This is a genomic window from Nocardioides sp. ChNu-99 (assembly GCF_029493445.1).
Classification (GTDB): domain Bacteria; phylum Actinomycetota; class Actinomycetes; order Propionibacteriales; family Nocardioidaceae; genus Nocardioides.
Genome location: NZ_JAHWBL010000006.1, coordinates 1 through 103,969, shown reverse-complemented (window position 1 = coordinate 103,969; position 103,969 = coordinate 1). Strand labels below are relative to the sequence as shown.

Here is a 103,969-nt window from a genome sequence, read left to right as displayed (position 1 = left end):
GGCCGCCGCGCGCACCCGGGCGGAGGTGACCGCCGCCCGGGCGGAGCGCGTCGGGGCGCTCGCCGACGAGCTGCGGGCCGCGCTCGAGGCGTGGGAGCCGGTCCGGGCCGCCCACGAGGTCGCCGAGCGCGTCGCCACGCTGGCGTCGGGGCGCTCCGGTGACAACCGCCTGCGGCTCGCGCTGCCGGCGTACGTCGTCGCGTGGCGCCTGGGCCAGGTCGTCGCGGCGGCCAACGACCGGCTGGGGCGCATGTCGGGCCACCGTTACGCCCTCGAGCAGTCCGACGCACGGGGCGGCCTCGGCGTCGTCGTGCGCGACGACTGGTCCGGCGAGCGCCGCGACCCGGCCACGCTGTCGGGCGGCGAGACGTTCGTCGTCTCCCTCGCCCTGGCGCTCGGCCTGGCGGACGTCGTCACGCAGGAGTCGGCGAGCGACGGCGAGGGCAGCGACCTGGAGACGCTGTTCGTCGACGAGGGCTTCGGCTCGCTCGACCCCGACACCCTCGACGACGTGATGGACACGCTCGACGAGCTGCGCGAGGGCGGTCGCGTGGTGGGGGTGGTGAGCCACGTCGGCGAGCTGCGCACCCGCATCACGACCCAGCTGCGGGTGACGCCGGCGCGCTCCGGATCCACGGTGCGGCTGGTCCACGCGGACGGGTAGGTTCGCGCCATGAGCGTTCCCGACGTCGACCCCTCGTTCCTCGCGCTCCCGTTCCGCCGCCTCGCCGACGTGGCGCTGCGGCGGGCGACCGACCTCGGCGCCACCCACGCCGACTTCCGGTTCGAGCGGGTGCGCTACCAGGACCTCAACGTCCGCGACGGCTCCCTGCTGGGCACCCGCGACAGCTCCGACGTGGGCTTCGCCGTGCGGGTCGTGCACGGCGGTGCCTGGGGGTTCGCCTCGGGCGTCGTCCTCACCGACGACGAGGCGCGCCACGTCGCCGAGCGTGCGGTCGAGGTCGCCCGCGTGGCCGCCGCGATGACGCGCGTGCCCGTCGAGCTCGCTCCCGAGCCGACGTACGACGACGTCACCTGGGTGTCGTCGTACGCGGTGAACCCGCTCGACGTGCCCGTCGCCGAGAAGGTGGGCGTCCTCGTCGACCTGACGGAGCGGCTGCGCGCCCACGCCGCGGTCGAGCACGCGACGGCGACCCTGCAGCAGGTGGTGGAGAACAAGTTCTACGCCGACTCGTCCGGCACCCGCACCACCCAGCAGCGCGTCCGCCTGCAGCCCGGCCTCACCGCCATGGGCTCCGACGCGACGACCGGGGTGTTCGACTCCATGACCTCCATCGCGCCGCCGGTCGGCCGGGGCTGGGAGTACCTGGTGGCGCCGGTCGCCGAGGGCGGCTGGGACTGGGACGCGGAGGTCGCCGAGCTGCCCGAGCTCCTCGCCGAGAAGCTGCGCGCGCCGAGCGTCGAGGCCGGCACCTACGACCTCGTCATCCACCCGTCGAACCTGTGGCTGACCATCCACGAGTCGATCGGCCACGCCACCGAGCTCGACCGGGCGCTGGGCTACGAGGCCAACTACGCCGGCACCAGCTTCGCGACGTACGACGGCCTCGGCTCCCTGCGCTACGGCTCGCCCGTCATGAACGTGACCGGCGACCGCACCGTCGAGCACGGCCTCGCCACGATCGGGTACGACGACGAGGGCGTCGCGACCCAGCAGTGGGACATCGTGAAGGACGGCGTCCTGGTCGGCTACCAGCTCGACCGCGTGATGGGCCGCCAGCGCCCGGAGCTGAACGGCGGCCGGTCGAACGGCTGCGCGTACGCCGACTCCCCCGGCCACATCCCCATCCAGCGGATGGCCAACGTCTCGCTGCAGCCGGCCCCCGACGGGCCGAGCACCGAGGAGCTGATCGGCCGCGTCGAGCGGGGCCTCTACGTCGTCGGCGACAAGTCGTGGTCGATCGACATGCAGCGCTACAACTTCCAGTTCACCGGCCAGCGCTTCTACCGCATCGAGGACGGCCGCCTGGCCGGCCAGGTGCGCGACGTCGCCTACCAGGCCACCACGACCGACTTCTGGGGATCCATGGAGGCGGTCGGCGGCCCCGAGACCTACGTGCTCGGTGGCGCGTTCAACTGCGGGAAGGCCCAGCCGGGCCAGGTCGCCTCGGTCAGCCACGGCTGCCCGACGGCGCTGTTCCGCGGCGTACGGATCCTCAACACGAACGAGGAGGCAGGCAAGTGAGCGAGCAGACCCGGCCCCAGGAGCTGGTCGAGCGGGCCCTGGCCGCCACGCGCTCCGACGACGCGGTGGTGCTCGTGACCGCCCGGTCGTCGGCGAACCTGCGCTGGGCGAACAACACGCTGACGACCAACGGCGAGATGCGCGGCGTCGAGGTGACGGTGCTGGCGTTCGACCGGCGCGCCGAGGGCGTCGCGGTCGGCTCGGTCACGAGCGCGGCCGCCTCGGTGGAGCAGGTGCTGGCCCTCGTCGAGCAGGCGGACGCCGCCGCCGCGGCCGCCGGGGTGGCCGACGACGCGTCCGACCTCGTCACCGGCGGGGCCGCCGCCGACTGGGACGAGCCGCCCGGCACCACCTCGATCGGCGTGTACGACGCCGTGGCCCCCGCCCTCGGCGAGGCGTTCGGCACGGCCGGCGGCGCCGACCGGGTGCTCTACGGCTTCGTCGACCACGAGGTCGCGACGACCTACCTGGGCTCGACCACCGGCCTGCGGCTGCGCCACGTGCAGCCCACCGGGCACTGGGGATGCACGGCCAAGCCGTCCGACCTCTCCCAGAGCGCCTGGGCCGGCGGCGCGACCCGCGACTTCCGCGACGTCGACCCGGTCGCCTTCGAGGCCGACCTCGCGCGACGCCTGGCGTGGGGCCGGCGCCGCGTGGACCTCCCCGCGGGCCGCTACGACACCGTGCTCCCGCCGACCTCGGTGGCGGACCTCCTCATCTACACGCTGTGGGTCAGCTCGGGCCTCGACGCCCACGACGGCCAGTCGGTGTGGAGCCGTCGCGGCGGCGGCACCCGCGTCGGTGAGCAGGTGGCGCCGGCGTCGGTGCGGATGCACTCCGACCCGGGCTACCCCGGGCTCGAGAGCGCGCCGTTCGTCCACACCTCCACCTCGGACGAGTCGACGTCGGTCTTCGACAACGGCCTGCCCGTCGGGCCCACCGACTGGATCCGGGACGGGCGGCTGACCAGCCTCCTGCAGAGCCGCCACTCGGCCCGGGTGACGGGGCTGCCGGTCACCCCGGCGCCGGACAACCTGGTGCTCGACGTCGCCGGTGGCGCCGGCAGCACCGAGGACCTCGTGGCCGGCACCGAGCGCGGGCTGCTCGTGACCTCGCTGTGGTACATCCGCGTCGTCGACCCGCAGAGCCTCCTGCTGACCGGGCTCACCCGCGACGGCGTCTACCTCGTCGAGGGCGGCGAGATCACGGGCGTCGTCAACAACTTCCGGTTCAACGAGAGCCCGGTCGACGTGCTCGGCCGGTTCACCCACGCGGGCGCCACCGTGCCCAGCTTCAGCCGGGAGTGGGGCGACTACTTCTCCCGCACGGCGACGCCGGCCCTGCGACTGCCCGACTTCAACATGTCGAGCGTGTCCCAGGCGCAGTAGCAGCGCCGGGGCGGCGCGCGTCACCGTTGTCCCGCGGACCAGCGGGTACCGGCGGTGACCGCGCGAGAGGGAGTGCGTGCGGTGCGGGGCGCCACCGCGCCCCGGGACACATCGACACAGGAGGCGTTCAATGCGCAAGCTGACGTTGCTGCTCGGGATCGGAATCGGCTACGTGCTGGGGGCGCGCGCCGGCCAGCAGCGCTACGAGGAGATCAAGGCGCAGGCCTCGCGGGCGTGGAACAGCCCCGCCGTGCAGGAGAAGGCCGCCCAGGCGCAGGAGAAGGTCAAGGAGACCGCCCCCAAGGTCGGCGAGAAGGCGAGCGAGGTGGCGTCCACCGTCGCCGCCAAGGTGAAGAAGGACGACGAGGGCACCGGCACGAACGCGGACCCGTCGGGCACCCCCATCGCGGACGGCCTGGCGCAGCCGGGCTCGTCGGCCGGCGTCTGAGGTCGTCGTGAGCAGCGTCCGAGGAGACGAGTCCACCGGCGAGCTGATCTCGCGCCTGTCGACGCAGACCTCCGAGCTCGTCCGCGGGGAGATCAAGCTCGCCCAGGCCGAGATCGCGCGCAAGGTCCGGTACGCCGGCTTCGGCGCCGCCGGTTTCGGCGCGGCCGCCCTGATCGGCTTCTTCGGCCTGGGCACCCTCATCGCCACCATCATCATCGCGCTGGACCTCGTCGTGCCCCTGTGGCTGGCCGGGCTCATCGTGACCCTCGCCCTCCTGCTCCTCGCCGGTGTCCTCGCGCTCGTCGGCAAGAAGCAGGTGGCCCACGCCACGCCGGCGGTGCCCGAGCGCACCGTCGAGAACGTGAAGGAAGACGTCCGCACCGTCAAGGAGGCCCGTCAGCATGACCACACCACCTGAGTCCGGCGCGCACCGGGCCGACGGGCCCACCGACGGCGAGCCGAGCATCGAGGAGCTGCAGCACGAGGTCGAGCAGGTCCGGGCCGAGCTCGGCGAGACCGTCGAGGCCCTCACGGCCAAGCTGGACGTCAAGGGCCGGGCCCACGACAAGGTCGAGGAGGTCAAGGGCAACGTCGGTGACGGCGTCGCCCAGGCCAAGGACCAGGTCGTCGGGGCCGCCGGCCACGCCAAGGAGCAGGCCACGGCGGCCGTCGACCAGGCCCGCGAGGCCCTGACCGACGAGCGGGGCCGCCCGACCTCCGTCGCGCTGGGAGGCGCGGGCGGCCTGGTGGCGGTGGCCGTCCTGGTCACCGTCGTCGTCCTGTGGCGTCGTCGACGGTGAGGGGGCTCCGGTGCTAGGACGAGGGAAGAAGAAGACGCACGACCACGCGGCCGCCCACGCGACGCCGCGGCCCGGCGAGTCGACGGAGGAGCAGCGGAGCCGCACGGCGCCCGACCCCGACGACCCCCGCAAGCCGGACTCGATGGGCGACCTCGAGAAGGCGTCGTGGCGCTACGTCGCACGACGCACGATGCGCGAGTTCAGCAAGGACCAGTGCACGGACCTCGCGGCCGCGCTCACCTACTACGCGGTGCTCGCGCTGTTCCCGGGGCTCGTCGCCCTGCTCTCGCTGGTCGGCCTGTTCGGCCAGGGGCAGGCGACCGTCGACACGCTCCTGCAGATCCTGCGGGACGTCGGCGCCGGCTCGGCCGCGGACACCCTCGAGCCGACGCTGCAGCAGCTCTCCGCCTCCCAGGGCGCCGGCCTCGCGTTCGTCATCGGACTCGCCGCCGCCCTGTGGTCGGCCTCGGGCTACGTCAACTCGTTCGGGCGCGCCATGAACCGGATCTACGAGATCCGCGAGGGCCGGCCGATCTGGAAGCTCCGCCCCGTGATGCTCCTGCTGACCGCCGTGTCGGTGGTGCTGGTGGCGCTCGTGGCGCTCGGGCTGGTCATCTCCGGCCCGGCGGCGACCGCCGTCGGTGACGCGATCGGCGTGGGCTCGGCCGCGGTCACGGTGTGGAACATCGTGAAGTGGCCGGTCATCCTGCTCGCCGTGGTCGTCGTCGTGGCGCTGCTCTACTACGTGACGCCGAACGTGCAGCAGCCCAAGTTCCGCTGGATCAGCGTCGGTGCCATCGTCGCGATCCTCACCTGGGTCGTCGCCTCGGCGGCGTTCGGGTTCTACGTCGCGAACTTCGGCAGCTACAACAAGACGTACGGCTCGCTCGCCGGCGTCGCGGTCTTCCTGCTCTGGCTGTGGATCACGAACCTCGCGCTGCTGTTCGGCGCCGAGCTCGACGCCGAGCTCGAGCGGGGCCGGGAGCTCCAGGCCGGCATCGCCGCGGAGGAGACCATCCAGCTGCCGCCGCGCGACACGCGCACGACGGAGAAGGCCGACGAGAAGCACGCGGACGACGTCGAGGAGGGCCGTCGCCTGCGGGCCGACGGCGGACGTGAGGACGCCACCGCACAGCGGGGAGGAGATCGACGATGAAGCGAGAGGAACCGGGCAGCCGCTCGGCGAAGCTGCTCTACCGCCCCATCGGGCTCGTGAGCAGCCTGCTCGCCGGCGTCATCGCGGGTGAGATCTTCCAGCAGGTCTGGAAGAAGGCCGTGCCCACGGCGTCCGACGACGCTCCCCGGCCCCTGGAGTCGGAGTACCCGTTGCGCGAGATCATCCTCGCCGCGGCGGTGCAGGGGGCGATCTTCTCGGTCGTCAAGGCGCTCATCAACCGCGGCGGTGCGCGGGTCTACCAGCGCGCCACCGGCGACTGGCCCGGCGACTGAGCGGTACCCCCCGCACGACCGACCCCCGCACGGCCGACCCCTGCACGACGACGGAGCCCCGGGCCACCACGGCCCGGGGCTCCGTCGTACCCACGAGGGGTCGGGACGCTCAGTCGCGGTCCTCCGCGAACGCCTCGAGCGGCGGGCACGCGCAGACGAGGTTGCGGTCGCCGTACGCCTGGTCGATCCGGCCCACGGGCGGCCAGTACTTGTCCGGGTCGTGGCCGGCCGGGAAGACGCCGAGCTCGCGCGGGTACGCGCGGTCCCACTCCCCCGTCAGCGCCCGGGCCGTGTGCGGCGCGTGGCGCAGCGGCGACTCCTCCGCGCTCCACTCCCCCGCCGCCACGCGCTCGATCTCCGCCCGGATGGCGATCATGGCGTCGCAGAACCGGTCGATCTCCGCGAGGTCCTCCGACTCGGTCGGCTCGACCATGAGGGTGCCGGCCACCGGGAACGACATCGTCGGGGCGTGGAACCCGTGGTCGACGAGCCGCTTGGCCACGTCGTCGACGGTGACGCCCGTCGCCTTGGTGAGCGGGCGCAGGTCGAGGATGCACTCGTGGGCCACCAGCCCGTTCTCGCCGCGGTACAGCACCGGGAAGTGCTCCTCGAGGCGGGCCGCGACGTAGTTGGCGGCGAGCACCGCGACCGCGGTGGCGTGCGCGAGGCCCTCGGCGCCCATCAGTCGAACGTACGCCCAGGAGATCGGCAGGATCCCCGCCGAGCCGTACGGCGCGGCACTGATCGCGCCCACACCGGCCCGCTTCTCCTCCTCGCCGTGCAGCGGGTGGGAGGGCAGGTACGGCGCGAGGTGCGCCTTCACCGCCACCGGGCCGACGCCCGGGCCGCCACCGCCGTGCGGGATGCAGAACGTCTTGTGGAGGTTGAGGTGCGACACGTCGCCGCCGAAGGCGCCCGGACGGGCGTGGCCGACGAGCGCGTTGAGGTTCGCGCCGTCGACGTAGACCTGCCCGCCGTGGGCGTGCACGACCTCGCACAGCTCGGTGATCGTGTCCTCGTAGACCCCGTGCGTGGAGGGGTAGGTGACCATGATCGCCGCGAGGTCGTCGGCGTGCTCCGCGCAGGCCGCCCGCAGGTCGTCGAGGTCGACGCCCCCGTCCTCGGCCGAGCGCACGACCACCACCCGCATGCCCGCCATGACGGCCGACGCGGCGTTGGTGCCGTGCGCCGAGGAGGGGATGAGGCACACGTCGCGGCCCACGTCGCCGCGGTCGTGGTGGTAGGCCCGGATCGCCAGCAGCCCCGCCAGCTCGCCCTGCGAGCCGGCGTTGGGCTGCACCGACACGCGGTCGTAGCCGGTGACCTCCGCGAGCCAGCCCTCGAGGTCCGCGACGAGGCGGCGGTAGCCCTCGGCGTCGCCGGCCGGCACGAACGGGTGGAGGTCGGCGAAGCCCGGGAGGCTGATCGGCTCCATCTCCGTCGTGGCGTTGAGCTTCATCGTGCAGGAGCCGAGCGGGATCATGCCGCGGTCCAGCGCGTAGTCCCGCGCCGAGAGCCGGCGCAGGTAGCGCAGCATCTGCGTCTCGCTGCGGTGGCTGGAGAACACCTCGTGGGTCAGGTACGGCGTCGCGCGTCGCAGCGCGTCCGGCACCGCGTCGGCGGTGGTGCGGTCGAGCTCGTCGACGTCGACGCCCCTCAGGTCCGGCAGCGCCACCGCGAGGGCGGCGAGCACACCGTCGAGGGTGGCGCGGGTCGTGCGCTCGGACGTCGACATCCCGACGTGGTCGGCGTCGACGAGGCGCAGGTGCAGGCCCCGCTCGCGCGCCGCGGCGACGACCGCGGCGGCCTGGCCCGGCACCCGCACGGTCACGGTGTCGAAGAGGGCCTCGTGGACGGTCGTGCCGCCGGCGGCGCGCACCGCGGCGGCCAGCACGGCGGCGTACCGGTGGGTGCGGTGACCGATCGTGCGCAGGCCGTCGGGGCCGTGGTGCACGGCGTACATGCCGGCCGCGACGGCCAGCAGCACCTGCGCCGTGCAGATGTTGGAGGTCGCCTTGTCGCGACGGATGTGCTGCTCGCGGGTCTGCAGCGCCAGCCGGTACGCCGGGCGGCCCTCGGCGTCGACCGAGACGCCGACGAGGCGGCCGGGCAGGTTGCGCTCCAGCCCGGAGCGCACGGCGATGTACGCCGCGTGCGGCCCGCCGTGGAAGAGCGGGACGCCGAAGCGCTGGGTGGAGCCGATCGCCACGTCGGCCCCCAGCGCGCCCGGCGACTCCAGCAACGTGAGCGCGAGCAGGTCGGCGGCGGCGACGACGAGGGCCCCGACCGCGTGGGCGGCCTCGACGACGGGACGGGGGTCGAGCACCCGCCCGGAGGCGCCGGGGTACTGCACCAGCACCCCGCACGACCCGGTCTCCGCGACCGACGCGGGCAGGCCGTCGGTCAGGTCGGCGACGACCACCTCGATCCCCATGGCCTCGGCACGGGTGCGCACGACGTCGATCGTCTGCGGGAGGGCGTCGGCGTCGACGACGAACGGCCCGCTCGAGCGGCGCTGCGCCCGCCGGACCAGCGTCATCGCCTCCGCGGCGGCGGTGGCCTCGTCGAGGAGGGACGCGTTCGCCGTCGGCAGCCCCGTGAGGTCGCCGACCATGGTCTGGAAGTTGAGGAGCGCCTCGAGCCGCCCCTGGGAGATCTCCGGCTGGTACGGCGTGTACGCCGTGTACCAGCTCGGGTCCTCCAGCACGTTGCGGCGGATGACGGGCGGGGTCGTCGTGGGGTGGTAGCCCAGCCCGATGAGGGACTCCCCCGGCTCGTTGGCCGCGGCCAGCGCGCGGAGCTCGGCGGCGACGGTGGCCTCCGAGGCGGCGGGGGGCAGGGCCAGCGTCACGTCGCGGTCCCGGATGCCCGCCGGCACCGCGGCGTCCATCAGGGCGTCGAGCGAGTCGTGGCCGAGCCGCTCGAGCATGGCGCGGACGGCGTCGGCGTCGGGGCCGACGTGACGCTCGACGAAGGGGTGGGCCGCGTCGAGCTCGGCCAGGGTGGGCTGATCGGTCATGAGGCGCTCCGTCACCAGGGGTCGGTCGGTCCGCCTCCCCCTCTGTCACCGACGTCGCCGTCCGCTCCAGAGTCGCCTCGTCCGCTCGGTCCGTGCGCCTGAGAGGTTCCGGGGAGGAATTGCCCCTTCGGCGCTCCGTCGACGTCCGCTCGCGCGGGCGCACGGAGGCTCTCCCGTGCGGATTCGTCAGCGCTCGCCACGCTACCACCGCAGACGCGACGAGGGCCCGGCACCACGAGGGTGCCGGGCCCCCGACGGAGGTGGTCCGGTGGAGCTCAGCCGGTGGAGCGGGGTTCAGCCGATGCGACGGGCGCGCCGCGCGGCGAGCTCGTCGACGACCGACGCGCCGGCCTCGGCCGCGTCGTCCGCGGTGCGCTCGCTCGGCAGCTCGGCCAGCGAGCCCTCGATCTCGCGCCACACGCCGCCGATCGCGATGCCGAACACGCCCTGGCCGCCTTGGAGCAGGTCGATGACCTCGTCGTTGGTCGTGCACTCGTAGACCGAGGCACCGTCGCTCATGAGCGTGACGCGCGTCAGGTCGTCGGTGCCGCGCTCGCGCAGGTGGGAGATGGCGGTGCGGATCTGCGGCAGGGAGATGCCCGCGTCCAGCAGCCGCTTGATGATCTTGAGGATGAGGATGTCGCGGAAGGAGTAGAGCCGCTGCGAGCCCGACCCCTTGGCGCCGCGGATCGACGGCTCGACGAGGCCCGTGCGGGCCCAGTAGTCGAGCTGGCGGTAGGTGATGCCGGCGGCGTTGCACGCGGTCGGCCCGCGGTACCCCAGGTCGCTGGGCAGCGGCGACACGTCGTCGGTGAAGAGCAGCCCCTGCTCGTCGGCGAGCTCGGTCGCCTCGGCGACCGCCTGCTCGTCAGCCCCGCTGCGCGCGGGCTGCTCGTCGTTCCTGCTCACTGCGACCTCCGTCGGTTCCTTCGCGTCACGCAACTCCGGAGGGAAGTGGTCGTGCGGAGCACAACGGTGGAGTTACAACGAAGAGGGTCCCAACGTAGGCCCGGCACCCGGTCGGGTCAACGCGCGACACGCCGGTCGCAACCCTCCATCTCAGGTCGAGGGTCACACTTCGGCGACGGTCAGAGCGACTCGAAGTCGTCGGGCGTGACGTGGTCGAGGAACTCGCGGAACTTCTCCACCTCGTCCTCCTGCTCGGCCGGCACGGCCAGCCCGGCCTCGTCGAGCACGTCGTCGGCGCAGACGATGCGGGAGCCGGTGCGCAGGGCCAGCGCGATGGAGTCCGACGGCCGCGCGCTCACCTCGACGCCGGAGGCGAGCACGAGCTGGGCGTAGAAAACGCCGTCGCGGACCTCCACGATCCGCACCTCCTCGAGGCCGTTGCCCGTCGCCTCCAGCACGTCCTTCAGCAGGTCGTGCGTGAGGGGTCGCGGCGGCACCACCCCCTGCTGGGCGAACGCGATCGCCGTCGCCTCCACCGCCCCGATCCAGATGGGCAGGTAGCGCTCCCCCGAGCTCTCGCGCAGCAGCACGATCGGGTGGTTGGAGGGCATCTCCACACGGACTCCGACGACATCTACCTCGCGCACGTCCACCACCCTACTCCCGGGACCGAGCCGGGCCGGACCGCGCGGAGCGGGCCTCAGCGCCCGGGCAGCGAGCCCTTGACGAGGGTGGCGTGCAGGCGCACGGTCAGCGCGGCGATCCGGGCGGCGACATCGGCGGCGCGCGCCTCCGCGGCGGCGTCGCGGCTGCGGCGTACCGGGGCCACGACCTGCTCGACGAGGCCGACCTCGCGGTCGGCGGCGGCGCGAAAGGCGCGCAGGTGGCGCGGCTCGATGCCGAAGGCCTCGAGCTCGCGGGCGGTGTCGGCGACGACGAGGTCCTCGGCGTCGTAGTGACCCGTGCCCGACGGCCGCACGAGGCCGTAGTCCTCGAGCGTGGCGAGGAACGGCTCCTCGATGCCCGCGACCGTGAGCAGCTCGCGGCGGGTCAGGCGCACCTGGCCGCGGCGCCGGAACTCCTCGGGCCCGGGCAGCCCGTCGGCCGCCAGCGCCACCTTGGGCACCGTGGGCACGACGCCCTCGATGGGGGGCGGCTCGAGGCCGCGGTCGATGGCGTCGAGGTGCTCGCCGATCACCTTCAGCGGCAGGTAGTGGTCGCGCTGCATGACGAGCACGTAGCGCAGCCGGTCGACGTCACCGGGGGCGAACTTGCGGTAGCCCGACGGCGTGCGCTCGGGCTTGATGAGCCCCTTGTCCTCGAGGAACCGGATCTTGGGGATGGTGATGCCCGGGAACTCCGGTCGCAGGACGTCCAGCACCTGACCGATGTTCATCCGGTCGGCGTGGGCGCCCCCCTGCCGGTGCGGGTCGACGCCGGGGGCGGCCATGCTCAGACCGGCGCGCCCGAGAAGAACACCAGCCGGTACTTGCCGATCTGGACCTCGTCGCCGTCCTTGAGCGTGACCTCGTCGATGCGGTCGCGGTTCACGTACGTGCCGTTGAGGCTGCCGACGTCGGAGACGGTGAACCGTCCCCCGGTACGGCGGAAGTCCGCGTGGCGGCGCGACACCGTCACGTCGTCGAGGAAGATCTCGCTCTCCGGGTGGCGCCCGGCGGTCACGAGGTCGGTGTCGAGGAGGAAGCGGCTGCCCGCGCCCGGGCCGCGCTGCACCACGAGGAGCGCGTGGCCCGGCGGGAGTGCATCCACCGCGGCGGCGTCGACGGGGTTCAGCGCCCGGTCCGAGCTCTCGGTGGTGGAGGACGCACCGAACGTGATGGTGGCCGTCGACTCCGACGCGGCGGGGGCGGACGTCACCAGCTTGGTGCCGCACTGGGAGCAGAACCGGGCCTCGTCCGGGTTCTGGCTACCGCAGGCTGTGCAGAACGGCATGGTGATGGCCTCCTGGGGGGTCACGGAAACCCTCAACGGCGGGCTGAGGGTGACGAGGTCCGAACCTACCAGTCACGGGGCTCGGATCAACCGGGGACGGACGGTGGTCTGGTTCAGGCGGGGAGATCGGACTGGTACGTCGCGGCGTCGAGCAACGCGTCCACCGCGCCCGCCTCGGCGGGCACGACCTCGAAGAGCCAGCCGTCGCCGTACGGGTCGGAGTTGACGACCTCGGGGGTGGCGTCGAGGGCCTCGTTGACGGCCACCACCTCGCCCGTCAGCGGGGCGTAGATCTCGCTGACCGACTTGTGGGACTCGAGCTCGCCGCAGGGCTCCCCGGCACGCACCGACTCCCCCACCTCCGGGAGCGTCACGTAGACGATCCCGCCGAGCTCGTCCTGCGCGTAGTGGGTGACGCCGACGCGCACGGCGCCCGCGGTCTCGCCGGGCTGGCGGACCCACTCGTGCTCGGCGGTGTACTTCAGGTCCTCGGGGTACACGGGGCGCTCCTCGGGGTGCGGGGCGAGCTGGGGGCTGCGTGCGACGCGGGCAGCACGACGACCCTAGCGTCACCCGGCGGGGTCGGCGAAGGACGGCGTGTCGAGCTCGACGACGCTCGTCACCTCGACCGACTCCAGCTCCTCGGCCTCGACCTCGACGGCCTCCTCACCGAAGCGCTCCGTGGGCCCCCCGGGGAACGACATGGCACCGGCGAGGGTGTCGGGCGCGCCGATCACGTCGATGACGTACGGCGAGCTCAGCCGCACGCCGTCCACGGCGAGCCCGTCGCCGCCGGAGTCCACGAAGGTGTCGACCACCACGCGCACCTCGTCGTTGACCTCGATCGCCTCCGCACCGGCGGTGCGCAGCTCCTGGAGCATGTCGACGACGTCGGCCGGCTCGATGCGGCCGTCGTCGTCGGTGAGCGTCACGCGCAGTCCCGGGCCCTCGACCGGCACCGTGCCGGCCAGCACGGCGAGGGTGCGCGCCTCGCGCTGGGCCTGCTCGAGGGCGGTCGTGCGACCGGTCGTCGTCGAGCGCAGGTCGTCGCGGGTCTGCTCGAGGCGGGCGATCTCGGCCTCCGCCCGCTGGGTGGTGCCCGCGATGCCGCTCAGCAGGTCGATCAGGTCCTGCTCCCGGTAGCCCGAGTAGGTGTCGTCGGAGTCGATGGTGCGCACCTGGACGATGCCGGCGAACCCGACCACGGCGAGCAGCACGGCCACGACCAGCTGGCCGCGCGAGGGCCGCAGGAGCGCGTCGCGCAGGCGGGTGCGTCCCGTCGTACCGCCCCCGCTGCCGGGTGCTGCCCCCGGCTCGGGCACCTGGTCGGGCCGGGGCTCAGGCATGGAACACGTGGCGCCGGATGGCCGCCATGTTGGAGAAGATCCGGATGCCGAGCACCACGATCACGCCGGTCGACAGCTGGCCGCCCACGCCGAGCCGGTCGCCGAGGTAGACGATCACCGCGGCGATGACGACGTTGCTGACGAACGAGATGACGAACACCTTGTCGTCGAAGATGCCGTCGAGGTAGGCGCGCAGTCCGCCGAAGACCGCGTCCAGGGCGGCGACGACGGCGATGGGCAGGTAGGGCTGGAGGCCCAGCGGCACGTCGGGCTCGAGCACGAGCCCGAGCACGATGCCGATGAGCAGCCCGAGGGCGGCGATCACGGTCGGTCTCCCGTCGTCGACGGCTGGGTGGACTGCTGGGTGGACTGCTGGGGGGCGGTGGGCTGGTCGGGCGCGGCCGCCGTCATCTCCTCCGCGTGGCGCAGCACCGGGGCCGGGCCCGCGGGCAGGCGCAGCTCCCCCACGTTGTCGAGCTGGACGACGAGGCCGACGGAGGTGGCGATGACGTCGAACTCGCGGCCGGGGCGGGTGTCGGCCAGGTCGGCCTGCAGCGTGCGGGGGTCGCCGATCGCGTCGACGACGTACGGCGCGGTGAGGGGCCGGCTGTTGACGTTGACGGCGCTGCCGGAGTTGCGGATGGACGACAGCGGGGTGAGCCGCTGGCCGTTGATGGCGACGGCCTCGGCGCCGGCCTCCCACAGGCCGGCGACGAGGCGGGCCAGGTCCTCGTCCTGCACGCGGCCGGAGCCGTCGCCGGACGGGTCCTCGGGCGCGTCGTCGACGACCGCGCGCACCCCGGGGCCGACCACCTCGCCGTACCCCGTCACGAGGCGCAGCGCCTCGACGCGGCCGGTCGCCGCCCGCTCGCGGGCCTCCAGGCCCTCGAGCGCGACGGTGGCGGCGCCGTTGGCGTCCCGCAGCTCCGCGATCCGGTCCTGCAGCGCGGCGAGGCGCTCGCGGCCCTCGGTGGCCCGGCCCTCGAGGGTGGTGCGGCTCGTCTCGTCGGTGGCCGCGTCGCGCGAGCTCTGCACGGCCGCCGTCGCCGCCAGGAGGCCGAACACGCCGACCACCACGACGGTGGCCCGTCCCAGGCGGCGGCCCGCCGGAGCCGGCGTCCCCGTCCCACCGGCCCCACCGTCCCCACCGGCTGCGCGCGCCTGTGCCGCCGCGCGGGCCTTCTGCTCCGCCACGTGGGCGTAGTCCTCCTCCAGCGACTGACGGGTGACGAGCTCCAGCAGCGGGAGGGTGGCGCGGTCCGACGGCGTGGTCATCGGGGCCCCGGGGCCCCGTCGCCGGCGCGGCCGCGATCGCGGTGGGCGAGCGGCTCGGTCGTGGCGAGCAGCCGCCGCACCTGCCAGGCGTACAGCAGGCCCGCCCACCAGTAGAGCCCGATGCCCCACAGGGCGAAGGCCCAGCCGAAGACGAGGGCGAGCGTGGCCACGACGCCGGTGCCGTCACCCAGGAGGAGCAGCGGGAAGGCGTAGAGCAGGTTGAACGTGGCGGCCTTGCCCAGGAAGTGGACGGGCAGCGCGCTGTAGCCGCGGGTGCGCAGGAACGGCACGAGGCACCACAGGAGGGCGTCGCGCAGCGGCAGGATCACCACCACCCACCACGGGATCACCTCCCGCAGCCCGAGCCCGACGATCACCGCGAGGATGTAGAGCCGGTCCGCGACCGGGTCGAGCACCTCCCCCAGGGGGGAGCGCTGGTCGAGGCGACGGGCGAGGTAGCCGTCGAGGAAGTCGGTGACCCCGGACACCATGAGCACGAGCAGCGCCAGGCCGTCGGCCTCGGGCCCCAGCACGAGCCAGAGGAACAGGGGGACGCCGAGGAGGCGGAGGCCGGAGAGGACGTTGGGGATCGTCCACACGTTCGCCGTCCGGCTCGACTCATCGGACACGGGTCACTTACCTGCACTCACTCCGGTCGCGCCACGCCCCGCCGGGGGCCTTGCCGGGGTCACCCTAGTCGTCGGGGGACCCCGACGGGCTCAGGCCCCGTCCTCCGCGTGGGCGGCGTCGCGGATCTCGCCGACCAGCTCCTCGATCACGTCCTCGAGCGTCGCGAGGCCCAGCAGCTCGCCGTCGTCGCCGATGACCCGGGCCATGTGCGCGCCCCGCCGCTGGAGCACTTCGAGCGCGTCGTGGAGCAGGTCGCTGTGGCGGACCGCCGCGAACGGACGGATCCACTTGGCGTCGATGACGCGCAGGCGGCGGGTCTCGTCGGTCTCCAGCACGTCCTTGATGTGGAGGTAGCCGAGGAGCTCGTCGCCGTCCGCCACCGGGAACCGGCTGAAGCCGGTCGAGGCGCACAGGTCCTCGACGTCCGCCACCGTCGACCCGCGGGGCACGGTCGCCAGCGTGGCGAGCGGCATGATCACCGCGTCGACCTTCTTCTCGGTGAAGCCGAGCGCCCCGGAGAGGCGGTCGTACTCCCCCGCCGCGATGAGGCCCTCGCCGTGCGACTCCTCCACGAGGGCCGCCACCTCCTCGCGCGTGAAGGCCGACGACACCTCGTCCTTCGGCTCCACGCGCAGCAGGCGCAGCGTCGTGTTGGCCACCGCGTTCAGCGCGATGATCAGCGGCCGCAGCACCGTCACGACCACCATGAGCGGCGGACCGAGGACGACGGCGGCGCGCTCCGGGTCGGCCAGCGCGATGTTCTTGGGGATCATCTCGCCGAGCACGACGTGCAGGTAGACCACCAGCGTCAGCGCGATCACGAACGAGATCGGGTGGGTCAGGCCGTGGGGCACGCCCACCGCCTCGAAGAGCGGTTCGAGCAGGTGCGCCACGGCGGGCTCGCCGACGGCGCCGAGCCCGACGGAGCAGATCGTGATGCCAAGCTGGGCGCCGGCCATCATCACCGACACCTGCTCCATCGCCCGCAGGGTGATGCGCGCCCAGCGCGAGCCCGCACGGGCCAGCGGCTCGATCTGGCTGCGGCGGGCCGCGACGAGCGCGAACTCGGCGCCCACGAAGAAGAAGTTCAGGCCGAGCAGCACGACGGCGAGCCCGATCGCGACGTAGTCGTTCACGCGTCCTCCCCCTCGGGCACCCGGTCGAGCAGCAGCAGCGACACCCGGTCGACCCGTAGGCCGTCCATGTGGTCGACGGTGAGCACGGCGAGCTGCTGGCGCTCCTCGCCGTCCGGGTCGTCGCGCACCGGCACGGGCACCTCGACCACGTCGCCGGCGACGGGGATGCGGCCCAGCTCCCGCACGACGAGCCCGCCGACGGTGTCGTAGTCCTCGTGCTCCGGCAAGGCGATCCCGGAGGCGTCCTCCACCTCGTCGGGGCGCAGGAGGCCGGAGAGGGTCCAGGTGCCGTCGCGGCGCAGGCGCACGCGGGAGCCGAGCCGGTCGTGCTCGTCCGCGATGTCGCCGACGATCTCCTCGACGACGTCCTCCAGCGTCACGACGCCGGCCTGCCCGCCGTACTCGTCGAGGACGACGGCGAGCTGGAAGCCGTCGTCGCGCAGGAGCGTGAGGAGCGGGTCGAGGCGCAGCGTGTCGGGCACGAGCGTCGGCGGGGCCATGATCGAGCGCACCCGGGTCGTCGGGCGCTCGTGGACCGGCAGGGCGACGGCGTTCTTCACGTGCACGGTGCCCACGACGTTCTCGTCGGCGTCCAGCACCGGGAAGCGGGAGTGGCCCGTGGAGCGGGCGAGCTCGATGACGGTGATGGCCCGGTCGGTCTGCTCGACGCTGTCGGTCCGCACGCGGGGGGTCATGATCTCGCCGGCGGTGCGCTCGCCGAAGGACACCGAGCGCTCCATCAGCTCCGCGGTGTCCGCGTCGAGGGTGCCCTGGTCGGCGGAGCGGGCGATGAGGGAGGCCAGCTCGCGCGAGCTGCGGGCGGAGCGCAGCTCCTCCTGGGGCTCGAGGCCGAGCCGTCGGACCGCGCTGTTGGCGGACCCGTTGAGCAGGCGGATCGGGCCGGCCATGACGGCCGTGAAGACGCGCATGAAGACCTGGGTGGCCCGGGCGGTGCGCAGCGGGAGCGCGATCGCGAGGTTCTTCGGGACCAGCTCGCCGAAGACCATCGTCAGCGCCGTGCTGACGACGAGCGCGACGCCGACGGCGACCGGGGTGACGGAGCCGGCGGGCAGCCCCGCGGCCGTCAGCGGGTCGCGCAGCAGCGAGGCGAGCGCGGGCTCGGCGAGGAAGCCGACGGCGAGGTTGGTGACGGTGATGCCGACCTGGGCGCCGGAGAGCTGGGTCGAGAGGTGGCGCAACGCCTTCTGCACGCCCTCGGCGCCGGGCTCACCGTTCTCCGCGGCGCGGTCGACCTGACCGCGGTCGACGGTGACGAACGAGAACTCGGCGGCGACGAACACGCCACAGGCGGCGATCAGCAGGAACGAGACCGCGAGGAGGATCCACTCGGTCATCGGTGCCCCCCGGGGACCACGGTCGGGTCGGGGGGCTCAGGACTTCGGGGGCGCTCCATCGGGACGGACGAACCAGCTCTCTGCACGACGCACGGACGCCTCATCGTAGGAGGTGCGGCCACGGGCGACCACGTCCGGAGCGTCACGGCCACGTACGACGGGTGCGTGCCCGCCGCGGAAGTCGTCCGGCGGTTTCCCTCAGGTCGGGGCGGGGCGCACCGATCGGGGCCGGAGCAGGGCGGCAGGGCGCCGCCCGTCCTCGTCTCGGGAGGCCCCGTGAGCCGCTCCGTCGCACCGCCGGCCGGACGCACCAGCGCGCGCGCCAGCGCAGGCAGCGTCGCGCCCGCGGCAGCCTCGTCGTACACACCGCAGCGGTACCCCGGGGCGGCCCCGTTGGACCCTGCCTCGCTGCACTTCGCCCGCCGGCTGACCTACGGCTACACGCCCGCCCTGGCCGCGGAGATGGCGGCCGCCGGCGGCCGGCGCGCCTGGTTCGAGCGCCAGCTGCGCCCCTCGTCGATCCCCGACGCGGCGGCCGACGGCCTGCGCGCCTGGTGGCCCTCGCTGAACCGCACGCCGAGCGACCTGTGGGAGCGCCAGGTCGCGGAGATCGAGCACGGCTGGGTCGTGATGGCCGACTACGCGCGCTGGCTGATGATGCGGCGCCTCACGTCCCAGCGGCAGGTGCACGAGCTGATGGCCGAGCTGTGGGAGGGCCACTTCCACGTGCCGGTCAACGGGGACTCGCACTTCGTGCACCGCACGTCGTACGGCGACGCGCTGCGTGCCCGCGCCCTGGGCACCTTCACCGACCTGCTCATCACGGCCACCACGCACCCCGCCATGGGGCTCTTCCTCGACAACGCCATCTCGACGAAGACCCGCCCGAACGAGAACCTCGGCCGGGAGCTGCTCGAGCTGCACACGGTGGGCCGCGGCAACTACACCGAGGCCGACGTCAAGGACTCCGCCCGCATCCTCACCGGCTACCGCGTCGACGTGTGGAAGACGTGGGCCGCCAGCTACCGGCCGACGGACCACGCGACGGGCCCCGTCCGCGTCATGGGCTTCTCCCACCCGAACGCCGACCCCGACGGCCGGGCCGTGACGCGGGCCTACCTGACCTACCTCGCCCGCCACCCCGCGACCGCGCGGCGCGTGTGCCGGCGCATCGCGACCAAGCTGGTGCAGGACTCCCCGCCCGCGGCCCTCGTCGACCACCTCGCGTCGGTCTACCTCGCCAGCGGCACCAGCATCACCGCGGTGCTGCGGGCCCTCGTGGCCCGCCCGGAGTTCCTCGCGTCGGCGGGGCGCAAGGTGCGCGACCCGGGCGAGGACGTCGTGGGCACCTACCGCGCGCTCGGCGCCACCCTCGCGCGACCGACGGCCGACGGCTCGGCGGTGAACCAGCTGCTGTGGCAGGCGACCGCGCTCGGCTCCAGCCCGTTCAGCTGGCCGCGGCCCGACGGTCCCCCGATCGACAACGCGTCGTGGAGCTCCGGCTCGCGCGCGCTGGCCTCGTTCTCCTTCCACTGGAGCGCGGCCGGCCGGTGGTGGCCCAAGACCGACATCGCCTACGCGGCCCCCACCGACTGGCTCCCCCAGGCATCGCTCACGTTCGCGCAGCTCGTCGACCACCTCTGCGGCCGGATGCTCGGCGCGCCCTCGACGCCGGCGCTGCTGCAGGCGTGCTGCGAGGCGACGGGCTACCAGCCCTCGACGGTCGTCACGGCGACGCACGCCCTGGTCAAGTGGGAGTTCAACCGGCTCCTGGCCATCCTGCTCGACTCCCCCCACCACCTCACGCGCTGAGCGGAGCACCCCCGTGAACCAGCCCCGTCCCGCCACCGCCCCCGCCTGCTGCGACGAGTTCGCCGGCGTCTCGCGGCGCACCCTGCTGCGCGGCGCCCTGCTCGCCGGCGCCGCCGCCACCTTCGGCGGTGCGGTGGTCAACGTCTCCGCCGGGTACGCCGCGGCGGGCACCACGCCCAGCGACAAGGTCCTCGTCGTGCTCTCCCTGCGCGGGGCCGCCGACGGGCTGTCGCTCGTCGTGCCCCACGCCGACCCGGTCTACTACCGCGCCCGGCCGCGCATCGCCGTCCCCGCCGAGCGGCTGCTGGCCAAGGACGCCATGTTCGGCCTGCACCCGGGCTTCGCGCCCCTGCTGCCGATGTGGACCGCCGGCAAGCTCGCCGCCGTGCACGCCACCGGCCTGCCGGCCCCCAACCGCTCGCACTTCGCCGCGATGGAGGAGGTGGAGGACGCCACGGCCGGCAGCACGACGCGCGAGGGCTGGCTCAACCGCCTGCTCGGCCAGGACGCCTCGACCCACCCGCTCGACGGCGTCGCCGTGGGCGACGGCATGGTGCCCACGTCGCTGTACGGCGCCGAGGCGGTCTCCGCGATGCGGGACCCCGCGTCCCTCCAGCTCGCCGGCGCCGACCAGTGGGACACCTTCGGCGGGCGGCGCCGCTCCATCCAGTCGCTGTGGGGCGCGGACTCCTCGGCCCTCGGCACCGGCGTGCGCTCCGCGCTCGCGGCCGTCGACGACTTCGCCCCCGTCAGGGCGCTGCCCACGACCCCCGCCAACGGTGCGACGTACCCGAACACCGACCTCGGCAAGGCCCTGCGCCACGTCGCCCAGGTGGTCCGCGGCGACGTCGGCACGAAGGTCGTCACGGTCGACCAGGGCGACTGGGACATGCACACCGACCTCGGCACGCTGAGCTGGGGCGGCATGCAGCGCAACGTCGCCGACCTCGCGGGCGCGATGGCGGCCTTCTTCACCGACCTCGGGGCGCTGGGCGACAAGGTCACGCTGGTGACGCTCAGCGAGTTCGGCCGCCGGGTGCGCGAGAACGACAACTACGGCCTCGACCACGGCTACGGCAACGTCATGCTGCTGGCCGGCGCGGGTGTGCGCGGCGGGCGCTACCTCGGCTCGTGGCCCGGGCTCACCGACACCGCGGACGCCGACCTGCTGGTGACCACCGACTACCGCAGCGTGCTCGCCGAGGTCGTCTCGCGCCGCTTCGGGGCCAGCACCGCCCAGGTCTTCCCGGGCTTCACGCCGACCCGCGTGGGGGTCATGCTCTGAGGTCGGCGCTGAGGCCGGCGCTGAGGTCGGCTCAGCGGCGCGCGGCGACGTAGCAGGCCACCGCGCTCGCGGCGGCCACGTTGAGCGAGTCGATGCCGTGGTGCATCGGGATGACGGCGCGCCGGTCCGCCGTGGCCTGCCAGCGCTCCGACAGCCCGTGGCCCTCGGAGCCGAGCACGAGCGCGAGCCGGTCGACACCGCGCACCGCCTCCTCCACGTCGACGGCGTCGTCGGCCAGGGTGAGCGCCACGGTGGTGAAGCCGTACGACGACAGCAGCGGCAGCGCGTCGTACCAGTCGTCGAGGCGCGTCCAGGGCAGGGAGAAGACGGCCCCCATCGCGACCTTGATCGCCCGGCGGTAGAGCGGGTCGGCGCAGCGCGGGGCGAGCACGACCGCGTCGAAGCCGAGCGCGGCGCCGCTGCGGAAGATCGCGCCGACGTTGGTGTGGTCGACGACCTCCTCCAGCACGAGCACCGAGCGTGCGCCGGCGAGCACGTCGGCCAGCGGCGGCAGCGGCTGCCGCTCGAGCGACGCCAGCGCGCCCCGGTGGACGTGGAATCCGGTGACCTCCTCGGCGAGCTGCTCGGAGACCACGTAGCAGGGCGCGTCGGTCGTGGCCAGCACGTCGGCGAGCCCGTCGAGCCAGCGGGGCGCCATGAGGAACGAGCGCGGCACGTGGCCGGCCTCGACGGAGCGGCGCACCACCTTCTCCCCCTCGGCGAGGAAGAGGCCGTGGGTGGCCTCGACGTGCTTGCGCAGGCTGACGTCGCGCAGGTCGCGGTAGTCGGCCAGGCGTGGGTCGTCCGCCGCGTCGACCTCGACGAGGGTCGCCATGCTCAGCCCTCGCCGTACCGCTCGGGGTGCGCGACCGCGACCACCTCGCCGACCACGATGATGGCCGGCGGGCGCACGCCCTGGGTGGCGATGTCGTCGGCGAGGGTGCCCAGCGTGCTCAGCACGGTGCGCTCCTCCGGCATCGTGCCCTCGGCCACGACGGCGACCGGGGTGCCGGCGTCGCGGCCGCCGGCCACCAGGGCCTCGGCGATGGCGCCCGCGTTGGCGACCGCCATGAGCAGCACCAGGGTGCCGCGGAGCCGGGCCAGGGCGTCCCAGGCGACGAGGGAGTCGGGGTGGCCCGGCGGGATGTGGCCGGAGATGACCGTGAACTCGTGGGCGACCCCGCGGTGGGTCACGGGGATGCCGGCGACGCCGGGCACCGAGATGGAGGAGGACAGCCCGGGGATGACCGTGACGGGCACGCCCGCGGCGCGGCAGGCCTGGATCTCCTCGTAGCCGCGGCCGAAGACGAAGTTGTCGCCGCCCTTGAACCGCACGACCCGCTTGCCGGCCCGGGCGCGGTCGACGAGCACCGCGTTGATGGCATCCTGGCTCGCGGCCCGGCCGCGGGGCAGCTTGGCGACGTCGACGAGCTCGACGTGGGGGGCCAGCTCGTCGAGCAGCTCGCGCGGGGCGAGCCGGTCGGCGACGACGACGTCCGCGGACGCCAGCGCCTGGCGGGCGGCGACGGTGACGAGGGTCGGGTCGCCGGGTCCGCCACCGACGAGCACCACGCCGGGCGTGGTGTCGGCCGTGCCGGCGACGGCGAGGCGCCCGTCGACGAGGGCGGCGACGACCTCGTCGCGCAGCGCCGAGGAACGGCGGGGGTCGCGGTTGGCGAGGACCGCGACCGTGACGCCGCCGTGGCGGCCCACCGCGGGCGTCCAGGCGGAGGCCTCGCGGGCGTCGTCGGCGCGCACGCAGAAGATGCGGCGCTCCTCGGCCGCCTCGATCACCGCGTGATTGACCTCCGGGTCGTCGGTGGTGGCGATGGCGTACCAGGCGCCGTCGAGGTCGGACGGGGTGAACCGGCCCTCGCGCCACGTGAGCTCGGCCAGCATCCCCTCGAGGGCGGGGGTGAGCACCGGCGAGACGACGTGCACGCGGGCACCGGCGGCGATGAGCGCCGGCACGCGGCGCTGGGCGACGTGCCCGCCGCCCACCACGAGCACGCGGCGGCCGGTGAGGCGCAGCCCGACCGGGTACGGCGGGTGCTCGTCGGCCCGGGTGCCCATCACGCCTCCTTGCGGGCCACGCCCGCGGAGTCGAAGGTCGCCATCTCGGCGAGCACGAGCGCCGCGCTGCGCACGAGCGGGAGCGCCAGGGCGGCGCCGCTGCCCTCGCCGAGGCGCAGGTCGAGGTCGACGAGCGGACGCAGGCCGAGGTGGGCCAGGGCCGCGGTGTGGCCCTGCTCGGCGGAGCGGTGCCCGGCGACGAGGTAGGCGGTGACCTCGGGCGCCAGCGCCTGCGCGACGAGCGCGGCCGAGCCGGCGATGTAGCCGTCGAGCACGACGGGTACGCCGGCCGCGGCGCCGCCGAGCAGGTAGCCCGCCAGCGCCGCGTGCTCCAGGCCGCCGACCTCCGCGAGCGTCGTGAGCGGGTCGGCGGCGGGGCCGGCGCCGCTCGCGGCGAGCCGCGCCAGCGCGTCGGCGACCACCTGGGTCTTGAGGGCCAGGGTGGCGTCGTCGACACCCGTGCCGCGCCCGGTGGCGACCGCCGGGTCGACCCCCGCGAGCGCCGCGACGAGGCAGGCGGAGGGTGTCGTGTTGCCGATGCCCATGTCACCAGTCAGCAGCACGTCGTGGCCCCGCCCGACCAGCTCGGTGGCGACCGTGATCCCCACCTCGAGCGCGGCGCGGGCCTCGTCGGGGCGCATCGCGGCGCCGGTGCGCAGGTCGGCGGTCCCCCGCCGTACGTTCCGGTCCCAGACCACCGCGTCGGCCGCGACCGGCGAGGCCACCCCGACGTCGACGACCACGACCTCGGCGCCGCAGGAGCGGGCCAGCACGTTGACCGCGGCCCCACCGGCGCGGAAGTTCTCCACCATGCCCAGCGTCACCTCGGCCGGCCACGGTGAGACGCCCTGGGCCAGGACGCCGTGGTCCCCCGCGAAGACGGCGACCACCGGGCGCGCCGGGGCCGGCGGCGGGCAGGTGCGCGCGATGCCGGCCAGCTGCACCGACAGGTCCTCCAGGACACCGAGGGCGCCCGCCGGCTTGGTCAGCTGGGCCTGGCGCTCCGCGGCGTCGCGACGGGCCCCGGCGTCCGGCGGGACGATGCGGGCGAGGGTCTCCTCCAGAAGTGGCACGGCGGGCATTCTCCCCGACGACCGCCGCGGCGGACGTCGTGGTCCACCCTGGGAACGCTGGCTAGGTTCGTGACATGAGTCTCGAACGCCCCGTCAGCCCCGACCCGTACACCCTCCTGCCCGCCGCGGCGTCGTTCACGGTGACCAGCACGGACGTCACCGACGGCCAGCCGCTGAAGGACGACCAGGTCGCCGCGCTCGGCAACACCTCGCCGCAGCTGTCCTGGAGCGGCGCGCCGGAGGGCACGAAGTCCTACGTCGTCACCTGCTTCGACCCCGATGCGCCCACCCCCAGCGGGTTCTGGCACTGGGTGCTCGTCGACCTGCCGGCGTCCGTCACCTCGCTGGACACCGGCGCGGCCGCCGGCGAGCTGCCGGGCTCCTCGTTCCACGTGCGCAACGACGGCGGCACCCAGGGCTTCATGGGCGCCGCCCCGCCCCAGGGCGACCAGGTGCACCGCTACTACTTCGTCGTGCACGCCGTCGGAGAGGAGTCGCTCGGCGTCGACGCCGACGCCTCCCCCGCCGTCGTGTCCTTCCACCTGGCGTTCAAGACCCTCGGCCGCGCGATCCTCCACGGCACCTACCGCCACTGAGCGGGCTGGGCTTCGTGGCGGGTTCCCCGGTGCACCGGGGAACCCGCCACCCCACCCTCACCGCGGGTCGGAGCCCCGCAGCAGCTGCTCGAAGGGGATGACCTCGCCGAACTCATCGTCGGCGGCGGGCAGCGCGGCCTGGCGGCGCGGCGTCGTACGACGGGTGCCCGCGGCCAGGTCGGCGAGCTCGCCGGCGGCCCGGTGCACCCGGGAGGCCAGGTGGCCGTCGCCGGCACCGAAGTCCTCCGTCGCCGCGAAGACGGCCGTCGGCACGGTGGTGGCGCGCAGGTAGGCGAACAGCGGCCGCAGCGCGTGCTCCAGCACGAGCGAGTGCCGCGGCGTGCCCGCGGTGGCGGCCAGCAGCACCGGCGTACCCGCCAGCGTCTCGGGCTCCAGCACGTCGAAGAACGTCTTGAACAGCCCCGAGTACGACGCGCTGAACACCGGCGTGACGACCACCAGGGCGTCGGCGCGCGCCACCGCGCCGATCGCCTCGGCGAGGTCGCCGCTCGCGAAGCCGGTCAGCAGGTGGTCGGCCAGCGCGTGGGCGTGGTCGCGCAGCTCGACGACGTCGAGCTCGACCCGCTCGCCCCGCTCCGCCAGCGCCGCGGTGACGGCGTCGGCGAGGCGGTCGGCGAGCAGACGCGTCGACGACGGCTGCGAGAGCCCGGCGGTGACGACGACGACGCGGGTCATGCCGTCGCCTGCACGGGGGCGTCGTCCTCCACGCGGTGACCGGTGACGTCGTCGGTGGCGTGCACCGTCGTGTCCCGGGCGCCGCCGGCCGCGGCCACGAGAGAGCCGTGGGTCGGCGCGTCGGGCACGTGTGCGGGCCGGCCCTCGGCGAAGCCCTTGCGCATCTCCGGCAGGATCTCGCCCAGCAGGTCGAGCTGCTCGAGCACCGTCTTCAGCGGCAGCCCGGCGTGGTCGACGAGGAACAGCTGGCGCTGGTAGTGCCCGACGTAGTCGCGGAACGACAGCGTGCGCTCCAGCACCTCCTGCGGCGACCCGACCGTCAGCGGCGTCTGCGAGGTGAAGTCCTCCAGCGACGGGCCGTGGCCGTAGACCGGGGCGTTGTCGAAGTACGGGCGGAACTCCCGCACCGCGTCCTGGCTGTTGCGGCGCATGAAGAACTGCCCGCCGAGCCCGACGATCGCCTGGTCGGCGCTGCCGTGGCCGTAGTGCTCGAACCGGCGGCGGTAGAGCGCCACCATCTGCCGCGTGTGCGACGCCGGCCAGAAGATGTGGTTGTGGAAGAAGCCGTCGCCGTAGTAGGCCGCCTGCTCGGCGATCTCAGGGCTGCGGATCGAGCCGTGCCACACGAACGGGGGTACGCCGTCGAGCGGGCGCGGCGTCGAGGTGTAGCCCTGGAGCGGGGTGCGGAACTTCCCCTCCCAGTCCACGACGTCCTCGCGCCACAGGCGGTGCAGCAGCGCGTAGTTCTCGATGGCGAGCTCGAGGCCGCGGCGGATGTCCTTGCCGAACCAGGGGTAGACGGGGCCGGTGTTGCCGCGCCCCATCATGAGGTCGACGCGGCCGTCGGTGAGGTGCTGGATCTTGGCGTAGTCCTCGGCGATGAGCACCGGGTCCGTCGTCGTGATCAGCGTCGTGGCGGTCGAGAGGATGATCCGCTCGGTCTGCGCGCCGACGTAGGCGAGCGTCGCGGTGGGGTTCGACGAGATGAACGGCGGGTTGTGGTGCTCGCCGGTCGCGAACACGTCGAGACCGATCTCCTCGGCCTTGCGCGCGATCGCCACGGTCGCCTTGATCCGCTCGTGCTCGCTCGGCGTGCGCCCCGTGGTGGGGTCGGCGGTCACGTCGCCGACCGTGAAGATCCCGATCTGCATGTCGCTCACTCCTCGTGTAGTTGAAAGCGAAACTATCACGGGAACGACCGGGCCCGCCGGGCTATTCCCGGTGCAGCACCAGCACCGCGCGGTCGTCGTCGCCCCGCGCGACCTGGTCCACGATCCGTCGCGCCACGCCCGGGAAGCCGCGGCGGGCCACCTCCTCCGCCGCCGTGGCGCGCAGCCAGTCGAGCCCGACGCCGAGGTCGGCGTCCCGCGACTCGATGACGCCGTCGGTGTAGAACATCAGCCCCTCGCCCGCCGCGAGGGTCCCGGTGCTCGTCACCAGCTCGGGGCGGTGGTCCACCCCGAGCGCGGTCCCCCGCGCGTGGTCGGCCACCCAGCTGCCGCTCGCCGCGTCGTACCGCAGCGCCGGCGGGTGGCCGGCGCTGACGATGCCGTAGGCGCCCGAGGTCAGGTGGATCCGCACGTGCACCGCGGTCGCGAACGACTCGTCGTCCCCCTGCCGCAGCAGGAACGCGTTGGCCGCCGACATCAGCGCGACCGGCGGCAGCGCGCCGAGCAGCCCGCCGAGGGCGCCCGCGAACTGGAGGGCCTGCGTGCCCGCCGCCAGGCCCTTGCCGCACACGTCGACGAGGATCATCTCGAGGTGACGCCCGTCCTCGTCGAGCTCGGCGACGAGGAAGTCCCCGGCGTACGCCACCCCGTGCGCCGGGCGCATCGCCGACTCCGCCCGCCACCCGGTCGGGAGCGGCGGCACGGTGCTCTGCGCCTGCAGCCGGTCCCGCAGGTCGACCAGGAGGCCCTCGCTCATCAGGCTCGGCAGCCCGGTGCGCTGGCGTCGCCCGTGCAGCAGCGTCAGGCCCACGGCGACGAGCATCGCGACCAGTGACGACGTGCGGGCGCCCCCGAAGGACCCGTCGACCAGCACGGCCGTCACCCCCGCGACCAGGCAGACGAGCGCGTGCACCACCAGCGGCCAGAACCGCAGCAGCGCCGTGCCCGCGAGCAGCCACACGATGTACGCCGCGACCGGCATCAGGTCGTAGTCGACGAGCGAGACCGCGAGGCAGCAGGCCACGCCGGCGGCCAGCACGCCCACCACCCAGGCCTGCCCCGCGCTGGAGCCGGAGCGCCACCGCCCCACCCCGTCGCGCACGTACGTCGTCGCGACGCGCCGTGCCCGGGTCGTGGTGCTCACCGGAGCGAGACTACGGGTGCCGGGCCCGGCCCGCCCACGTCGAGGCGGGCGCGCCGCGGGCGCCCCGCCGCTGCCATCATGGGGCGCATGAGCCACGCCGTGACCGGGGCCGTCCCCGACCTGCTGGGTGCGCCGTACACCGCGGAGACCATCCCCCTGCCCCCCGACGACGAGGGCGAGGTCGTCACCACCCTCGTCCACCGGCCCGCCGTCGGCACCGCCCGCGGTGCCCTGCTGCACGTGCACGGCTTCTGCGACTACTTCTTCCACACCGAGTACGCCGACTGGTGGGCCGAGCAGGGCTACGACGTCTACGCGGTCGACCTGCGCAAGTACGGCCGGTCGCTGCGCGAGCACCAGACACCGGCGTTCGTCGCCGACCTCCGTGAGTACCACGGGGACCTCGACGCCGCGTGGGAGCGCATCGTCGAGCGGGACGGGCACACCCGGGTCATCGCGTCGGGGCACAGCACCGGCGGCCTCGTCCTCGCGCTGTGGGCCCACGACCGGCGCCCGCACGGGCTCGCGGCGCTGGTCCTCAACTCCCCCTGGTTCGACCTGCGCGGCTCCCTGCTCATGCGCACCGTCGGCACCCAGGTGATCGACCGCCTCGGCGCGGTCCTGCCCCGCCGCGTGCTCCCCCGCTCGGTCAGCGGGCTCTACGGCCGCAGCCTGCACCGCGACCACGAGGGCGAGTTCGACTTCGACCTGCGCTGGAAGCCCCTGGAGTCGCTGCCCGTCAGCCTCGGGTGGCTGCGGGCGGTGCGCCGCGCCCACGCCGAGCTGCACCGCGGGCTCGCGGTCGCCGTACCCGTGCTCGTGCTGTCCTCGGACCGCACCACCTCGCCGGCCGAGATGAGCGAGGACGTGCACAGCTCGGACGTCGTGCTCGACGTGGAGCAGATCAAGCGGTGGGCCCCGTACGTCGGCGCCCGCCACCTCACGCTCGTCACCGTGCCGGGCGCCCGGCACGACGTCGTGCTCTCCCGCGCCCCCGCCCGCGCCGAGGTCTACCGGGCGCTGGAGCGGTGGCTGACCGCCTGGGGAGGATGACGGCACCGGTCCCACGACCGCGGCTACGGTGGACGGGCGGCGCCGAGCGGCGGCCGTGGAAGGAGCCACCGTGAGCCACCTCCCTCCCCCCGGCGGGTACGGCGTGCCCCACCCGGCCGAGCGCGGCACGCCCCCGCCCCGTCCCGGTGACCTGGTGGACCGGCTCGTGGCCCGCCTCGTCGACTGGCTGGTCGTCGCCGTCGTCGCCGGGCTCGTCGTGCGCCCGCTGGTCCGTGCGCTGCTCCTGGGGCCCGACAGCGACGCGGTCGCCTCCTGGGTCGCGGGGGCGACGGTGACCGTGAGCCTGGCGGTGGTCGCGCTGGGCTACCAGCTCTTCTTCGAGACCACCACCGGCCGCACCCCTGGCAAGGCCCTCATGGGATTGCAGGTCGTCGGGCAGGGCGGGGCGAGGGTCACACCGACGCAGTCCCTGCGGCGCAACGCCTTCCACCTGGTGACGCTGCTCGGTCTCGTGCCGTTCGCGGGTCCGGCGCTGGCGTCGCTGGCCGAGGTCGTCGTGCTCGCCGCCATCGCCTGGTCCATCGCCTCCGACCCGGGGCTGCGCCAGGGCGTGCACGACCGGTTCGCCCGGCAGACCTACGTGATGAAGGTGCGCTGAGCCCTCAGCCGAGCAGGAACGCGGCGAGGGCGGCGACGCCCACGACCACGATGAACCCGCGCAGGACGTGGTCGGGCAGCTTGCGGCCGTACCGCGCACCGAGCTGGGCCCCGACGACCGCGCCGACGCCGACGAGCAGCACGACCGTCCAGTCGACGTCGACGAAGATCGCGAACAGCACGCCGGAGATGCCGTTGACGAGGGCCACCAGCAGGTTCTTCATCGCGTTGAGGCGCTGCAGGGTCTCGGGCAGCCCGATGCCCAGGAACGCCATGAGGATGATGCCCTGGGCGGCGCCGAAGTAGCCGCCGTACACCCCCGTCAGGGCCACCACCGGCCACAGCCAGCGCGGGCCGTGCTCCGGGACCTCGCCCGCGCCCCGCTCCTCGCGACGGCGGGCGATCGCCTTCGAGATCCGCGGGCCCGTCACCACCAGCACGAGCCCGAGCAGGATGAGCACGGGGACGATGGCGGCGAACGCGTCGTCGGGGAGCGTGAAGAGGAGCACCGCGCCCAGCACGCCGCCCAGCGCCGAGGCGCTCGCGAAGCGGAGCAGGCGGGCGCGCTGGCCCACGAGCTCGCGCCGGTAGCCCCACGCGCCCGAGAGCGAGCCGGGCACGAGCCCGATGGTGTTCGAGGCGTTCGCCGTGATGGGCGGCACGCCGAGCGCGATCAGCGTCGGGAAGGTGATCAGCGTGCCCGAGCCGACCACCGTGTTGATGGCGCCCGCCGCCGCGCCGGCGACGAGGATCGCCACCAGCTCGAGCGGGCTCACGCGCCGGCCTGGCGGCGCGTCCGACGGCGCGCCGACCAGCGGCCCTCCTCGAGGGCGACGGTCAGCGGGGTGTCGAAGGTGGCGGACAGGTTCCCCTCGGTGAGCGTCTCGGCCAGCGGCCCGGCCGCCACGACGCGCCCCTGGCGCAGCAGGAGGGCGTGGGTGAACCCGGGCGGGATCTCCTCGACGTGGTGGGAGACGAGGACCGTCGCCGGCGAGTCGGGGTCGTAGGCGAGCACGGACAGCGTGCTGACGAGGTCCTCGCGGCCGCCGAGGTCGAGACCGGCGGCGGGCTCGTCGAGCAGCAGCAGCTCGGGGTCGGTCATCAGGGACCGGGCGATCTGCACGCGCTTGCGCTCGCCCTCGCTCAGGGTGCCGAAGACGCGGTCGGCGAGGTGCTCGACGCTGAGCTCGCGCAGCAGCGCGTCGGCGCGGGCCTCGTCCACCTCGTCGTACTGCTCGCGCCAGCGCCCCACGACGCCGTGCGCCGCCGTGAGCACGAGGTCGCGCACCTTCTCGCCCCGCGGGATGCGCTCGGCCACCGCCGCGCTGGCCACCCCGATCCGAGGACGCAGCTCGAAGACGTCGACCGTGCCGAGCAGCTCGCCGAGGAGACCGACGGCGCCGTCGGTGGGGTGCAGCTGGGCGGCGGCGATCTGCAGCAGCGTCGTCTTGCCCGCGCCGTTCGGGCCGAGGACGACCCACCGCTCGCCCTCGTCCACCACCCACGTGACGCGGTCGAGCAGCACCGCCTCCCCGCGTCGGACCGTCACGTCGGCGAGCTCGAGCACAGCGGTCATGACGAGCACCCTATCGACCGGCGGCGCCGGCCCGGTCCGTACCCTCGGGGCGTGATCGCCGTGCCCGTCTCGCTGACGTTCGCGTGGTGGGGAACCGCCTGGCTGCGGGGGCGCGCGGCCGCCGACGACGTGCTCGATGCGCTCGCCGAGCACGGCGTGCGCCACGTGTTCGCCGCCCCCGGCGAGGACCCGGCCACCGCCGCCGAGGTGCTCGGCGGCCTGCGCCGCGCCGGCGCCCACGAGGTGGGTGCCGCGTTCCCCGCCCCCGGCGACCCCGTCGGGCTCGGCGGTCCCCGCGAGCTCAACGCCGCGGCGATCGACGCGGGCGAGGCCGTCCTGGCGCCGGCCGCCGGCGTCGGCTGGGTGCCCGTCGCCGTGGGCGCCGCCGTGGAGTGGGAGCAGCACCCCGCGTCCCGCCGTCCCCTCCCCGACGTCGGTGCCGCCGACCGCGCCCTGCGCGCCGCGCTGCTCGAGGTGGCGGAGCGCCTGGCGCGGCTCGACGTCGCCCGCTGGAACCCCGACCTCGCCGACGACCTGCTGGACCTCACCGCCGTGCCCCGCATCGACGCCCCCGACGGGGTGCCGGCCCGCTGCGTGCAGCTCGCCGCGCGCGGCCTGCGCCTGCTGCGCGTCGCCGAGCTCGGCGCCGGTGACGACGGTGCCGCGGTCACCCTGGGCGAGACCGTCGCGCGCCGCGCGGCCCTCGACGACCTCGCCCGCGCCGCGCGCCACGCCCTCACCGCGGCCGCCTCCCCCGAGGCGTGGCCCCCGGACTGACCCCGGACCCAGCCCGGACCCAGCCCGGACCCAGCCCGGACCCAGCCCGGACCCACCGCGGCGCCGCGCACCGGGTACGGCGCACCCGTCCCCCGGCGGTAGCCTTCGCCGCGATGAGCGAGCCCGCCGCCCCCCGCCAGCCGGAGCCGTCCGCCGTACCCGGCGGCGCCGGTCCCACGACCGACACGGTCCTGGTGACCCTGACCGGCAAGGACCGCCCCGGCGTGACCAGCGCCGTGCTGGCCACCCTCGCCGCCGGCGACGTGGACGTGGTCGACGTCGAGCAGATCGTGCTCCGCGGCCGGATGGTGCTCGGCGTGCTCGTCACCGCACCCGACGACGTCGAGCGGCTGCGGGCCGAGATCACCCGCGCCGCCGGTGAGCTCGAGATGCAGGTGGACGTCGAGCAGGGCACGGGCGACAACCGGCGACGGGGCGACGGTCGCGTGCACGTCTCCGTCATCGGGGCCCCCCTGCGCGCCGGGGCGCTGGCCGCCATCACCGGGCGCATCGCGGAGACCGGGGCGAACATCGACCGCATCGAGCGCATGGCCCGCTACCCCGTGACCGCCATCGACCTGCACGTCTCGGGCACCGCCCCCGAGCACCTGCGCGCCGCGCTCGCCGCCGAGGCCGCCCGCCAGGGCGTCGACGTCGCCGTGCAGCCCGCCGACCTGCTGCGGCGCGGCATGCGCCTCATCGTCATGGACGTCGACTCCACGCTCATCCAGGGCGAGGTCATCGAGATGCTCGCCGCGCACGCCGGCTGCGAGCGCGAGGTCGCCGAGGTGACCGAGGCCGCCATGCGCGGCGAGCTCGACTTCGAGGAGTCGCTGCGCCAGCGGGTCGCCCGCCTCGAGGGCGTCGAGGCCACGGCGCTCGACGCGGTCTACGAGGGCATCCGCCTGGCGCCCGGCGCGCGCACGATGGTGCGGGTGCTCAAGCGGCTGGGCTACCGCTTCGCGATCGTCTCGGGCGGCTTCAGCCAGGTCACCGACCGCCTCGCTGCCGAGCTGGGCATCGACTTCGCCCGGGCCAACGAGCTCGAGATCGTCGACGGCCGGCTCACCGGCCGCATCGTGGGCCCGGTCGTCGACCGCGCCGGCAAGGCCGTCGCGCTGCGGCAGTTCGCCGCCGAGGTGGGGGTGTCGGTGGAGTCGGTCATCGCGATCGGTGACGGCGCCAACGACCTCGACATGCTGAGCACCGCCGGGCTGGGCATCGCCTACAACGCCAAGCCCGCGGTGCGCGAGGCGGCGGAGGTGTCGGTCAACGTGCCCTACCTCGACACGATCCTCTACCTGCTCGGCATCTCCCGCGAGGAGATCGAGGCCGCCGACGCGGCCGCCGGCTTCGTCACGCCGTCGCCCGACCTGTCCTGACCCGCCCTCAGGCGCCGGCGACGTGGAAGTCCACGAGCCGGCACCCGCCCCACGCCAGCTCCGACCACGGCACCGGGCAGGCCAGGACGGTGACGGCGGCGGGCGGGTACCCCTGCGCCATCCGCACCGCCGCCCGCTCGTTGCCCTGCCCGTCGTGCAGCAGGTGGGCCAGCGACGCGACCGTCGGGTTGTGCCCGACGAGCACCAGCGTGGCGACGTCGCCGTCCGTCCCGCGCACGAGGTCCAGCGCCGTCTCGGGGCCGGCGGAGTAGAGCGGCGCCGCGTGCTCGACCGGCACGTCGAGCCAGCCGGCCGCGGTCGCCAGCTCCTCCCACGTGCGGCGCGTGCGCAGCGCGTCGGAGACGAGGGCCGCCGACGGCGCGTGCTGCTCGGCGAGCAGCCACCGTCCGGCGGCGGCTGCCGCGGCGCGCCCGTCGGGCGTCAGGTCGCGGTCGTGGTCGGAGGCCGCGGCCGGCGCGGCCTCGGCGTGGCGCAGGATCACGAGGCGCCGGGTCGGCGCGGGCTGGGGGGAGCTCACGCCCGATGGTCCCACCGACCGTGCCCCGCTGTCCGCCCGACCGGTCGAGTCACGCCCGGGTCAGGGGGCCTGCGGTAGGCTGAGCGGGCTCTCATGGGAGGGAGGCTCAGCCTCCCGGGGCACCACGCCCGCAGCTCCGACTGGGAGGGAGGAGCTGCGCTCGGTGTGGTGCCCCGCATCCCGGGGCACCACCGCCGTGCCGCGTCCCTCCGCCGGAGCGCGTCGGCCGACCGGCTCCGCGGAGGTCAGGCCCCCATGGCGTGGAAGCCGCCGTCGACGTGCACGATCTCGCCGCTCGTGGCCGGGAACAGGTCGGAGAGCAGGGCGCACACGGCCCGGGCCGTCGGCTCCTGGTCCTTGTTGTCCCAGCCCAGCGGCGCCTTGGTCTCCCACAGCGCCTCGAGGTCCTCGAAGCCGGGGATGGCCTTCGCGGCCAGGGTCTTGAGGGGCCCCGCGGAGACCAGGTTGACGCGGATGCCGTCGGCGCCGAGGTCACGGGCGAGGTAGCGCGCGGTGGACTCCAGACCCGCCTTCGCGACGCCCATCCAGTCGTACGCCGGCCACGCCACCGTCGCGTCGAACGTGAGACCCACGACCGAGGAGCCGCGCGAGAGCAGCGGGCGGGTGGCGACGGCGAGCGACTTCAGCGAGTACGCCGACACGTGCACCGCCTGCGCCACGTCCTCCCACGGGCCGTCGAGGAACCTGCCGCCGAGCAGCGTCTCGGGGTTGCCGTAGGCGATGGAGTGCACGACGCCGTCGAGGCCGTCGACGTGCTCGCGCACCGCCGCCTCGAGGCCCGCCAGGTGCTCGGGATCGGTCACGTCCAGCTCGAGCACGGCGGGCTCGACCGGCAGGCGCTTGGCGATGCGCCGCGTGATGCCGAGCGCCCGGCCGAAGTTGGAGATCAGCACGGTCGCACCCTGCTCCTGCGCGAACTTCGCGGTCGCGAAGCCGATGGAGGAGTCCATGGTGACGCCGGCGACCAGGATGCGCCTGCCCTCGAGAATGCCCATCTGCTGCGTGTCCTCTTCTCTACCCGTGACGGGTGGTGGTGGTCCGGTCGTGCGCGGGGGGTGGTGCGGTCGAGCGGGGCGGCTCGCTCAGTGCCCCATGCCGAGGCCGCCGTCGACGGGGATGACGGCGCCGGTCACGTACGCCGCGTGCTCGCTCGCCAGCCACGTGACGGCGCCCGCGACCTCCGCCGGGTGGGCGTAGCGGCCCAGCGGCACCTGCGTCCTGATGGCGTCGCGCTGGGCGTCGGTGAGGACGTCGGTCATGTCGGTCTCGACGAACCCGGGGGCCACCACGTTGGCGGTGATGCCGCGGCTGCCGAGCTCGCGCGCCGTCGAGCGGGCGAGGCCGACGAGACCCGACTTGGAGGCGGCGTAGTTGACCTGGCCCGCCGAGCCCAGCAGGCCGACGACGGAGGAGACGAGGACGATGCGGCCGCGCCGCTGCCGCAGCATGCCCTTCGCGGCCCGCTTCACCAGGCGGAAGGTGCCCGTGAGGTTGGTCTCGATGACCGAGGACCAGTCGTCCTCGCTCATGCGGAGCAGGAGCGTGTCCTTCGTGATGCCGGCGTTGGCGACGAGCACCTCGACAGGCCCCAGCTCGGCCTCGACCTGTGCGAAGGCCGCGTCCACCTGCGCGGGGTCCGTGACGTCGCAGCGGACGTCGAGCGCCCCCTCGGGGGCGCCGCCGTTCCGGGTCGTCACCGCGACCCGGTCCCCCTGCGCGAGGAAGGCCTCGGCGATCGCGCGGCCGATGCCGCGGTTGCCCCCGGTGACGAGGACGGTGCGGCCCAGCGGCCCGGTCTGCTCTGCGTCGCTCACGCTCCGCGACGCTAGTGCTTACCGACAGGTACCGGAAAACCCGTCCGCCGCCCGGTCACGCCGGGCGGCACGGCCCGCAGCGGCGGACGGGCGGTGCTCACTGGTCCTCGAGGCGGAAGCCGACCTTCATCGAGACCTGGAAGTGGTCGACCTGCCCGTCCTTGACGTGACCGCGCACCTGGGTGACCTCGAACCAGTCGAGGTGGCGCAGCGTCTCGCCGGCGCGGTTGATGCCGTTGCGGACTGCCTGGTCGATGCCGTCGGGGGAGGTGCCGACGATCTCGGTGACGCGGTAGGTGCGGCTGGTCATGGTGGTCTCCTCGTGGGACGGGGTCCGGCCCAGCACGGCCCGGGTCGGGTGATGCTACCGACGTACAGTGGAGGACATGCCGACGCGTCCCCGCCGTACCGCGCCGAAGGCCGACGCCGTCCGGATCACCACCGCCCCGGTCTCCCCCACCGACGAGCTCGACCAGCGCCGCCGCCGCTACTTCATCGCGATGTCCGTGCGCACCCTGTGCTTCCTCGGCGCCTTCGCCGTCGGCCCGGGCTGGCTGCGGTGGGTGCTGCTCGCCGGGGCCGTCTTCCTGCCGTACTTCGCGGTGGTCGCGGCCAACGTCACCTCCCAGCAGAGCGAGGACTTCGAGATCGAGCCCGTCGACGCGTACGCGCTCCCGCCCGCCTCCGGCGAGACGTTGCGGATCGGCCCCGGTGACGACGTCGCCGCGGGACCCGGCTCACCCCGCTCCCGGGACGACTCCGCGTGGGACGACGTCGACTGGGACGACCCGGTCTGGGACGACGACCTCGACGAGCGGCCCGCGGGCGGCCGGGCCGGCGCGTGAGCGCGCCCGCGACCTGCTCCGCGCGCGGCTGCCGTGCCGACGCCACGTGGGCCCTGCGGTGGAACAACCCGCGGCTGCACACCCCGGAGCGCCGCAAGATCTGGTTGGCCTGCGACGACCACCGGGCGTCGCTGTCGGACTTCCTCGGTGCGCGGGACTTCCTGCGCGACGTCGTGCCCGCGGCGGAGGTCGTGACCGACGACGAGCCCGACCCCGAGCCCGGCCACCGGGCCGGGGGCTGAGCTCGGGGGCTGGGCTCGGGGGCTGGGCTCAGCCGCCGATGGCGGACATGGACCGCGTCGGCTGCAGGAAGCTGGGGTCGTTGATGCCGTGCCCCGCGGCCTTCGTCCACATGGCGCGCCGCCACTGCTCGGCGACCTCGGCGTCGTCGGCGTCACCGCGCAGGGCGGCCCGCAGGTCCGACTCGGAGCGGGCGAACAGGCAGTTGCGCACCTGGCCGTCGGCGGTGATCCGCACGCGGTCGCAGTCTCCGCAGAACGGGCGCGTGACCGACGCGATGACCCCGACGACGCCCCGGACGGTGCCGGTGTCGACGAGGAACCGCTCGGCCGGCGCGCTGCCCCGGGCCTCCTCCGAGGGGACCACGGTGAACGCGGCCTGCAGGGACGCCAGGATCTCCTCGGCCGTGACCATCTCGGTGCGGGACCAGTCGTGCTGGGCGTCGAGCGGCATCTGCTCGATGAACCGCAGCTCGTAGCCGTTCTCCAGCGCCCACCGGGTCAGCTCGGGGGCCTGGCCGTCGTTGATGCCGCGCAGCAGCACCGCGTTGATCTTGACCGGCGTCAGGCCCGCTGCGGCCGCGGCCTCGACGCCCGCCAGCGCGTCGTGCAGGCGGTCGCGACGCGTGACCCTCGCGAACGAGTCGGGGCGGATGCTGTCGAGGCTGACGTTGACGCGGTCGATCCCGGCGTCGGCCAGGGCCTGCGCGGTGCGCGCCAGGCCGAGCGCGTTGGTGGTCAGCGACAGGTCGACGTCGGGCGCGTCGCGGCGCACCCGGGTGACGATGTCGACGAGCCCGCGCCGCACCAACGGCTCGCCCCCGGTGAAGCGCACCTCGCGGATGCCCAGGTGGTGCACCCCGATGCCGACCAGCCGGACGACCTCGTCGTCGGTCAGCGTCTGCTCGACCGGCATCCAGTCGAGGCCCTCGGGCGGCATGCAGTAGCTGCAGCGCAGGTTGCAGCGGTCGGTGAGGGAGACGCGCAGGTCGGTCGCGGTGCGGCCGTGGCGGTCGACCAGACCCCCCGCGGCGCCGCGGGGCAGCAGGGGGAGGTCGACGGACTGGCTCATGAGTCGAGTCTAGGTCGCGGACGGTCGCCGGATAGCCTCTGGAGGTGGGTTCCTTCCGCTTCCTGCTGTCCCGGCGCTGGATCCTGTTCGGGATCGCCGTCGTGCTGCTCACCTACCTGGCGTGGGTGCTGGGCCAGTGGCAGTTCCACCGGCTCGACGACCGCCGCGACCGCAACTCGATCGTGGAGCGCAACGAGGGTCGGGAGCCGGTCGAGGTGACCGACGTGCTGGGCGTCGGCGAGCCGGTGGACGCCGGCGAGGAGTGGACCGCGGTGACGGCGACCGGCACCTACGCCGTCGAGGACTCCGTGGTGGTCCGCTACCGCACCCGTGACAGCGCCCCGGGCGTCGACGTCGTCGTCCCGCTCGTCCTCGCCGACGGCACCTCCCTGCTCGTCGACCGCGGCTGGATGGCCACGGAGAACAGCGGGGGCCTGCGCGGCACCGACACGGACGCGCTGCCCGCTCCCCCGCCCGGCGAGGTGACCGTGACCGGCTGGGTGCGGCGCGACGCCACCGACGGCGGCAGCACCGCGGTCACGCAGCAGTCGACGCGCTCGATCTCCTCGGCCCGCATCGGCGAGGCGCTGGACCGCGAGGTGCTCACGGGCTTCGTCGACCTGGCCGAGGAGTCCCCCGAGGCCGCCGAGCCCCTCGACCCGCCGCCGCTGCCGGAGCTCGACGAGGGCCCGCACCTCTTCTACGGGCTGCAGTGGTGGTTCTTCGGCCTGCTCGCCGTGTTCGGCTTCTGCTACCTCGCGTACGACGAGTGGCGCGGCGGACCCGCCCGCCGTGACCGGCTGCGCGCCGAGCGCCGGGCCCGCGCCGAGGAGGAGGAGCGCAAGCAGGCCGAGGTGCAGGCCCGCATCCGCGCCGAGCGGGAGCGCTCCCGCACCTGACGCCCGTCAGCCGGCGGGCGTGACGTCGTCGCGCAGCTGGGTGCCGTGGAGCGTGGCGTAGAGCCCGCCCTGCGCCAGCAGCTCCGCGTGGGTGCCGCTCTGCACGATGCGGCCGTCGTCGACCACGAGGATGCGGTGGGCGTTGCGCACCGTCGAGAGCCGGTGGGCGATGACGAGCGAGGTCCGCCCCTCGAGCGCCGCGTCGAGGGCCCGCTGCACGGCCTGCTCGGACTCGCCGTCCAGGTGGGCGGTGGCCTCGTCGAGCACGACCAGCGGCGGCGCCTTGAGCAGCAGCCGGGCGATCGCGAGCCGCTGGCGCTCGCCCCCGGAGAGCCGGTAGCCCCGGTCCCCCACGACGGTGTCGAGGCCGTGGGTCAGCGAGCGCACCAGCGGGGCGATGCGGGCGGCCTCGAGGGCGTCCCAGATCTGCTCCTCGCTCGCGTCGGGCCGCGCGTAGCGCAGGTTCGCCCGGATCGTGTCGTGGAACATGTGGGCGTCCTGCGTGACGTAGCCGACCACGTCCTCCAACGACTCCAGCGTCACCGAGCGCACGTCGTGGCCGGCGACGCGCACGGTGCCGGACGTGGCGTCGTACAGGCGGGCCACCAGGTGGGTGATCGTGGTCTTGCCGGCGCCGGAGGGGCCGACGAGGGCGACCGTCTGACCGGGCTCGGCGACGAACGTGATGTCGTGCAGCACGGGCTCGGCGGCGGCGCCGCGGTCGGGGCTGGCGACCGCCTCGAGCGAGGCCAGCGTCGTCGTCGACGGGTCCGGGTAGGCGAAGCCGACGTGGTCGAACTCCAGCCGCACCCCGCGGCTCCCGTCCGCCACCCGCAGCGGCACCGCGTCGGCCCGCTCCGTCACCGTCGACGGCAGGTCGAGCACCTCGAAGACCCGCTCGAAGCTGACCAGCGCCGTCATCACGTCGATGCGCACGTTCGACAGGCCCTGCATCGGCCCGAGGAGGCGCAGCAGCAGGGTCGCCAGGGCGAGCAGCGTGCCGAGCGTCAGGTCGCCCCGCACCACGAGCCAGCCGCCGACGCCGTACACGAGCGCGGTCGCCATGGCCGGGACGAGCATCATGACCGAGGCGAAGAGGCGGGTCAGCAGGGCGATGCGGACGCCGAGGTCGCGGACCCGGGTCGCCTTGGCCGCGTAGAGCGCGTCCTCCTCGCCCCGGCGCCCGAACAGCTTCAGCAGCATCGCGCCGCCGACGTTGAAGCGCTCCGTCATGACGTTGCCGAGGTCGGCGTTGCCGTCCATCTGCTCGCGGGTGAGCCCGGCCAGGCGGGCGCCCACCCAGCGCGACACCCCGAACAGCACGGGGAACATCACGAGGCACAGCAGCGTCACCTGCCAGCTCAGGGCCACCATCGTCACGCCGACGACCACGACGGCCACCGAGTTGGCGACGACGTTCGACAGCACCGTGGTGAACGCGCGCTGCGCGCCGATGACGTCGTTGTTGAGCCGCGAGACCAGGGCACCGGTCTGGGTGCGCGTGAAGAAGGCGAGGCCCTGGCGCTGCACGTGGGCGAAGACCTGGGTGCGCAGGTCGAGGATGAGGCCCTCCCCGATGCGCGACGACAGCCAGCCGCCGAGCACGCCGAGGGCGGCGTCGACGAGCGCCACCACGGCCATGAGACCGGCGACGACGGCGACGACCTGCACGTCGCCCGCGACCACGCCGTCGTCCACCAGCCGCTGCACCAGCAGCGGGGTGACGACGACGAGCATCGCGTCGAGCACGGTGACGCCGGCGAACGCCGTGAGCACCCGCCGGTGGGGACGCGCGGCGCCGACCACCCGTCGTACGACGGCGCGGTCCACCCGCGTGCCGACCGCCGAGCGGTCGGTGCGCAGGTGACGCCACGCGGCACCCATCCCGGTCATCCCCGACATGCTCGTGACAACCCCCCACCACCCCGCCGTGTTCCCGCTCACGCGGGGTCCCCCGCACCCTACGATGCGACCCGTGACCAGCGCCGACGCCCGCAGCCCCTACGGCTCGCGGCTGCTCGGCGCCCCCGACCAGAGCCCGCAGGTGCTGCGCGTGCGGGTGCAGGCCCTGCTCACCTTCATCCTGCTGACCGCCAACCTCATCGGTGCCGGGGTCGTCATCGCTCTCCTGCTGCTCGTGCGCCCCGACGAGCCGCTGGGCCGCGACTTCCGGCTGGCGCACTTCATCGCGACGCCGGTGTACGTCGGGCTCGCGGTCGTCGTGGGCCTGGTCTGGATCACGCGGCGGCTCCTGCGCTCCCTGGCGTGGGCGCGGGAGGGCCGCTCCCCCACCGACCGGGAGCGGCACGAGACGCTGCGCGCCCCGCGCACGGTGATGGTGCGCCAGGGCACGCTGTGGTTCGTCGCCGTGCTGCTCTTCACGCTGCTCTCGCTGCTCACCCAGCCGAGCATCGCGCTCACCGAGTCGATCGCCGTGGCGATCGCCGGCATCGTGGTCTGCGCGATCTCCTACCTGTGGACCGAGTTCGTCCTGCGGCCCATCACGGCCCGGGCGCTCGCCGAGGGGCTGCCGCCGGTCGGGCGCGGCTCCGGCGTACGACGACGCCTCATCATCTTCTGGGTGCTCGGCACCGGCATCCCGGTCACGGCCCTCGTCTTCGCCGCGCTGCTCTCGCTGGCCGGCGACGACCAGGTCGACCGCGTCCGCCTGGCGATCCTCATCCTCGTGCTGGGTGGTGTCGTGCTGCTGTTCGGGCTCAACATCACGACGCTGACCTCACGGGCCGTCGTCGGGCCGATCGCGTCGGTGCAGCGCGCCCTGCGGCGCGTCGAGGCCGGCGACCTCGACGTGTCCGTCCCCGTCTACGACGCCACGGAGCTGGGCCACCTGCAGGCCGGGTTCAACCGGATGGCGGCGGGGCTGCGGGAGCGGGAGCGCATCCGCGACCTGTTCGGGCGCCACGTCGGCACCGACGTCGCCGACGCCGCCCTGCGTCAGCAGGTCGAGCTCGGCGGCGAGACCCGCGTCGTGTCCATCCTCTTCGTCGACCTCATGGGCTCCACCACGCTCGCCACGGAGCGCGAGCCCACCGCCGTCGTGGACCTGCTCAACCGGTTCTGCGCGGTCGTCATCGACGAGGTCGACCGCTCGGGCGGGCTCGTCAACAAGTTCATGGGCGACGCCGTCCTCGCGGTGTTCGGCGCCCCCGTGGCCCGTGAGGACCACGCCACGGCCGCCCTGCGCACCGCCCGCACCGTGGCGCGGCGGCTCGCCGTCGAGGTGCCGGAGCTGCGGGCCGGCGTCGGGGTCGCTACGGGGGAGGCCGTGGCCGGGAACGTGGGCGCCGAGCGCCGGTTCGAGTACACGGTGATCGGCGACGCGGTGAACTCCGCGGCCCGGCTGACCGACCTGGCGAAGGGCCGCCCCGGCCTCGTGCTCGCCGCGGCGGAGAGCGTCGACGCCGCGGTCGCCGACGAGGCGGCGCGCTGGCGCCCCGACGGCACCGAGGTGCTGCGGGGGCGCGCGACGCCGACGCGGCTCGCCGTACCGGTCGCCGACGAGCCCGCCGATGAGCCTGCCGCGCCCGCCGAGGAGCCCGCGGCGCGGGCTCAGGCCAGCGAGACCAGCTCGGCGTAGGACGCGTTCCAGAGGTCCTCGACGCCGTCGGGGAGGATGAGGACGCGGTCGGGCTCGAGCGCGAGCACCGCGCCCTCGTCGTGGGTGACGAGCACGATCGCGCCCTCGTAGCGGCGGATCGCGTCGAGCACCTCCTCGCGCGACGCGGGGTCGAGGTTGTTCGTCGGCTCGTCGAGCAGCAGCACGTTGGCGCTGGAGACCACGAGCGAGGCCAGGGCCAGGCGGGTCTTCTCGCCGCCGGAGAGCACCCCGGCCGGCTTGTGGGCGTCCTCGCCGGAGAAGAGGAACGAGCCCAGCACCGAGCGGGCCTCGGTGTCGGTGAGCTGCGGGGCCGCGCTCTGCATGTTCTCCAGCACGGTGCGCGAGGTGTCGAGGGTCTCGTGCTCCTGCGCGTAGTAGCCGACCTTGAGCCCGTGACCGGGGACCACGGAGCCCGAGTCGGGCGTGTCCACCCCGGCCAGGATGCGCAGCATCGTCGTCTTGCCGGCGCCGTTGAGGCCGAGGATGACGACCCGCGAGCCCTTGTCGATGGCCAGGTCGACGTCGGTGAAGACCTCGAGCGAGCCGTAGGTCCGCGAGAGGCCCTCCGCCGTGAGCGGCGTCTTGCCGCACGGTGCGGGCGACGGGAAGGTGATCTTGGCGACCCGGTCGGCGGCACGCTCGCCCTCGAGGCCGGCCATCATCTTCTCGGCGCGCTTGAGCATCGACTGCGCGGCCTGCGCCTTCGACGCCTTGGCCCGCATCTTGTTGGCCTGGTCGGTGAGCGTCTTCGCCTTGTTCTCGGCGTTCATCCGCTCGCGCTTGCGGCGCTTCTCGTCGGTCTCGCGCTGGGTCAGGTAGTGCTTCCAGCCCATGTTGTAGACGTCGATGACGCAGCGGTTCGCGTCGAGGTGGAACACCTTGTTGACGGTCTCGGCCAGCAGGTCGTTGTCGTGGCTGATGACGATGAAGCCGCCGCGGTGGGCCTTGAGGAAGTCGCGCAGCCACACGATGGAGTCGGCGTCGAGGTGGTTCGTCGGCTCGTCGAGGATGAGCACGTCGGCGCCGGAGAAGAGGATGCGCGCGAGCTCGACGCGGCGCCGCTGGCCGCCGGAGAGCGTCTTGAGCTGCTGGCCGAGGATGCGGTCGGGGATGCCGAGGCTGGCCGCGATCGTCGCCGCCTCGGCCTCGGCGGCGTACCCGCCCCCGGCGTGGAGCTCGGCGTCGGCGCGGGACCAGCGCCGCATGGCGCGGTCGGCGACGTCGGGGTCGGCCGACGCCATCTGCTCCTCCGCCTCGCGCAGGCGGCGCACGACGTCGTCGAGCCCGCGCGCGGAGAGGATCCGGTCGCGGGCGAGCACCTCGGGGTCCCCGACGCGCGGGTCCTGCGGCAGGTAGCCGACGTCGCCCGACGACGTGACGGAGCCCGAGGCGGGCTGGGCGTCGCCGGCCAGGATCTTCGTGAGGGTGGTCTTGCCGGCGCCGTTGCGGCCGACGAGGCCGATCTTGTCCCCGGCCGCCACCCGGAACGAGACGTTCTCCATCAGGAGGCGGGCACCCGCACGGACTTCGACGTTCTGTGCGGTGATCATCGGTCCGGGATCCTACGCGGGCCCACCCGGGTCGCGCGCATCGACGGGAGTGGCGCACGCCGCTCCCCGGGGCATCCCGACGCGCCTGACGCGCGGACGCCGACGCTAGAGCAGGGCCTCCAGGTGGGGGTACTGCCGCTGCAGCACCCGCAGGTACGGCGCGACGCTGGGGTGGCGGAACTTCCCGGCGAGCGCACCCTCGCCCTCCGCGGCGCGGGCCAGCACCCACTCGGCCCGGTTCAGGACGGTGTAGACCGCCGTCACCCGGGCCCCCAGGAGCGCCTCCTCGCGGGTGGCGAGGTCCTGGGGCAGCGCGGCGGCGTAGACGTCGACGAGCACCTCGAGGTCCTCCCGGGCCGACAGCGCGAGGTACCCGAGGTCCGCCCCGACGGCGCCGGTGCCGAGGGTGCTCCAGTCGAGGGCGAGCACGTCGTCGCCGGAGCGCGCGCGGAAGTTCGCGGGCACGGGGTCCCCGTGCTGCAGCACCTGCGGGAGCGCGTCGAGCGCCGCGAGGTGGCGGTGGCGTCGTGCCCAGAGCCGGTCCGCGACGTCCGCGATGTTGGTGCGGGCCAGCGTGCGCCACCCGCCGCGCCACTCCACCCGGCGCACCCGGTCCGCGAGCTGGCGGCGGGCCAGCCAGTCGACCTGCGGCACGGCGTTGCCGGCGAAGACGGCGAGGCGCGCGGCGAGGTAGGGGCCCGGCAGGGGGTCCGCCTCGACGTACTCCTGGCGCAGGGTGATGCCGGTGGGGTCCTCGCTCACGTCGAGGGTGCGCACCGACCGCAGCCCCGCCGTGGAGTCCACGACGCCCGCCTGGGCGACGGCGGCCGCGCGCCGCCACCACCCGGCGTGCCGGGGGTCGGCCAGCTCGTCGGGGTCGTCGGGGCCGGGCGGCACGAACCGCTTGACGACGCTGACCGGGTCGGTGGTGCGGTCCAGCCACACCCCACCGGTCGAGGTGCCGCTCCCGCCGGGGAGGGGCACCCAGCCGTCGTCGGGCCGCCACATGGCCCGCAGTCTGGCAGAGCGGAGCCTCCTGGCGCGGTACGCCGCGGCTACGTGCCCGGCGCGTTGACCACGTCGATGCGCACCGACGACGCGGTCACGACCGCGGCGTCGAGCTCGCCGCGACGGGGCTCGGGCACCGGCAGCCAGGGCTCCACGACCGTGTGCCGCGCCAGGCGACGGTCCTCCAGCACGGCGGCGACGGCGGTGCGGTCGCCGCCCACCACGAGCGGCAGTGCCGGCTCGCCGAGCACGACGACGGCGTGGTCGGTAGCCGCGTCGTACGCCGACCGGGCCTGGTTGTCGCGGCGACGGGCGAAGCGCTGCTGGCTCTGGCCGCCCGCCTTGCTGCGGCCCTGCACGTGGCGGCGACCGACCTTGCTGGCCACCACGCGCGGACCGGCGAGACGGGCCACCGCGAAGCCGCCCTTGCGCACGAGCAGCACGCCCCAGGTCTTCGGCGGGGCCGCGGCCGCCCGGAAGGCGTCGACGTCGGCGGCGCCGGCGTGGGTGCGTCCGAACGGCAGGACGGCGGTGAAGGTCGAGCCGTCACCGCCGGCGCCCGTCAGGCGGCCGGCGACGACGTCGGTCGTCACTCCCCCGTGGCGCTCGCCGAAGTTCGTCACCCAGCGCTCGAGGCGCTCGGGGGGTACGACGACGTCGACCACGGGGGCGGACCGCTCAGACGTTGAAGCCGAGGGCGCGCAGCTGGTCGCGGCCGTCGTCGGTGATCTTGTCCGGGCCCCACGGCGGCATCCAGACCCAGTTGATCGCGACGTCGTTGACCATGCCCTCGAGCGCGCTGACGGTCTGGTCGGTGATGACGTCGGTGAGCGGGCAGGCCGCCGACGTCAGCGTCATGTCGAGGACCGCGTTGGCGTCCTCGTCGACGTGCACGCCGTACACCAGGCCCAGGTCGACGACGTTGATCCCGAGCTCGGGGTCGACGACGTCCTTCATCGCCTCGGTGACGTCCTCGACCGACACGCTCGCGGAGCGGCTGCTGGAGACGCCGCCGCTCGCCTCGGGCACGTGCGGCAGGTCGCCGTGGTCGTGACCGTGGCCGTGGCCGTGGTGGGCGTGGTCGTGACCCGCGTGGTCGTGGTGGTCGTGACCGGCGTGGTCGTGGTGCTCCTGCGTGCCGGCGGCGAGCCCGTGGTCGCCGTGCAGCGCCTCGTGCTGCTCGTCGGCCTCGCCGGGCTCCTGCCCCTGGCCGTGACGGTGCGCGGCGCCCTGCTCGGCCGCGAGCCCGGCGGCCCGCGCGGGGGCGTCCGCGGTCGGGGCGACCTCGCCGGGGCGGGCCGTCGGCGGGGCGTCGGTGACCTCGCCGGTCACCGGCCCGTCGGTGGTGACGAGGCCCTGCTCGTCGTGCGCCTGCTGGGGGGACTCGGTGCTCATGCCTTCTCCTCGATGACTCGGGCCGTGGCGTCCTTCCAGGCCATCCACGACAGCAGGGCGCACTTCACGCGCGCGGGGAACTTGGCGACGCCGGCGAACGCGATGCCGTCCTCCAGGACGTCCTCGTCGGGCTCCACGGTGCCCTTGCCCTGCATGAGGGTCAGGAACGACTCGTGGATCTCCATCGCCTCGTCGACGGGGCGGCCGATGACCAGGTCGGTCAGCACCGACGCGGAGGCCTGCGAGATCGAGCAGCCGACCGCGTCGTACGACACGTCCGCCACCGTCTCCGCGCCGGGCTCCCCGGTCAGGTGCACCCGCAGGGTGACCTCGTCGCCGCAGGTCGGGTTCACGTGGTGGACCTCGGCCTCGTGCGGCTCGCGCAGCCCCTTGTTGTGGGGGTTCTTGTAGTGGTCGAGGATGATCTCCTGGTAGAGGGCATCCAGATCCTGGGCGGTCAACTCTTCACCCCAGCTTGAAGTAAGAACGGGTGTACTCGAGCGCCTCGACGAGGGCGTCGATCTCGGACGGCGTGGTGTAGAGGTACGACGACATGCGCGTCGTGCTCTGCACCCCGTAGCGGGCGTGCGCGGGCTTGGCGCAGTGGTGCCCGGCGCGCACCGCGACGCCGCGGCTGTCGAGCACCTGGGCGACGTCGTGCGGGTGGACCCCGTCGAGCTCGAAGGAGATCGCCCCGCCGCGCTCGGCCACGTCGAGCGGGCCGAGCACCTTCAGCCCGGGCACCGTGGCGAGGCCGTCGAGCGCGTACGCCGTGATGGTCCGCTCGTGGGCGTGCACGGCCTCCATGCCGAGCCCGGCGAGGTAGTCGACCGCCGCGCCCAGGCCGACGGCCTCGGCGATGGGCGGCGTACCGGCCTCGAACTTGTGCGGGATGCCGGCGTACGTCGAGCGCTCCATGCGGACGGTCTCGATCATCTCGCCGCCGCCGAGGAACGGGGGCAGCTGGTCGAGCACCTCGCGCCGGCCCCACAAGACGCCGATGCCGGTGGGCCCGACGACCTTGTGGCCGGTGAAGACCATCAGGTCGGGCCGCTCCGCCTCGTCCATCGCGGCGAGGTCGATCGGGATCTGGGGCGCCGCCTGGGAGGCGTCGACGACCACGAGGGCGCCGACCTCGTGGGCCCGCCGGGCGATCGCGGCGACCGGGTTGACCGTGCCGAGCATGTTCGACACCCAGGTGAGGGTGACGACCTTGGTGCGCTCGTCGATCAGCTCGTCGATGTTCGACAGGTCGAGCCGGTAGTCGTCGGTGAGGCCGAACCACGCCAGCGTCGCGCCCGTGCGCTGGGTGAGCAGCTGCCACGGCACGATGTTGGAGTGGTGCTCCATCTCGGTGGTCACCACGCGGTCGCCCTCGCCCACGGCGAGGTCACCGGTTGCCCACGCCAGCGTGTGGGCGACGAGGTTGAGCGCCTCCGAGGCGTTCTTGGTGAAGATCACCTCGTCCCGGGACGGGGCGCCGATGAAGGACGCCACGCGGTCGCGACCGTCCTCGAACGCCGCCGACGCCTCCGCACCGAGCTGGTGCATGGCGCGGGCGACGTTGGCGTTGTGGCGCTCGAGGTGGTCGACCATCGCGTCGATCACGCACTGCGGCTTCTGCGAGGTGTTCGCGCTGTCGAGGTAGACCAGCGGGACGCCACCGGCGAGCGTGCGCTCGAGGATCGGGAAGTCCTTGCGGACGACCTCGAGCTGCGGAAGCAGGCCTTCCATGGTGGCTCCTTTCAGACGGGTCGCGGTGCGATGGGTGGTGCTGGGCAAGACGGAGGAGCGAAGGCGGCCTGGGAGCGGAGCGGCCGTCGAGCGACGACAACGCCGCCCAGCGCTGCTCAGACCGCGGCGTTCACGTACTTGTCGTAGCCCTCGGCCTCCAGCTGGTCGGCCAGCTCGGGGCCGCCCTGCTCGGCGATGCGGCCGTTGACGAACACGTGCACGAAGTCGGGCTTGATGTAGCGCAGGATCCGCGTGTAGTGCGTGATCAGCAGGACGCCCTTGTCGCCGCCGGCCGAGAACCGGTTGACGCCCTCGGAGACGACCTTGAGGGCGTCGATGTCGAGGCCGGAGTCGGTCTCGTCGAGCACGGCGACCTTGGGCTGCAGCAGGTTGAGCTGGGCGATCTCGTGGCGCTTCTTCTCGCCGCCGGAGAAGCCCTCGTTGACCGAGCGCTGCGAGAACGAGGCGTCGAGGCCGTTCTCGCCCATGGCTGCGTTGACGTCCTTCACCCACGTGCGCAGCTTGGGGGCCTCGCCGTCGATGGCGGTCTTGGCGGTGCGCAGGAAGTTGGCGACGGAGACGCCGGGCACCTCGACGGGGTACTGCATGGCCAGGAAGAGGCCGGCGCGGGCGCGCTCGTCGACGCTCATCGCGAGGACGTCCTCGCCGTCGAGGGTGACGGTGCCGTCGGTGACGTCGTACTTGGGGTGGCCGGCGATGGAGTACGCCAGCGTCGACTTGCCGGACCCGTTGGGGCCCATGATGGCGTGGGTCTCGCCGTCCTTGATGGTCAGCGTGACGCCCTTGAGGATCTCCTTGGCGCCGTCCTCGGTGCTCACCGAGACGTGCAGGTCCTTGATCTCCAGCGTGCTCATGTCTTCTCTCGTCTCCAGCTCGGGTGTCTCGAAGTCAGGGGGTACGACGCGGGGCGTCGCGCCGGGCGTCAGCCCGGGGTGACGCCGTTCAGCGTCGTGGCCACGTCGACGTACAGGTCGTCGCCGCGGACCTCCACGGGGAAGGTCGCGACCGGCTCGGTCGCCGGGAGGCCGCTGGGGGCGCCGGTGCGCAGGTCGAACTCCGACCCGTGCAGCCAGCACTCGATGCGGCAGTCGGCGACGTCGCCCTCGGAGAGGGCGACCGCCGCGTGGCTGCACAGGTCCTCGACGGCGAAGAACTCGTCGCCCTCGCGGGCGATCGCCAGGTCCTGGTCACCGATGGTGACGGCCAGGGCCTCCCCCGCCGCCACGTCGCCCGTCGCGCAGGCTCGCTCGAAGCCCATCGCTCAGGCCGTCGGCTTCTCGGCGAGCACGTGGCGCTCGAGCTCGGACTCGACGACCGCCAGCAGGCGCTCCTCCAGCTCGGGCACGCCGACGCGGCGGATGAGGTCGTCGAAGAAGCCGTGCACGACGAGGCGGCGGGCCTCGGGCTCCGAGATGCCGCGCGAGCGCAGGTAGAACAGCTGCTCGTCGTCGAAGCGGCCGGTCGCGGACGCGTGGCCCGCGCCCTCGATCTCGCCGGTCTCGATCTCCAGGTTCGGCACCGAGTCGGCCTGGCAGCCGTCGGTGAGCACGAGGTTGCGGTTCTCCTCGTAGGTCTCGATGCCCTCGGCGACCTTGCGGATGAGCACGTTGCCGATCCAGACCGTGTGCGCTCCCTCGCCCTGCAGCGCGCCCTTGTAGACCACGTTGCTCTTGGTGCGCGGCGCGGTGTGGTCGGCGAAGAGGCGGTGCTCGATGTGCTGGCCCGCGTCCGCGAAGTAGAGCCCGAGCAGCTCGGCCTCGCCGCCGGGGCCGGCGTACTCGACGTTGGTCGTCGTGCGCACGAGGTCGCCGCCGATGGTGAACTCGCTGGCCCGCACGCGGGCGTCGCGCCCGACGCGGATGCCGACCTGGCCGGCGTGCACGCTCTCGTCGTCCCAGTCGTTGACCGTGACGAGGTCGAGCTGCGCGCCGTCGCCGACGAGCACGGAGGTCGCGTGGCTGTAGCGGGCCGCGCCCGCGTGCTCGACGAGCACCGTGGCCCTCGCGTGGCGCCCGACGCGGATGACGAGGTGGCCCCAGACGACCGCGTCGAGGCCCGTGCCGCGCAGGTCGAGACGCACCGGCTCGGTCAGCTCGGCGTCGGCGGGCACGTCGAGGAGCAGGACGTCGCCACCGTGCGCGACCGCGAGCGCCGCGAGGCGGTCCGACGGCAGGAACTCGCCGAGCTCGCGCGCCTCGTCCGCCCCGATCGGCGTGAGCGTCACGCCGGCGGGCAGCTGCGTCGTCCACTCGAGGTGCGCGTCCGAGGGCGCGTCGTCGAGCAGGCCCCGGAGCCGCTTCAGCGGCGTGAACCGCCAGATCTCCTCGCGGCCCGTCGGGACCGGGTGGAGCGCCAGGTCGTACGACGGCTCGGGGTGCAGGTGGCTGGAGACCTTGCCGGTCTCCACCGCCCGCGCGGCGGCGGGCGTCTCGTCGATCACAGTCACAGTCGTCTCTTCGTCGTCTCTTGTCGTCGGGGTGCGGTGGAGCGGGGGGCCGCCGGCGTCAGCCGACGGCGCCCTCCATCTGCAGCTCGATGAGGCGGTTGAGCTCCAGGGCGTACTCCATCGGGAGCTCCTTGGCGATCGGCTCGACGAAGCCGCGCACGATCATCGCCATCGCCTCGTCCTCCGCCAGGCCGCGGCTCATCAGGTAGAACAGCTGGTCCTCGGAGACCTTCGAGACGCTCGCCTCGTGGCCCATGGACACGTCGTCCTCGCGGATGTCGACGTACGGGTACGTGTCGGAGCGGCTGATCTGGTCGACCAGCAGCGCGTCGCACAGCACGTTGGACTTCGAGCCGTAGGCGCCCTCGTTGACCTGGATCAGGCCTCGGTACGACGTGCGCCCGCCGCCCCGCGCGACCGACTTCGACAGGATCGAGCTGGACGTGTGGGGCGCGGCGTGCACCATCTTCGCGCCGGCGTCCTGGTGCTGGCCCTCGCCCGCGAACGCGATCGACAACGTCTCGCCCTTGGCGTGCTCGCCCATGAGGTAGACGGCCGGGTACTTCATCGTCACCTTGGAGCCGATGTTGCCGTCGACCCACTCCATCGTCGCGCCGGCGTCGCAGGTCGCGCGCTTGGTGACGAGGTTGTAGACGTTGTTCGACCAGTTCTGGATCGTCGTGTAGCGGACGCGGGCGCCCTTCTTCACGACGATCTCGACGACGGCCGAGTGCAGCGAGTCCGAGCTGTAGATCGGCGCGGTGCAGCCCTCGACGTAGTGCACGTACGAGTCCTCGTCGGCGATGATCAGCGTCCGCTCGAACTGGCCCATGTTCTCCGTGTTGATGCGGAAGTAGGCCTGGAGCGGGATGTCGACGTGGACGCCCTTGGGCACGTAGATGAACGAGCCGCCGGACCACACCGCGGTGTTGAGCGCCGAGAACTTGTTGTCACCGACGGGGATGACGGTGCCGAAGTACTCCTTGAAGAGCTCCTCGTGCTCCTTCAGCGCCGTGTCGGTGTCGACGAAGATGACGCCCTTCTCCTCGAGGTCCTCGCGGATCGAGTGGTAGACGACCTCGGACTCGTACTGCGCCGCGACACCGGCGACGAGGCGCTGCTTCTCCGCCTCGGGGATGCCGAGCTTGTCGTAGGTGTTCTTGATGTCCTCCGGCAGCTCCTCCCAGCTGGTGGCCTGCTTCTCGGAGGAGCGCACGAAGTACTTGATGTTGTCGAAGTCGATGGTCTCGAGCTCCGCGCCCCACTGGGGCATGGGCTTGCGACCGAAGAGCTTCAGGCCCTTCATCCGCAGGTCGAGCATCCACTGGGGCTCGTTCTTCTTGCCCGAGATGTCGGCCACGACGGCCTCGTTGAGGCCGCGCTGCGCGGCGGCGCCGGCGGCGTCGCTGTCGGACCAGCCGAACTCGTAGCGGCCGATGCCGGCCAGGCCGGGGTTGAGCTCGTCGATGCTCGGTGAGGTCGTCATGCTGACGCTCCGTTCTGCTCGGGGTTCTGCGCGGGGTCCTGCTCGGGGTGGGGCACGGGGTGGGGCACGGGGTGCTGCGGGGGGTGGATCGATCGGGGGACGTCCGGGATGCACGTGGTGCAGACGCCGTCGCCGTGGGCGATGGTCGCCAGGCGCTGCACGTGGCGCCCGAGGACCGCGCTGATGGCCTCGGTCTCGGCCTCGCACAGCTGGGGGAACTCCTGGGCGACGTGCGAGACGGGGCAGTGCTGCTGGCACAGCTGCGGGCCCACGGGGGACTCGCGCACGCCCGCGGCGTACCCCTCCTCGGTCAGCACGCGCGCGAGCACCTCGGCCGGGGTGAGGTCGGGGTGCTGGTCGCGCACGCGGGTGAAGTCACGCTCGATGAACGCCACGCGGCGCCGCGAGAATTCCAGCACGGCCTCGTCGCCGCCGGTCTCGGAGAGGAACCGCAGGGCCTGCACGGCGAGGTCGTCGTAGGTGTGGTCGAACTGCTCGCGGCCGGCCTCGGTGAGCGCGAACACGCGGGCGGGACGGCCCCGGCCGCGGGTGCCGCGGACCCGCTGCTCGCGGGCCTCGAGCACGCCCTCCTCGACGAGCTGGTCGAGGTGGCGGCGGACCGCGGCGGCCGTCAGGTCGAGGGCCGCGGCGAGGTCGGCGGCCGTCGAGGGGCCTGCCTGGAGGATGGTCCGCACGACGCGCGCCCGCGTGGGGGCGTCGGCGACGGCACCCCGGGCGGCACCCGGTCGCACCTGTCCTCCGTCGAATTGCACAACACGAGTGTGACGTTATTGCCGGGGCCTCTTCAAGCAAGGGTGGCCTAACCCTCCCCGGCGCGGCCCGGCTCCTACACTTGCCCGGTGTCCGCGCCCGCTCCCGCCGTCGAGATCGACGGCCTGGTGATGCGGTACGGCGACACCCTCGCCGTCGACGGCCTCTCCCTCGACGTGGCGGCCGGGTCCATCACGGCGGTGCTCGGCCCGAACGGGGCCGGCAAGACCACGACGCTGGAGACGTGCGAGGGCTTCCGGCGCCCGCACGCCGGCACCGTGCGGGTCCTCGGGCTCGACCCGGTCCGCGACCGCGCCGCACTCCTCCCTCGCATCGGCGTCATGCTCCAGGCCGGCGGCGCGTGGTCGGGCGTGCGGGCCGTCGAGATGCTGCGCCACGTGGCCGCGCTCCACGCGCACCCGCTGCCCGTCGACCTGCTCGTGGAGCGGCTCGGGCTCGGCGAGTGCGGGCGCACGCCGTACCGGCGCCTGTCGGGCGGCCAGCAGCAGCGGCTGGGGCTCGCGATGGCGCTCGTCGGGCGCCCCGAGCTGCTCTTCGTCGACGAGCCCACCGCCGGCATGGACCCGGCGATCCGGCGCACGACCTGGGAGCTCCTCGAGGAGCTGCGCGCCGACGGCGTCACGACGGTGCTGACGACGCACTACCTCGACGAGGCCGAGCGGCTGGCCGACCACGTGCACGTCATCGACCACGGGCAGCTCATCGCCAGCGGCACGCCGTACGAGCTCACGAAGGCCGGCGGCGCCGCCACCATCCGGCTCGTCGTCACCGAGCCGTTCCCGCCCGACGCCCCGGCGTCGCTCGGCGCGGCCCTCGGGCCGGCCACGGAGGTCCTCGCCATCAACGCCCAGAGCCTGCTCATCACGGGTCCCGCCGACGCGTCCACGCTGGCCACGGTGTCGGCCTGGTGCGAGCAGCACGGTGTCCTGCCCGAGTCGCTGACGCTCGGCCAGCGCACGCTCGAGGACGTCTTCCTCCAGCTCACCGGGCGCGAGCTCGGCACCCCCGCGGTGGGCGCGTCGTGAGCGCGGGCACCTTCACCCCCGCGCCCGGCGCCGCCCCGTTCCCCCGGCAGGTCCTCGCGCAGGCGTCGATAGAGACGCGGCTGATGCTGCGCAACGGCGAGCAGCTGCTCGTCGCCCTCGTCATCCCCGTCCTCGCGCTCGTCGGCGGCGTCGTGGCCGCGGAGCGCGGCGGGATCGAGCTCGACGGCCGCGCGGTCGACGTGCTCACCCCCGGGGTGCTGGCCCTCGCCGTGATGTCGACGGCGTTCACGTCCCTGGCGATCGCCACCGGGTTCGAGCGCCGCTACGGGCTCATCAAGCGTCTCGGCGCCTCCCCGCTCTCCCGCACCGGCCTGCTGCTCGGCAAGCTCGGTGCCCTGCTCGTCGTGCAGGCCGTGCAGGCGGTCGTGCTGGTCGCGCTCGCCCTGGCCCTGGGCTGGAGCCCGGACGGTGGTGTCGTCGGCGGTCTCCTGGCCGTGCCCGTGGCGCTGGTCGGCTCCGCGGCCTTCGCCGCGCTCGGCCTGCTCCTCGCCGGCACGCTCCGGGCCGAGGCGACGCTGGCCGTGGCCAACCTGGTCTACCTGCTGCTCCTCGTCGGCGGCGCCGTCGTGCTCCCCCGCTCGTCGTACGGCGGGGTGGGCGAGGCCCTCGTCGTGCTGCCGTCGGCCGCGCTCGGCGACGCCCTGCGTGCGGCCCTGTCCGAGGGCCGGCTCGCCCTCGTGCCCGTCCTCGTCCTCGCGGTGTGGGCCCTCGTGGGCGCCGCGGCCGTGTCCCGAACCTTCCGCTGGGAGTGAGATGAACCCCTCCGTCACCGACGACGTCGTCGTGGCTGCCGCGCCGCGCAACCGGAGCCTCGCCGAGCGCCTGGTCGTGCCGCTCGCGGTCGCGAACCTGGTCGCCAACATCGGCATCGTGCTGACCGGGGGCGTCGTGCGGCTGACGGGCTCGGGCCTGGGCTGCCCCACGTGGCCGCGCTGCACCGACGACTCCTACGTGCCGCACGGCAGCCTCGGCATCCACGGCGCCATCGAGTTCGGCAACCGCCTGCTGACCTTCGCGCTGGCGATCGTCGCGCTGGCGACCTTCGTCGCCGCGTGGCGCGCGGGCCGGGCGCGCGCGGCGCGGCTGGCGTTCCTCGTCGGCCTCGGGGTGCCGGCGCAGGCCGTGATCGGCGGCATCACGGTGCTGACCGACCTGAACCCCTGGATCGTCGCGCTCCACCTCCTGCTGTCGCTGGCGATGGTCGGGGTGTGCGTGCTGCTCCTCGACGTGCTGCGCCACCCGCTCACGGGCGGGAGCGCGACCGCGGTGCGGCACTCCCCCGTCGTACGACGGGTGGCCCTCGCCGTCTTCGCCGCCGGCTGGGTGGCGCTCTACCTCGGCACGATCGTGACCGGCAGCGGACCGCACGCCGGCGACGCCGACTCCCCGCGGACCGGTCTCGACCCGGAGCTGTTCTCCCGCATCCACGCCGCGTCGGTGTACGCGCTCGTCGGGCTCACGCTCGCCGCGCTCGTCCTGGCCCGCCGCAGCGGCGACGCGCTGCTCGTGAAGGCTGTCGCCGTGCTCGTCGCGGTCGAGCTGGGGCAGGGCGCGGTCGGCTACCTGCAGTACTTCAACGGGCTGCCCATCGTGCTCGTGGCGATCCACCTCGTCGGCGCCGCGGTGACCTCCGCCGCCGTCACGTGGGTGCTCGTGCGGGCGCTGCGCCGCGCCGTACCCGCCTGAGCGGCGGCAGCAACAGCCGCGCGGGACGTCATGCGGAGCGAGCGCCCTGGACCACGATCGGGATGACGTCCCGGGAGCCGCGCGGGACGTCATGCGGAGCGAGCGCCCTGGACCACGATCGGGATGACGTCCCGGGCGGCAGCAATGGCCGCCGCCACACCCCGGCAGGACGCCACACGCGTACGCCGCCCGGGCCGCCGCGCCGCGGGCCCCGGGCTCAGCCGATCAGCGGGTCGATCGCGATGGCGACGAAGAGCAGCGACAGGTAGAGGTTCGAGGAGTGGAACAGCCGCATGGGGCGGATGACCGAGAGGTCCTCCGTGCCGACGGCGCGACGCCACATGCGGTGCGCCTCGACGAGGAAGACCGCGCCCAGGACGGTGGCGGCGGCGGGGTAGAACCACCCGGTGCCCGCGACCGGCCACAGCAGCAGCGAGACGGCGACGGTGGCCCACGAGTAGAGGACGACCTGGCGGCCGACCGAACCCGCGGGCGCCACCACCGGCAGCATCGGCACGGCGACGTTCGCGTAGTCCTCGCGGTAGCGCAGCGCGAGCGCCCACGTGTGCGGCGGCGTCCAGAAGAAGACGATGAGGAAGCAGACCACCGGCGGCCACGCGAGCTCGCCGGTCACCGCCGTCCAGCCGATGAGCGCCGGGAAGCAGCCCGCGGCGCCGCCCCAGACGACGTTCTGCGTGGTGCGGCGCTTCAGCACCATCGTGTAGACGAGCACGTAGAACGCGTTCGCCGACACCGACAGCAGCGCCGAGAGCGGGTTGACGAAAGCGAGGAACACCGCCGTCGAGACCACCCCGAGCGTCAGGCCGAACACGAGCGCGGCCCGCGGCGTCACGATGTGCCGCGGCAGCGCGCGACGGCGCGTGCGGCGCATCTGCTCGTCGATGTCGCGGTCGTAGACGCAGTTGAGGGCCGAGGCCGAGCCCGCCGACAGGGTGCCCGCGACGACGGTCGCGAGCACGACGCCCAGCTCGGGCACGCCGCGGGCGGCGAAGAACATCACGGGGACGGTGGTGAGCAGCAGCAGCTCGATGACGCGCGGCTTGGTGAGCCCGACGTACGCCGCGACCACGTCGCGCAGCGACGGGCGACCGGCGGGCGGCTCCTCGCGGACCCCAAGGTCGTCGGCCGTCTCCTCCTCGCCCGTCGTGGGCGGGACCGCCGGGAGCTGCGCCTCGACCTGACGGTCGGTCGGTCCGTCCGCTCGCGCTGCGGAGGAGGCCGACTGTCCGGCGAAGTTCACAGGTGTCCTCGGGTGGTGCGGCGCCCTCGGGAGCTCGGGGCTCCTCACGGGCGGACGGTCGAGTGCGGGGTCGAGTCTAGACCCCCTCAGCAGTAGGCTCGGCATCGGCGGCGGTGCCGGGCGACGACCCGGGTACCGAGGTCGTGCCGCACCATCACCGAGCACATCCGAGAGGACCTTCGTGACCGAGAACCAGCTGGAATGGACCGATCTCGACCGCAAGGCGGTGGACACCGCGCGAGTGCTGGCGATGGACGCGGTCCAGAAGGTGGGCAACGGCCACCCGGGCACGGCGATGAGCCTGGCGCCGGTGGCCTACCTGCTGTTCCAGAAGGTGATGCGCCACGACCCGTCCGACCCGAGCTGGATCGCCCGTGACCGGTTCGTCCTGTCGTGCGGCCACTCCAGCATCACGCTCTACACGCAGCTGTTCCTGGGCGGCTTCGGCCTCGAGATCGAGGACCTGAAGTCGCTGCGCACCTGGGGCTCGAAGACCCCCGGCCACCCGGAGTACGGGCACACCGCCGGCGTCGAGGTCACGACCGGCCCCCTGGGCCAGGGCGTCGCGAACGCGGTCGGCATGGCGATGGCGGGCCGCCGCCAGCACGGCATCCTCGACCCCGAGGCTCCGGAGGGCGAGAGCCTGTTCGACCACCAGGTCTACGCGATCTGCTCCGACGGCGACCTCCAGGAGGGCGTCAGCGCGGAGGCCAGCTCCATCGCCGGCACGCAGCAGCTCGGCAACCTCACCGTCGTCTACGACCGCAACCGCATCTCCATCGAGGGCGACACCGACGTGGCGTTCACCGAGGACGTGGCGAAGCGCTACGAGGCCTACGGCTGGCACGTCCAGACCGTCGACTGGACCAACGGCGGCGAGGGCTACGAGGAGGACGTCCCCGCCCTGCACGCCGCCGTCATGGCCGCGCGCGAGGTGAAGGACCAGCCGTCGCTCATCGTCCTCGACACCGTCATCGCCTGGCCGGCCCCCAACGCCCAGGGCACGGAGGCCGCCCACGGCTCCGCGCTGGGCGCCGAGGAGGTCGCCGCGACCAAGGAGGTGCTGGGCTGGGACCCCGCCCAGACCTTCGAGGTGCCCGCCGACGTGCTCGAGCACACCCGCTCGCTCGCCGAGCGCGGCGCCGCGTGGGGCAAGGAGTGGGACGGGAAGTACGCCGCCTGGGCCGCCGCCAACCCCGAGCGCGAGGCCCTGCTGCACCGCCTCAAGGCGCACGACCTGCCCGAGGGCCTCGTCGACGCCCTGCCGGTCTTCCCGGCCGACCCCAAGGGCGTCGCCACCCGCGCCGCCTCGGGCAAGGTCATCAACGCGCTCGCCCCGGTCATGCCCGAGCTGTGGGGCGGCTCCGCCGACCTCGCCGGCTCGAACAACACGACCATCAAGGAGGCCCCGTCCTTCATCCCGGCCTCGCGCTCCACGCGCGACTGGACGGGCGACCCCCACGCCGGCCGCGTGCTCCACTTCGGCATCCGCGAGCACGGCATGGGCGCGATCATGAACGGCATCGCGGCCGACGGCCTCACCCGCGTCTTCGGCGGCACGTTCCTGACGTTCTCCGACTACATGCGCGGTGCGGTCCGTGTGGCGGCGCTGAGCGGGCTGCCCGTCACCTACGTGTGGACGCACGACTCCATCGGCCTCGGCGAGGACGGCCCGACCCACCAGCCGGTCGAGCACCTCGCCGCGCTGCGGGCCATCCCGGGCCTCGACGTCGTCCGCCCGGCGGACGCCAACGAGACCGCCGCCGCCTGGGCCGCGATCCTCGGCCACGACGACCGCCCGGCCGCCCTGGCGCTGTCGCGCCAGAACCTGCCGGTCTTCCCGCGCGGGGAGGACGGGTTCGCCACGACGGACGGCGTCGCGCGCGGCGCCTACGTGCTGAAGGACGTCGAGGGCGGCCTGCCCGACGTCGTGCTCATCGGCACCGGCTCCGAGGTCCAGCTCGCGGTCGCGGCCGCGGAGCTGCTCGCCGAGGAGGGCGTGCGCGCCCGCGTCGTCTCCGCGCCCTGCCTCGAGTGGTTCGAGCAGCAGGACACGGCGTACCGCGAGAGCGTCGTCCCGCCCACCGTCAAGGCGCGCGTCGCGGTCGAGGCCGGCATCGCGATGCCCTGGTGGCGTCTCGTCGGCGACCACGGCAAGGTCGTCTCCATCGAGACGTACGGCGCCAGCGCCGACGCCGCGCGCATGTTCGCCGAGTTCGGGTTCACCCCCGAGGCCGTCGTGCGCGCCGCGAAGGACAGCCTGCAGATCACCACCGGCTGATCCGCTCCCCTACCCCACTACCCCAGGAGGTAGCTATGTCCGACCGTCTGAAGGCACTCGCCGACGCGGGTGTGTCCATCTGGCTCGACGACCTCTCCCGCGAGCGCATCGAGACCGGCAACCTGGCCGCGCTCGTCGAGGAGAAGTCGGTCGTCGGGGTCACCACCAACCCGTCGATCTTCGCCGCCGCCCTCGCCGACGGCGAGCGGTACGACGCGCAGCTGCGCGAGCTGGTCGCCGACGGCACCGACGTCGACGGCGTCGTCTTCGCGCTGACCACGAAGGACGTGCGCGACGCGGCCGACGTGCTCGCGCCCGTGCACGCCGCGACCGGCGGCGTCGACGGCCGTGTCTCCATCGAGGTCACGCCCGACCTGGCCTTCGACACCGACGCCACCCTGGCCTCGGCGAAGGAGCTGTGGGCGACGATCGACCGCCCCAACCTCCTCATCAAGATCCCGGCGACGACGGAGGGCCTGCCGGCCATCCGGGACGCGATCGCCGAGGGGATCTCGGTCAACGTCACGCTGATCTTCGGCCTCGGCCGCTACGAGCAGGTGATGGAGGCCTACGTCGCGGGGCTGGAGAAGGCCCTCGAGGCCGGGCGCGACCTGTCGGACATCCACTCCGTGGCGTCGTTCTTCGTCTCGCGCGTCGACAGCGAGATCGACAAGCGCCTCGACGCCGCCGGCGCCGATGCCGAGCTGTTCGGCAAGGCGGCCGTGGCGAACGCCCGGCTGGCCTACCAGGCCTACGAGCGCGTCTTCTCCGGCGAGCGCTGGGAGCGCCTCGCGGCCGCCGGCGCCCACCCGCAGCGCCCGCTGTGGGCCTCCACGGGCGTCAAGAACCCCGACTACCGCGACACGATGTACGTCACCGACCTCGTGGCCCCCGGCACCGTCAACACGATGCCGGAGAAGACGATGGACGCCTTCGCCGACCACGGCGAGGTCGAGGGCGACCAGGTCACGACGAAGTACGACGACGCGCAGGCCGTCATGGACGCCGTCGCCGCCGCCGGGGTCGACTACGACGACGTCATCCGCGCCCTGGAGAAGGAGGGCGTCGACAAGTTCCTCGCCTCGTGGGACGAGCTGCTCGAGACCGTGAAGGGCCAGATCGCCGCCGCCACGGACGCGAACGCGCGATGACCGACTGGAGCAGGGCGACCGGGGAGGGCTACGCCCTCACGTTCGGCTACGCCGACGAGGAGGCGTTCGTCCAGACGGTGCAGGACCTCGCCGGGGACCACGTCGCCTCCCGCATCGCGGCGGGCGACGCCACCCTGTGGGGCTCCGACGCCGAGGAGGAGGCCGGAAAGCGCCTGGGCTGGGTCGACCTGACCGAGACGTCGCGCCCCCTCGTGGCGCAGGTCGAGGCCCTGCGGGACGAGCTCGCCGCGGCCGGCGTCACCCGCGTCGTGCTCTGCGGCATGGGCGGCTCGTCGCTGGCGCCCGAGGTCGTCTGCGGCGCCGCCGGGGTCGAGCTCGGGGTGCTGGACTCGTCCGACCCCGACTACGTGCGCGGCTTCCTGACCGACCGCCTGGAGCAGACCGTCGTGGTCGTCTCGTCGAAGTCGGGCGGCACCGTCGAGACCGACAGCCAGAAGCGTGCGTTCGAGCAGGCGTTCCGCGACGCCGGCATCGACCCGCGCCGCCGCATCGTCGTCGTCACCGACCCCGGGTCGCCGCTCTCGCAGTCGGCCGAGGCGGACGGCTACCGGGTGTTCCTCGCCGACCCGTCGGTCGGCGGTCGCTACTCGGCGCTGACGGCCTTCGGCCTCGTCCCGTCCGGCCTCGCCGGTGCGGACATCGGCTCGCTGCTCGACCAGGCCGCCGCGCTGCGCCCGGCCCTCGAGGAGGACTCCGTCGACAACCCGGGCCTGCGGCTCGGCGCCCTCATCGGCGCCGCGAACGCGCGCGGCGTGGACAAGCTGGTGCTGGCGGCCGCGGACGCGCCGTACCCCGGTCTCGGCGACTGGATCGAGCAGCTCGTCGCGGAGTCGACCGGCAAGCTCGGCAAGGGCGTGCTGCCCGTGGTCGTCGAGGGCACCGACGCGCCCAACCTCGACCCGAGCACGCGGGACGAGGTGCTGGTGTCCTACGGCACCGGGTTCCCGTTCGACACCTGCCCGCCGGCCTCCGGCTGGGGCGCCGCGGTCGACGCCACGCTCGGCGGCCAGCTGCTGCTGTGGGAGTACGCCACGGTCGTCGCCGGTCGGGTCATCGGCATCAACCCGTTCGACCAGCCCGACGTGGAGAGCGCCAAGGCCGCGGCCCGGGAGATGCTCGACGGGGGCGGCGCGCAGCCGGAGCCCGCCTTCACCGCAGGCGACGTGACGGTCTACGCCTCCCCCGGCTGGCTGCCCGCCGACGTCGCGACCCTCGACGGTGCCGTCGAGGCCCTGCTCGGCCAGCTCGACGCCGAGCGCGGCTACCTCGCCGTGCAGGCCTACCTCGACCGCACCCGCGACGCCGAGCTGGGCGCCGTACGGGCGGAGCTCGCCGTGCGCACCGGGCGACCCGTCACCTTCGGGTGGGGACCGCGGTTCCTGCACTCGACGGGGCAGTACCACAAGGGCGGCCCCGCCACCGGCGTCTACCTGCAGGTGACGACGGCCCCGGAGGCCGACCTCGAGGTGCCCGGACGGCCGTTCACGTTCGGCGAGTTCATCGAGGCCCAGGCCGTGGGCGACGGCCAGGTGCTGGCCGACAAGCACCGCCCCGTGCTGCGGCTGCACCTCGCGTCCCCCGCGGCCCTCGCCACCGTGCGCGCGGCGCTGGCGTCGTGACCACCGAGGTACGCCGCTCGCCCGACGCGGGTGCGCTGGCCGCCACGGTGGCCACGGCGCTCCTGGCCCGTCTGGCCGAGGTGCAGGCCGGGGGGCACGACCCGCAGGTCGTGCTCACCGGCGGCACCATCGCCGAGGCCATCCACCGCGAGGTCGCCCGCCTGGCGCCCGACGCGGGCGTCGACTTCGCCCGCGTCGTGTTCTGGTTCGGCGACGAGCGCTTCGTGGCGCCGGACTCCGAGGACCGCAACGCGCTGCAGGCGCGCGAGGCGTTCCTCGACGCCGTGGGGGCCGAGCGCGTGCACGAGGTGGCCTCCACCGCGACGGCCGGCTCGGTCGACGAGGCCGCCGCGGCGTACGACGCGTCCCTGCGCACGCTGGGCAACGGCCGCTTCGACGTCGTCATGCTGGGCGTGGGGCCGGACGGCCACGTCGCCTCGCTCTTCCCCGGCTTCCCCCAGGTCGGCGTCACCGACGCGCTGGCCGTGGGCGTGACGGGCTCGCCGAAGCCGCCGCCCGAGCGGGTCAGCCTGACCCTCCCGGCGCTGCGCAACGCGGACGCCGTGTGGTTCCTGATCAGCGGCGAGGGCAAGGCCGAGGCCGTCGCCCGAGCGCTGGGCGGCCCCGAACGGGGCGAGCCCGCCGACGTGCACGAGACCCCCGCCGCGGGCGTCCAGGGCGAGCAGGAGACCGTGTGGTGGATCGACGAGGCGGCCGCGTCGGCGCTCTGACGTCGCGTCGCCGCTAGCGGCGCGCCTGAGCACGCGGATTCGTCGCAAGGCGCACGCCGCTGCTCGTCGGCGTCGACCGGTTCCGGCGCCGGGTGCGGACCGTCGTCACCGACGACGGGGCGTCAGAAGATCAGCTCGCCCGACGCGCGGCGCGTGCGCAGGGTCTTGAGCGCCTCGTCGAGGATGACCTTGGCCTCGGCGTCGGAGCGGCGCTCCTTCACGTAGGCCAGGTGGGTCTTGTACGGCTCCGCCTTGTGGGCCGGCGGCGGGTTCTCCGCGTCGAGGCTGGCGGGCTGGCCGCACTTCGGGCAGTCCCACGTCTCCGGGGCGACGGCCTCGACGGAGAACGTCATCACCGACCGGTGGTCGTGGGCGCAGAAGTACGTGACGGTCTGGCGGGCCGCGGCCTCGCCGCGTGCCTCCTCGCCCTGGGGACCCGAACCGATCCGGGCCCCGCGGATGGAGCTGCTCCTACCGGCCATGCGCGTTCCTCCCCGAGACCCTGGTCAGGACTGGCCGTCGTAGGCCAGCAGCAGACCGAGGGCGATGATGCTGGCGAACCAGATGATGCCGATCCCGATGGTGTAGCGGTCGAGGTTGCGCTCCGCGACCGACGAACCGCCCAGGCTGGTCGAGACACCGCCACCGAACATGTCGGAGAGGCCGCCGCCCCGGCCCTTGTGCAGGAGCACGAGGAGGATGAGGAGCAGGCTGGTGATCACCAGCACGACGGTGAAGAGGACAGTCACGGGACGAAACCTTACGTCACGGGCCGCCCCGGTCCGACGGCGCCACGAGGGGCCCGTCCCGGGTTCTCCGGCCCGGGTTCCCCGAGCCGGGTTCTTCACGGGGGGCGGCCCCGCGACGCGCGACGACGAGCCGCGCGCCGGGGACGGCTGAGCCGGGGAGAGCGGGGCGACGCGACGGCGGACGCGACGGCGGACGCCGCGAGCCGTACGGCGGGCCCGCTGCCGCTGGTGTCCGCCGAGGCCGCTCTCTCCTGCGGTGGCGGTGTCTGGTGCGGCGCTGGCGCCTCTGCTGCGCCCGCACACCACGTGTGCAGTAGCCCGGACACCGCGTTACACGGGCGGGGGCGATCACGGGCCAGGGGCCGCGGGCGCGGGCACCCCGGACGCGACGGACCCCCGAGCCCGGGGCTCGGGGGTCCGTCAGTGCGGGTGGTGCGGGACGTGCGCCTCAGAGGCGGGGCATGTCGTAGAAGCGGCAGATGCCGCCGAACTCCTCGGCCTGGAGACTGGCACCGCCGACGAGCGCGCCGTCGACGTCCTCCTCGACCATGATGCCGGCGACGTTCGCGGCCTTCACCGATCCGCCGTACAGCACCCGGAGGCCGTCGGCCGCCGCGTCGCCGTGCACCTCGCGCACGCGGGCGCGGATGGCCGCGCAGACCTCCTGCGCGTCCGCCGGGGTGGCGACCTCGCCGGTGCCGATCGCCCACACGGGCTCGTAGGCGACGACGAGGCCCGCGACCTGCTCGGCGCTGAAGCCCGCGAGCGAGCCGTCGACCTGCGCCAGGGTGTGGGCCACGTGCTCGCCCGCCTGGCGCACCTCGAGACCCTCGCCGACGCACACGATCGGGACCATGCCGGCCGCGAGGGCCTTGTGGGCCTTCGCGTTGACGACCGCATCGGTCTCGCCGTGGTGCTCCCGGCGCTCGGAGTGGCCGACCACCACGTAGGAGCAGCCGAGCTTGGCCAGCATCGACGCCGAGATCTCGCCGGTGTAGGCGCCCTCGTCGTGCACGGACACGTCCTGCGCGCCGTACTGGAGCTTCAGCCGGTCCCCGTCCACCAGGGTCTGCACGGAGCGCAGGTCGGTGAACGGCGGCACGACCACGACCTCGACGGCGTCGTGGTCGTGCTTCTTGTCCGACAGCGTCCACGCCAGCTTCTGCACCAGGCTGACGGCCTCGAGGTGGTTGAGGTTCATCTTCCAGTTGCCCGCCATGAGCGGCGTGCGCCCGGAGGTGCCCGTCTTCTTCGTGGCCATCAGTCCTCCAGCACCTTCACGCCCGGGAGCTCCTTGCCCTCGAGGTACTCCAGGCTCGCGCCGCCGCCCGTCGAGATGTGGCCGAAGGCCGTCTCGTCGAACCCGAGCGTGCGCACCGCCGCGGCCGAGTCGCCGCCGCCGACGACCGAGAGGCCGTCGACCTTCGTCAGCGCCTCGGCGACCGTGCGGGTGCCGCCCGCGAACTCGGGCACCTCGAACACGCCCATCGGGCCGTTCCAGAACACGGTGCGGGCGTCGGCCAGTGCGGCCGCGAACGCCGCGGCCGAGTCGGGCCCGATGTCGAGGCCCAGGCTGCTGGCCGGGATGTTCGACGCCGGTACGACGATCGGCTCCGGCCGCGTGTCCCCGGTCGGGAACTCGCTGTCGACGACGATGTCGGAGGGCAGGAGGATCTCGACGCCGGAGGCCTCGGCCCGGCGCAGGTACTCCACGCACGTGCCGATCTGGTCCTCCTCGAGCAGGCTCCGGCCGACCTCGTGGCCCTGGGCCTTGAGGAAGGTGAAGACCATGCCGCCGCCGATGAGCAGCTTGTCGGCCTTGCCGAGCAGGTTGTCGATCACGCCGAGCTTGTCGGAGACCTTGGACCCGCCGAGCACCACCACGTAGGGGCGCTCCGGGGTCTCGGTCAGCCGGGTCAGCACGTCGATCTCGGCCCGCACGAGCGCGCCCATCGTGTGCGGCAGGCGCTGCGCGACGTCGTACACGCTCGCCTGCTTGCGGTGGACCACGCCGAAGCCGTCGGAGACGAAGGCGTCGGCGAGGGCGGCCAGCTCGTCCGCGAACGCGCCGCGCTCGGCCTCGTCCTTGCTGGTCTCGCCCGCGTTGAAGCGCACGTTCTCCAGCACGGCGACCTGGCCGTCGCCCAGGTCGGCGACGACCTGCTGCGCGCTCTCCCCCACCGTGTCCGTGGCGAACGCGACGGGGGCCTCGAGCAGCTCGGCGAGCCGGCCGGCGACGGGGGCGAGCGAGTACGCCGGGTCCGGCGCGCCCTTGGGCCGGCCGAGGTGGGCGGTCACGACCACCCGCGCGCCGGCCTCGGCCAGCGCGCGGATGGTCGGGACGCTCGCCCGGATCCGGCCGTCGTCCGTGATGGTGGTGCCGTCCAGCGGCACGTTCAGGTCCGAGCGGACCAGGACGCGCTTCCCGCCGACCTCGCCGAGTCCGGGGTAGGAACCCACGTCAGAGGGTCTCGCCGATGTAGGAGATCAGGTCCGCGAGGCGGTTGGAGTAGCCCCACTCGTTGTCGTACCAGCCCGCGACCTTCACCTGGTTGCCGATGACCTTGGTCAGCGGCGAGTCGAAGATGCACGACGCCGGGTCGGTGACGATGTCCGAGGACACGATCGGGTCGGTCGAGTACTTGAGGAAGCGCCCGTCGGCGGCCGCCTTGACGGCCTCGTTGACCTCCTCGACCGAGGTCTCGCGCGACGCCTCGAAGGAGAGGTCCGTCAGCGAGCCGGTCGGCGTCGGCACGCGCAGCGCGTAGCCGTCGAGCTTGCCCTTGAGCTCGGGCAGCACCAGGCCGATGGCCTTCGCGGCACCGGTCGAGGTCGGCACGATGTTGATCGCGGCGGCGCGGGCGCGGCGCAGGTCCTTGTGGATGTTGTCCTGCAGGTTCTGGTCGGCCGTGTAGGCGTGGACCGTCGTCATCAGGCCCTTGTTGATGCCGATGGCGTCGTTGAGCGCCTTGGCCATCGGGGCGAGGCAGTTCGTGGTGCAGGACGCGTTGGAGATGACCGTGTGGGCCGCCGCGTCGTACTGCTCGTGGTTGACGCCCATGACGATGGTGATGTCGTCGTTGGTCGCCGGCGCCGAGATGATGACCTTCTTGGCGCCGCCGTCGACGTGGGCCTTGGCCTTCGTCGCGTCGGTGAAGAAGCCGGTGGACTCGACGACGACGTCGACGCCGATGTCGCCCCACTTGAGGTCGGCCGGGTTGCGCTCCGCGAACGCGTGGATCTCGGTGCCGCCCACGACGATCGAGGTGTCGGTCGACGCGACGTCCGCGTCGAGACGACCCAGGATCGAGTCGTACTTGAGCAGGTGCGCCAGCGAGGCGTTGTCGGTCAGGTCGTTCACGCCGACGATCTCGATGTCGGCACCCGAGGCGCGGACCGCCCGGAAGAAGTTGCGGCCGATGCGGCCGAAGCCGTTAATTCCTACGCGAACAGTCACTGCTACTCGACTCCTAGGGATGCGTGACCCGGGGCCAGGACCCGGCTCGTTGGCGGGTTGCCGCTGCCGACCCTACCGAACCGGGGCCGCGCCCCGACTCAGACCTCCTCGGCGAGCATGTCCGGGGTCAGGGACGCCTCCGTGTCGGGGATCCCGAGGTCCTCCGCGCGCTTGTCGGCCATGGCCAGCAGCCGGCGGATCCGGCCCGCGATCGCGTCCTTCGTGAGGGCCGGCTCGTGCAGCTGGCCGAGCTCCTCGAGCGACGCCTGCTTGTGCTCCAGGCGCAGGTGGCCCGCGGTCTTGAGGTGCTCGGGGGCCTCCTCGCCGAGGATCTCCAGCGCCCGCTCGACCCGCGCACCCGCGGCCACCGCGGCCCGCGCGGAGCGGCGCAGGTTCGCGTCGTCGAAGTTCGCGAGGCGGTTGGCGGTGGCGCGGACCTCGCGCCGCATCCGTCGCTCCTCCCAGGCCATGAGCGCCTCGTGCGCCCCCAGCCGGGTCAGGAGGGCGCCGATGGCGTCGCCGTCGCGCACCACGACCCGGTCGACCCCGCGGACCTCACGGGCCTTCGCCTGGATCCCCAGACGTCGTACGACGCCCACGAGCGCCAGCGCGGCCTCCGGGCCGGGGCAGGTGACCTCCATCGAGGACGAGCGACCCGGCTCGGTCAGCGAGCCGTGCGCCAGGAAGGCCCCACGCAGCGCCGCGACCGCGTCGCACGCGCCACCGGAGACGACCTGCGGCGGCAGGCCCCGCACCGGCCGTCCACGCCCGTCGAGCAGCCCGGTCTGGCGGGCCAGCGCCTCGCCGTCCTTGACCACGCGCACCAGGTAGCGGCTGCCGCGGCGGATGCCGTTGCCCTGCACCAGCACGACGTCGGAGTCGTGGCCGAAGACCTCCTTGACGTCCTTGCGGAGGCGGCGGGCGGCTGCGCCGGTGTCGAGCTCGGCCTCCACCACGATGCGGCCGCCGACGATGTGGAGGCCGCCCGCGAAGCGCAGGAGCGTGGCCACCTCGGCCTTGCGACAGCAGTTCTTGGTGATGTGCGTGTTGGAGAGCTCCGCCTTCACCTGGGCCGTCATCGCCATGCGCGCCATCCTGCCACGCCGCGCCGGTGACCGCTCGCCTCAGGAGGACGGGCCGGGCTGGACCGGTGGGCCCGCCGGGGCCGGCTCGGTCGTGGCGCCCATCACCCGACCGAGCACGGCGGCGAGCCGGGCGGGGTCGTGGCGGGGGGTGCCGTCACCCGCCGCCACGTCCGCGACGACCAGCCGCCCACCCAGCCGCGCGACCGCGGTCTCGAGGGCGCCGGTGTCCGCCACCGCGGCCGTGTCGGCCACGACCGTGTCGATCCGCAGGTCGGGCGCGTGCTCGAGCAGCGCGGCCAGGTGCTCCTCGGGGCCGTAGCCGGCGGTCTCCCCCGGCTGCCCCTCGAGGTTGAGGACGACCGCGACCCGCCCGCGCGTGCCGACGATGGCCCGCCGCAGGTCGGGGACCATGAGGTGCGGGATGACGGAGGTGTACCAGCTGCCCGGCCCCAGCACGACCCAGTCGGCGGACCGGACGGCGTCGACCGCCTCGGGGCAGGCCTCGGGGTCGGCCGGGTCGAGCTGGATGCCCTCGATGCGCCCGGCGGTGCTGGCCACCTCCACCTGGCCCCGGACGCGCACCACCTCGCCGTCGAGCGCGACGTCGGCCGTGATGTCCATGGGTGTCACCGCCATCGGCAGCACCCGGCCCTGCGCGCCGAGCAGGCGCCCGACCCAGTCGAGGGCCGGGACGCTGTCGCCCAGCAGCTCCCACAGGCCGACGATGAGCAGGTTGCCGACCACGTGGCCCCGCATCTCGCCCTCGCCGGCGAACCGGTGCTGCAGCACCTCCGCCCACGTGCGGCCCCAGTCGTCGTCGCCGCAGAGGGCGGCCAGCGCCATCCGCAGGTCACCGGGCGGCAGCACACCGAACTCGCCCCGCAGCCGCCCCGACGACCCGCCGTTGTCGGCCACCGTCACGACCGCCGTCAGGTCGCCGACGACGCGGCGCAGCGCGGCCAGCGACGCGTGCAGGCCGTGGCCCCCGCCGAGGGCGACGACGCGGGTGGCGGGCAGCGGGACCGTCCGCGGCCCCAGGGGGCCGGTCGGACCCAGTGCGGCGGCCGCGTCGGTGAACGAGCTCACTCGCGTCCGAGGTCGCGGTGGGTCGCCCGGACCTCGTAGCCGTGCTCGCGCAGCCGCGCGGCGATCTCCTCCGACATCGCGACGCTGCGGTGCTTGCCGCCGGTGCACCCGACGGCGACGGTCATGAACCGCTTGCCCTCGGCCAGGTAGCCCTCGGCGACGGTCTGCAGCAGGGGGACGAACTGCTCGAGGAACAGCTCCGCCCCGGGTCGCTCCTTCACGTACGTCGCCACGTCGGGGTCCTGCCCCGTGAGCGGGCGCAGCTCGGGCACCCAGTGGGGGTTCGGCAGGAACCGCATGTCGGCGACGTAGTCGGCGTCGACCGGGATGCCGTACTTGAAGCCGAAGCTCACGACCCGCACCTTGAGCCGGGTCGTGTCGGGCGTGCCGAACGCGTGCGCGACCCGCTTCGTCAGCTGGTGCACGTTGAGGTTGCTCGTGTCGATGACGAGGTCGGCGGTCGAGCGCAGCTGGGCCAGGACCGCGCGCTCACGCTGCAGCCCGTCGAGCAGGCGCCCGCCACCCTGGAGCGGGTGCGGGCGCCGGGCGGCCTCCTGCCGGCGTACCAGCACCTCGTCGGTGGCCTCGAGGAACACGAGCGTCGCGTGCCGGCCCGTGGCCCCCTGGGCGAGGTTGACCTGCAGGCTGTCGAAGAACGACCCCGAGCGCACGTCGACCACGACGGCGATGGGCTGCTGGGGCCCCTTGCTCTCGTCGACGAGACGCACGACGTCGCGCAGCAGCGCCGGCGGCAGGTTGTCGACCACGTAGAAGCCCAGGTCCTCCAGCTCCTTCGCCGCGGTGCTGCGCCCGGCGCCGGTCATGCCGGTCACGACCACGAGCTGACCCGCGGTCGTGGCGGCTGGGGCGGGGGCGGTGCTCGACGGGACGGGCTCGTCCACTCAGTCCTCCTCGATCTCACCGGTGGCGGTGTTGATCCGCACATTCTGGCCCCGCGCGCGCCGCTGCGCGTCGTCGGCCGCCAGCGCGTCCTTGATCGCCGCCGCCGTCGACGGCCCCACACCGGGGACCATGGCGATCTCCTCGACCTCGGCCTGGCGCAGCTTGCGCAGCGAGCCGAAGTGCTTGATCACGCTGCGGCGGCGCACCTCGCCGAGCCCGGGCACGTCGTCGAGCACGCTCTCGACCATCGACTTGGAGCGCCGCGAGCGGTGGTGGTTGATCGCGAACCGGTGGGCCTCGTCGCGGATGCGCTGCAGCAGGTAGAGGCCCTCCGAGGTGCGCGGCAGGATCACCGGGTCCTCCTCCCCCGGCACCCACACCTCCTCGAGGCGCTTGGCCAGGCCGACGATCGGCACGTCGTCGATCCCGAGCTCGTCGAGCGCCCGCTGCGCGGCCGCTACCTGCGGCGGACCGCCGTCGACGACGACGAGCCCCGGGGCGTAGGCGAACTTGCGCGGTCGCCCCGTGTCGGGGTCGACCAGCATGGGGCCCGTCGTGTCGTCGCCGGGCCGCAGCTCGGAGCGGGCCTGCTCGTCGAGCAGCCGGCGGAACCGGCGCGTGATCACCTCGTGCATGGAGGCGACGTCGTTCTGGCCCTCGACGCCCTTGACGACGAAGCGGCGGTACTCGCCCTTGCGGGCCAGCCCGTCCTCGAACACCACCATCGACGCCACGACCTCGGTGCCCTGCAGGTTGGACACGTCGTAGCACTCGATGCGCAGCGGCACGTCGTCGAGGTCCAGCGCGGCCTGGATCTCCTCCAGCGCCCGGTTCCGGGTCGTGAGGTCGCTGGCGCGCTTCGTCTTGTGCAGGGCGAGCGCCTGCTGCGCGTTGCGCTCGACGGTCTGCTGCAGGGCGCGCTTGTCGCCGCGCTGCGGGACGCGGACCTGCACCTTGCCGCCGCGCAGCTCGCCCAGCAGCTGCTCCACGGTGGCGACGTCGCTCGGCAGCTCGGGCACCAGCACCTCGCGGGGGATCGCGTCGCCGGCCTCCCCGCCGTACAGCTGCAGGAGGAAGCCCTCCACGAGCTCGGGGGTGCCGCCCTCGTCGGTGCGGTCGGCGACCCACCCGCGCTGGCCGCGGATGCGTCCGCCCCGCACGTGGAAGACCTGCACGCCCACCTCGAGCGGGTCGGCGGCCAGGGCGATGACGTCGGCGTCCGTGCCGTCGCCGAGCACGACGGCCTGCTTCTCCAGGGCCCGCTCCAGCGCGCCCAGGTCGTCGCGCAGCCGGGCGGCCCGCTCGAAGTCGAGGGCGTCGCTGGCGGCGAGCATCTCGCGGTGGATGCGCTTGGTGAACGCCGCCGTCTGCCCCGCCATGAACGCGCAGAAGTCGTCGACGATCGCGCGGTGCTCCTCCGCGCTGACGTTGCCGACGCACGGCGCGGCGCACTTGTCGATGTAGCCCAGCAGGCAGGGGCGCCCCACCTGCTGCGAGCGCTTGAACACCCCGTTGCTGCACGAGCGCATCGGGAAGACGCGCAGCAGCGTGTCGACGGTGTCCCGGATGGCCCACGCGTGGCTGTAGGGCCCGAAGTAGCGCGTGCCCTTCCGCTTCGCGCCCCGGCCGACCATGACGCGCGGGAACTCCTCGGAGACCGTGACGGCCAGCCACGGGTACGACTTGTCGTCGCGGTACTTCACGTTGAAGCGCGGGTCGAACTCCTTGATCCAGGAGTACTCCAGCTGCAGCGCCTCGACCTCGGTGCCCACCACCGTCCACTCGACGCTCGCCGCCGTGGTCACCATCGTCGCGGTGCGCGGGTGCAGCGCCGAGATGTCCTGGAAGTACGACGACAGCCGCGCCCGCAGGCTCTTCGCCTTGCCGACGTAGATCACCCGGCGCTGGGCGTCGCGGAACCGGTAGACGCCCGGCTGCGTGGGGATCTCCCCCGGCTTCGGGCGGTAGGTCAGCGGATCGGCCACGGCCGCGGCCCCCTCACGCGAACGTGACGTCGGTGCCGTCGACGGCGACCGCCACCTCGGGCAGCGGCTCCTCCGCCGGCCCGTCGAGCACCGCGCCGTCGTCGATCGAGAAGAGGCTGCGGTGGCACTGGCACACGATCGCGCGGTCCTCGACCTGGGTGACCCTGCAGCTCTGGTGGGTGCAGATCGACGAGAACGCCTTGAATGTGCCCGCCTGCGGCTGCGTCACCACCACCGCCGGGTCGTCGACGATCACGCCGCCACCCACCGGTACGTCGGCCGCCGCCACGATGACCTCGCCCGGGGCGCCGTCGGGCGCGGACACCTCCGTCTCGCCGCCGCACGCCGCGAGCAGCGGCGCACCGGCGGCGCTGCCCGCCGCGACCCGCACGAACCCGCGGCGGCCGAGCGCCGGCGTACCGGACGACCGGTCCCGGGGGCTCACGCCCGGCTCCGGGCGCCCGCGGTGGCCGGGGTCTTCCCCGCCGGGGTCTTCCCCGCCGGGGTCTTCCTCGCCGTCGCCTTCTTCGCCGGGGCCTTCTTCGCCGGGGCCTTCTTCGCCGGGGCCTTCTTCGCCGGGGTCTTCCTCGCCGCAGCCTTCTCGGCCTGGTCGGCGGCCGCGGCCGCCTTCGCCGCGGCCTTCACCGCACCCTTGCCGCGCAGCGGCTCGGGCGCCGGGTCGCGCGGGGGCTGGGCGCTCGCGGCCCGGCCCTCGAGCAACGGCGCGAGGAAGCGGCCGGTGTGGCTCTCGGGCACGGCCGCGACGTCCTCGGGCGTGCCGCTGGCGACGACCGTGCCGCCGCGCGAGCCGCCCTCGGGGCCCATGTCGACGACCCAGTCCGAGGTCTTGATGACGTCCAGGTTGTGCTCGATGACGAGCACCGTGTTGCCCTGGTCGACCAGGCGGCCGAGCACGTCGAGCAGGCGGCGGATGTCCTCGAAGTGCAGACCCGTCGTCGGCTCGTCGAGCACGTAGATCGTGCGACCGGTCGAGCGGCGCTGCAGCTCGGTGGCGAGCTTGACGCGCTGCGCCTCGCCGCCGGACAGGGTCGTGCCCGGCTGACCGAGGCGCACGTAGCCCAGACCGACCTCCATGAGGGTGGACAGGTGCCGGTGGATGACCGGGACGGCGGCGAAGAACTCGACCGCCTCCTCGATCGGCATGTCGAGCACCTCGGCGATGGTCTTGCCCTTGTAGTGCACCTCGAGCGTCTCGCGGTTGTAGCGCGCGCCGTGGCACACCTCGCACGGGACGTAGACGTCCGGCAGGAAGTTCATCTCGATCTTCAGCGTGCCGTCTCCGGCGCAGGCCTCGCAGCGCCCGCCCTTGACGTTGAACGAGAAGCGGCCGGGCAGGTAGCCGCGCACCTTGGCCTCGGGCGTCTGCGCGAAGAGCTTGCGGACGTGGTCGAACACCCCCGTGTACGTCGCGGGGTTGGACCGCGGGGTGCGCCCGATCGGCGACTGGTCGACGTGGATCACCTTGTCGACGTGCTCCGTGCCGGTGATCTTGCGGTGCCGGCCGGGCACGGCCTTGGCGTTGTAGATCTGCTTGGCCAGCGAGGCGTAGAGGATGTCGTTCACGAGCGTCGACTTGCCCGAGCCGGAGACGCCGGTGACCGCGACGAAGACCCCGAGCGGGAAGGTCACGTCGATGCCGTGCAGGTTGTTCTCCCGCGCGTCGACGACCGTCAGCTCGCGGCCCTTCGTCAGCGGTCGGCGCACGGCCGGGACGGGGATCTCGCGGCGGCCCGAGAGGTACTGCCCCGTGATCGAGTCGGGGTGCGCGTAGAGGTCGGCGACGCTGCCCGAGTGCACGACCTGGCCGCCGTGCTCGCCGGCGCCCGGCCCGACGTCGACGACCCAGTCGGCGACGCGGATCGTGTCCTCGTCGTGCTCGACGACGATGAGGGTGTTGCCGAGGCTCTTGAGCCGCAGCAGCGTCTCGATGAGCCGCTGGTTGTCGCGCTGGTGCAGGCCGATCGACGGCTCGTCGAGCACGTAGAGCACGCCGACGAGGCCGGCGCCGATCTGCGTCGCGAGCCGGATCCGCTGCGCCTCGCCGCCCGACAGGGAGCCCGAGGGCCGGTCGAGGCTCAGGTAGTCGAGGCCGACGTCGAGCAGGAAGCGCAGCCGCTCCTGGATCTCCTTGAGCACGTTGGCCGCGATCTGGCGCTGACGCGACGACAGCTCGAGCCCGTCGAGGAACTCCGACGCCTCGTTGAGCGGCATCGCGCAGACCTCGGCGATGTTGCGCTCGCCGACGGTCACGCTGAGCACGACGGGCTTGAGCCGGGCGCCCTTGCACGTGGGGCAGGGCACCTCGCGCATGAAGCCCTCGAACCGCTCGCGGCTCGTGTCGGACTCCGCCTCGCGGTGCCGGCGCTCGACGTACGCCCGCACGCCCTCGAAGTCGGCGTGGTAGGCCCGCTCGCGGCCGTAGCGGTTGCGGTGGCGCACGTGCACCTTGGTCGCGCGACCGTCGAGGATGGTGCCGCGGGTCTTGGCCGGCAGCTCGTCCCACGGGGTGTTGAGGTCGAAGCCGAGCTCGTCGCCGAGCGCGGCGAGCAGCCGCAGGAAGTAGTCGGCCACGTGCGCGCCGGTCCACGGCGCGAGCGCGCCCTCGCCCAGCGTCGCCGTCGGGTCGGGCACCACGAGCTCGGCGTCCACCTCCATCCGCACGCCGAGGCCGGAGCACTCGGGGCACGCGCCGTAGGGGGCGTTGAAGGAGAACGAGCGCGGCTCGAGCTCGTCCACCTCGAGCGGGTGCTCGTTGGGGCACGCCAGCTTCTCGGAGAAGCGCAGCTCGCGGTCGGGGTCGTCGTCGGGCAGGTCGACGAAGTCGAGGATGACGAGACCGCCCGCGAGGCCGAGCGCGGTCTCGACCGAGTCGGTGAGCCGCTGCTTCGACGACGCCTTCACCGCCAGGCGGTCGACCACGACCTCGATCGTGTGCTTCTTCTGCTTGTCGAGCGTCGGGGGCGTGTCGAGGGCGTGCGTCACGCCGTTGGTGCGGGCGCGCGAGAAGCCCTGCGTCGTCAGCTGGCGGTAGAGCTCGAGGTACTCGCCCTTGCGGCCGCGCACGACGGGCGCGAGCACCTGGAAGCGGCGCCCCTCCTCCAGGGTCAGGACGCGGTCGACGATCTGCTGCGGCGTCTGGCGCTCGATGACGGCGCCGCAGACGGGGCAGTGCGGCGTGCCGGCCCGCGCGTACAGCAGGCGGAGGTAGTCGTAGACCTCCGTGATGGTGCCGACCGTCGAGCGCGGGTTGCGCGACGTCGACTTCTGGTCGATCGACACCGCCGGGGAGAGGCCCTCGATGAAGTCCACGTCCGGCTTGTCCATCTGCCCCAGGAACTGCCGGGCGTACGCCGAGAGCGACTCGACGTAGCGGCGCTGGCCCTCCGCGAAGATCGTGTCGAACGCCAGGCTCGACTTGCCGGAGCCCGACAGGCCCGTGAAGACGATGAGGCTGTCGCGCGGCAGGTCGACCGAGACGTCCTTGAGGTTGTGCTCGCGAGCGCCTCGGATGATCAGCTGGTCGGCCACGGTGGTCCTTCTGCTCGGTGGGGACGGGCGCCAGGGATCGGCACCGTCGTCGCGTCGAACAAGTTTTCGACATCGGGCACGGATCTGCAAGCCGACGCGCACCCGCCAGGTTGTCACCCCGGGGCAAGCGGGCCGCACGGGCCCGGTCGAGCGCCCGCCGTGCCACCAGCCCGGCGGCCTAGCATCGGCCCATGACCTACACCGGCCACGTCGTCCCGGGCGGGGAGCCCGCCGTCCGCGAGCTCCCCGGGCTCGTCGTCACCAAGGTCGCCGTCGATGCGACGATGGCGAACAACGCCTACCTGCTGCGCTGCCGCAGCACCGGGGCGCAGCTGCTCGTGGACGCCGCCGACGACGCGCGCGTGCTGCTCCGCCTGGTCGGCGAGGGCGGGCTCGAGGCCGTCGTCACCACCCACCAGCACTGGGACCACCACCGCGCCCTCGCCGAGGTCGTCAGCGCCACCGGCGCCCCCACCCTCGTCGGCGCCCCCGACGCAGCCGCCGTCACCGAGCAGACGGGCGTCCCCGTGACCCGGGCGCTGGAGCACGGCGACCGCGTGCGCTTCGGCGACGTCGAGCTCGGCGTCATCGCGCTGGCGGGCCACACCCCGGGCTCGGTCGCGCTCACGTACGACGACGGCTCCGGCGCGCCGCACCTGTGGACGGGCGACTCGCTCTTCCCCGGCGGCGTCGGGAACACGTTCGGCGACGAGGCCGCGTTCGCGCAGCTGATCGACGAGGTCGAGACCAAGGTGTTCGGGACGCTGCCGGACAGCACGTGGTTCTACCCCGGCCACGGCGACGACTCGACCCTGGGCGCCGAGCGGCCCCACCTCGCCGAGTGGCGCGAGCGGGGCTGGTGAGGGTCCCGTTCCGGCGGGCCGAGCGGCCGACCTCGGACGCCGCCGCTGCGGGAGCCGGCTCGATTCCTCGCTGCTGCGACACCATGGCGTACCAGCTCGCCCACCGGTGCGACGTGCACGAGGACCCGCAAGACTGCCCGGACGTCGTCGTCATGGCGACCGGTGGTGGGTTCCGGTTGCCCATCCACGACGGCGGGAGCAGCGGCATCGCCATCGAGCACTGCCCCTGGTGCGGGACGCGGCTGAGCTGACCGCCGGACGTCATGCAGAGGGGGCGCCGGGTACCTCGGTCGGGATGACGTCCGCGAGGGTCGGGCGCCGCTGGCCCGGCTGACTAGGCTCGCTCCATGCCGCGCCTGCGCAGGACGTCGCCGGAGCAGCCGGGGTGGACCCGGCGGCGGGTGGGGCGCGGGTTCACCTACCTCGACGAGCACGGGCAGCGTCTGGGGCCCGCGGAGCGGGAGCGCGTCGAGGCGCTGGTCATCCCCCCGGCGTGGCGCGACGTCTGGATCAAGCCGTACCCGAACGGCCACCTCCAGGCGGTCGGCACCGACGACGCAGGCCGGCGGCAGTACCTCTACCACCCCGTCTGGCGCGAGCAGCGCGACGCCGCGACGTTCGACCGGATGGTCGACTTCGGCACCTCGCTGGAGCGCGCCCGGCAGAGCGTGCTGGGCCACCTCGGGCTCGACGGGATGCCCCAGGAGCGCGCCGCGGCGACCGCGGTGCGGCTGCTGGACCTCGGCTACTTCCGCATCGGCAACGACGTGTACGCCGACACGAACGGCAGCTTCGGCCTGACCACGCTGGAGCGTCGCCACGTGCGCCGGCGCGGCGGCGTGCTGGTCTTCGCGTTCACCGGCAAGTCGGGCGTCGACCACCGCATCGAGATCGACGACGTGGTGGTCGTCGAGGCGCTCGGCATCATGCGCCGTCGCCGCGGTGACGACCCGCGGCTGCTGGCCTTCAAGGAGGTGCGGCGCTGGCGCTCCGTGCTCCCCCCGCTGGTCAACGAGTACGTGCGGGAGACGACCGGCATCGACGCCACGGCGAAGGACTTCCGCACCTGGCACGCCACCGTGCTCGCCGCGGCCGCCCTGGCCGCCACCGACGAGCCGGGCGAGACCGCGGCCTCGCGCAAGCGGGCCGTGAGCGGCGCCATGAAGGAGGTCTCGTCGTTCCTCGGCAACACCCCGACACTGGCCCGCTCCTCCTACGTCGACCCCCGCGTCGTCAGCGCCTACGAGGAGGGACGCACGATCGGCGACGTCGTCGGCCGGGAGTTCGCGACGGTCGACGAGCGGCAGGCAGCGCTCGAGCGGGCGACCCTCGCGCTGCTCCGCGACGAGCAGCAAGTCGGATAGCTTGAACAGCAGTAGGTCGGCTGGAATAGGCGGGCGACGGGCGCCGTTGTGGCCTCTCGTGCCCGCGGGACCCCGCGGGCGGCGCGCCGCCCCCGGGCGCGTCCGTCGCGGCCCGACCCGGGCCTCTCGGAAAGGCAGCACCTCCCGTGCCCGACTTGACGCCCGACTCGACGCAGCGGACCTCCCGTCCGCGGCCCGCCCTCCTCCGGACGCCGTTCTGGGCGCAGATCGTGCTCGCCCTCGTGCTCGGCGTGGCGCTGGGCCTCGTGGCCCGCGTGGGCGAGGTCGACTGGCTCACGACCACCCTGCAGACCGTCGGCGACGTGTTCATCGGCCTGCTCAAGGCCGTCGTGCCGCCGCTGGTGTTCGTCGCGATCGTGGTGAGCATCGCCAACCTGCGCCAGGTCGCGAACGCCGCGCGGCTCGCCGCGCAGACGCTGCTGTGGTTCATGATCACCTCGCTCATCGCGGTGGCCATCGGCATCACCCTGGGCCTGCTCACCAACCCCGGCGGCGCGGCCGACGTGGCGCCGACGGACGCGTCGTACGAGGGGTCCACGGGCTCCTGGCTGGACTTCATCACGGGCCTCGTGCCGGCCAACTTCCTCGGCATCTCGTCGTCGGAGAGCGGCATCAGCTTCAGCGTGCTCCAGATCGTCGTCGTCGCCCTCGCCGTCGGTGCGGCCGCGCTGAAGGCCGGCGACAAGGCGGAGCCGTTCCTCGGCGTCATGCGCTCGTTCCTCGCCGTGATCCAGCAGATCCTGTGGTGGATCATCCGCCTCGCGCCGCTCGGCACGCTGGGCCTCATCGGTGCCGCCGTGGCCTCCTACGGCTGGGACCTGCTCGGCCCGCTCGCGGTCTTCACCATCGACGTCTACGTCGGCTGCGCCATCGTGCTCTTCGGCGTCTACCCGCTGCTCGCGAAGCTGCACGGCCTGTCCCCCACCAAGTACTTCTCCGGCGCCTGGCCCGCCATCCAGCTCGCGTTCGTCTCCCGCTCGTCGGTCGGCACCATGCCGCTGACCCAGCGCGTGACGGTGCGCAACCTGGGCGTGCCCGAGGAGTACGCGTCCTTCGCCGTGCCGTTCGGCGCCACCACGAAGATGGACGGCTGCGCCGCCATCTACCCCGCGCTGGCCGCCATCACGGTCGCGCAGATCTTCGGCATCGAGCTCGGCATCCAGGACTACCTGCTCATCGCGTTCGTGTCCGTGATCGGATCGGCGGCCACCGCCGGCCTCACCGGCGCCGTCGTCATGCTGACGCTGACCCTGTCGACGCTCGGCCTGCCCGTCGAGGGCGTCGCCCTGCTGCTCGCCATCGACCCGATCCTCGACATGATCCGCACCGCGACGAACGTCGCCGGCCAGGCGCTCGTGCCCACGATCGTGGCCAAGCGGGAGGGCATCCTCGACCAGGCGCGGTACGACGCGCCCCGCGGCGACGTCATCGGCGAGGACCCGCTCGAGGCCTCCGCGGCGAAGGCGGCCTGAGCCCCCGGCAGCACCCGGGTACAGCCGCCAGCAGGACCCCGCGCCCGGTCCCCGTCTCAGCGACGGGGGCCGGGCGCGACCGCTTCCTCGCCCAGCACCCGGGCGTAGCGGCCCTCGTGGTAGAGCAGCGGACCGGTGCCCGCCGTGCTGCGGGCGACCCGCCGTACCCGGCCGACGACGACGTCGTGGTCGCCCCCCGCGTGGACGGCCTGCACGGTCGCCTCGACGTGGGCCAGTGCGCCGACGAGACGCGGCGCTCCCCCGTGGCCGGGCTCCCAGGCGAGACCGGCGAACCGCTCCCCGGCGCCCGAGGCCATCGCCGTGGCGACCCCCGCCTGGTCCTCGGCCAGCACGTTCGCGCAGAAGCTCCCGGCGCGGCGCACGCGCGGCCACGTGCGCGACGTGCGGGCCGGGCAGAACAGCACGAGCGGCGGGCGCAGCGACAGGCTCGCGAACGACTGGACCGTCATCCCCACGGGCTCGCCCTCGTCGAGGGCGGTGACGACCACGACGCCGGTGGCGAACGTGCCGAGCACGTCGCGGAAGTGCGTGAGCGGGACGTCGCGGAGCGGGAGGCCTGGAGTCTGCGTCACCGGACCATCGTCCCACCGGCCCCGACCCGGGCACGCGCGGGCGCGCACCGGCGGCAGGTGACCGGTCGGTAACCCACCCTCGCCGGGCGCCCACGCGGGTCCTACAGTCGCCCCCGTGGGACTCCTCCGCCGCCAGCTCGCCCTCGCCGCCCTCTCCGCGAACGCGTTCCGGCCGCCGCGCGGCCTGCGCTCCGGCATGTACGCCTTCGCCGCCGGCTGGCTCACCAGCGAGCTCGCGCCCCAGCTGCTCGGGCTCACCGCCCTCGACGCCGCGACGCACCGGCCGGTGCCGGGCGACCGCCGGCGCACGGCGGGCCTGCTGCTCGCCGCGGGCAACGCCGCGGCGCTCACCACGATGGTGGTGCAGGCGCAGCGGGTCAAGGGCAGCACCGAGCGGGCGCTGGTCGAGGCCCTCGGCGTCGACTACGTCGAGCAGCTCGACGCCGCACCCACGCCGTCCGACCTCGCCCTGCCGTGGCGGCAGCTCGCCGTGCCGTTCCGGATCCGCACGCCGGGCGTGCACGTCGAGCGGGACATCGCGTACGCCGACGCGGGGCGCCGCACGATGCTCGACGTCTACCGGCCGAGCCAGCCCGTCCACCCCGACGGGGCGCCCGTGCTGCTGCAGGTGCACGGCGGCGCCTGGCGCGTCGGCAGCAAGGAGCACCAGGCGATCCCGCTGATGCAGCACATGGCCAGCAAGGGCTGGGTGTGCGTGTCGATCAACTACCGCCTCGCCCCGCGCGACCCGTGGCCGGCGCACGTCGTCGACGTCAAGCGCGCCATCGCCTGGGTGCGCGAGCACATCGACGCCTACGGCGGCGACCCGTCGTACCTCGCCATCACGGGCGGCTCGGCCGGCGGCCACCTGGCCTCCCTGGCCGCGCTCACCCCCGGCGACCCCGCGTTCCAGCCCGGCTTCGAGGACGCCGACACCCACGTCGACGTCGCGGTCCCGCACTACGGCGTCTACGACTTCGCCGGCGCCAGCGGCCTGCCCCGCGCCATCCGGATGCGCGACCGGTTCCTCGGCCCGTTCATCCTGCAGCGCCGCTTCGACGAGGAGCCGGAGGTCTTCGAGGCGGCCTCGCCGCTGCTGCGGGTGGGCCCCGACGCCCCGGACTTCTTCCTGCTGCACGGCACCACCGACAGCCTCGTCAACGTGCAGCAGGCCCGCCTCATGGTCGAGCGGCTGCGGGCGGTCTCGCGCCGCTCGGTCGTGTACGCCGAGCTGCCCGGCGCCCAGCACGCGTTCGACACCCTCCCGTCGATCCGCAGCGCCCACGTGGTGCGGGCCATCGACCGCTACCTGCACTGGCACTGGAACGGGTGGCGCGGCCGGCCCGTCGGCGACTCCCCCGCCGAGCTCGCGGAGGAGCAGCGATGAGCGCCGCGACGCCCGCGGAGTCGTCCGCCGGGATGCCCGCCGACCTGCTCGAGCACGCCCTGGCGGCGAAGGGCTTCATGCCGCCCGACGAGGGCCTGCTGCTGCACCGCTGGGCCCGGGCGCGCCTGCCCCACGGGGTCGTGCTGGAGGTCGGGACCTACTGCGGGAAGTCCGCCGTCTACCTGGGGGCGGCGGCCCGCGAGGTCGGCGGCACGGTCGTCACCGTCGACCACCACCGCGGCTCGGAGGAGAACCAGGCCGGCTGGGAGCACCACGACGCGACGCTCGTCGACGCCGAGTCCGGCCTGATGGACACCCTGCCGGTCTTCCGCCGCACCATCGAGCGCGCCGGGCTCGAGGACCTCGTGGTGCCCGTCATCGGGCGCTCCACCACCGTCGCCGCGCTCTGGCGCACGCCGCTGTCGATGCTCTTCGTCGACGGCGGCCACGCCGAGGTGCACGCCCACGCCGACTACACCGGCTGGGCCCGCTGGCTCGCCCCGGGCGCCGCCCTCGTCATCCACGACGTGTTCCCCGACCCCGCGGACGGGGGGCGGCCGCCGTACGACGTGTACTGCCGCGCCCTGGACTCCGGCGACTTCGCCGAGGTCGACGCGCTCGGCTCGATGCGCGTGCTCGAGCGCGTGCGGGGTGCGGCGGGCGACGCGGTCAGCTGATCGCCGCGCCCGGGACCGCCCCGCGGTCAGCGCTTGCGCTTCTCCCGCACGCGCTGGGTGATGACGATCGGCGTGCCCACGAAGCCGTACTCCTCGCGCAGCCGGCGCTCCACGAACCGCTCGTAGGACGCGTCGAGCTTGCCGGAGGTGAAGAGGATGAACGTCGGCGGCGCCGTGGAGGGCTGCGTGCCGAACATGATCTTCGGCTGCTTGCCGCTGCGCACCGGATGCGGGTGCTCGGCGACGAGGCGACCGAGGAACGCGTTGAGCGCACCCGTGCCGACCCGCGTCTCCCAGCCCTCGATGGCCCGGTCGAGGGCGGGCACGAGCCGGTCGACGTGCCAGCCCGTGCGAGCCGTGATGTTGATGCGCGGGGCCCACTGCACCTGCACGAGCTCGCGCTCGATCTCGCGGTCGAGGTAGTAGCGCCGCTCCTCGTCGACCGTGTCCCACTTGTTGAAGGCGATGACGAGGGCGCGGCCGGCCTCGCGGATCGTCTGCACGATGCGGAGGTCCTGCTCGGAGATGGAGGCGCCGCCGTCGACGACGAGCACGGCCACCTCCGCGCGGTCGATGGCGGTCGAGGTGCGCAGCGAGGCGTAGTACTCGTGGCCCGACGCCTCCTTCACGCGCTTGCGGATGCCCGCGGTGTCGATGAAGCGCCAGGTGCGCCCGCCCAGCTCGACCAGCTCGTCGACCGGGTCGACCGTGGTGCCCGAGGCGTCGTCGACGACGACGCGCTCCTCCCCCGCCAGCTTGTTGAGCAGCGACGACTTGCCGACGTTGGGCTTGCCCACGATGGCGATGCGGCGCGGGCCGCCGGGCACGGCGTCGACGAACTCGGGCGGCTCGGGCAGCACGTCGAGGATCGCGTCGAGGAGGTCGCCGGACCCACGGCCGTGGATGGCGGAGACCGGGTGGGGCTCGCCCAGGCCCAGGTTCCACAGGCCGTAGGCCTCGGTCTCGGTGCGCTGGTCGTCCACCTTGTTCGCGGCCAGCACGACGGGCTTGTCGGCCTTGCGCAGCACCCGCACGACCGCCTCGTCGGCGTCGGTGATGCCCACGGTCGCGTCGACGACGAAGAGCACGGCGTCGGCCAGCGACACGGCGATCTCGGCCTGGGCGCGGATCCGCTCGGCGAGGCCGCGGGCGTCGGGGTCCCAGCCGCCGGTGTCGACGACGGTGAAGGCCCGGCCGTTCCACTGCGCGTCGTAGGAGACGCGGTCGCGGGTCACGCCGGGGCGGTCCTCCACGACGGCCTCGCGACGCCCGATGATGCGGTTCACCAGGGTCGACTTCCCGACGTTCGGCCGTCCCACCACCGCCAGCACGGGCAGCGGTCCGCCGTCGGGGTCGCCGGGCAGGTCCCCGGCGGCGGCGGGCTGGTCGTCGTACTCGGTCATGGTGCTCCTGGTGGGGATCCGGGGTCGAGGAGGACGAGCCCCGCGTAGGGGTCCTCCTCCAGGTCGTCGGGCGGCAGCGGCCCGGGCAGGTCGCGCCCGGTCGCGGCGCGCGCGGCGTCGAGGGTGGTCAGCATGTACCGTCGCAGCAACAACGAGGCCTCCTCGACCTGTTCCCGCGTGCGCGGCCACGGCTGCCGCGGCAGCCGTAGGGGCTCACCGTAGTAGAGGTCGACGTGGGCGCCACGTCGCGGCAGGTCGCCGCTGCGCCCGCCGGGCTCGCGGGTGCCCAGGATCACGACCGGTACGACGGGTGCCCCGGTCACCAGGGCGAGGTACGCCGGGCCGCGGTGGAAGCGCGACAGGTCCCCCGGGCCGCGCCGGCCCTCGGGGAAGACGCCCACCACGCGCCCCGCGCGCAGCAGGCCGAGGCACGTGCGGATCGCCGCGGGGTCGGGGCGGAACCGGTCGAGCGGCACCTGCCCGCAGGTCCGCAGGAACGCCCCCAAGGGGCCGGTGAACATCTCGACCTTGGTGAGCGCGTGGGCCGGGCGGGGGCTGAAGATCGCCAGCAGCGGCCCGTCGGCCCAGCCGACGTGGTTGGCGGCCAGCACCACGCCGCCGCGCCGCGGCACCCGCTCCGGGTGGTGCAGGCGCACGGAGAACCGGCGGCGGATCAGCCAGCGCGACGCGGGTCGACCTCCGTGGAGCAGCCAGCGGCGGGGCAGCGGCACGCCGTCGCTGCGGGGGACCTCGCTGGGCCCGTCACCCCGGTCGGCGGGCCACCGCGCCGGGGACGCCGGCGCCGACGTCACGCGGGGGCCTCGACCGCCCGGGCGAGCGCCACCACCTGCCCGACGACCTCGTCGAGCGTGTACGGCGTCGTGTCGATCGCCACGGCACCGTCGGCCAGCACGAGGGGCGCCGTCGCCCGGCCGGAGTCGATCGCGTCGCGGGCCAGCAGCGACTGCTCGGTGGCGGCGACGTCGCTGCCCCCCTCCTCGCGGGAGCGGCGCGACGCGCGCGCGGAGGGGTCGGCGCTGAGGTAGACCTTGACGGGGGCGTCCGGCCACACGACGGAGCCGATGTCGCGGCCCTCGACCACGATCCCGCGGCCGGACGCGAGCGTCTCGGCGATGATGGCGCGCTGCTGCTCCAGCAGGCGGGTGCGCACCTCGGGCACCGCGCTGACCGGGCTGACCGCGCCGTTGACCTCGGGCGTGCGGATCGGGGCCGAGACGTCCTCGCCGTCGACCTGGATCGTGGGCGCCGCCGGGTCGGTGCCCGAGACGAGCCGGGGCTCCGTCGCCCGGTCCGCGACCGCGGCGGCGTCGTGCACGTCGACGCCGCGACGCAGCATCCACCAGGTGATGGCCCGGAACTGCGCGCCGGTGTCGAGGTAGGCCAGCCCGAGCCGCTCCGCCACGCCCCGCGAGGTGCTCGACTTGCCCGAGCCCGAGGTGCCGTCGACGGCGACCACGAGGGGCGCGCCGGCGTGCTGCGGCTCGTGCTCGGGGGCGGGCGGGACGGGCGTGTCGGTCGGGCTCACGGGCGAGCAGCCTACCGGTGCGTCACCCAGGCCCGCTCCTCGAGCGAGGCCAGCAGGTGCTCCGCCCGGGTCGCGTCCACGACGAGCTCGACGAGACCGGTGGGGCGACCCGGGTCGTGGTCGATGCGGATGTCCTCGATGTTGACGCCGCTGGCCACCGCGTCGGCGAAGAGGCGCGCCAGCGCTCCCGGGGCGTCGGGGACCGAGACCCAGACCGAGCGGAGGGGGCGCGGGGGTCCGCCGTGCTTGGCGGGGATGGCCCGGGTGCCCGCGACGCCGCGCTCGAGCACGGCGCCCAGCTGGTGCCGGTCCCCCTCCCCCACGGCGGCGATCACGCGGTCGAGCTCCGCCCGCACCTCGGTCAGCAGGTCGAGCACGGCGTCCGCGTTGCCGGCGACGATCTGGCCGTAGAGCGCGGGGTCGCCGGCGGCGACGCGCGTCACGTCGCGCACCCCCTGACCGGCCAGCGCGAGGTGCTGCTCCGGCGCCTCGGCCAGACGCCCCGCCACGAGCGCGGAGAGCAGGTGCGGCACGTGCGAGGTGCGGGCCACCGCGCGGTCGTGCTCGGCCGGGGTCAGCCACACGACGACGGCACCGCAGGTGCGCACCACGGCCTCCACGAGCTCCACCGCGGACCGCGGCGCGTCCGGGTGCGGCGTGATGGCCCACGGTCGGCCCTCGAACAGGGTGGACGAGGCCGCGAGCGGGCCGGACCGCTCGCTGCCCGCCATCGGGTGCGACCCGACGTACCGGGCGACCTCCCCGGCGGCCGGACCCGCGAGCACCTCGCGCAGCGGCTGGTCCTTGATGCTGCCGACGTCGGTGACGACCGCGCGGGGGTGGCGCAGCAGCCGGTCGGTGACCACCGCGCCCAGGGCGTCCGGGGGCACCGCCACGACGACGAGCGCCACGTCGGGGTCGGGCACGGTGGCCGCGTCGAGACCGGCCCCGAGCTGCGTGGCGGTGCGGACGTTCTCCGGCTGCGCGTCGGCGACGAGGACGTCGTGGCCGGCGGCCGTCAGCGCCAGGGCGACGGAGGTGCCGATCAGCCCCGCTCCGACGACGAGGACGGTGCCGGGGGCCGCTGCGGTCCCCGGCGGCGGGAGATCAGGGGGCGCCTCGGACACCGGCACAGGCTACTGCCCGGGCGCGGGGGTCGGAGCCGGGTGGTCGGGGCCGGGTGTCAGAGCCGGGCGCTGTCGAGCAGCGCGCCGAGCTCCTCGCGGGTCAGCTCGCGCAGCTCCCCGTTCCGCATGCCCCGCAGGTCGACGGGGCCGATGCGGGTGCGGGTCAGGCGTCGTACCGGGTGACCCACCTCGTCGAGCAGGCGACGCACGATGCGGTTGCGGCCCTCGTGCAGCACCAGCTCGACGATGGAACGGCCCCGCGCGCCGCCGGCGCCACGCTCGACGAGGCGGACGCCGGTGAGCGTCACCGGCCCGTCCTCGAGCTCGACGCCGTCGCGCAGCCGGGTCAGCGTCTCGCGGCTGACGTCGCCGTCCACCTCGGCCACGTAGGTCTTGTCGACCTCGTACGACGGGTGCGCCATCCGCTGCGCGAAGTCGCCGTCGTTGGTGAGCAGGATCAGCCCGCTGGTGTCGGTGTCGAGCCGCCCGACGTGGAACAGCCGCTCGGGGCGGTCCGCCACGAGGTCCGACAGGGTGCGGCGGCCCTCGGGGTCGCTCATCGTCGAGACCACGCCGCGGGGCTTGTTGAGCACGAGGTAGACGTGGTCGGAGATCGGCGGCAGCCGCTCGCCGTCGACGCGGATCACCGCGGTGCGCGGGTCGACCTTCGTGCCGAGGCGGGTGACGACCTCGCCGTCGACCTCGACGAGGCCGTCGAGCATCAGCTCCTCGCAGCGGCGGCGCGACGCCACCCCCGACTGGGCGAGCAGCTTCTGCAGCCGCACCAGGCCCTCGGCGTCGGTCTCGATCTCCCTCATCGTCCGGGCTCCTCCAGGTCGTCCATCGCGGGCAGGTACGGCGCGAGCTCGGGCAGCTCGTCGAGCGAGGTGATGCCGAGGCGCTCGAGGAAGTACGACGTCGTGCGGTACAGGTGCGCGCCGCTCGTCTCGTCCTGCCCGGCCTCCTCGACCAGGCCGCGGGCGAGCAGGGTGCGCATGACGCCGTCCACGTTGACGCCCCGCACCGCCGAGACGCGGGCCCGCGACACCGGCTGCTGGTAGGCGACGATCGCGAGCGTCTCGAGCGCGGCCTGCGTCAGGCGGGCCGACTGCCCCTCGAGGACGAACCGCTCGACCACGGGCGCGAACTCCTCGCGCGTGTAGTAGCGCCAGCCCCCGGCGACGGCGCGCAGCTCGAAGCCGCGCCGCTGCGCGGCGTACCCCGCCTCGAGGTCGCGCAGCGCGGCCTCGACCTCGTCGACGGAGCGCCGGAGCGCCGCGGCGAGCACGACCGCGGGCAGCGGCTGGTCGGCGACCATCAGCACCGCCTCGAGCGCCGGGTGCAGGTCTGCGGGGTCGAGGCCGGGGTCGGGGCCGGCGTCGGGGGTCGGGCCGTCGGGCTGGGTGGTCATCGGTCCTCCTGGGCCGGCACGGGGGTGCCGTCGAACTCGTCGGTGATCTCGACGTCGGTGGTCTCGCCCCCGGTCCAGCGCACCGTGAGCTCGCCGAGGGCGACCGCCTGGTCGAAGGCGACGACGCCCTCGCGGAACAGCTCGAGCAGCGAGAGGAAGCGGGCCACCGTCGTCAGGGTGTCGGGGGCGTCGGCCACCAGCGAGCGGAACGTCAGCGCGCCCTGGCGCCGCAGGCGCGCCACGACGACCGCCGCCTGCTCCCGCACGCTGACCGCCGGGGCGTGGATGTGCGCCAGCGACACCTCCGGCGCGGCGCGGGGCGCCGAGGCCCGGGCCGCGAGGCGGGCGAACTCCTCCAGCCCGATGCCGATGAGCACCTCCGGCAGGAGCGTCGCGAACCGCTCGTCGAGGCCGACCGCACGAGGGTGGCGCAGGGACTCCTCGGCCAGCCGACGCTCGAGCACCCCGGCGACCTGGCGGTACGCCTTGTACTGCAGCAGCCGGGCGAACAGCAGGTCGCGGGCCTCCAGCAGCGCGAGGTCCTCCTCGTCCTCCACCTCGGCCGACGGCAGCAGGCGGGTGGTCTTGAGGTCTAGCAGGGTCGCCGCGACGAGCAGGAACGACGTCGTCTGCTCCAGGTCCCAGACCGGGCCACCGGCCTTGACGTGGGCGATGAACTCGTCCGTCACCCGCGACAGGGCCACCTCGGTGACGTCGAGCCGGTGCTTGGCGATGAGGTTGAGCAGGAGGTCGAACGGTCCCTCGAAGTTGTCGAGGCGGACCGCGAAGGCCGGCGCCGCGTCAGCGGTGGGCTCGGGGTCCGCGAGCGTCATCCCTCGCCACGCAGGCGCCGCGCGAGCGCGCTGGCCTCGCCGTTCTCCTCCAGGTCGGCCAGCGCCAGCGCGACGGCCTCGCGGACCAGCCGCCCCCGGTCGACCGCCGTGCCCAGCTCGGCCCGCAGCCGCAGCCGCGCCTGCTCGATGTCGAGCAGCTCGGCGGAGGTCACGTAGACCGTCATCTTCTCGTCGTGCTTGACGCGCCCGCTCGGTCGTCGCGCCCCCGCCGGCTGCGCCGAGGCGCTCGCCGACCCGTCCGCCGGGGCGGGTACGGCGGGTGGCGCCGGCGCTGCGTCGCCGTCCGCGACGGGCGCGGTCGGGCGGAAGAGGTCGTCGGCCGGCGGCAGGCTCACGCGCCGGGCCACCGGGCGAGCACCTCCTTCGCGAGCTGGCGGTAGGAGTCGGCCCCCGTCGACTTCGAGGCGTAGCTGGTGATGGGCTCGCCGGCGACCGTGGAGTCGGAGAACTTCACGGTGCGGCGGATGACGGTGTGGAAGACCGTGTCGCCCCACGCCTGCACCAGGCGCTCCATGACCTCGCGGCCGTGGAGAGTGCGCCCGTCGTACATGGTGCCGAGCACCCCGTCGATCGTCAGGCGCGGGTTGAGCCGCTCCGCGACCTTGTCGATGGTCGTCTTCAGCAGGGCCACGCCGCGCAGCGCGAAGTACTCGCACTCCAACGGCACGATGACGCCGTCGGCGGCGGTCAGGGCGTTGACGGTCAGCAGGCCGAGTGAGGGCTGGCAGTCGATGAGCACGACGTCGTACCGCTCGACGGCGGGTGCGAGCACCCGCGCGAGGGTCTGCTCGCGGGCCACCTCGTGCACGAGCTGCACCTCGGCGGCCGACAGGTCGATGTTGGAGGGCAGCAGGTCCATGCCCGGCACGCCGGTCTCCACGACGACGTCGTCGATGGTGACGTCGCGCTCCATCAGCAGGTTGTAGACCGACAGGTCCATCTCGTGCGGGTTGAGACCGAGGCCGACCGAGAGCGACCCCTGGGGGTCGAAGTCGACGAGCAGCACGGTGCGGCCCAGCTCGGCGAGCGCGGCACCCAGGTTGATCGCGGTCGTCGTCTTGCCGACGCCGCCCTTCTGGTTGCACATCGCCACGACGCGGCCGTTGCCGTGGTGGGTGACCGGCGGGGGCTCCGGGAAGACCGGGAGCGGCCTGCCGGTGGGTCCGAGCCGCTCGGTCGCGGTGTCGGTGGCGAACGGCAGGGGGTCGGTCACGCGGTCTGGCTCCTCCACGGTGGCGGACGGTCGGTCCTGTGCTGCGGGCGGTCCTGTGCTGCGGGTGGGCGGCGCACCGGGCCCGGGACCCGGGTCCGTCGACTAGTCGACTCGGCCCGCGGGCGACTCTACCGCCGCCCCCGCCCGGCGTCAGCGCCGCCGCACCGCCGTGGTGAGCAGCAGCAGCTCGCCGGTCTCGTCGGTGGCGTCGAGGTCCACCGCCGACTCGATGATCCAGTCGTGGTGACCGGCCGGGTCGTCGAGCACCTGCGTGACCCGCAGCAGCCGCACGACCGGCGCGTCCTCGCCGTCGGGGTGGCCCGGCGCCGGGCCGCGGTCCTCGACGACGTCGAGCAGGGCGGGCCCGCGGGCATCGGCCCCGGTGCGCACCTCGTCGTGCTCGGCGAAGTACTCCTCCAGCGCCGCGTCCCACACCGAGCGGCCCACCAGCACCTGCCGGGGCGGCTCCACGCGGTCCGCGGCGAGGCGCTCGGCCCGCACGAGGCCGTCGAGGTCGTCGCGCGCGAAGCGCAGCACGCGGGCGAACGCGGCGTTGCGCACCATCACGCGCAGCGCGGGCTGCGCCGAGAGGGGGCGGCTGCCGCCGGGCACCGGGGCCACGCCGGCGGCGCGCTCGGCCGCGGCCCGCCGTACCGCCTCGGGGTCGTCCGAGCCCAGCGCCTCCCACTCGTCGACGAGGCTGGAGTCGGTCTGGCGCACGGTCTCCCCCAGCCACGCCACGATGTCCTCGAGCTCGTCGGTGCGGTGGGCGGCCGGGACCGTGCTGCGCAGCGTGCGGTAGGCGTCGGAGAGGTAGCGCAGCACCACGCCCTCCGAGCGCGCGAGCCCGTAGCGCGAGACGAGGTCGGTGAAGCTCATCGCCTGCTCGTACATCTCGCGCACCACCGACTTCGGCGACAGCGCGTCCTCCGGCAGCCACGGGTGAGCCGTGCGGTAGACCTCGTAGACGCCCTCGAGCAGCTCGCGCAGCGGCTGCGGCCAGGTGATCTGCTCGAGCAGCGCCATGCGCTCCTCGTACTCGATCCCGTCGGCCTTCATCTCGGCGACGGCCTCGCCGCGCAGCGCGAACTGCTGCGCCATCAGCACCTGGCGCGGCGGGTCGAGCACGGCCTCGATCGTCGAGACGACGTCGAGGGTGTACGTCGGGGACTCCGGGTCGAGCACGTCGAGCGCGGCCAGCGCGAAGTGCGCCAGCGGCTGGTTGAGGGCGAAGTCGACCGGCAGCGCCTCGGTGAGCACGTAGCGGCGCCCGTGCGCGTCGGGCTCGTCGAGGCGGCGCACCACCCCCGAGGTCAGGAGGCTGCGGGTCAGGCGCAGGGCGCGCCGGGCCAGGCGCAGCTGGTTGCGCCGGTCCTCGTGGTTGTCCGTCAGGAGCCGGCGGAGCACCGGGAACGCGTCCTCCTGGCGGGCGAGGACGGCGAGCAGGATCGCGTTGGTGATGCGCATCCGCGAGGCCAGCGGCTCGGGCGCGCCGGCGACCAGCTTGTCGAAGGTCTGCTCCGACCACACGATCGTGCCCTCGGGCGGCTTGCGCAGCTGCGCCTTGCTCTTCCGCTTGGCGCGCTTCTCCTCGCTCATCGCGGCGTTCCTCGCCTCGGCCTTGGCCTTGGCCCGCTCGTTCTCGATGACGTGCTCGGGGGCCTGCACCACGACGTACCCCATGGTGTCGAACCCGGCCCGGCCGGCGCGCCCGGCGATCTGGAGGAACTCGCGGGTGCGCAGCACGCGCTGGCGCGAGCCGTCGAACTTCGCGAGGCCCGTGAAGAGGACGGTGCGGATCGGCACGTTGATGCCCACGCCGAGGGTGTCGGTGCCGCAGATGACGGCGAGCAGCCCCTCCTGGGCCAGCTGCTCCACGAGGCGCCGGTAGCGCGGCAGCATCCCGGCGTGGTGCACGCCGATCCCGGAGCGCAGCAGCTTCGAGAGCGTCTTGCCGAAGCCGGCGCCGAAGCGGAAGTCGGCCAGGTGCGCCGCGATGCGGGCCTTCTGCTCCTTCCACGCGTCGTCGCGCCGACCCGTCAGCACCGTCAGCCCGCCGGGGCCGACGAGGCCCACGGCGTGCTCGACGGCCGCGGCCTGGGTGAAGTGCACGACGTAGACCGGCGCCTGCCGCGTGGAGACCAGCTCCTCGAGCGTCTCCGCCACCGGCGTCAGGGACCACCGGAAGTCGAGGGGAACGGGACGCGGGGCGTCCGCCACGAGCGCGGTCTCCCGCCCGGTACGACGCGTGAGGTCCGCCCGGATCGCCGTCGTGTCGCCCAGCGTGGCCGACATGAGCAGGAACTGGGCGTGCGGCAGCGTCAGGAGCGGCACCTGCCAGGCCCACCCGCGGTCGGGCTCGCCGTAGTAGTGGAACTCGTCCATCACCACGAGGCCGACGTCGGCCCCCTCGCCCTCGCGCAGCGCGAGGTTGGCCAGGATCTCGGCGGTGCAGCAGATGATGGGCGCGTCCGCGTTGACGGCGGCGTCACCGGTGAGCATGCCGACGTTCTCGGCCCCGAAGAGCGCGCAGAGGTCGAAGAACTTCTCGCTGACGAGCGCCTTGATCGGAGCGGTGTAGAAGCTGACGCGGTCCTGGGCGAGCGCGGCGGCGTGCGCCGCGGCCGCGACCAGCGACTTGCCCGACCCGGTGGGCGTGGCCAGCACGACGTTGGCCCCGCCCAGCAGCTCGAGGACGGCCTCGTCCTGGTGGGGGTAGAGCGGTACGCCGCGCTCCTGCGCCCAGGCGGTGAACCCGTCGTACAACGCGTCGGGGTCGGGGCCCGCGGCGTCGACGACGGCGAGCAGCGGCTCCTTCACCGGGGGCACGGGGCCCACGGCGCTCACCGGGCTCACCGGGCGCGGGGGTGCGCGAGGGCGAAGGCCTCGCGCAGGTTGTCGACGGTCACGAGCGTGTAGATCTGCGTCGTGGTCACCGAGGCGTGGCCCAGGAGCTCCTGCACCACGCGGACGTCGGCGCCGCCGTCGAGCAGGTGGGTGGCGAAGGAGTGACGCAGCGTGTGCGGCGAGACGTCGGCCCGGACGCCGGCGCGGTCGGCGGAGCGCACCAGCACGGTCCACGCGCTCTGCCGCGACAGGCGCCCGCCGCGGGCGTTGAGGAACAGCGCGGGCGTGCCGCCGCCCGTCGCGACGAGCTCGGGCCGGGCGCGCACCAGGTAGCGGTCGAGGGCCTCCAGCGCGTACGAGCCGACGGGGACGACGCGCTCCTTGCCGCCCTTGCCCCGCAGCCACACGGTGCCCTCGGTGCGGTCGACGTCGTCCACGTCGAGTCCGACGGCCTCGGAGATGCGGGCGCCGGTGCCGTAGAGCAGCTCGAGCAGCGCGCGGTCGCGGAGCGCGAGCGTCGTGCCCGCGGCGCCGGCGGCGTCGAGGATGGCCTCGACGTCGCTCAGCGGCAGCGCCTTCGGCAGCCGCTTGGTCGGCGTCGGGGGCTTCACCTCGGCGGCCGGGTCGTGGGTGACGAGCCCGTCGCGCAGCGCGAACCGGTGGAACCCGCGCACGGCGACGAGTGTGCGCGCCGCCGAGCTGGCGCCGAGCGGCGGGTGGGCGTCGTCGCCGGTGCGCAGCGCGACGAGGAAGTCGGCCACCACCGGCGTCGTGACCGCGTCGAGCGTGGAGATGCCGCGGGCGGCGAGGTGCGCGGCGTACCGGCGCAGGTCGCGGCGGTAGGAGACCAGCGTGTTGCGGGCCGACCCGCGCTCGACCGTGAGGTGGTCGAGGTAGGTCGCGACCGCCCGCTCGATTCCGGTCGGGCCGCTCAGGACGTCGGCTCCGGCTCGCCGGTCACGCCCCGGACGCGCCGCGCGTGCAGCACGAGCACGGCGATGACCACGGGGGCGTCGGTGATGCGTCCCGCGAGCACGCCGTCGAGCAGCTCGGCGAACGGCACCCACAGCATCTCCATGTCGGCCTCCTCGTGCTGGAGCACGAAGTCGCCGCGGTCGGTGGCCCGCAGGCCCTCGGCCAGGAAGATGGAGGCCTTCTCGCTGCTGATCCCGGGCGAGGGGTACGTCGTGACGAGGTGCGTCCAGCGCTCCGCCTCGAACGCCGCCTCCTCGCGCAGCTCGCGGCGCGCGACCTCCAGCGCCGGCTCCCCCGCCACGTCGAGCAGGCCCGCGGGCAGCTCGACGAAGCGCGTCCGCGCGGCGTGGCGGTACTGGCGCAGGCACAGCACGCGGTCGTCGTCGTCGACCGCGAGGACGACCGCCGCGCCGGGGTGCTCGAGCACGATGCGCCGGAACGGCGCCTCGTCGTCGGCGCCGGGGCGGCGGATCCGGTCGGCCCGCAGCGCGACGACCCACCCGTCGCGGTGGAGGTCCTCGCTGGACTCCACCGGCCAGGCGGCGGGCTCGTCGCGGAGCTCCCCGGGGTCGCGCTGCTCGTCGGTCACCGGGTCACTCGCCCCCGTCGATCGGGATGAGCAGCTCGCGCTGGCGCACGAGCGCCGCCCGCACGAGGCCCGCGAAGAGCGGGTGCGGCCGCGTCGGGCGCGACATCAGCTCGGGGTGCGCCTGGGTCGAGACGTAGTACGGGTGCACCTCGCGCGGCAGCTCGACGAACTCGACGAGCTCGTCGTCGGGCGAGCGACCGGAGAACACGAGACCGGCCTCCTCCAGCCGAGCGCGGTAGGCGTTGTTGACCTCGTAGCGGTGGCGGTGGCGCTCCTCCACCCGCCCGGTGCCGTAGACCTCGCGCACGATCGAGCCCTCGGCGAGGTCGGCCGGGTAGAGCCCGAGCCGCATCGTGCCGCCCAGGTCGCCGGCCCCCTCGACGTACGCCGCCTGCTCGGCCATGGTCGCGATGACCGGCTCGGGGGTGGCGGGGTCGAACTCGGTCGAGTCGGCGGCGCCGAGGCCCGCCACGTTCCGCGCGTACTCGATGACCATGCTCTGCAGGCCCAGGCACAGCCCGAGCGTCGGTACGCCGTGGGTCCGCGCGTGCGTCAGGGCGCCGAGCTTGCCCTCGAGGCCGCGGATGCCGAAGCCGCCGGGCACGCAGATCGCGTCGACGTCCTCCAGCGCGCGGGCGGCGCCGGCCGGCGTGGCGCACTCGTCGGAGGGCACCCAGCGCAGGTGCACCTTCGCCTCGTGCGCGAAGCCGCCGGCGCGCAGCGCCTCGGCGACGGACAGGTAGGCGTCCGGCAGGTCGACGTACTTGCCGACGAGGGCGACCGTGACCTCCTCGGCCGGGTGGTGCACGCGGCGCAGCAGGTCGTCCCACGACGACCAGTCGACGTCGCGGAACGGCAGGTCGAGGCGGCGCACGACGTAGGCGTCCAGGCCCTCGCGGTGCAGCACCTTCGGGATGTCGTAGATCGACGGCGCGTCGGCGCAGGTGATGACGGCCTCGTCGTCCACGTCGCACATGAGCGCGATCTTGCGCTTGATGGAGACCGGCAGGTCGCGGTCGGCGCGGCACACGACGGCGTCCGGCTGGATGCCGATCGAGCGCAGCGCGGCGACCGAGTGCTGCGTGGGCTTGGTCTTCAGCTCCCCCGACGGGCCGATGTAGGGCACCAGCGAGACGTGGATGAAGAAGCAGTTGTCGCGGCCGACCTCGTGGCGCACCTGGCGCGCCGACTCGAGGAACGGCTGCGACTCGATGTCGCCGACCGTGCCCCCGATCTCGTGCAGCACGACGTCGACGCCCTCGCCGCCCATGGCGAGCATGCGGTCCTTGATCTCGTTCGTGATGTGCGGGATGACCTGGACCGTGTCGCCCAGGTAGTCGCCGCGCCGCTCCCGCTGGATGACGGTCGAGTAGACCTGCCCCGTCGTGACGTTCGCGATCTGGTTGAGGTCGGTGTCGAGGAACCGCTCGTAGTGCCCGATGTCGAGGTCGGTCTCGGCCCCGTCGTTGGTGACGAAGACCTCACCGTGCTGGAAGGGGTTCATCGTGCCGGGGTCCACGTTGAGGTACGGGTCCAGCTTCTGCATCGTGACCGTGAGCCCGCGGGCCTTCAGGAGGTTGCCGAGGCTAGAGGCCGTGAGCCCCTTGCCGAGGGAGGAGGCGACGCCCCCGGTGACGAATACGTGCTTCGTGGGCGTCGAGTGCTTCACGGGCTTCCACCCTACCCGAGATCCGGCGGTGCTCAGCCGACGGGAACGGCGCCGTCGGCCCCGGAGGCCCCGAACGCCCCCGTGGTGCCGTCCAGGGCGGCCGCGAGGGCCAGCACCGAGGACACCTGGCCCACGGTGGTCTCGCCGCCGTCGACGGTGCTCACGCCCTCGACCTCGGAGCGCAGCTGGGCCAGCGTGCCCTCCTCGCCCGACGCCGTCGTGCCCACGACGACCTCGCCGACGGCCGCCGCGGCGAGCCCCTCGGTCAGGCCGGCCACGAGCGCGTTCGCCGCGGCGTCCTCCCGGTCCTCGCCGAGCACGACGAGCACGAGCGGCACGCGGCCCGGCGCCGTCGCCGGCCCGTCGAGCATCTCGCCGGTGCGCAGCGCCTCGAGGATCGTGCCCGCGGCGGCGTCCGCCTCCTCGCCCTCGGTCTCGGTGCTCGCGACGGCCCGGCCGATGAGCCGGCCCACGCGCTCGTGCGAGGGCAGGTCGCTCGGCACGGTCTCGGCCAGGTCGAGGTCCTCGACGAGGCGGGTGGCCAGGGAGTCCGCCATGCCCTGGTCGTCGGGCAGGGTGAGGCGCTCACGGCCGTCGTAGCGCGCCGCGACCTGGGCGCCCGCGGCCTCGACCTGGCCCACGACACCCGCGACGACCTCGGGGTCGGCCCCGGCCAGCGTCACCAGGGCGACCTGCTGCCCCGCGAGCCGCTCGCCGTACAGCGCGGGCGCCGCGGTGGCCGCGAACTCGTCGCCGTACGACGCACGCAGCCCGTCGTCGGAGCGCGTGGTGGTCGGGGCCGCCGCGGGCTCGTTGCGACCGACCTCCGAGAGCGGGCCCCCACCGAGGACGACGCCCACCGCCAGCGCGGCGAAGACGGCGACGAGGGTGACGAGGTGCTGGCGGAACGTGATCACGAGAAGAGTCCTTGGATGTAGTCGACGAGGTCGCGGGCCCGGGCGGCGAGGTCGTCGCCCCACTCCTGGCCCACGGGCGTCACGGAGATGGCGGCGACGAGGGCCAGCAGGCCCACGAGCACCAGGAGGAGCAGGTGCACCGGACGCACCCGGCCGGAGTAGAGCGTCGGCACGGCGGCCGCGTCCACGAGGCGGGGGCCGACCTTGAGCCGGGTCAGGTAGGTGCTGGCGAGACCGGCGCGCTGCCGGTCGAGGAAGTCGTGGAGGGTCGCGCCGACGCCGACGCCGACGATGACGGAGGCCTCCTGGCGATCGGCGACGAGCAGGGCGACGTCCTCCGCCGTGGCCTGGGTCTGCACCTTGCGGGGCCGCACGCCGAGCCGGTCGAGCTGCGCGGAGGCCTCGCGGCTGATGCCCTCGGGCACGACGGCGATGACGTCGGTCGCGGCCTTGAGCGCCTTGGTCGTGGGCAGGGCGGCGTCGAGGCCGCTGCTCAGCACGACGACGTCGGCGGGCCGCCCGGCCTCGAGGAGGTCGTCGGCGGCGCGGTCGACGCCGACGAGGACGGGGCGCTGCTCGCGCAGGAAACGGGACAGGCCGTCGAGCTGCGCCGCGCTGTCCTCGCCGCGGACGACGACGACCACGGGGCGCCCCTCGATGGGCGTCGCCGGCAGCGGCACGCCCTGGCCGTGGAGCAGGAGGTCCTGCTCGCGGCGCAGGAACTCGCTGGCGTTGTGGGTGAAGGTGTCGAGCTGGCTGGTGAGGCCCTCGCGGGCCGCCTCGAGCTGGCGGGTGACGAGCGCGGCGTCGACCACGCGACCCGTCGCGACGGCCTCGGCGACGTCCCCGACGTGCACCCGGCCCTCGTGCACCCGGACCACGGCGCCGTCGCGCAGGCCGCCGGCGGAGCCCAGCTCGTCGACGACGACCACGCCCGCGTCGACCAGCACCTGGGGCCCGCGGTTGGGGTAGCGGCCCGAGATCATCGACTGCAGGTTGAGCACCGCGACCACGCCGACGTCGACGAGCGACTGGGCCGTCGAGCTGTCCATGTCGACGAGGTCGACGACGGCGACGTCCCCCTTCCGCAGACGGGGCAGCAGCGCCGAGACGCGTCGTCCGACGCGTGCGGTGCCGGTGGTGCCGGGGAGGACGTCGGGGCCGTCGGATCGGGTGCGCAGTCTCATGACCCGTCCATGGTGACAGCGCCCGGGCCCCGTGGGCGGCAAGCGGGACGGGCGCGTCGCGGTGCCCTCGGTCTCGTCCCGGGGCAACCCCGGAGCCGCCCCGGAGCCGCCCCGGCGGGCGCTCGGGCGCGCAGGCGGGGGCTCAGGCGGGGGCTCAGGCGCGGGCGGCTGCCGCGCGGTCCCGCGCGGCGCTGGCCAGCAGCTCGCGGGCGTGCGCCACGGCGGTGTCGGAGGACTCCAGGCCCGCCAGCATCCGCGACAGCTCCTGCTCGCGTGCCCCCTCGTCGAGCACCGTCAGGCCCGAGCTGGTCACCGAGCCGTCGCTCTCCTTGCGCACGAGGACGTGGGTGTCCGCGTACGCCGCCACCTGCGGCAGGTGGGTGACCACGAGCACCTGCTTGTGCACGGCGAGACCCGCGAGGCGGCGCCCGATCTCGATGCCCGCCTTGCCCCCGACGCCCGCGTCGACCTCGTCGAACACGAAGGTCGGCACCGGGCTCGTCGCTGCCAGCGAGACCTCCAGGGCCAGCATCACCCGGGACAGCTCACCCCCCGACGCGCCCTTGGTCAACGGGCGCGGGTCGGCGCCGGTGTTGGCCGCCAGCAGCATCTCGACCTCGTCGAGGCCGTGGCGGGCGAAGCGGAGCACGCGCTCCCCCACCCGCAGCGGCGCCCGCTCGGTGCCGTCCCCGGCGCCGTCCCCGTCACCGGCGCCGGGGTCGACCTCCTGCTGGCGCACGTCGATCCGGAAGCGGGCGTGCGGCATGGCGAGGTGGCCCAGCTCGGCCTCGACCCGCTCGGCGAGCCGGCCGGCGGCGTCGGTGCGGGCGGTGCTGAGGCGGGATCCGACCTCGGCCAGCTGGTCCCGCAGCGTGCGGCGCCGCGCGCGCAGCTCGTCGATGCTGTCGTCGGCGGACTCCAGCTCGGTCAATCGGCGCGCGGAGCGCTCCGACCAGGAGAGCACCTCGGCAATGGTGTCGCCGTACTTGCGGGTGAGGGCGATGAGCGCGGCGCGGCGCTCGGAGACGGCGGCGAGCCGGGCGGGGTCGACCTCGACGCCCGTGGCGTACGACGCGACGTCTCCCGCGAGGTCGGTGAGGAGGTAGCCCACCTCGGCGAGCCGCTGGGCGAGCGCCGCGGCGGCCGGGTCGTGCTCGGCGACACCGTCGAGCGCGCTGCGGGCCGCCGCCATGGCGCCGAGCGCGTCGGGGGCGCCCACCTCGCTCGACAGCGCCTCGCGGGCGGTCTCGGCGGCCGTGCGCAGCTCGTCGGCGTACCCCAGGCGGGACTCCTCCGCGGCCAGCTCGTCCTCCTCGCCGGCACCGGGCGCGACCTCCGCGATCTGGTCCAGCCCGAAGCGCAGCAGCTCGGCCTCGCGGGCCCGCTCCTGGCTCGAGGCGACGACGTCGGCGAGCTCGCGCTCGGTCGTGACGAGCGCGTCGTGCAGCTCCCGGTACGCCGCGGCCGCCTCGGCGACGGGAGCGCCGCCGAAGCGGTCGAGCGCCTCGCGCTGGGCAGCGGCCCGCAGCAGCCGGTGCTGGTCGGACTGGCCGTGCACCGCGACGAGCGGCTGGGCGAGCTCGCCCAGCACGGCCACGGGGACGGTGGCGCCGCCGGCGTACGCACGGCTGCGACCCTCGGCGGAGATGTTGCGGGCGAGGACGGCGCGGTCGTCCTCGACGACGCCGCCGGTCTCCTCCACCGCGGCGGCGAACCCGTCGAGCCCGCCGGTCAGCACGACACCCTCGACCCGCGCGGCCTTGGAGCCCGAACGCACGGCCCCGCTGTCGGCCCGTCCGCCCAGCAGCAGGCCGAGGGCCGTCACGACCATGGTCTTGCCCGCGCCGGTCTCACCCGTCACCACCGTGAGACCGGGGCCGAGGGTCAGGGTCGAGGAGTCGATGACCCCGAGCGAGCGGATGCGGATCTCCTCAAGCACCGGGCTCTCCCGTCGGGTGGGTCGGGTGGGTCGGGTGGGTCGGGTGGGTCGGGTCCGCGGGGCCGGCGGTGGCGCCGCCGGGGCCGACGGGGGTGCTCGCGGCGGCGGTGGCCTCCGCGTCGACGGCGAGGTCGCGCAGCCGGCGCTCGGCGGCGCCGCGCCACCCCTCGACGGGCAGGCCGAACTTGGCGACGAGACGGTCGGCGAACGGCGAGGCGTGCAGCCGCACGAGCCGCACGGGCCGCGTCCCGCGGGTGACCTCGATGCGGGCCCCCTGGGGCAGGTCGACCGCGCGCCGCCCGTCGCACCACAGGACCCCGGCGCTGGTCCCGGGCGTGACGATCTCGACCGCCAGCACGGAGGTGGGGGCCACCACCATGGGGCGGGCGAACAGGGCGTGCGCCGAGATCGGCACCATCAGCAGCGCCTCGACCTCGGGCCACACGACGGGCCCGCCCGCGCTGAAGTTGTACGCCGTGGACCCCGTCGGCGTGGCGAGCACGACGCCGTCGCAGCCCCACCGCGACAGCGGCCGCCCGTCGATCTCCAGGACCAGCTCGAGCATCCGCTCGCGCGCGGCCTTCTCGACGGAGGCCTCGTTGAGCGCGAACGTGCGCTCGACGACCTCACCGCCCACCACCACGGTGACCTCGAGGGTCAGCCGCTCCTCGGTGGTGTAGCGCCGCTCGACGATCGCCTCGATGGTCGAGGCCACGTCGTCGTGCTCGGCCTCGGCCAGGAACCCGACGTGGCCCAGGTTGACCCCCAGCAGCGGCGTCCCCGACGCGCGGGTGCGCTCGGCGGCCCGCAGGATGGTGCCGTCGCCGCCGATGACGACGGCGAGCTCGAGGCCGGCGTCGGCGAGGTCCCCGTCCTGGACGACGCGCACCGCGCCCGCGTCGAGGTCGAGGTCGGGCGCCTCGTCGGCCGGCACGAGCACCTCGAGCCCGCCCGCGTGCAGCGCCCGGCAGAACTCCTCGGCCACCACCCGGGCACCGGCCCGGCCGGTGTGGGTGAGCAGGAGGACCCTGCGGACGTCCGTGGGCACGTCGGTGGTCACCGCGAGACCTCCTCGAGGATGTGGCTGGCGTCGATCTCGGCGGGCCCGCGGCGCAGCCACAGGAAGAACTCCACGTTGCCCGACGGGCCCGGCAGGGGGCTCGTCGCGACGGCGCGCGCGCCCCAGCCGCGGGCCGCCGCGGCGTCGGCCACGGTCGTGACCGCCTCGGCGCGCAGGGCGAGGTCGCGCACGACGCCGCCCTTGCCGACGCGGTCCTTGCCGACCTCGAACTGCGGCTTGACCATGAGGGCGAGGTCGCCGTCGGGTGCGGTCACCGCCAGGAGCGGTTCGAGCACGAGCACGAGCGAGATGAAGGACAGGTCGCCGACGACGAGGTCGACGGGCCCGTCGGTGACGGTGAGGTCGAGCTCGCGGATGTTGGTGCGGTCGCGGACCACGACCCGGGGGTCCTGCCGCACCGACCAGGCGAGCTGCCCGTAGCCCACGTCGACCGCGACCACCTCGGCGGCGCCGCGGCGCAGCAGCACGTCGGTGAACCCGCCGGTGGAGGCCCCGGCGTCGAGGCAGCGGCGGCCCTCCACGAGGAGGCCGGCGGGGCCGAAGGCGTCGAGCGCGCCGACCAGCTTGTGACCGCCGCGCGACACGTACTCCGGGCCGCCCGGGTCTTCGCGCACGACGATCGCGACGTCGGTGGTCACGCCGGTGGCGGGCTTGGTCGCGACGGCGCCGGCGACGCTCACGCGACCGTCGGCGATGAGGGTGCTGGCGTGCTCACGGGAGCGGGCGAGGCTGCGACGCACGAGCTCGGCGTCGAGCCGCAGGCGGCGGGGAGGCATCGAGCGCGGTCACCCGGCCGTCGTGCCGTCGAGCACGCGGCGCAGCCCGGCGTGGACGCTCTCGAGCACGGCGACGTGGTCGACGACCGGCGTGCCGTCGAGGGCGGCGAGCTCGGCCACGACCGCGTCGACGTCCGCGTCGCCCGTCGGCTCCACGACGACCGGGCCGACGCGGTCGTCGAGGTCGACCGGGGGCACGGGACGGGAGTCGGACATGCTGCCGAGGCTACCTGTCGGCTCCCCCGTCGTACGGCGGCAGCCCCGGGCTGTGGACGGCGCCCACGTCCGCGGGCGCACCGGTGACGTCGAGGTGGTGCCACAGGGCGACCGCCGCGGCGCGCCACCAGTCCGACGCCGTGCCGGCCGCGTCCCCGCGGCCCTCGACCTGCAGGCGGCCGTCGGTCACCGCGGCGCTCCAGGCCCCGAGGTCGACGCGGCCGTCGACCACCTCGACCGCGGGCTGCGGCTCGAGGAGACCGCCCAGGTCGGCGGCGACGTACGACGGCCGGTGCCCCACCGCGCACGTGGCGAGGTCGGCCAGACCGGAGACGCCCGTCATCACCAGCAGCGTCGGCACGTCGACCGCGATCCCGCCGTCGATGTCGGTGTCGAGGCGGTCGCCGACCATCAACGGCCGCTCGGCGCCGCAGCGCTCGATCGTCGTCTCCAGCAACGGGGGCGAGGGCTTGCCGGCGACTTCGGGGGTGACGCCGGTGAACCCCTGGAGCATGGCGACGAGCACGCCGTGCCCGGGGGCGGGCCCGCGCGGGGTCGGGATCGAGCCGTCCGTGTTGCTCGCGGTCCAGGGCAGCCCGTCGCGGATCCGCACGGCCACCGTCATGAGGTCGCGCCACACGACGTCGGGCCCGTAGCCGGTCGCCACGGCCACCGCCTCGTCCTCGGCCCCGACGGGCACCAGCCCGACCTCCTCCAGGGCCTCGCGCAGGCCCGCCGCCCCGAGCGCGACGACGCGCGCCCCGGCACCCCAGCGGGCACGCAGGCGCATCGCCGCGGCCTGCGCGGAGGTGACGACGTCCGCTACCTCGGCGGGTACGCCGACCTCGGCCAGGTGGGCCGCCACGACGCCCGGGGGGCGGGAGGCGTTGTTGGTGACGAAGGCGAGGCGGGTGCCCCGTTCGCGCACGTGTGCCAGGTGGGTCGCCGCACCCGGTACGCCCTCCCCGCCGACGTACACGACGCCGTCCAGGTCGAGCATGACAAGGTCGTGCGCCTCGCCCAGCGGTCGCTCGGTGGTGGCCAGCACGGGTCGCCCCTTTCGTCGGTCGGGTTGCCGCGGCACCCTACGATGCCTCGGTGGAGCCCGACGACGTGACCATCGCCCCGGCGGTCGGTCCTCCCGTCGAGCTGCACCCCTTCGCCGCCACGCGGCTCTCACCGGCGCGGGTCGGCGACCCGGCGTCCGCGCGCCTCCTGGCCCGTCCCCACCGGGCGGTGCCCGAGCGCATCCAGCGGTGGCGCCGCCTGGGCAACCTCGTGCAGGACGACCGCCCAGCCCTCTACGTCCATGAGTACAGCAGCCAGGGGCTGGCCGTCCGGGCCGTGGTCGGTCTGGCCGCCGTGCACCGCTCCGCGGCCACCCTGGCCGGGCCCGGCATCGTGCCCCACGAGGACGTGGACCGGCACCAGGCCGAGGAGCTGGCCGCGCGCATGCACGCCATGCGGGTCAACCCCGCCCCCATCCTGCTGGCCCACCGTGCGGGTGCGGCCACGCGCGCGTGCGTCGACGACGCCACGCTGGCCGCGCCGCTGACGGACTACGTCGACCGCGCCGGGCAGCGGCACCGGTTCTGGGCGGTCACCGACGAGGCCGCCGTCGCAGACCTCGCGGCGTCGTTCCGCGAGGCACGGCTGCTGGTGGCCGACGGGCACCACCGGCTCGCGGCCTACCAGCTGCTCGACGCCGAGGAGACCGAGCCCGGCTGGGACCGCGGCCTCGTGATGGCGGTCGACCAGTCGGACACCCCGCTGTTCCTGGGCGCCATCCACCGGGTGCTGCACGGCGTGGACGCCATGGCACTGGTGGACGCGGTGCGCCTGCGGGGGATCGGCGACCTGCGGCACCTGGGAGACGCCTCCCCGGTGGTGGCGCTGGACCAGCGGACGCTCGTCGTCACCACGGGTGAGGACTCGTGGGCCGTCACCATCCCCGAGTCGAGCACCTTCGCTCCCGTCGAGGTGCTCCACCGCGAGCTCCTCCCCCACGTGCCCGCGCACCGCGTCGAGTTCCACCACACGGCCGAGGCGGCGTTGGCGCGGTTGACGTCGCCCGCACGGGGAGCCGAGGAGCGCACCGTCGTGCTCGTGCCGGCTCTCACGTACGACGCCGTGGACGCCGTCGTCGCGGCCGGGCGCCGACTCCCCGAGAAGGCGACGTCCTTCCAGCCGAAGTCGAGCATCGGCGCCATCATGCGCGCGTTCTGACGACCCCGCGGCCCTGCGTCGCCCTGACCGTCCTCGGCGAGTCGAACCGAGCCGTCAAGAACGTCGGGAAATAGCACTAGGGCGACCCTCCGAAGAGGGTCGCCCTAGGCGAAAGGATGTCCGGCGGCGTCCTACTCTCCCACGACCTCCCGGTCGCAGTACCATCGGCGCTGAGAGGCTTAACTTCCGGGTTCGGAATGGGACCGGGTGTTTCCCTCTCGCTATGACCGCCGTAACTCTATTGACTTACACAATCCCCGCATGTCGTCCCCACCGGTCAAGTGTGGGGGCAGCGGGATGGTGTGTTGTCTCAGACACCAGACAGTGGACGCGAACAATAACAAGCAGCATGACGATTG

Annotated in this window: 102 protein-coding genes, 1 rRNA gene, 1 pseudogene and 1 riboswitch; of the genes and pseudogenes, 33 read left to right on the top strand and 71 right to left on the bottom strand. The window is 74.2% G+C overall.

Annotated elements, in window-relative coordinates; all coding sequences use genetic code 11:
• From KK617_RS04005 to KK617_RS03970, 8 genes are all read left to right on the top strand, one after another.
• On the top strand, positions 1-664 hold a 664-nt coding region (locus KK617_RS04005), incomplete at its 5' end, for an SMC family ATPase (RefSeq protein WP_277498243.1).
• 9 nt (positions 665-673) lie between these two features.
• Entirely contained in the window at positions 674-2,206 is a 1,533-nt protein-coding gene (locus tag KK617_RS04000) for a TldD/PmbA family protein (protein WP_277498242.1), read from the top strand.
• On the top strand, positions 2,203-3,594 hold the full coding sequence (locus KK617_RS03995; RefSeq protein WP_277498241.1) for a metallopeptidase TldD-related protein: 1,392 nt from the start codon (positions 2,203-2,205) through the stop codon (positions 3,592-3,594). Before KK617_RS04000 ends, KK617_RS03995 begins: the two co-directional genes overlap by 4 nt.
• Before the next feature lie 130 nt (positions 3,595-3,724).
• On the top strand, positions 3,725-4,042 hold the full coding sequence (locus tag KK617_RS03990; RefSeq protein WP_277498240.1) for a hypothetical protein: 318 nt from the start codon (positions 3,725-3,727) through the stop codon (positions 4,040-4,042).
• A 7-nt stretch (positions 4,043-4,049) separates the two neighbouring features.
• Positions 4,050-4,460, top strand: coding sequence for a phage holin family protein (locus KK617_RS03985; protein ID WP_277498239.1), 411 nt, complete (start codon positions 4,050-4,052; stop codon positions 4,458-4,460).
• Complete coding sequence (locus KK617_RS03980) at positions 4,444-4,842, top strand: DUF3618 domain-containing protein (protein ID WP_277498238.1); 399 nt, start codon at positions 4,444-4,446, stop codon at positions 4,840-4,842. Before KK617_RS03985 ends, KK617_RS03980 begins: the two co-directional genes overlap by 17 nt.
• A gap of 10 nt (positions 4,843-4,852) precedes the next feature.
• Positions 4,853-5,998 carry a YihY/virulence factor BrkB family protein gene (locus KK617_RS03975; protein ID WP_277498237.1) on the top strand — a complete coding sequence of 382 codons (1,146 nt, stop codon included), beginning with the start codon at positions 4,853-4,855 and terminating at the stop codon, positions 5,996-5,998.
• Positions 5,995-6,291, top strand: coding sequence for a DUF4235 domain-containing protein (locus KK617_RS03970; RefSeq protein ID WP_277498236.1), 297 nt, complete (start codon positions 5,995-5,997; stop codon positions 6,289-6,291). Before KK617_RS03975 ends, KK617_RS03970 begins: the two co-directional genes overlap by 4 nt.
• 109 nt (positions 6,292-6,400) lie before the next feature.
• Here KK617_RS03970 and gcvP read toward each other — a convergent pair whose 3' ends face one another.
• The 12 genes from gcvP to KK617_RS03910 form a co-directional block, all read right to left on the bottom strand.
• Positions 6,401-9,310: an aminomethyl-transferring glycine dehydrogenase gene (gene gcvP / locus KK617_RS03965; RefSeq protein ID WP_277498235.1), complete on the bottom strand. Its 2,910-nt coding sequence runs from the start codon at positions 9,308-9,310 to the stop codon at positions 6,401-6,403.
• Positions 9,311-9,386: 76 nt separating this feature from the next.
• Positions 9,387-9,496, bottom strand: a riboswitch (glycine riboswitch).
• Between the two features lie 108 nt (positions 9,497-9,604).
• A complete protein-coding gene (locus KK617_RS03960; protein WP_277498234.1) occupies positions 9,605-10,219 on the bottom strand; it encodes a MerR family transcriptional regulator in 615 nt (204 codons plus the stop codon).
• 179 nt (positions 10,220-10,398) lie between these two features.
• Positions 10,399-10,866, bottom strand: a complete 468-nt coding sequence (locus tag KK617_RS03955) for a bifunctional nuclease family protein (RefSeq protein ID WP_277498233.1) — start codon at positions 10,864-10,866, stop codon at positions 10,399-10,401.
• A gap of 53 nt (positions 10,867-10,919) precedes the next feature.
• Positions 10,920-11,669, bottom strand: a complete 750-nt coding sequence (locus KK617_RS03950) for a MerR family transcriptional regulator (RefSeq protein ID WP_277498232.1) — start codon at positions 11,667-11,669, stop codon at positions 10,920-10,922.
• Positions 11,670-11,671: 2 nt separating this feature from the next.
• The gene (locus KK617_RS03945; protein ID WP_277498249.1) at positions 11,672-12,172 is read right to left on the bottom strand and encodes an FHA domain-containing protein; all 501 of its coding nucleotides are present in this window, start codon (positions 12,170-12,172) and stop codon (positions 11,672-11,674) included.
• 113 nt (positions 12,173-12,285) lie between these two features.
• The gene (gene gcvH / locus KK617_RS03940; protein WP_277498231.1) at positions 12,286-12,672 is read right to left on the bottom strand and encodes a glycine cleavage system protein GcvH; all 387 of its coding nucleotides are present in this window, start codon (positions 12,670-12,672) and stop codon (positions 12,286-12,288) included.
• Positions 12,673-12,741: 69 nt separating this feature from the next.
• Complete coding sequence (locus KK617_RS03935; protein WP_277498230.1) at positions 12,742-13,518, bottom strand: DUF881 domain-containing protein; 777 nt, start codon at positions 13,516-13,518, stop codon at positions 12,742-12,744.
• Complete coding sequence (locus KK617_RS03930) at positions 13,511-13,843, bottom strand: small basic family protein (protein ID WP_277498229.1); 333 nt, start codon at positions 13,841-13,843, stop codon at positions 13,511-13,513. Before KK617_RS03930 ends, KK617_RS03935 begins: the two co-directional genes overlap by 8 nt.
• Positions 13,840-14,793 (bottom strand): DUF881 domain-containing protein, encoded by a 954-nt coding sequence (locus tag KK617_RS03925; RefSeq protein ID WP_277498226.1) that lies wholly within the window; start codon positions 14,791-14,793, stop codon positions 13,840-13,842. The genes KK617_RS03930 and KK617_RS03925 overlap by 4 nt, the downstream gene beginning before the upstream one ends.
• Positions 14,790-15,422: a CDP-alcohol phosphatidyltransferase family protein gene (locus tag KK617_RS03920; protein WP_277498225.1), complete on the bottom strand. Its 633-nt coding sequence runs from the start codon at positions 15,420-15,422 to the stop codon at positions 14,790-14,792. The genes KK617_RS03925 and KK617_RS03920 overlap by 4 nt, the downstream gene beginning before the upstream one ends.
• A 90-nt stretch (positions 15,423-15,512) precedes the next feature.
• Entirely contained in the window at positions 15,513-16,559 is a 1,047-nt protein-coding gene (locus KK617_RS03915; protein ID WP_277498224.1) for a hemolysin family protein, read from the bottom strand.
• On the bottom strand, positions 16,556-17,914 hold the full coding sequence (locus KK617_RS03910; RefSeq protein WP_277498223.1) for a hemolysin family protein: 1,359 nt from the start codon (positions 17,912-17,914) through the stop codon (positions 16,556-16,558). Before KK617_RS03910 ends, KK617_RS03915 begins: the two co-directional genes overlap by 4 nt.
• Positions 17,915-18,307: 393 nt before the next feature.
• Here KK617_RS03910 and KK617_RS03905 point away from each other — a divergent pair, with 393 nt between their 5' ends.
• Both KK617_RS03905 and KK617_RS03900 read left to right on the top strand, forming a co-directional pair.
• Positions 18,308-19,726: a DUF1800 domain-containing protein gene (locus KK617_RS03905; protein WP_277498222.1), complete on the top strand. Its 1,419-nt coding sequence runs from the start codon at positions 18,308-18,310 to the stop codon at positions 19,724-19,726.
• A 13-nt stretch (positions 19,727-19,739) separates the two neighbouring features.
• Positions 19,740-21,011, top strand: a complete 1,272-nt coding sequence (locus KK617_RS03900) for a DUF1501 domain-containing protein (RefSeq protein WP_277498221.1) — start codon at positions 19,740-19,742, stop codon at positions 21,009-21,011.
• 31 nt (positions 21,012-21,042) lie between these two features.
• Here the strand turns inward: KK617_RS03900 and KK617_RS03895 are convergent, their stop codons facing one another.
• From KK617_RS03895 to cobT, 3 genes are read right to left on the bottom strand one after another with little or no spacing between them, the layout of a single operon-like run.
• On the bottom strand, positions 21,043-21,846 hold the full coding sequence (locus KK617_RS03895; RefSeq protein ID WP_277498220.1) for an RNA methyltransferase: 804 nt from the start codon (positions 21,844-21,846) through the stop codon (positions 21,043-21,045).
• 2 nt (positions 21,847-21,848) lie between these two features.
• On the bottom strand, positions 21,849-23,084 hold the full coding sequence (cobA, locus tag KK617_RS03890; protein WP_277498219.1) for a uroporphyrinogen-III C-methyltransferase: 1,236 nt from the start codon (positions 23,082-23,084) through the stop codon (positions 21,849-21,851).
• Complete coding sequence (cobT, locus tag KK617_RS03885) at positions 23,084-24,157, bottom strand: nicotinate-nucleotide--dimethylbenzimidazole phosphoribosyltransferase (RefSeq protein WP_277498218.1); 1,074 nt, start codon at positions 24,155-24,157, stop codon at positions 23,084-23,086. The genes cobA and cobT overlap by 1 nt, the downstream gene beginning before the upstream one ends.
• Positions 24,158-24,231: 74 nt before the next feature.
• Between cobT and KK617_RS03880 the strand changes: the two genes are divergently transcribed.
• Positions 24,232-24,753, top strand: a complete 522-nt coding sequence (locus KK617_RS03880) for a YbhB/YbcL family Raf kinase inhibitor-like protein (RefSeq protein WP_277498216.1) — start codon at positions 24,232-24,234, stop codon at positions 24,751-24,753.
• Positions 24,754-24,810: 57 nt separating this feature from the next.
• On the opposite strand, the gene KK617_RS03875 is transcribed toward KK617_RS03880, so the two are convergent.
• The 3 genes from KK617_RS03875 to KK617_RS03865 form a co-directional block, all read right to left on the bottom strand.
• The gene (locus tag KK617_RS03875; protein ID WP_277498214.1) at positions 24,811-25,449 is read right to left on the bottom strand and encodes an FMN reductase; all 639 of its coding nucleotides are present in this window, start codon (positions 25,447-25,449) and stop codon (positions 24,811-24,813) included.
• A complete protein-coding gene (locus tag KK617_RS03870) occupies positions 25,446-26,600 on the bottom strand; it encodes an LLM class flavin-dependent oxidoreductase (protein ID WP_277498212.1) in 1,155 nt (384 codons plus the stop codon). Before KK617_RS03870 ends, KK617_RS03875 begins: the two co-directional genes overlap by 4 nt.
• Positions 26,601-26,661: 61 nt before the next feature.
• Positions 26,662-27,762, bottom strand: coding sequence for a PP2C family protein-serine/threonine phosphatase (locus KK617_RS03865; protein WP_277498211.1), 1,101 nt, complete (start codon positions 27,760-27,762; stop codon positions 26,662-26,664).
• An 87-nt stretch (positions 27,763-27,849) separates the two neighbouring features.
• Here KK617_RS03865 and KK617_RS03860 point away from each other — a divergent pair, with 87 nt between their 5' ends.
• Positions 27,850-28,815 (top strand): alpha/beta hydrolase, encoded by a 966-nt coding sequence (locus tag KK617_RS03860; protein WP_277498210.1) that lies wholly within the window; start codon positions 27,850-27,852, stop codon positions 28,813-28,815.
• Between the two features lie 70 nt (positions 28,816-28,885).
• Complete coding sequence (locus KK617_RS03855) at positions 28,886-29,434, top strand: RDD family protein (RefSeq protein WP_277498208.1); 549 nt, start codon at positions 28,886-28,888, stop codon at positions 29,432-29,434.
• Between the two features lie 4 nt (positions 29,435-29,438).
• Here KK617_RS03855 and KK617_RS03850 read toward each other — a convergent pair whose 3' ends face one another.
• Together KK617_RS03850 and KK617_RS03845 are read right to left on the bottom strand one after the other, a co-directional pair.
• Entirely contained in the window at positions 29,439-30,209 is a 771-nt protein-coding gene (locus tag KK617_RS03850; protein ID WP_277498206.1) for a sulfite exporter TauE/SafE family protein, read from the bottom strand.
• On the bottom strand, positions 30,206-31,009 hold the full coding sequence (locus KK617_RS03845) for an ABC transporter ATP-binding protein (RefSeq protein WP_277498204.1): 804 nt from the start codon (positions 31,007-31,009) through the stop codon (positions 30,206-30,208). Before KK617_RS03845 ends, KK617_RS03850 begins: the two co-directional genes overlap by 4 nt.
• A 51-nt stretch (positions 31,010-31,060) precedes the next feature.
• Here KK617_RS03845 and KK617_RS03840 point away from each other — a divergent pair, with 51 nt between their 5' ends.
• The gene (locus KK617_RS03840; RefSeq protein WP_277498203.1) at positions 31,061-31,786 is read left to right on the top strand and encodes a hypothetical protein; all 726 of its coding nucleotides are present in this window, start codon (positions 31,061-31,063) and stop codon (positions 31,784-31,786) included.
• Positions 31,787-31,899: 113 nt separating this feature from the next.
• Positions 31,900-33,168 (top strand): phosphoserine phosphatase SerB, encoded by a 1,269-nt coding sequence (serB, locus tag KK617_RS03835; RefSeq protein ID WP_277498202.1) that lies wholly within the window; start codon positions 31,900-31,902, stop codon positions 33,166-33,168.
• Between the two features lie 7 nt (positions 33,169-33,175).
• On the opposite strand, the gene KK617_RS03830 is transcribed toward serB, so the two are convergent.
• The 4 genes from KK617_RS03830 to KK617_RS03815 form a co-directional block, all read right to left on the bottom strand.
• Complete coding sequence (locus tag KK617_RS03830; RefSeq protein WP_277498201.1) at positions 33,176-33,706, bottom strand: histidine phosphatase family protein; 531 nt, start codon at positions 33,704-33,706, stop codon at positions 33,176-33,178.
• Positions 33,707-33,951: 245 nt separating this feature from the next.
• Entirely contained in the window at positions 33,952-34,722 is a 771-nt protein-coding gene (gene fabI, locus KK617_RS03825; RefSeq protein ID WP_277498200.1) for an enoyl-ACP reductase FabI, read from the bottom strand.
• A gap of 87 nt (positions 34,723-34,809) precedes the next feature.
• Positions 34,810-35,514 (bottom strand): 3-oxoacyl-[acyl-carrier-protein] reductase, encoded by a 705-nt coding sequence (gene fabG / locus KK617_RS03820; RefSeq protein WP_301800921.1) that lies wholly within the window; start codon positions 35,512-35,514, stop codon positions 34,810-34,812.
• A 124-nt stretch (positions 35,515-35,638) separates the two neighbouring features.
• Positions 35,639-35,851: a dodecin gene (locus KK617_RS03815; protein ID WP_277498198.1), complete on the bottom strand. Its 213-nt coding sequence runs from the start codon at positions 35,849-35,851 to the stop codon at positions 35,639-35,641.
• Positions 35,852-35,927: 76 nt separating this feature from the next.
• On the opposite strand from KK617_RS03815, the gene KK617_RS03810 reads away from it, so the two are divergent.
• Complete coding sequence (locus KK617_RS03810) at positions 35,928-36,386, top strand: DUF3099 domain-containing protein (protein ID WP_277498197.1); 459 nt, start codon at positions 35,928-35,930, stop codon at positions 36,384-36,386.
• The gene (locus tag KK617_RS03805; protein ID WP_277498196.1) at positions 36,383-36,628 is read left to right on the top strand and encodes a hypothetical protein; all 246 of its coding nucleotides are present in this window, start codon (positions 36,383-36,385) and stop codon (positions 36,626-36,628) included. The genes KK617_RS03810 and KK617_RS03805 overlap by 4 nt, the downstream gene beginning before the upstream one ends.
• A 28-nt stretch (positions 36,629-36,656) precedes the next feature.
• Here KK617_RS03805 and moaA read toward each other — a convergent pair whose 3' ends face one another.
• On the bottom strand, positions 36,657-37,697 hold the full coding sequence (moaA, locus tag KK617_RS03800; RefSeq protein ID WP_277498195.1) for a GTP 3',8-cyclase MoaA: 1,041 nt from the start codon (positions 37,695-37,697) through the stop codon (positions 36,657-36,659).
• Positions 37,698-37,741: 44 nt separating this feature from the next.
• On the opposite strand from moaA, the gene KK617_RS03795 reads away from it, so the two are divergent.
• Positions 37,742-38,596 carry an SURF1 family protein gene (locus KK617_RS03795; RefSeq protein ID WP_277498193.1) on the top strand — a complete coding sequence of 285 codons (855 nt, stop codon included), beginning with the start codon at positions 37,742-37,744 and terminating at the stop codon, positions 38,594-38,596.
• 6 nt (positions 38,597-38,602) lie between these two features.
• On the opposite strand, the gene KK617_RS03790 is transcribed toward KK617_RS03795, so the two are convergent.
• On the bottom strand, positions 38,603-40,489 hold the full coding sequence (locus tag KK617_RS03790; RefSeq protein ID WP_277498191.1) for an ABC transporter ATP-binding protein: 1,887 nt from the start codon (positions 40,487-40,489) through the stop codon (positions 38,603-38,605).
• An 82-nt stretch (positions 40,490-40,571) separates the two neighbouring features.
• On the opposite strand from KK617_RS03790, the gene KK617_RS03785 reads away from it, so the two are divergent.
• A complete protein-coding gene (locus tag KK617_RS03785) occupies positions 40,572-42,194 on the top strand; it encodes an adenylate/guanylate cyclase domain-containing protein (RefSeq protein WP_277498190.1) in 1,623 nt (540 codons plus the stop codon).
• Here the strand turns inward: KK617_RS03785 and abc-f are convergent.
• From abc-f to KK617_RS03730, 11 genes are all read right to left on the bottom strand, one after another.
• Positions 42,167-43,765 (bottom strand): ribosomal protection-like ABC-F family protein, encoded by a 1,599-nt coding sequence (abc-f, locus tag KK617_RS03780; protein ID WP_277498189.1) that lies wholly within the window; start codon positions 43,763-43,765, stop codon positions 42,167-42,169. The two genes, KK617_RS03785 and abc-f, sit on opposite strands and share 28 nt — an antisense overlap.
• A gap of 105 nt (positions 43,766-43,870) precedes the next feature.
• Entirely contained in the window at positions 43,871-44,773 is a 903-nt protein-coding gene (locus tag KK617_RS03775) for a phosphotransferase (protein ID WP_277498188.1), read from the bottom strand.
• Between the two features lie 47 nt (positions 44,774-44,820).
• Positions 44,821-45,438, bottom strand: coding sequence for an acVLRF1 family peptidyl-tRNA hydrolase (locus KK617_RS03770; RefSeq protein WP_277498186.1), 618 nt, complete (start codon positions 45,436-45,438; stop codon positions 44,821-44,823).
• 13 nt (positions 45,439-45,451) lie between these two features.
• Complete coding sequence (locus KK617_RS03765) at positions 45,452-45,730, bottom strand: metal-sulfur cluster assembly factor (RefSeq protein WP_301800923.1); 279 nt, start codon at positions 45,728-45,730, stop codon at positions 45,452-45,454.
• A gap of 434 nt (positions 45,731-46,164) precedes the next feature.
• Entirely contained in the window at positions 46,165-46,629 is a 465-nt protein-coding gene (gene sufU, locus KK617_RS03760; protein WP_277498182.1) for a Fe-S cluster assembly sulfur transfer protein SufU, read from the bottom strand.
• Between the two features lie 4 nt (positions 46,630-46,633).
• Positions 46,634-47,902 carry a cysteine desulfurase gene (locus KK617_RS03755; protein ID WP_277498181.1) on the bottom strand — a complete coding sequence of 423 codons (1,269 nt, stop codon included), beginning with the start codon at positions 47,900-47,902 and terminating at the stop codon, positions 46,634-46,636.
• 116 nt (positions 47,903-48,018) lie between these two features.
• On the bottom strand, positions 48,019-48,777 hold the full coding sequence (gene sufC, locus KK617_RS03750) for a Fe-S cluster assembly ATPase SufC (RefSeq protein WP_277498179.1): 759 nt from the start codon (positions 48,775-48,777) through the stop codon (positions 48,019-48,021).
• A gap of 68 nt (positions 48,778-48,845) precedes the next feature.
• A complete protein-coding gene (locus KK617_RS03745) occupies positions 48,846-49,181 on the bottom strand; it encodes a non-heme iron oxygenase ferredoxin subunit (protein WP_277498177.1) in 336 nt (111 codons plus the stop codon).
• 3 nt (positions 49,182-49,184) lie between these two features.
• Positions 49,185-50,369, bottom strand: a complete 1,185-nt coding sequence (sufD, locus tag KK617_RS03740; protein WP_277498175.1) for a Fe-S cluster assembly protein SufD — start codon at positions 50,367-50,369, stop codon at positions 49,185-49,187.
• Between the two features lie 58 nt (positions 50,370-50,427).
• On the bottom strand, positions 50,428-51,855 hold the full coding sequence (sufB, locus tag KK617_RS03735) for a Fe-S cluster assembly protein SufB (RefSeq protein WP_277498174.1): 1,428 nt from the start codon (positions 51,853-51,855) through the stop codon (positions 50,428-50,430).
• Entirely contained in the window at positions 51,852-52,628 is a 777-nt protein-coding gene (locus tag KK617_RS03730; RefSeq protein WP_277498173.1) for a helix-turn-helix domain-containing protein, read from the bottom strand. Before KK617_RS03730 ends, sufB begins: the two co-directional genes overlap by 4 nt.
• A gap of 87 nt (positions 52,629-52,715) precedes the next feature.
• On the opposite strand from KK617_RS03730, the gene KK617_RS03725 reads away from it, so the two are divergent.
• From KK617_RS03725 to KK617_RS03715, 3 genes are read left to right on the top strand one after another with little or no spacing between them, the layout of a single operon-like run.
• The gene (locus KK617_RS03725; protein WP_277498171.1) at positions 52,716-53,672 is read left to right on the top strand and encodes an ABC transporter ATP-binding protein; all 957 of its coding nucleotides are present in this window, start codon (positions 52,716-52,718) and stop codon (positions 53,670-53,672) included.
• Positions 53,669-54,445: an ABC transporter permease gene (locus KK617_RS03720; protein ID WP_277498170.1), complete on the top strand. Its 777-nt coding sequence runs from the start codon at positions 53,669-53,671 to the stop codon at positions 54,443-54,445. The genes KK617_RS03725 and KK617_RS03720 overlap by 4 nt, the downstream gene beginning before the upstream one ends.
• Position 54,446: 1 nt before the next feature.
• Positions 54,447-55,379: a COX15/CtaA family protein gene (locus KK617_RS03715; protein WP_277498168.1), complete on the top strand. Its 933-nt coding sequence runs from the start codon at positions 54,447-54,449 to the stop codon at positions 55,377-55,379.
• 217 nt (positions 55,380-55,596) lie between these two features.
• Here the strand turns inward: KK617_RS03715 and KK617_RS03710 are convergent, their stop codons facing one another.
• Positions 55,597-56,478, bottom strand: coding sequence for a heme o synthase (locus tag KK617_RS03710; protein ID WP_277498247.1), 882 nt, complete (start codon positions 56,476-56,478; stop codon positions 55,597-55,599).
• A gap of 343 nt (positions 56,479-56,821) precedes the next feature.
• On the opposite strand from KK617_RS03710, the gene tkt reads away from it, so the two are divergent.
• Genes tkt through pgl form a run of 4 tightly spaced genes read left to right on the top strand, consistent with a single transcriptional unit; the run spans position 56,822 to position 62,443 of the window.
• Positions 56,822-58,921 (top strand): transketolase, encoded by a 2,100-nt coding sequence (tkt, locus tag KK617_RS03705; protein WP_277498167.1) that lies wholly within the window; start codon positions 56,822-56,824, stop codon positions 58,919-58,921.
• A 35-nt stretch (positions 58,922-58,956) separates the two neighbouring features.
• Positions 58,957-60,072 (top strand): transaldolase, encoded by a 1,116-nt coding sequence (tal, locus tag KK617_RS03700; protein WP_277498165.1) that lies wholly within the window; start codon positions 58,957-58,959, stop codon positions 60,070-60,072.
• The gene (locus tag KK617_RS03695; protein WP_277498164.1) at positions 60,069-61,712 is read left to right on the top strand and encodes a glucose-6-phosphate isomerase; all 1,644 of its coding nucleotides are present in this window, start codon (positions 60,069-60,071) and stop codon (positions 61,710-61,712) included. The genes tal and KK617_RS03695 overlap by 4 nt, the downstream gene beginning before the upstream one ends.
• The gene (pgl, locus tag KK617_RS03690) at positions 61,709-62,443 is read left to right on the top strand and encodes a 6-phosphogluconolactonase (protein ID WP_277498163.1); all 735 of its coding nucleotides are present in this window, start codon (positions 61,709-61,711) and stop codon (positions 62,441-62,443) included. The genes KK617_RS03695 and pgl overlap by 4 nt, the downstream gene beginning before the upstream one ends.
• Before the next feature lie 122 nt (positions 62,444-62,565).
• On the opposite strand, the gene KK617_RS03685 is transcribed toward pgl, so the two are convergent.
• The 11 genes from KK617_RS03685 to uvrA all read right to left on the bottom strand — a co-directional run bounded on the left by KK617_RS03685 (position 62,566) and on the right by uvrA (position 75,257).
• Positions 62,566-62,925: an RNA polymerase-binding protein RbpA gene (locus tag KK617_RS03685; RefSeq protein ID WP_277498162.1), complete on the bottom strand. Its 360-nt coding sequence runs from the start codon at positions 62,923-62,925 to the stop codon at positions 62,566-62,568.
• A 24-nt stretch (positions 62,926-62,949) separates the two neighbouring features.
• Positions 62,950-63,192, bottom strand: coding sequence for a preprotein translocase subunit SecG (gene secG / locus KK617_RS03680; RefSeq protein ID WP_277498161.1), 243 nt, complete (start codon positions 63,190-63,192; stop codon positions 62,950-62,952).
• A 448-nt stretch (positions 63,193-63,640) separates the two neighbouring features.
• Positions 63,641-64,453 carry a triose-phosphate isomerase gene (gene tpiA, locus KK617_RS03675; RefSeq protein WP_277498160.1) on the bottom strand — a complete coding sequence of 271 codons (813 nt, stop codon included), beginning with the start codon at positions 64,451-64,453 and terminating at the stop codon, positions 63,641-63,643.
• Complete coding sequence (locus KK617_RS03670) at positions 64,453-65,652, bottom strand: phosphoglycerate kinase (RefSeq protein ID WP_277498158.1); 1,200 nt, start codon at positions 65,650-65,652, stop codon at positions 64,453-64,455. Before KK617_RS03670 ends, tpiA begins: the two co-directional genes overlap by 1 nt.
• 1 nt (position 65,653) lies before the next feature.
• The gene (gene gap / locus KK617_RS03665) at positions 65,654-66,649 is read right to left on the bottom strand and encodes a type I glyceraldehyde-3-phosphate dehydrogenase (RefSeq protein ID WP_277498157.1); all 996 of its coding nucleotides are present in this window, start codon (positions 66,647-66,649) and stop codon (positions 65,654-65,656) included.
• Positions 66,650-66,747: 98 nt separating this feature from the next.
• Complete coding sequence (whiA, locus tag KK617_RS03660; protein WP_277498156.1) at positions 66,748-67,734, bottom strand: DNA-binding protein WhiA; 987 nt, start codon at positions 67,732-67,734, stop codon at positions 66,748-66,750.
• A 39-nt stretch (positions 67,735-67,773) separates the two neighbouring features.
• Positions 67,774-68,772: a uridine diphosphate-N-acetylglucosamine-binding protein YvcK gene (yvcK, locus tag KK617_RS03655; RefSeq protein WP_277498246.1), complete on the bottom strand. Its 999-nt coding sequence runs from the start codon at positions 68,770-68,772 to the stop codon at positions 67,774-67,776.
• A 44-nt stretch (positions 68,773-68,816) separates the two neighbouring features.
• Positions 68,817-69,722 carry an RNase adapter RapZ gene (gene rapZ, locus KK617_RS03650; protein WP_277498155.1) on the bottom strand — a complete coding sequence of 302 codons (906 nt, stop codon included), beginning with the start codon at positions 69,720-69,722 and terminating at the stop codon, positions 68,817-68,819.
• Positions 69,723-71,708 (bottom strand): excinuclease ABC subunit UvrC, encoded by a 1,986-nt coding sequence (gene uvrC / locus KK617_RS03645; protein WP_277498153.1) that lies wholly within the window; start codon positions 71,706-71,708, stop codon positions 69,723-69,725. It abuts the gene before it with no gap.
• Between the two features lie 13 nt (positions 71,709-71,721).
• Entirely contained in the window at positions 71,722-72,153 is a 432-nt protein-coding gene (locus KK617_RS03640; protein ID WP_277498152.1) for a Rieske 2Fe-2S domain-containing protein, read from the bottom strand.
• The gene (uvrA, locus tag KK617_RS03635; protein ID WP_277498151.1) at positions 72,150-75,257 is read right to left on the bottom strand and encodes an excinuclease ABC subunit UvrA; all 3,108 of its coding nucleotides are present in this window, start codon (positions 75,255-75,257) and stop codon (positions 72,150-72,152) included. The genes KK617_RS03640 and uvrA overlap by 4 nt, the downstream gene beginning before the upstream one ends.
• 191 nt (positions 75,258-75,448) lie before the next feature.
• Between uvrA and KK617_RS03630 the strand changes: the two genes are divergently transcribed.
• The 4 genes from KK617_RS03630 to KK617_RS03615 all read left to right on the top strand — a co-directional run bounded on the left by KK617_RS03630 (position 75,449) and on the right by KK617_RS03615 (position 78,977).
• A complete protein-coding gene (locus KK617_RS03630; protein WP_277498150.1) occupies positions 75,449-76,120 on the top strand; it encodes an MBL fold metallo-hydrolase in 672 nt (223 codons plus the stop codon).
• Positions 76,117-76,371 (top strand): hypothetical protein, encoded by a 255-nt coding sequence (locus tag KK617_RS03625; protein WP_277498149.1) that lies wholly within the window; start codon positions 76,117-76,119, stop codon positions 76,369-76,371. The genes KK617_RS03630 and KK617_RS03625 overlap by 4 nt, the downstream gene beginning before the upstream one ends.
• 96 nt (positions 76,372-76,467) lie before the next feature.
• Positions 76,468-77,484, top strand: coding sequence for a DNA topoisomerase IB (locus tag KK617_RS03620; RefSeq protein WP_277498147.1), 1,017 nt, complete (start codon positions 76,468-76,470; stop codon positions 77,482-77,484).
• A gap of 146 nt (positions 77,485-77,630) precedes the next feature.
• Positions 77,631-78,977: a dicarboxylate/amino acid:cation symporter gene (locus tag KK617_RS03615; protein WP_277498146.1), complete on the top strand. Its 1,347-nt coding sequence runs from the start codon at positions 77,631-77,633 to the stop codon at positions 78,975-78,977.
• 56 nt (positions 78,978-79,033) lie between these two features.
• Here the strand turns inward: KK617_RS03615 and KK617_RS03610 are convergent, their stop codons facing one another.
• Positions 79,034-79,570, bottom strand: coding sequence for a flavin reductase family protein (locus KK617_RS03610; RefSeq protein WP_277498145.1), 537 nt, complete (start codon positions 79,568-79,570; stop codon positions 79,034-79,036).
• Between the two features lie 115 nt (positions 79,571-79,685).
• Here KK617_RS03610 and KK617_RS03605 point away from each other — a divergent pair, with 115 nt between their 5' ends.
• Both KK617_RS03605 and KK617_RS03600 read left to right on the top strand, forming a co-directional pair.
• Complete coding sequence (locus KK617_RS03605) at positions 79,686-80,957, top strand: alpha/beta hydrolase (protein WP_277498144.1); 1,272 nt, start codon at positions 79,686-79,688, stop codon at positions 80,955-80,957.
• Positions 80,954-81,634: a class I SAM-dependent methyltransferase gene (locus tag KK617_RS03600; RefSeq protein ID WP_277498143.1), complete on the top strand. Its 681-nt coding sequence runs from the start codon at positions 80,954-80,956 to the stop codon at positions 81,632-81,634. The genes KK617_RS03605 and KK617_RS03600 overlap by 4 nt, the downstream gene beginning before the upstream one ends.
• A 26-nt stretch (positions 81,635-81,660) precedes the next feature.
• On the opposite strand, the gene der is transcribed toward KK617_RS03600, so the two are convergent.
• The 20 genes from der to KK617_RS03500 all read right to left on the bottom strand — a co-directional run bounded on the left by der (position 81,661) and on the right by KK617_RS03500 (position 102,432).
• Positions 81,661-83,037 (bottom strand): ribosome biogenesis GTPase Der, encoded by a 1,377-nt coding sequence (gene der / locus KK617_RS03595; RefSeq protein WP_277498142.1) that lies wholly within the window; start codon positions 83,035-83,037, stop codon positions 81,661-81,663.
• Positions 83,034-83,849, bottom strand: a complete 816-nt coding sequence (locus tag KK617_RS03590; RefSeq protein ID WP_277498141.1) for a lysophospholipid acyltransferase family protein — start codon at positions 83,847-83,849, stop codon at positions 83,034-83,036. Before KK617_RS03590 ends, der begins: the two co-directional genes overlap by 4 nt.
• Complete coding sequence (cmk, locus tag KK617_RS03585) at positions 83,846-84,583, bottom strand: (d)CMP kinase (RefSeq protein WP_277498140.1); 738 nt, start codon at positions 84,581-84,583, stop codon at positions 83,846-83,848. Before cmk ends, KK617_RS03590 begins: the two co-directional genes overlap by 4 nt.
• A gap of 11 nt (positions 84,584-84,594) precedes the next feature.
• Positions 84,595-85,710 (bottom strand): prephenate dehydrogenase, encoded by a 1,116-nt coding sequence (locus KK617_RS03580; protein ID WP_277498139.1) that lies wholly within the window; start codon positions 85,708-85,710, stop codon positions 84,595-84,597.
• A gap of 56 nt (positions 85,711-85,766) precedes the next feature.
• Positions 85,767-86,528, bottom strand: coding sequence for a pseudouridine synthase (locus tag KK617_RS03575; RefSeq protein WP_277498138.1), 762 nt, complete (start codon positions 86,526-86,528; stop codon positions 85,767-85,769).
• A complete protein-coding gene (gene scpB / locus KK617_RS03570) occupies positions 86,525-87,121 on the bottom strand; it encodes an SMC-Scp complex subunit ScpB (RefSeq protein ID WP_277498137.1) in 597 nt (198 codons plus the stop codon). Before scpB ends, KK617_RS03575 begins: the two co-directional genes overlap by 4 nt.
• Positions 87,118-87,954: a segregation/condensation protein A gene (locus tag KK617_RS03565; protein ID WP_277498136.1), complete on the bottom strand. Its 837-nt coding sequence runs from the start codon at positions 87,952-87,954 to the stop codon at positions 87,118-87,120. Before KK617_RS03565 ends, scpB begins: the two co-directional genes overlap by 4 nt.
• On the bottom strand, positions 87,951-88,322 hold the full coding sequence (locus KK617_RS03560; RefSeq protein ID WP_277498135.1) for a hypothetical protein: 372 nt from the start codon (positions 88,320-88,322) through the stop codon (positions 87,951-87,953). The genes KK617_RS03565 and KK617_RS03560 overlap by 4 nt, the downstream gene beginning before the upstream one ends.
• Positions 88,307-89,188: a ParA family protein gene (locus tag KK617_RS03555; protein ID WP_277498134.1), complete on the bottom strand. Its 882-nt coding sequence runs from the start codon at positions 89,186-89,188 to the stop codon at positions 88,307-88,309. Before KK617_RS03555 ends, KK617_RS03560 begins: the two co-directional genes overlap by 16 nt.
• A gap of 150 nt (positions 89,189-89,338) precedes the next feature.
• The gene (locus KK617_RS03550; RefSeq protein WP_277498245.1) at positions 89,339-92,026 is read right to left on the bottom strand and encodes a DEAD/DEAH box helicase; all 2,688 of its coding nucleotides are present in this window, start codon (positions 92,024-92,026) and stop codon (positions 89,339-89,341) included.
• 14 nt (positions 92,027-92,040) lie between these two features.
• Positions 92,041-92,970, bottom strand: a complete 930-nt coding sequence (gene xerD / locus KK617_RS03545; RefSeq protein ID WP_277498244.1) for a site-specific tyrosine recombinase XerD — start codon at positions 92,968-92,970, stop codon at positions 92,041-92,043.
• Positions 92,967-93,599 (bottom strand): NUDIX hydrolase, encoded by a 633-nt coding sequence (locus KK617_RS03540; RefSeq protein ID WP_277498133.1) that lies wholly within the window; start codon positions 93,597-93,599, stop codon positions 92,967-92,969. The genes xerD and KK617_RS03540 overlap by 4 nt, the downstream gene beginning before the upstream one ends.
• A gap of 4 nt (positions 93,600-93,603) precedes the next feature.
• The gene (locus KK617_RS03535) at positions 93,604-95,268 is read right to left on the bottom strand and encodes a CTP synthase (RefSeq protein WP_277498132.1); all 1,665 of its coding nucleotides are present in this window, start codon (positions 95,266-95,268) and stop codon (positions 93,604-93,606) included.
• 32 nt (positions 95,269-95,300) lie between these two features.
• Positions 95,301-96,185, bottom strand: coding sequence for a copper transporter (locus KK617_RS03530; RefSeq protein WP_277498131.1), 885 nt, complete (start codon positions 96,183-96,185; stop codon positions 95,301-95,303).
• Entirely contained in the window at positions 96,182-97,372 is a 1,191-nt protein-coding gene (gene steA, locus KK617_RS03525; RefSeq protein ID WP_277498130.1) for a putative cytokinetic ring protein SteA, read from the bottom strand. The genes KK617_RS03530 and steA overlap by 4 nt, the downstream gene beginning before the upstream one ends.
• A gap of 154 nt (positions 97,373-97,526) precedes the next feature.
• Complete coding sequence (recN, locus tag KK617_RS03520) at positions 97,527-99,311, bottom strand: DNA repair protein RecN (RefSeq protein ID WP_277498129.1); 1,785 nt, start codon at positions 99,309-99,311, stop codon at positions 97,527-97,529.
• Complete coding sequence (locus KK617_RS03515) at positions 99,304-100,371, bottom strand: NAD kinase (protein ID WP_277498128.1); 1,068 nt, start codon at positions 100,369-100,371, stop codon at positions 99,304-99,306. Before KK617_RS03515 ends, recN begins: the two co-directional genes overlap by 8 nt.
• Positions 100,368-101,168 carry a TlyA family RNA methyltransferase gene (locus KK617_RS03510; protein WP_277498127.1) on the bottom strand — a complete coding sequence of 267 codons (801 nt, stop codon included), beginning with the start codon at positions 101,166-101,168 and terminating at the stop codon, positions 100,368-100,370. The genes KK617_RS03515 and KK617_RS03510 overlap by 4 nt, the downstream gene beginning before the upstream one ends.
• A 9-nt stretch (positions 101,169-101,177) precedes the next feature.
• A complete protein-coding gene (locus tag KK617_RS03505) occupies positions 101,178-101,384 on the bottom strand; it encodes a hypothetical protein (RefSeq protein WP_277498126.1) in 207 nt (68 codons plus the stop codon).
• 10 nt (positions 101,385-101,394) lie between these two features.
• Positions 101,395-102,432, bottom strand: a complete 1,038-nt coding sequence (locus KK617_RS03500; protein WP_277498125.1) for an HAD hydrolase-like protein — start codon at positions 102,430-102,432, stop codon at positions 101,395-101,397.
• A gap of 26 nt (positions 102,433-102,458) precedes the next feature.
• Between KK617_RS03500 and KK617_RS03495 the strand changes: the two are divergent.
• Positions 102,459-103,610: pseudogene (locus KK617_RS03495) on the top strand (DUF1015 family protein); the annotation flags it as partial.
• A gap of 118 nt (positions 103,611-103,728) precedes the next feature.
• On the opposite strand, the gene rrf reads toward KK617_RS03495, so the two are convergent.
• Positions 103,729-103,845, bottom strand: a 5S ribosomal RNA gene (gene rrf / locus KK617_RS03490).
• Between the last annotated feature and the right edge of the window lie 124 nt (positions 103,846-103,969).

What these genes read in the sequence shown, in the direction of transcription:
- KK617_RS04000 (WP_277498242.1), top strand. Translation starts at nt 674, where the DNA reads ATGAGCGTTCCCGACGTCGACCCCTCGTTCCTCGCGCTCCCGTTCCGC.
- KK617_RS03990 (WP_277498240.1), top strand. Translation starts at nt 3,725, where the DNA reads ATGCGCAAGCTGACGTTGCTGCTCGGGATCGGAATCGGCTACGTGCTG.
- KK617_RS03980 (WP_277498238.1), top strand. Translation starts at nt 4,444, where the DNA reads ATGACCACACCACCTGAGTCCGGCGCGCACCGGGCCGACGGGCCCACC.
- KK617_RS03970 (WP_277498236.1), top strand. Translation starts at nt 5,995, where the DNA reads ATGAAGCGAGAGGAACCGGGCAGCCGCTCGGCGAAGCTGCTCTACCGC.
- gcvP (WP_277498235.1), bottom strand. Translation starts at nt 9,310, where the DNA reads ATGACCGATCAGCCCACCCTGGCCGAGCTCGACGCGGCCCACCCCTTC.
- KK617_RS03950 (WP_277498232.1), bottom strand. Translation starts at nt 11,669, where the DNA reads ATGGCCGCCCCCGGCGTCGACCCGCACCGGCAGGGGGGCGCCCACGCC.
- KK617_RS03945 (WP_277498249.1), bottom strand. Translation starts at nt 12,172, where the DNA reads ATGCCGTTCTGCACAGCCTGCGGTAGCCAGAACCCGGACGAGGCCCGG.
- KK617_RS03935 (WP_277498230.1), bottom strand. Translation starts at nt 13,518, where the DNA reads ATGCCTGAGCCCCGGCCCGACCAGGTGCCCGAGCCGGGGGCAGCACCC.
- KK617_RS03925 (WP_277498226.1), bottom strand. Translation starts at nt 14,793, where the DNA reads ATGACCACGCCGTCGGACCGCGCCACCCTCCCGCTGCTGGAGCTCGTC.
- KK617_RS03910 (WP_277498223.1), bottom strand. Translation starts at nt 17,914, where the DNA reads ATGACCGAGTGGATCCTCCTCGCGGTCTCGTTCCTGCTGATCGCCGCC.
- KK617_RS03895 (WP_277498220.1), bottom strand. Translation starts at nt 21,846, where the DNA reads ATGGCGACCCTCGTCGAGGTCGACGCGGCGGACGACCCACGCCTGGCC.
- cobA (WP_277498219.1), bottom strand. Translation starts at nt 23,084, where the DNA reads ATGGGCACCCGGGCCGACGAGCACCCGCCGTACCCGGTCGGGCTGCGC.
- KK617_RS03880 (WP_277498216.1), top strand. Translation starts at nt 24,232, where the DNA reads ATGAGTCTCGAACGCCCCGTCAGCCCCGACCCGTACACCCTCCTGCCC.
- KK617_RS03875 (WP_277498214.1), bottom strand. Translation starts at nt 25,449, where the DNA reads ATGACCCGCGTCGTCGTCGTCACCGCCGGGCTCTCGCAGCCGTCGTCG.
- KK617_RS03870 (WP_277498212.1), bottom strand. Translation starts at nt 26,600, where the DNA reads ATGCAGATCGGGATCTTCACGGTCGGCGACGTGACCGCCGACCCCACC.
- KK617_RS03860 (WP_277498210.1), top strand. Translation starts at nt 27,850, where the DNA reads ATGAGCCACGCCGTGACCGGGGCCGTCCCCGACCTGCTGGGTGCGCCG.
- KK617_RS03845 (WP_277498204.1), bottom strand. Translation starts at nt 31,009, where the DNA reads ATGACCGCTGTGCTCGAGCTCGCCGACGTGACGGTCCGACGCGGGGAG.
- serB (WP_277498202.1), top strand. Translation starts at nt 31,900, where the DNA reads ATGAGCGAGCCCGCCGCCCCCCGCCAGCCGGAGCCGTCCGCCGTACCC.
- fabI (WP_277498200.1), bottom strand. Translation starts at nt 34,722, where the DNA reads ATGGGCATTCTCGAGGGCAGGCGCATCCTGGTCGCCGGCGTCACCATG.
- KK617_RS03815 (WP_277498198.1), bottom strand. Translation starts at nt 35,851, where the DNA reads ATGACCAGCCGCACCTACCGCGTCACCGAGATCGTCGGCACCTCCCCC.
- KK617_RS03810 (WP_277498197.1), top strand. Translation starts at nt 35,928, where the DNA reads ATGCCGACGCGTCCCCGCCGTACCGCGCCGAAGGCCGACGCCGTCCGG.
- moaA (WP_277498195.1), bottom strand. Translation starts at nt 37,697, where the DNA reads ATGAGCCAGTCCGTCGACCTCCCCCTGCTGCCCCGCGGCGCCGCGGGG.
- KK617_RS03790 (WP_277498191.1), bottom strand. Translation starts at nt 40,489, where the DNA reads ATGACCGGGATGGGTGCCGCGTGGCGTCACCTGCGCACCGACCGCTCG.
- abc-f (WP_277498189.1), bottom strand. Translation starts at nt 43,765, where the DNA reads ATGATCACCGCACAGAACGTCGAAGTCCGTGCGGGTGCCCGCCTCCTG.
- KK617_RS03775 (WP_277498188.1), bottom strand. Translation starts at nt 44,773, where the DNA reads ATGTGGCGGCCCGACGACGGCTGGGTGCCCCTCCCCGGCGGGAGCGGC.
- KK617_RS03765 (WP_301800923.1), bottom strand. Translation starts at nt 45,730, where the DNA reads ATGAAGGACGTCGTCGACCCCGAGCTCGGGATCAACGTCGTCGACCTG.
- KK617_RS03755 (WP_277498181.1), bottom strand. Translation starts at nt 47,902, where the DNA reads ATGGAAGGCCTGCTTCCGCAGCTCGAGGTCGTCCGCAAGGACTTCCCG.
- sufC (WP_277498179.1), bottom strand. Translation starts at nt 48,777, where the DNA reads ATGAGCACGCTGGAGATCAAGGACCTGCACGTCTCGGTGAGCACCGAG.
- KK617_RS03745 (WP_277498177.1), bottom strand. Translation starts at nt 49,181, where the DNA reads ATGGGCTTCGAGCGAGCCTGCGCGACGGGCGACGTGGCGGCGGGGGAG.
- sufB (WP_277498174.1), bottom strand. Translation starts at nt 51,855, where the DNA reads ATGACGACCTCACCGAGCATCGACGAGCTCAACCCCGGCCTGGCCGGC.
- KK617_RS03715 (WP_277498168.1), top strand. Translation starts at nt 54,447, where the DNA reads ATGAACCCCTCCGTCACCGACGACGTCGTCGTGGCTGCCGCGCCGCGC.
- tal (WP_277498165.1), top strand. Translation starts at nt 58,957, where the DNA reads ATGTCCGACCGTCTGAAGGCACTCGCCGACGCGGGTGTGTCCATCTGG.
- KK617_RS03695 (WP_277498164.1), top strand. Translation starts at nt 60,069, where the DNA reads ATGACCGACTGGAGCAGGGCGACCGGGGAGGGCTACGCCCTCACGTTC.
- KK617_RS03685 (WP_277498162.1), bottom strand. Translation starts at nt 62,925, where the DNA reads ATGGCCGGTAGGAGCAGCTCCATCCGCGGGGCCCGGATCGGTTCGGGT.
- tpiA (WP_277498160.1), bottom strand. Translation starts at nt 64,453, where the DNA reads ATGGCCACGAAGAAGACGGGCACCTCCGGGCGCACGCCGCTCATGGCG.
- whiA (WP_277498156.1), bottom strand. Translation starts at nt 67,734, where the DNA reads ATGGCGATGACGGCCCAGGTGAAGGCGGAGCTCTCCAACACGCACATC.
- KK617_RS03630 (WP_277498150.1), top strand. Translation starts at nt 75,449, where the DNA reads ATGACCTACACCGGCCACGTCGTCCCGGGCGGGGAGCCCGCCGTCCGC.
- KK617_RS03620 (WP_277498147.1), top strand. Translation starts at nt 76,468, where the DNA reads ATGCCGCGCCTGCGCAGGACGTCGCCGGAGCAGCCGGGGTGGACCCGG.
- KK617_RS03600 (WP_277498143.1), top strand. Translation starts at nt 80,954, where the DNA reads ATGAGCGCCGCGACGCCCGCGGAGTCGTCCGCCGGGATGCCCGCCGAC.
- der (WP_277498142.1), bottom strand. Translation starts at nt 83,037, where the DNA reads ATGACCGAGTACGACGACCAGCCCGCCGCCGCCGGGGACCTGCCCGGC.
- KK617_RS03575 (WP_277498138.1), bottom strand. Translation starts at nt 86,528, where the DNA reads ATGAGGGAGATCGAGACCGACGCCGAGGGCCTGGTGCGGCTGCAGAAG.
- scpB (WP_277498137.1), bottom strand. Translation starts at nt 87,121, where the DNA reads ATGACCACCCAGCCCGACGGCCCGACCCCCGACGCCGGCCCCGACCCC.
- KK617_RS03565 (WP_277498136.1), bottom strand. Translation starts at nt 87,954, where the DNA reads ATGACGCTCGCGGACCCCGAGCCCACCGCTGACGCGGCGCCGGCCTTC.
- steA (WP_277498130.1), bottom strand. Translation starts at nt 97,372, where the DNA reads ATGAGACTGCGCACCCGATCCGACGGCCCCGACGTCCTCCCCGGCACC.
- KK617_RS03510 (WP_277498127.1), bottom strand. Translation starts at nt 101,168, where the DNA reads ATGCCTCCCCGCCGCCTGCGGCTCGACGCCGAGCTCGTGCGTCGCAGC.
- KK617_RS03505 (WP_277498126.1), bottom strand. Translation starts at nt 101,384, where the DNA reads ATGTCCGACTCCCGTCCCGTGCCCCCGGTCGACCTCGACGACCGCGTC.